Here is a 114,558-nt window from a genome sequence, read left to right as displayed (position 1 = left end):
TGTTCGCCCGCTCGGAACTTCAGACCCCCGACATGATCCGTCAGCACGAACTGCTGGCCGAGACGGCCGAGCTGGTAGACGCGGGCCAGATCCGGACAACCCTGACCGAGACGCTCGGGCGACTCTCGGCCGACACACTGCGGGAAGGCCACCGCCGGCTGGAAAGCGGCACGACGATTGGCAAGCTGGCCCTGGAGGGCTTCTGATCGCCCGTTCGGCGCGCTAAGGGCCGATCATGAGCGATATCCAGATCCGCCCCGCCAAAGCGACCGATGCCCAAGCCCTTGGCGTGCTGGGCCGCCAGACCTTCATCGACACCTTTGTGGCCGCCGACGGATTCGCCATCCCCTACCCCGCCGACGACCTGAGCGCCTTCCTCGACGCCAGCTTCAGCGCCGAGACGATCCGCGCCAAGCTGAACGAGCCGGGCGCCGCCTGGTGGGTGGCGGAGCGGGACGGCGAACTGCTCGCCTTCGCCAACACCGGCCCGAACACCCTTCCCCACCCGGATGCTCGCGCCAGCCACGCCGAGCTGCGCCGCCTCTACGTGTCCAAGGCCGCCCAGGGTCTCGGACTGGGCACAAAGCTGCTCAAGGTCGCCATGGACTGGATGGAGGCCCACACCGACGGCCCGCTGTGGATCGGCGTGTGGAGCGGCAACCTGAAGGCCCAGAAGCTCTACGCCGCCTACGGGTTCGAGAAGGCCGGGGAGTACCAGTACCCGGTCGGCCGGTGGCTGGACGACGAGTTCATCCTGCGGCGGGGCTGACGGAAGCTGATCGCCACTGGACGGCGCATGGTGAACCGTGAAGTGATCCAACTTAGCTGGAGGGGTTTCCAATGATCGGACGGCTTGCATTCATCGCGCTGCTGGCGACGGGCCCCGCGGCTCACGCCCAGGACGCCGAAAGTCCGCCCGCCACGGCGGAGCAGATCGCTTCCGCCCGGGAGACCGCGGACCGGCTCATCGCAGACGCCGACGCCGGGGCGTTCTTCGTCAACAAGACCGACGGCGCCGTACCGACGGTGGTGCACGTCGCCAGCGGCTTGACCTGCCTCTTCTCTGGGGGGCCGGAGGAACGAATCTCCATATTCCCGACGGGGCCGGCCGGTATCGCCCGGGGCGAGGATGTCGGGTGCGTCTCGCGTGTCGATGAGCTCGGGATCGACCTGAACCTCTACGCGACTCGCTATCAGCCATTGCCTTCGGAAGAGCTGGCGCTTCGCCAGGCCGTCAACGCCATTCGCCAGCGCTGGCCTGACGCCAGGCCGTTCGACGGGGAACTGGTCTCCGTTTCCTCCGACGGAGAGGACGCTCCGTTGCAGGCCGCCTACACCGTCACCGTGAACAACGAGCCGATGATCACCTTGGCGCTGGTCGAGCACCGCAAGGGCTGGGGTTACAAGGCTCGGGGGACGGGCCCCGGCGCCGAACCGATGCTGATCAGCCTCTACACCGCCATGGCGTTCAAGATGGCCCTCGACGCGCAGGACGCCGAATAGACGACCGAGGTGCGGGACGACGCCGACCGGCCCTGCTAACCTTCGCCCATGCTTCTCCCCTTCTTCACCGCCCTGAGAGACGCGCGCGTGCCCGTGTCGATGAAGGAATGGCTCCATCTGATGGAGGCCATGCAGAAGGACGTGGCCGGCCGGCGGGTCGACGACTTCTACCACCTGTCCCGCGCCGTGCTGGTCAAGGATGAGAAACACTACGACCGCTTCGACCAGGTGTTCGGCAAGGTGTTCGCCGGCATTGAGACCGTCGGCGCGGGCGAGGACCTGACCACCGACATTCCCGAGGACTGGCTTCGCCTCCTGACCGAGAAATACCTGACCGACGAGGAGAAGGCCCAGATCGAGGCGCTGGGCGGGTTCGACAAGCTGATGGAGACGCTGAAGCAGCGGCTCGAGGAGCAGGAAGGCCGGCACCAGGGCGGCAACAAGTGGATCGGCACCGGCGGGACCAGCCCGTTCGGCCACGGCGGCTACAATCCCGAGGGCGTGCGCATCGGCGGCCCCGGACGCCAGGGCCGCGCCGTGAAGGTCTGGGAAAAGCGCGAGTACAAGAACCTGGACGACCAGGTCGAACTCGGCACCCGCAACATCAAGGTCGCGCTGCGCCGCCTGCGTCGGTTCGCGCGGCAGGGCGCCCCGGACGAACTGGACATGGACGCCACCATCGACGGCACGGCGCGCCAGGGCTGGCTGGACATTCACATGCGGCCCGAGCGCCGCAACACCATCAAGGTGCTGCTGTTCCTCGACATCGGCGGCTCGATGGATGCCCACGTGAAGATGTGCGAGGAACTCTTCTCGGCCGCCAAGACCGAGTTCAAGCACCTGGAATTCTTCTACTTCCACAACTGCCTTTACGAGGGCGTGTGGAAGGACAACCGGCGCCGTCACAGCGAGAAGATCCCGACCTGGGACCTGCTGCACAAATACCCGGCCGACTGGCGCGCCATCTTCGTCGGCGACGCCACCATGAGCCCCTATGAGATCTCCATGCCCGGCGGCTCGGTCGAGCACTGGAACGAAGAGGCGGGCGCCGTCTGGCTCAAGCGGGCGACGCAGCAGTGGGACAAGGTCGCCTGGCTGAACCCGTCGCCGGAGCGCTACTGGGGCTACTCCGCCTCGGTCGGCATGATCCGGGAAGTGATCGACGAGCGCATGTACCCCCTGACCCTCGAAGGGTTGGAGAAGGCGATGCGGGCCCTGTCCAAGTAGGATAGGGTTGCTGCGGGTTCAGGAGATTACGCCATGCACGTCGCCCTCGCGCTCGCTCTCGCCGTCTCCCTACAGCAGGCTCCGACAGGTCAGATCCTGTGGCAGCCGCAGCCGGACAGTCCGGCGCCCGCCACCGCCGCCGAGGTCGCGGCCCCTGCCCCCGCCCTGCCGACCATCCCGGACTGGGCGCGCGCCGATCCCTTTGGCTACGAACGCTCGGAATGCAGCCCGCTGGTGCGCAAGGCCGAGGAGAGTCTGGAGGTCTGCCAGGCCCGGGTGCGTTCTGCGTTGGCGGCGAACCTGGGATCGGCCCTGCCGCCCGGCCTGGCCCCCGTGAACGCGCCGAACGAATGCCGCCAGGCGGCTGCCGGCGATCGCTATGCTGTCCAGTGCGGCGCCCCGCTTCCCGCCGGCGCCCCGAGCCGGACCATCACCGAGCAGACCTGCGAAAACCGCCCTCAGGCTCAGCCCCAGGGCGGTGTTACGTGGACGCAGGAATGCCGCCCCGCCGACGGGTCGAAGCCCGCCGAGGGCGGGCTCCGGTTCCGCCTGGGCGGAGACGACTAAAGGTTAGTGCCGGTTGTCGTCGCGCAGGGTGTCCTTGAGACCGCCGACGGCGTTCTGGACCTTGCCTTCGACCTGATCAGCGCGGCCCTCGGCCTTCAGCTTCTCGTCGCCAGTCACCTTGCCGGCGGCTTCCTTGACCTTGCCGCCCATGTTCTTGGCGGCGCCTTCGATGCGATCGGGATCGGGCATTGAACTCTCCTTCACTGAGCGCCTGGGGAGCGGCGCGGGTGGTGAGAACGAGCGGAATCCCGGGGCGTTCCGTGTCCTAGCGCCGCAACCAGGCCGATACCGCCCAGGCATGGGCGTCGTGGCGGAGCTCTTTCAGAGCCGTGTGGGGGTGTAGCCAGACCAGCTCGTGGTCGGCCTCGACCTTGGCGGCCGGGTCGAGCGACAGATATTCGGCGATCCAGAAGCCGCCGCGGTTGTTGATCGCCTCGCCATCGGACTTCCGGAAATATTGGGCCGCCTCGGCGATGCGGGAGAACGGCTTCACCGCCATGCCCGTCTCCTCGACGAACTCCCGGACGAGGGCCTGCTCTTCGGTTTCATCGCCGTCGATCGCCCCGCCGGGCAGGTCATAATAGGTGGCGTCGCCACGGTCGACGCGGACGCAGGCCAGCTTGCCGTCATGAAAGACCAGGCCGAATGCGGTCGGGCGGAGCCGGTAGTTCAGGCCGGGGCGGGGTTCGCCGAATTGGAGCATGATCGCCTAACGCGCCGTCGGCCTAGAGGTCGAACGCCAGGCAGGCGCGCACGCCCTTGTGAGCCTGATCGAGCTCGAGCGCCGAACGCAGGCCCGAGGCCATGGCCGAGATGATCTTGCCGCCCAGACCGGTGCCCTTGACCGCGCCGTCGCCCATGCCGGGACCGTCGTCCTCGACGATCAGGAGGGCGCGGGTCTCGCTCTCGCGCTTGAGGATGATGCGGATCTCACCGGGATTGCCGGGTTCGTAGGCGTATTTGACGGCGTTGGTGACAAGTTCTGTGACGATCACGCCCAGCGACACCGCCTGGTCGGTCGAGACGTCCATCGGCTCGACCTTGAGGACGATCGCGGGCGAGGAGCCGGCCGGCCCCAGCGACTTGCCGAGCTCGGCGACCAGACCTTCGAGGTAGTCGTGCATGGCCACCGAGGACATGTCGTCCGAGGTGTAGAGCCGGCGGTGGACGTGGGCCACGGCCTCGATGCGGGCCTGCGATTCCTTGAGCGCGGCGCGTGCGCCCTGGTCGGTCAGCTGGCGCATCTGCAGGGCCATGAAGCTGGAGACCAGCTGCAGCGAGTTGCCGACGCGGTGGTTGACCTCGCGCAGCATGGCCTCGGCGCGGTCGCGGGCCAGGCGGACAGCTTCCTGGGCCTGCTCGTTCTCTCGCTGCAGGCGGCGACGCGCCAGCGCGTCTTCCAGGGCGGCGCGCAACAGGGCCGTAAAGTCGGCCGAGACGTCCTTGATCACATAGTCGGCGGCGCCGGCGCGCAGGGCGGCCACGGCGATGCGCCCATCCTGGGCGCCGGTGACGTAGACGACCGGCGGCGGGCTATCGAGCGCGATGATCTCCGGCAGGACATCGAGGCCCTCGCGCCCCGGCATGTAGTGGTCGAGGCAGACGACGTCGAAATCGCCCGGGCGCGAAATAAGCAAATCCAGCCCAGCGTCGCCGTCGGGCGCACAGGTGACGGCGTAGCCGTGGCGCCCGAGCTCCTTCTCGACCAGCCGCGAGAGCCCGCGGTCATCGTCGATGTAGAGCAGGCGAATGACATCGGCGCCGGACTTCACTCGATTTCAGGCGCCTGCATCACCGACAGGAAGAGCCCCAGCTGGCGAATGGCTCCCGCAAAGCTTTCATAATCCACAGGCTTGGTGATGTAGACGTTGCAGCCCAGGTCGTAGCAGCGCTGGATCTCGACCTTGTCGTCCGTGGTGGTCAGCACGACGATCGGGGCGCGGCGCAGGCGCTCGTCGCCCTTCACCTTGGCCAGGATGTCGGTGCCCGACATGTCCGGCAGGTTCAGGTCCAGCAGAATCAGCATCGGCCCGTTGGCCCGGACCTCCTCGCTGAACAGATAGTCGAGCGCCGAACCGCCGTCGGCGAAATGGCGGATCTCGTTGGCGATGTTGGCGCGACGGATATTCTTCTCGATCAGCCGGGCATGGCCGAGGTCGTCTTCGACCATCACGATCTTCACTGCGGCGGTCATGGGGTGTCTCCGGCCTCGTCGAGGATCAGGCGTGTGGGGAATTTCAGAATGAAAGTCGAGCCCTTGCCAAGTTCTGACTCAAGATCGATTTCGCCCCCCAATCGGCGCACGCTGTTGCGTACGAAGGCCAGGCCCAGCCCCTCGCCCGTTCGGTCCTGACGGCCGGAGCGGCGGAACAGCTCGAAGATGCGCTCGTGGTCCCGCTCGGCGATGCCGCGCCCGTTGTCGGCGATGCGGTAGGTGATCCAGTCGCCGTCGACCCAGCCCGAGACGCGGATTTCACCGGCGCGATCGTGATCCAGGTACTTCACGGCGTTGTCGATCAGATTGCCGAAAATCTGCTCCATCGAGAGCCGGTCGCTCTCGATCGACGGCAGGGGCTCGACCACGATCTTGGCGTGCGCGGCCTCGGTTTGGTGGCTCAGGCTGGCGGCGATGCCTTCGGCCATTGCGGTCAGGTCCAGTCGCTCCAGCACCAGATTCCGCCGCCCCTCGCGCGACAGCTTCAGGATGGCGTTGATCAGCCGATCCATCTTCTCGGTCGAGGCGCGGATGAAGCCGATGGCCTCGGGGACATCCTCTCGGACGGCGACGACGGCTTCGGCGTCGACCGTCTTGGGCGCGCGGGTCTCGATCAGGTCGATCTGCCGCGCCATCGCCTTGCCCGCCTGCTCCAGCTCCGCCGTGTAGCCCATGACGTTGACCAGCGGCGCGCGCAGGTCGTGGCTGACGATGTAGGCGAAGCGCTGGATCTCGTCGTTGGCGCGGCTGAGCTGGGCGGTCCGCTCGTGCACCTGGTGCTCCAGGCCGGCGTTGAGGCGGTCCAGCGCATCGCGCCCCTGCTGGATCTCGCCGACGTACCGCCGCACCAGCCAGACGGCGATCACCGCCAGCACCACGACCAGCAGACTGGCGGCGATATTCGCCACGACCGCGAGGCTCGAACTGCGCTCCGACTGTTCGGTGCGGACGTGCAGCCGTTCGGTCTCCACCTCGTCGATGGCCGCCATCTGAGCCCGCGCCAGGTCCATCAGGACCCTGCCCTGCCCGACCCGGACCCGTTCAAAGGCCGCTTCGCGCTGGCCGGTGCGCGCCAGACCGATGGTCAGCTCCAGCTCGTCGAGCTTTGACCGGGCGGATTGCAGCAGGGCTTCGACGTGCGGCGTCAGCTGGGGATCGCCGGCCGCCAGTTCTTCCAGGTCGGCGAACTGGTTAGGCAGCACCGCAACCGCCTGGGTGTAGGGGCCCAGGAACTCCGACCGCTGCGTGAGCAGATAGCCGCGCTGGCCGGTCTCGGCGTCGAGCAGCGACAGCAGCACGGTCCGCGCGGCGCGGCGCACCTGCTGCGAGCGCTCGACCTGCTGATTGTAGGCCTCGGTGCGCTGAAGGACGACGAAGGCGCCGACGTTCACCACCAGCAGCAGGACGATGGCCGCGGTCAGCATGCCCACGATGGACCGGCCGATGGTCGGGGTGCGCGCAAATTCCGCGAGGGAGGACAGAAGGTTGCGCGCTGTCGAAATCATCGGGCCGGAGCATTAGCGGCCGCTGGAAGCCTGTCCAGTCGCGCGGCGAGGGAAACCGGCGCCGTTTTGCGGATTTAGGGTAAGGATAGCGGCAGGGCTTGGGAGGGCTGGGTATGGTTTGGTGGTGGTGGATCGCGCCTGCGATCGTGGCGGTGGCCGGACTGGCCCTGCTGTTCCGGGGCCTCGCGGCCCTGTTCCGGGGACGGTTCGTCGGCGGTCTGGCCGGGGGCGTCTGCGGCGGGGCTCTGATCGCGGCGGCGTTGATCGCGGGCCTGATCGGCCTCGACGTCCAAACCTACGACCGGCTGACCTATGAGCGCCCGGTGGCCACCATTGAAACCCGCCAGCTGGGCCCGCAGTATTTCGAGGCCACGGTGATGCAGCCCGGCCATGGCGAGAGCGCCCCGGGAACCAGCAACCTCTATCCCCTGCATGGCGACGAATGGCGGCTCGAGGCCCAGCTGCTGAAGTGGAAGCCGTGGGCCAACGTCCTGGGGCTGGACACCCAGTATCGCCTCGACCGCCTGTCCGGCCGCTATCGCTCGGTCGACCAGGAGATCAACGCCACCCGCAGCGTGCATCCGCTTGCCGGCGGCGACGCCCTGCCCGGGCTCCCCTGGAAGATCAGCGCCTGGGATACGGCGCGGAAGCACCGCCGCTACGTCGACGCGGTCGACACCCTGTACGGCGGCGGCGCCTATATGCCGATGGCCGACGGGGCCCGCTACGAGGTCTGGCTCACTCAGTCCGGCCTCGTCGCCCGACCGGTCAACGAGGCGGCGCGGGCCGCTTCGGCCGGGGGCTGGACCGAGGTCGACTGACCGTCAGACCGTCCCGATGGTCCGCAGGCGGGCCTTCGGGTGGACCTCGTTCTGGCTCATCACCACGGTCTGGCCGCGGAAGCGCTCGATGATCGAACGGACGTAGGGCCGGATCTGCGGCCCGGTCAGCAGGACGGCGGTCTCGCCGGCCATGGCGGCGCGCTCGAATACGTCACGGGTGGCGCGGATGAAGTCCTGCAGGCGCGAGGGCGCCATGGCCAGTTGCTTGTCCTCGCCATTGCCGATCAGGCTTTCGGCGAAGGCATGCTCCCACTCCGGCGACAGGGTCACGATCGGCAGGGCGCCGTCGTCTCCCTTGTGCTGCCAGCACAGCTGACGGGCCAGGCGGCTGCGGACGTGCTCGACCAGGGTGGTGACGCTGGAGGTGTGCGGCGCGGCCTCGGCCAGGCCCTCGAGGATGGCGCCCAGGTCGCGGATCGAGACCTTCTCGCGCAGCAGCGACTGGAGCACCCGCTGCAGGGTGGTGACGGTGACCACCGACGGGATCAACTCGTCGACCAGCTTCTTCTCTTCCGTGCCGAGCTCGCGCAGCAGCTTCTGCACCTCGGCGTAGGAGAGCAGCTCGGCCATGTTCTCCTTGAGGATCTCGGTCAGGTGGGTGGTCAGCACCGTCGACGGATCGACGATGGTGTAGCCGCGGAAGGTGGCCTCTTCGCGCAGGCTTTCGTCGATCCAGGTGGCGGGCAGGCCGAAGGCCGGTTCGCGGGTGTGCTCGCCCGGCAGCTCGACCTGGCGGCCGGCCGGGTCCATGGCCATCAGCGAGCCGAGGCGGACCTCCCCCTGACCGGCTTCCATCTCCTTGATGCGGATGGCGTAGCCCTGGGTGCCCAGGCGCATGTTGTCGAGGATGCGCACCGACGGCATGACGAAGCCGTACTCCTGGGCCAGCGAACGGCGCAGGGCGCGGACCTGGTCGGTCAGGCGGCGGCCTTCCAGGTCGTTGATCAGCGACAGCAGGGAGTAGCCCAGCTCGATCTTGACCTCGTCGATGGTCAGGGCGGTGCCGATCGGCTCCTCGACGTCCTCCTTGGGCCCGGCGGCGATGCTGTCGGCCTCGACCGGTTGGGGCTTGAGCTTCGCGCGGCCCAGCCGCCAGGCCATGAAGCCCGCGCCGATGGCCAGGGCCGCGAACGGCAACAGCGGCATGCCAGGGATGAGGCCGATCAGACCGGCGGCGCCGGAGACCACGCCCAGGCTGACCGGGTTGGTGGCCAGCTGGCTGACCAGGGCCTTGTCGGCGGTGCCTTCGACGCCGGCCTTCGACACCAGGAAGCCGGCGGCGATCGAGATGATGATGGCCGGGACCTGCGTCACCAGGCCGTCGCCGATCGTCAGGGCGACGTAGTTGTTGGCGGCCTCGCCGATCGGCAGCTGGTGCTGGATGACGCCGATCAGGATGCCGCCGATGACGTTGATGAAGACGATGATCAGGCCGGCGACCGCGTCGCCGCGCACGAATTTCGAGGCGCCGTCCATGGCGCCGAAGAAGGTCGATTCCTGCTCCAGCTCCTTGCGGCGCCGCTTGGCGGTCTCTTCGTCGATCAGGCCGGACGACAGGTCGGCGTCGATGGCCATCTGCTTGCCCGGCATGGAGTCGAGCGTGAAGCGGGCCGAGACTTCGGCGATGCGGGTCGAGCCCTTGGTGATGACGACGAAGTTCACCACCAGGATGATGGCGAAGATGATGATGCCGATGATGAAGCTGCCGCCCATCATCAACGTGCCGAAGGCCTGGATCACCTGACCGGCGGCGGCATGGCCTTCATGGCCGTGGGTCAGCACCAGGCGCGTCGAGGCCAGGTTCAGACCCAGCCGGAACAGGGTGGTGACCAGCAGGACCGTCGGGAAGATGGCGAAGTCCAGCGGCCGCTTCATCATGACGGCGGTCATCAGGATCAGCACCGACGACACCAGCGACAGCGCGAGCAGCACGTCGAGCAGGAATTTCGGCACCGGCAGGATGAGCAGCAGGATGACGCCGATGACGCCGATGGCCATGGCCACCTCGCCGCGCGCCACCCAGCCCATGACATCCCGGCCGGTCGGACGGGCCATGCCGTCCTTCATGAGAACCGCGTCCGTCATGCGGCGTGTCCGAGCGCGGCCAGGGCCAGACGCGCGGCCTCGGCGATGGTCGCCTCACGCTGGGCCTCGTCCGAGGCGCGCGTCGCGTGGTTGTAGACGGCCATGATCACCGGCTCGCCCGAGGGCGGATACAGGACGCCGATGTCGTTGGTCGGGCCGTAGCCGCCGGTGCCGGTCTTGTGCGCCACGGTCCAGCCGGCCGGAACGCCGGCCTTGATGCGGCCCACGCCCGTCGGGGTATCGGTCATCCAGCGTAGCAGCAGCGCCTTGGATTCGGCGGAGAGCGGGGTCTCGGCCGACACCAGCAGGCGATAGAGGTTGGCGACCGCCTGGACCGGCTGGATGGTGTCCTTGTCGCCGTCGAGACGGTTCATCTCGGGCTCGAGGCGGTCGACCGTGGTCGTCTGGTCGCCGATGCCGCGGTAGAAGTCGCGCAGCACGTCCAGGCCGCCCAGTTCGCGGATCAGGATGTTGGCGGCCGGGTTGTCGCTGACCTCGACCGTGCCCTTCATCAGGTCCTGGATGGTCAGGGTCCCGCCCACGGCCGGCTCGGTGACCGGGGCGTGGTTGATCATGTCGGCGCGGGTGATCGGAATGGCGCGATCGAGCCGTTCTTCGCCGCTCTGGACGCGCAGCAGGGTGGCGGCGGCCAGGAACATCTTGAAGGTGGAGCAGTAGACGAACCGCTCCTCGCCGCGCCAGCGCAGCTCGCGGCCGGTGGCCAGATCGCGGGCGGCGAAGCCGATGCGCCCGCCGTGGCGGGCTTCCAGCGCCGACAGGTCGAAGGCTTCGGGGACGACCGCCTTGGCGGCCGGCGTCTGCGCCGCTTCGGGCGCGCGGGAACAGCCCATCAGCGCGATCGCGCCGAGGCCGGTCAGGACGCTTCTGCGGTCCGCCCGGAGTTTCATGCTCAGGCCGCCGCGTAACCGGAGGCGGCGATGCCGGACTGCGGCGCCGGGATGGACGTGCCCTCGTCGGCGTATTCGTTCAGCTTGTTGCGCAGGGTGCGGATCGAGATGCCCAGGATGTTGGCCGCATGCGTGCGGTTGCCGAGGCAGTGCGACAGGGTGTCGAGGATCAGAGTCTTCTCCATCTGCGCCACCGTCTGGCCGACATAGGCGCGCGACACGACGTCAGCGGTGTGGGCGGCGCGGGCGGCGAAACCGGCGTCAGCGGCGGCGGGCCCGACAGCGGGACCCGCGGCGCCGGCGGTCAGCGGCTGGCCGTCCGGCAGGCGGATGGCCTCGACGTCGATCTCCGGGCCGACCGCCAGCAGCACGGCGCGGTGCATGGCGTTCTCGAGCTCGCGGACGTTGCCGTTCCAGCGGTGCGAGACCAGGGCGCGCTTGGCGTCGGTCGAGATCGGGCGCACCGGCACGCCGTTGGCGGCGGCGTATTTCTTGACGAAATGATCGGCCAGGACGGCGATGTCGCCCGGGCGCTCGCGCAGGGACGGCAGGCGCAGGTTCACCACGTTCAGGCGGTAGAGCAGGTCCTCGCGGAAGCTGCCCTCGGCCACCGACTTGGCCAGGTCGCGGTTCGAGGTGGCGATGATGCGGATGTTGACCGGCACCGGCTTGGTGCCGCCGACGCGGTCGATGACCCGCTCCTGGATGGCGCGCAGCAGCTTGGCCTGCAGGCGCACGTCCATCTCGGAGATTTCGTCCAGCAGCAGGGTGCCGCCGTCGGCCTCTTCGAACTTGCCGATGCGGCGCGCCATGGCGCCGGTGAAGGCGCCCTTCTCGTGCCCGAACAGCTCGGATTCCAGCAGATTGTCCGGGATGGCGGCGCAGTTGACGCTGATGAACGGCTTGTCCGCGCGCTTGGACCCGCCGTGCAGGTAGCGCGCCATGACTTCCTTACCGACGCCGCTTTCGCCGGTGATCAGGATCGAGGCTTCCGAACGGGCGACCTGGTCGGCCAGCTGGATGACCGCCTTCATCGACGGATCGGCCGAGATCAGCGGGCGCTCGTCGTCGGCCACGGCCGACAGGACGGCGGCGATCAGATCGGCTTCCGGCGGCAGCGGGATGAACTCCTTGGCCCCGGCGCGGATGGCGTTGGCGGCGTCGGTGGCGTCGGCGTCGACGCCGCAGGCCACCACCGGCACATGAATCCGCTCGTTCTCGTTGGCCGAGATCAGGGCGGCGATGTCGACGCGGTAGTCGACCATCAGCAGGTCAGCGCCCTGGCCGCGACGCAGTTGTTCGGTGGCCTGATCGCCGCGCTCGACGTGCTGGACCTTGGCGCCGTGCGCCATGGCCATCTTCACCGCCGTCGCCAGCTGTCCGCTGAGCCTGCCAACCACCAGAAGCCGCATGGGTCTTCTCCCCTAGTCTCTTACCAATCCGACGCCGTTCGCTTCCGCGTCAGGAGTTGGAGTCTTCCGTCTTGATGATTTCCGTCATGGTCACGCCTAGACGGTCCTCGACCACAACCACCTCGCCGCGGGCGACCAGGCGGTTGTTGACGAAGATGTCGATGGCCTCGCCGACCTTGCGGTCCAGCTCGAGCACCGAGCCGCGGTTCAGCTTCAGCAGCTGGGCCACGGACATGTGGGCCTTGCCCAGGACGGCCGAGATGTTGACCGGGACGTCGAAGACCGGCGCCAGGTCGTGGGCGGTCTTGTCGGTCGCATCTTCCTGGGCGGCGAGGCCCGCCGCATCCCCGAAGTCTTCCAGGGCCATGGTGTCGGACGCCATTACAGCCCCCCTTCGTTGAGAGCTTCAGCATGCCCGGCCTCGGCGGCCAGGGCGGATTTCAGGGCCTCGTCCATGCGGGCGAAGGCGGATTCGGCGTCAAAGCCGGCGCGGCCGTCGGCCCACTCCAGCTGGAAGGAGGCGCGCGGGCCCGGCTCGTCGCGGAAGGCCACGGCGCCGGTGAAGCCGACGTCCGCACACAGTTGTTCGACGCGGGCGCGGCCGGCCTCGTCCAGTTCGGCGCTGCGAATGACCAGACGCGGCGAGGCGTCGATCTCCTGGCCCAGCGCCTCGAGCGCCGCCTGCAGCGGGCCGTTCGGGAAGCGATCCAGCGCCGCGGCGGCGACCACGCGGGCGGCCCCCATGGCCAGTTCGGCGGACTGCTCGCGGTGAGCGTGGGCCACCTGGGCCAGCGACGGCAGGGCGGCGCTCAGCGCCTGGCCGATGGTCGACAGCGCCATGGCCTGCAGGCTCTCGCTCTCGGCGAGGGCCTGGTTGCGGGCTTCGAGCCGGGCCTGGGCGACCAGGGCCTCGACCTCGGCGGGGGCGAAGGCGCGCTTCATCGGCCGGAAGGCGGACGGCTGCACGACCACGCCATCGGCGTCGAACTCGGTGTCGAAGATGAAGGGGCGGGAGAGCGGGGCGCTGGTCATGTCAGTAGATCAGCTCGTCGTCGCCGCCCTGGCCGACCAGCATGATCTCGCCCTTGGCGGCGAGATCCTTGGCGACCTGGACCATGGCCATCTGCGCCTGGTCGACGTCCTTCAGACGGACCGGGCCCATGCTCTCCATGTCCTCGCGCATGATCTTGGAGGCGCGCTCCGACATGTTCGAGAAGAACAGTTCGCGCAGGCTTTCCGAAGCGCCCTTCAGGGCCAGGGCCAGCTGGTCCTTCTCGACCGCGCGCAGCAGGGTCTGGATGCCGCCGGGGTCCAGCTTGGCCAGATCCTCGAAGACGAACATCAGGGCGCGGATGCGCTCGGCCGCCTCGCGATTGCGCTCTTCCAGCGCGCCGATGAAGCGGGCCTCGGTCTGGCGGTCGAAGCTGTTGAAGATGTCGGCCATCAGCTCGTGGCTGTCGCGCTTCGAGGTGCGGGCCAGGTTCGACATGAACTCGGTGCGCAGCGTCTGCTCGATCTTGTCGAGGATGTCGCGCTGCACCGGCTCCATGCGCAGCATGCGCTGGACGCACTCGAGGGCGAAGTCCTCGGGCAGGCAGGTCAGCACGCGGGCGGCGTGGTCCGGCTTGATCTTGGACAGCACCACCGCGACGGTCTGCGGGTATTCGTTCTTCAGATAGTTGGCGAGCACGGCCTCGTTCACGTTGCCGAGCTTGTCCCACATGGTGCGACCGGCCGGGCCCCGGATCTCCTCCATCAGGGCGTCGACGCGCTCGCCCGGCATGAAGGACTGCAGCAGGCGCTGGGTCTGCTCATAGCTGCCCATCACCGCGCCCGAGCCGCTCATGCCCGAGACGAACTCGACCAGCAGCTCCTCGACCACCACCGCGCTGACGGTGCCGAGCGTCGCCATGGCCTGCGAGATCTCCTTGATCTCGTCGTCGTCCAGGCTCTGCCACAGGCGGGTGTGGTCCTCGCCCAGCGACAGCAGGATGACGGCGGCCTTCTCGGGCCCCGTCAGCTTGCGGGCGTCGTCGATCGTCGGTTTCTTGGAGACCATCCGGGCCGCCATCAGCCTTCGTGCACCCAGCTGCGAAGGATCGCAGTGGATTCCTCAGGGTGCTTCTCGACGAACTCGGCGACCTTGCGGACCGACGACGCCTTCACCTGGCCCTCGATGCGGGCGATGTCGAGGCGTTGCTCCATCTCCGACGGGCCGGTCAGCTGGGCCATGCCCGGCGCGCCGCCGGCGCCGGCGGGGCCGCCGACCAGCGAGGTCTGCAGGGCCGTGACCGGCACGCCGCCCGGGCCGACCAGTTGCGGGTCGCCCGCGCGGCCGCCGCCGGCCGCCGTCTTGAGCAGCGGACGCAGGACGAAGAAGATCAGCAGCACGCCGGTGATCAGCAGGACCAGCAGCTCGACCCCACGCATCAGGTCGTTCTTGGTGAAGTTGAACAGCGGCGAACCGGCTTCCTCGCCGCCGGCAGCAGCGATGTCGCGGTTGAAGCGGACGGCGGTGACCTGGACCACGTCGCCGCGCTCGGCGTTGAAGCCGACGGCCGCCTTGACCAGGGCCTCGATCTTGGCGCGGTCCTCTTCCGACACCGGGGTGTAGGTCGGCTCCCCGCGGCCGTTGGCGGCCGGGGTGTATTTGCCGTCGACGGCGACGGCCACGGCCAGCCGCTTGACCTCGCCGGCTTCCTTCACGGTCGTCGTGGTGGTGTTCGAGATCTCGTAGTTGGTGGTCTCGGTGTTCTGGGTGTCGCGCGAGCCGATCGGGGTCGTGGCCGGAGCCTCGCCGCCCGGGATGTTGTTGGTGGCCGTCGCCCCGCCGTCCGAGACGCCGGTCGTGTCCTGGCTTTCCGAGCCGTTGGTCGACATCGAGCGGACGACCTGGCCGTCCGGATCGTAGCGCTGCTCCTGGGTGGTCGAGCGGCTGTGGTCGATGTCGGCGGTGACCTGCACGCGGGCGGCGCCGACGCCGACGACGCCTTCGACGATGTCCTTGATGCGGTTCTGCAGCTGGGCCTCGGTCGAGCTCTTGGCCTCTTCGGCCGAGGCGGCGCTGAAGCCGTCGCCGTCCGTGCCGGCCGCCAGGGTGCGGTTGGCGGTGTCGGTCAGGGTGACCTTCTCCGGCTTCATGTTCGGCACCGACGAGGCGACCACGTTGCGGATCGACTGGACCTGGGCGCCGGTCAGCGAGCCGCCGGTGACGCCGACGACGACGGCCGCGGTGGGCTCGCCGGCGGCGGTCTGGAACATCTGGCGCGCCGGCAGGGCGATCATGACCCGGGCCGAGGTGATGCCGCGCATGCTCATGATGGTGCGGGCCAGCTCGCCTTCGAGGGCGCGCTTCTCGTTCAGGTTCTGCTGGAACTCGGTCTGGCCGAGCACCGACTGGTTGTCGAAGATCTCGTAGCCGACCGAGCCCGAGGTCACGAGACCCTTGCCGGCGACCAGCAGGCGGGCTTCCCCAACCTGATCGCGGCTGACGAAGATGGTCGAGCCGTCGCCCTTGGACGAATATTTGATGCCGGCGCTGTCCAGCGCGGTGGTGATCTCGGACGCCTCGCGCAGGTCGAGGTTGGAGTACAGCAGGGCGTCGGGGGCCTGGCCGATGCGCAGCATGACGGCGACCAGCACCGCCGCGACGCCGGCGGCGACGCCGAGCACCACGGTCAGACGACCGATCCCGAACCTCTGCAATGCCGCCGTAAAGCCGCCCACGCGCCCCTGCCCCGATTACACACGGGGGGATGACCACGCCCGCTAGGCAGAAACTGCCGCCCGCGTGGTAAACGACGGGTTAAGGGCTTTAACGATTAGACGGCGCCCATGGCCATGAAGGCCCGCCCGGCGGCGAAATCACCGGCTTCGAACCGAGCCGTCGCAACACTTCCGTCGCGGAAGTGAAACTCCAGAAGCACGGTTTCGCGCGGGTCCAGCCGCTCCAGGCCGTCGGCGGCGGAGGCCGGGAAGCGCCAGGCCTCGCCGGCGCGCTTGCCCTCGGCCAGCAGGGCCCGATCGGCCTGGCCGGAGCCCGTAGCCCAGACGCTGGCCCGCGACGCGGCCGGGGGCAGACCGCCGCCGGCGAGCCAGGCGCGCGGCGTCTTGAGCGGATCACGCATGACGATGCGGGCGGCGTAGGGCCGCGAGCGACCGACGAAGGAGACCACCGCGGTCATCCCGTCGGCCTCGTCGCCGGCATAGCCGAGCGAGACCGGCGAGGCGCCGACCGTCGACGCCTGCACCAGACGCCAGCCCGGGCGGGTCCAGCCGGTGCGATCGGCGACCCAATGGCGCTGAGCGCCGTGGAAGGTCATGCGCGGGGTGCGGGTCCAGCCCGAGAAGGCGCCCTCGACCCGGGTCCGCACGAGGCCGAGTTCAGGGTCGCGGCAGGACACGGCGTCGGCGCGGGCCCGGGCCCGGGCGGCGACGGCGTTCAGCTCGACCTCCCGCCGGCCGGCGCGCAGGGCGGCGCCCCGGGCCTGGGCGGTGGCGGCGGTCAGGGCGGCGTCGACGTCGCGGGTGAAGAGGCCGCAACGGGCGTCGGCGGCGACCACGAAGGCCCGCTCGTAATAGGTGTCGGCCGGGCCTGCCATGGCGCTGGACGGGGCCGCCACGAGGGCGGCCGCCAGCAGGGCGGCTTGGGTTCGGGAGGCGTTCTGCCCTATGGTCATGCCCCGCACTCTACGCATGAGGCGTAGCGTTACGGTTTCCGAGCAGGGTTATCGGTTTGCTACTTTCGAGTGACCTTTGGGTCTCCGCCCTGATCCGTCGCGCCGAGCTGGGGGGGGCGTTCGCCACGGTGGCGCGCAAGGGCGACGACCGGGCCGGCACGGTCATCGTGAAGGCGTTCAATACGAGCGAGCGGCGCGCAAGACTCTATAGTGAAGCTTTCGGCCCCGATGGCGACCGCCTGTGGATGCAGCCGATCGAGAGCGAGTTCGAAAGCGAGCTCGACGACTATCTGCAGCGCCAGATCCGCTACGACCCCGACCTCTGGGTGGTCGAGATCGAGGACCGCCAGGGCCGGCACTTCATTACGGAGAAGGTGGCAGGGTAGGGTCGAGGGTCGGGGGTTGAGGGTTGAGGGTTGAGGGTTGAGGGTTGAGGGTTAGAGGGGCCTGCATGACCGGCTACGTAGAACTGAAGGTATGGGGCAAGGCGATGGATTTCGCGGCGGCGATCTATTCGCTCGCTCCCTCAATGCCGAAATCTGAGCTCTACGGGATGACCAGCCAGATGCAGCGCGCTGCCGCCTCTGTTCCCGCGAACATCGCAGAGGGCTACCAACGCGGCACGCGCAAGGACTACGCCCGCTTCATCAGCATCGCCCGAGGTTCACTGGCCGAGACCGAGACGTTTCTCCGCCTGGCGACGCGCGTCGGCCATCTCACGCCAGAAGCCACGACCGCGCCTTTAGCCATGGCGGACGAACTAAGCCGAATGCTGACGCGACTGAAGGAAAAGCTCGACGGCCACCCGCTTGGCCAGCCGGGAGCAGCCTCCTAGCCTTCCTCAACCCTCAACCCTCAACCCTCAACCCTCAACCCTCAACCCTCGCCCCTCGTCCCTCGTCCCTAACCAGTCCTTTCCGCCCGCGCCGCCGGTGCGAAATCCTTAACGACGTTCGGACACGGAACCTCAAGCGCGATCCCCTATCGTCCTCTGCAACGGGCCAGAAAGGTCCGGTGATGGCGGACGATTTCGATGCTGTTCCTTCTGAACGATGTGGTGTTCGACCTCGACGAGACCTGCCCGGTCGCGGCCGTCGACGCGCGCCGTTTCGAGAAGCTGGGCTTCGACTACGTCCTGTCCCTCGGCTGCGAGCTGTTCGCCGAGGACCCGATGCTTCACCGCAACGACCCGGAGCGCGCCCGCCGTCTGGCCTGGCTGATCCACGAGCGCTCGCCCGAGGTGAACGCCGCCCTGTTCGCCGCGCCGGAGCCGGGCTGCGACCCGGACCTGGTCGAGCCGCAGTTCTGCGCCCTGCCGATCCTGGTGATGCAGCAACTCCAGAGCCGCTCGTCCAAGGGCAAGCTGGATACGGTCGCGGCCGACCGCGCCGTTTGGATGCGCTTGGCGGCGTAAGGCCGCAGCTTGGCTGGACTCTCCGGCTTGGACAGGCCGGGCGCTCGCCTCTAGGAGACACCCGCATTCATACGGGGCGTTCATGACTTTCTCGATCCGCGGACTAGCCGCCGCCATGGCCGGCGTGCTGGCGCTCGCCTTCTCGGCGCCGGCGCATGCCGAGTGGCGACGGGCCGAGAGCCCGAACTTCGTCGTCTATTCGCAGAGTGGCGAGGCCGAACTGCGCCGCTACGTCCGCAACCTGGAAATCTACGACTACGTCCTGCGCATCCGGATGGGCCTCCCGACCGATCGAGCCGCCGGACGCAAGCTGCCGATCTATCTCGTGGGCAGCCGCCAGGGCCTGGTGCAGATCAACCTGAAGACCGGCCAGAACGTCGCCGGCACCTATTTCCCGGTCGCCGAAGGCATCTTTGCAGCCGCCATTCGCGATGAGTCGCAGGACTTCCTGCTGCACGAGTATTTCCACCACTTCAGCTTCCAGATGGGTTCGACCGCGAACTACCCGGGCTGGCTGAGGGAGGGCCTGGCCGAGTATTTTATGACGGCCGAGATCAAGCCCGGTTCGGTCGCCATCGGCGGCTATAACGAAGGCCGGGTCTACGCTCTGTTCGAAACCACCTGGCTGCCGCTCGAGGACCTGCTGCGCAAGACGCCGCATGATCTGCGCCGGCAGGACCAGCGCGCGAACTACTATTCGCTGTCGTGGCTGATGACCCACTGGTTCATGAGCGACGAAGGCCGGCGCGGCCAGTTGCTCGCCTACCTGGCCGATATTCACGACGGCGGCGATCCCGTCGAGGCGATGCAGCGCGCCACCGGCCTGACCCTGACCGAGCTGCGGCAGCAGTTGCGCAACTACCGGCGCTTGAGCGTCATGACCTACACCGCCGAATTCCCGCAGCCCGAGATCACCATCACCACCCTGCCGCGCTCGGCGGACGACCTGCTGCTGATCGCCCAGCGGCTCAAGGTCGGGGTCGATGAGGATAAGCGCGAGGAAACCGCCGCCCTGGTGCGTCGCCTCGCCGCCCGCCATCCGGACGACTCGTTCGCCCAGCTCCAGCTGGGCCACGCCGAGTTGCACTTCGGGGACGCCGAGGCGGGCGAGGCGGTGCTGGCGCGCCTGCTGGAGCGCGAACCCGACAACATCGAGGCCCTGCAACTGATGGGCGACCGGTACATCGACCTGGCCGGCGACCGCCCGGAAGAGGCCGACGTGCTGCTCCGTCGCGCCCGCGGCTATCTCGCCCGGGCCTATCGCGTCGACGAGGCCCAGTACTACACCCTCTACCTCATCGCCCGGACGCGGGTCGGCCAGGCGGGCTATCCCAACGAGAACGACCTCGTCACCTGGGACCGCGCCTTCGCCCTGGCGCCGCAGCTGTCATCCATTCGCATCGGCTTCGGCAGCGCGCTGATGGGGGCCGGGGAGTTCGACGAGGCGATCACCGTCCTGACGCCTCTTGCGAATTCGCCCCACGGCGGGACGGCCGCCGCCGCCGCCACCCTGCTGGTCGCCCGCGCCAAGGCGGGCCAGGCGCCGTTCAGCGACGAGGCGATGACCGCCGCGATCGCCGAGGACTCGCCGGCCGAACCGGAGCCGCAGACCGGCGATGAAGCTCAGCCGGAGCCCGAGCCCGCCCCCGCCGACTGAGTCTAGAACACCGCCCCGAAGACCACGTGCACGACGATCGCGGCGGCGATGATGACGCCAAAGCCGACGATCAGGCTGAGCGCGGGGTGCGGGCCGGGATGCCCCGGCGGCGGGTCATGCGGGTGGAGCTGGACCATGGCCGTTCCTTCGTTTCCAAAGGCGGCGCCCGGCTGCGTGACCGGTCGTCTCGCCCAAGCGTGACGATGACTCCGATAACCCTGCCTGACTAGGGGTTATTCGCGGCGGGTGACTTTGGGCCTGCGACAGGCTACTCGCCGCCACCATGTCGAAACTGACCCTGCAGGAAGAGGCCGGCCGCCGCCGGACCTTCGCCATCATCGCCCACCCCGACGCGGGCAAGACCACGCTGACCGAGCACATCCTGCTGGCCGGCGGGGCGATCCGGGCGGCCGGCGCCGTGCGCGCCCGCGGCGAGAACCGCCGCACCCAGTCGGACTGGATGAAAATCGAGAAGGAGCGCGGCATCTCGGTCAGCGCCTCGGTCATGACGTTCGAGCACGACGGCAAGATGTTCAACCTGCTGGACACGCCGGGCCACGAGGACTTCTCGGAAGACACCTACCGCACCCTGACCGCCGCCGACTGCGCCATTATGGTGCTGGACGCCGCCAAGGGCATCGAGCCGCAGACCCTGAAGCTGTTCGAGGTCTGCCGCCTGCGCGACATCCCGATCATCACCTTCATCAACAAGCTGGACCGCGAGGCCCAGGACCCGATGGCCCTGCTGGACGAGATCGCCAGCCGGCTGCAGTTGGACCCGGCCCCGATCTGGTGGCCCGCCGAGAGCGGCAACCGCCTGCGCGGCATGGTCGAGATGGGCACCGGCCGCTTCCAGCCGTACACAAAGAAGCCCGCCGGTTCCTCGGAGGACGTGCCGCACCCCGAGGCCCTGCCGCTGGCCGAGGCCGGTCAGTATTTCGAGGCCGGCGAGCATGAGGCCCTGCTCGAGGCCCAGGAACTGGTCGAGGCCGGCTACCCGGCGTTCGACCGCCAGTCCTTCCTTGAGGGTCACCTGACGCCGGTGCTGTGGGGCTCGGCCCTGCGCCACTTCGGCATCGACGAACTGCTCAAGGCCATCGGCGAGTGGGCTCCGCCGCCCAAGGTGATGAAGGCTCAAAAGGCCGCCCCGCCCGAGACCCGCAACGCCCCCGCCCCCGTCGACCTGTCGGTCGAGCCGGGCTCGGCCGAGGTCACCGGCTTCGTGTTCAAGGTCCAGGCCAATATGGACCCCAACCACCGCGACCGGATCGCCATGTTCCGCATGGCCTCGGGCAGCTTCAAGCGCGGCATGAAGCTGAAGGTGCAGAACACCGGCAAGCAGCTGAGCGTCAACGCGCCCATCATGTTCTTCGCCTCGGATCGCGAGCTGGCCGAGGACGCCTTCGCCGGTGATGTGATCGGCATCCCGAACCACGGCGTGCTGCGGGTCGGCGACAGCCTGTCGGAGAGCGGCATGATCCGCTTCGCCGGCCTGCCGAACTTCGCCCCGGAAATCCTGCAGCGCGTGCGGGTCAAGGATCCGCTCAAGGCCAAGCACCTGAAGAAGGCGCTCGACGGCCTGGCCGAGGAGGGCGTGACCCAGCTGTTCCGCCCCGAGATCGGCTCGGACTTCATCGTCGGCGCCGTCGGCCAGCTGCAGTTCGAAGTCATGGCCGACCGGCTGGGCGAGGAGTACGGCCTGGAGGTCATCTTCGAGCCCTCGCCCTACGCCGAGGCCCGCTGGATCGGCGGAGCGAAGGCCGACGTCGAGGACTTCATGGGCAAATACCGCCCGCAGATGGCCAGCGACATCGACAACGACCCGGTCTTCCTGGCCAAGTCGAGCTGGGAGACCGGCTACGTCGGCGAACGCTTCCCGAAGATCGCCTTCACGAAGACGAAGGAACGGGGCTGACCACCGGCTCCGGCCGCGTGAACATCGGCATGAAGATCTGCAACAGCGGGCCGTTCGCCAGCACATAGGCGATCGTCCCGAGGCCGACCGTGCCGCCGAGCAGCCAGCCGAACAGCAGGACGGCGGCCTCGACGCCGGTCCGCACCCATCTGATCTGCCAGCCCGTCACCCGGACAAGGCCGGTGGTGATGCCGTCGCGCGGCCCTGGTCCCAGCCCGGCGCCGATATAGGCCCCGGTGGCCACGGCGTTGAGAAGGATCGCGCCCGCCAGGAACAGGCCGCGCAGCCACAGGGCTTCCACCGGCGGCAGGGCCCAAAGGGCGAGATCGGCCGCCGTGCCGATGACCAGCACGTTCGAGATGGTGCCGATCCCGGGCCGCTGGCGCAGCGGGATCCAGGTCAGCAGCACCACTAGGCCGACCAGGTTGACGATCAGGCCGAGACTTAAGCCGGTCACCTGCGACAGCCCCTCGTGGAACACGCTCCAGGGATTGAGGCCGAGGTCGGCGCGGACCATCAGGGCGAGGGACAAGCCATATAGAAGCAGGCCGAGCTGGAGCTGGGTGAAGCGGCGCAGGAACATGCGGTCGCTTCTAACGGAACCGGCCTTGTTTTCTAGGGCCACTTTGCGGATCATGGCCCTGTGACCGCCGTGGTGAACCCCATCCTGCTGACCCGCCAGCTCGACGACTGGCGCGCCGCCCACGGCGGCGACGCGGCCTATCGCGGCCTGGCGGAAGCCCTGAAGCGGCTGATGCTCGACGGACGGCTGCCGCTGGACGCCAAGCTGCCGGGCGAACGGCGGCTGGCCGAGGCGTTGGGCCTGAGCCGGATCACGGTCAGCGCCGCCCTCGACCGCCTGCGCGCCGACGGCTTCGTCGTCAGCCGGGTGGGCTCGGGCAGCTACACCGCCCTGCCCCCCGGTCCCACAGGCGGCCGCGATCCCCTCCACCACCGCGATGCCGCCGGTCTCATCGACATGGCCACGGCGGTGATGCCCGCCAGCGAGCGGGTTCACGCCGCCTATGCCGAGGCCCTGGCCTCCCTGCCGATCCACCTGCCCGGCCACGGCTACGGACCGGTCGGGACCCTCGCCCTGCGCGCAGCGGTCGCCCGCAGCTATGAGGCGATGGGCCTGGCCACGTCGCCGGAGCAGATCGTCATCGCCGCCGGTGCGCAGAACGCCTTCGCCCTCTTGCTGCGCGCCGTTGGGCGGCCGGGCGACGCCGTGGTCATCGATCACCCGACCTTCCACCACGCCATCGACGCCATCGTTCGCGCCGGGCTGAAGCCGGCTCCCGTGGCCCTGACTCCGACCGGCTGGGATGTCGACGCCCTGACCGCGACCATCGACCGGGCTCGGCCACGGCTGATCTATTTGATCGGGTCGCACCATAACCCGACCGGCCGGGTCATGTCGGCCGAGGAAGAGTCCGCGATCGCCGCCGCGGCCCGCCGGGCCGGTTCGCTGCTGGTCTTCGACGAGACTTTGCGGGAGCTGAGCTTCGGGCCGCCGCCGCCACCGCCGCGTCACCTGGGCGACCACGTCGTCCGGCTCGGCTCGACCAGCAAGAGCTGGTGGGGCGGACTGCGCGTCGGCTGGATGCGGGCGGCGCCTGCAGTGATCGAGGCCGTGGTGCGCAGCCGGGCCTCGCTCGACCTCGGCGTGGCCATCATCGAGCAGTTGGCCGCCGCCTCCCTGCTGGCCGGCGACCAGGCGCCCCTGGTCGAGCGCCGCCGTCAGCTTGCGGCGCGGGCGGGCCACCTGCGCGAGCGGCTGGCGGCGGTCCTGCCGGACTGGGAGACCGAGCGCCCGCCCGGCGGGCTGTCGCTGTGGGTCGGGCTCCCGCGTCCGGCCAGCGAGGCGCTGGTCGCCTCGGCCGAACGGCTGGGCCTGCGCATCGCACCGGGCACACGCTTCGGCGTCGGCGGCGCCTTCCAGCGCTACATCCGCCTGCCCTTCACCCTGCCAGAGAGCGAACTGGACCAGGCCGTCGACCGGCTGGCAGAGGCCTGGGACCGACTGGAGTCCCGACCTCGGCGCGCCAGGGGCCCCGCCGAGGGCGTGATCCTCTAGGCGGTCGCCGTCGCCCGCTTGGGCACGGCGTGCGTCCGCACCCGCGCCAGTTGCACGAACAGCACCCCGCCGCCGGCCAGGACAAGCCCGCCGATCTGCGGCGCGGTCAGACGCTCGCCGAGGAACAGCACCGCCAGGACGGCGATCTGGATCAGCATGGTGTTGTTGATCAGGCTGGCTTCCAGCGCGCTGAGGACGGCCTGGGCGCGGTTCCACAGCCAGAACGCCAGGGCGGTGTTGGCGGCGGCGAGCCAGCCGACGATCAACCAGCCCTTCGGCGTCATCTCGGGCCAGCCCTGCAGGGCCACGCCGCCGCCCAGCAGGGCCGCGGCCCCGGCGGCCATGCTGACGGCGGTGACCAGCGACGGCGGCAGGCCGATGTCGCGGTTCACCTTGCGGCCGAGCAGGTTCTGACCGGCGTTGGCCAGCACGCCGACCGCGCCGATGGCCAAGCCGATCGCCGCGCCGGTCGGCAGGGCCTTGGAGGCGAAATAGAGCCCCGACCCGGCCAGGAAGACGCCGATGCCGAGCATCTCGCGCCAGCCCAGCCGCTCGCCCAGCAGCACCACGCCGAGGATGGCGACCAGCGCCGGGGTGAAGGCCAGCATCAGGCTGAGCGTCGTCGCCGGTAGCATCGACATGGCCATGAACTGGCAGGCCTGGGTCACGGCGTACTGAAGCAGGCCGAAGGCCAGCAGCAGGGCCCAGCGCTTGCGCCCGCACTCGGCCAGCCGCTTCCGGTTCGACGGGGTCAGGGCGATCGGCAGCAGCAACAGGGCCGCGAGGCCGTAGCGCAGGCCGGCGAACGGCAGCGGCGCGATATCGACCAGCCCCCATTTGATCAGAACCCAGGAGGACGACCACAGCAGGGTCACGAACAGGGCGAGGGCGACGGCGGTCAGGTGCTTCTGGGTCATGGCGGCGCCTGATGCCCGGCTTGCGACGTGACGCCTAACGACTTATCCGGCGATGTTCGTGAGTTTTCCGCACATGGCCGAGACCCCTGCCCCGCCCACCCTGCCGCTCAAGGCCCTGCAGGCCTTTGACGCCGTCATGCGGTTGGGCGGCGTTGGCCGGGCGGCTGAGCGGCTGGGCGTCACCCACGGCGCGGTCAGCCGTCAGGTCGGCCAGCTGCAGACGGCGCTGGGCCAGACGCTGTTCGAGGGCCCGCGCAACGCCCGCCGTCCGACGCCCGAGGCCGAGCGGCTGTGGGCGGAGGTGGCGCCCGCCTTCGCACAACTGGAAGAAGCCGTGGCTGAACGAGCCGGCTCGGGGCGCCGGGTCCGGGTTTCATGCCTGTCCACCCTGGCGGCCCGCTGGCTGATCCCCCGCCTGCCCGGCTTCACCGCCGTCGCACCGGGAGTCTCTGTGGAGCTGAGCGAATCCTACGCGCCGCTGGACCGACGCCTCGGCGGCGCCGACGTGGCGGTGCGCATGCTGGCGGCGGAGGCGACGGTCCACGAAGGGCTCGAGGCGGTCGCCTTCATGCGGAACGAGATCGGCATGGTGGCGGCGCCGGACGCGGCCGGCGGACGGCGGCTTCTGTCCCGCTCCCATCCCCAGGCCTGGACCGCCTGGAGCCGCCTGACCGGCCGTCCGGTTCCGCCCGGGGCCGCCCTCGAGTTCGACCACCAGCAGACCATGATCGAAGCGGCGATCGCCGGCCTGGGGGCCGCCGTGGCGCAGCGGCCGCTGGTCGAGGCGGACATCGCGGCCGGGCGGCTGAAGGCGATCGACGGCTTCACGCCCGACGGCGCCGTATTCGCCGCCTTCCACCGCCGGGGCGAGGCCGGCGCGGCGACCCGGCGCTTCCTCGACTGGCTCGCCGCCGAGGGCCGGGCGGGTTGAATCTTCTTCTGCATACAGCCAAGCCGAACCACCGCTCCGGCGTCGCGTTTGCAGAAACGATGACAGGGACGGCTTGCGGGTCCCGAAGCGGGACGGAGCGAGTCAGCCCATGTTCGAGTTTGGCCGGGATCTTCGAAAACTCTTCGAGAAGGCGCGCGAGAGCGACGATCTGGGCTGGCTCGAGCTGATCGGGGTCGACCTCGTCGCCGCGGAGGCCCGCCGCGAGACGACCGACGCCGGCCGCGCCTCCTGCGTCCGTCCCTTCGAGGGCTGGATGCGCGCCGCCGCCCTGTGGCGCGAGCACGCCCGGCGCACCGGCGCGCGCGACAGCCTGGACCGCGCCGCTCGCTGCGCCTCCGACGCCGCCCGGCACACCGCCACGCCCGACCAGACCGCCGCCGCGGCGATCGAGTCCGGCGAGATCCATCTCCTGCGCTTCGACCTGTTCGGCGGCCTTTCGACGCTCAGCGCCGCCCTGTCGGACGCCCAGTCCCTTTCGGCTGAACGGCCGCAGACTCGCGCCGCCGCCGCCGCCCTGCACGCCCGCCTGACCGCTCGCCGCGCCGCCCAGACCGGCGAGGCCTCGACCATGCTGGACGCCGCCGCCCTCCTCGACGCGGCCCTGCACGGCGCCCGCATCCTGCCGCCGGCCGCCGCCGACGACCTGCGGCTGGATCGCGCCGCCCTGGCGCTCGAAGCCGGGGTGAAGCGCCGCGACGCCCGCCTGCTGGACCAAGCCGGCCGCGACCTGCGCGCCCTGGTCGAAAGCGCCTCGCCCGACTATCGGCCGCTGACCCGCGCCCGCGCCCTGGCCCTGGCAGGGTCGGGCCTGATGGCGCTGGCCGCCCTGGCCGCCAACGAGACCGCCCGCCTGCAGGGCATGGCGCTGTTCGACGCCGCCGCGGAACAGTTCACGCCCGACCACAGTCCGCTGGACTGGGTCGCGGTCCGCATGCTGCAGGCACAGACCGACCTGCCCCTGCTGCGCCTGGCCGAGGCCGAAGCCCTGACCCGCGAGTCCGGCCTGATTCTGGGCGCTCTGGCGCGTGAGCGCCGGCTGGCCGCCGAGGCGGCCCTGGCCGAAGCGATGGGTGACGTGGACGGCCTTCTGGGTCTGGAATCGATCGTCCGGCGTCGCCTGTCCAAGGGCGGCAAAGTACAGGCGGTGGACTGGGCCGCCGACCAGATCGGCATGGCGCATCTTTCGATGGCCCGCGCCCGTCTGACCGGGACCGAGCCGCACGCCATCGGGATGATTCTCACCGAGGCCATGGAGACCGCGCACGAACAGGGCTCGCGCGCCCTGGCCGAGCGCGCGCGTATGGCGATGCCGGAAGCAGTGGCCGGGGCCTAGGCCCCAGCCGGGGCCTCAGCCGCCCAGAGCGACGAACGGACCGTTGGCGAAGCACGACTTGCCATAGCGCAGCGGCTGGCCGTCCTCGCCCATGACGCGGCCGCCGGCGGCTTCCAGCACCGCCTGGCCCGCCGCCGTGTCCCACTCCGAGGTCGGACCGGTGCGCGGATAGGCGTCGAAACGGCCTTCGGCGATCAGGCAGAATTTCAGCGAGGAGTCGGTGCCCTGCCAGGTGGTGCAGCCGTGACGGCCGGCGAGGCGGTGGGCCTCTTCGTCGGTCATGCTGTGGCTGAGCAGCGCCATGGGCGCGGCGGGGCGTTCGCGCACCCGGATCTGGCGCCAGGCGTCGCCGAAGGTGCGGCGGAAGGCGCCCGCGCCGGGCACGCCGCTGCGCCAGGTGGTGGCGGTGGCCGGGGCGGTCACCACCCCGGCGACGGGGACGCCGTTGTGAATCAGGGCGATGTTGACGGTGTAGCTCTCGCGGCCCTCGATGAAGCCGCGGGTGCCGTCCAGCGGATCGATCAGCCAGAACATTTCGCCGCCCTCGGCGGGCAGGCCGTTCGCGGCGGCGGCTTCTTCGGCGACGGCCTGGACGCCCGGCCAGGCGGCTTCGAGCCGCGCCAGGATCAGGGCTTCGGCCTCGCGGTCGGCGCGGGTCACGGGGCTGTCGTCGGCCTTGGACTCGGCCACGACGCCGTTGCGCCAATAGGGAAGGATGACGCGCGCGGCGTCTTCGGCGATGTCGGCCAGGGCCTCGGTCAGGGCGCCGGAGGCGAGGTCGGCGGAAAGTCGTGCGATCATGCGGCTCCGATAGAGCATCCGGACGTTTTGAAGAACCGGCAAATCAGGTCAGCGTCCGCGCGACCGATCACCTGTTGTTTTCGAGCCCGATGACCGACACCGCTCCCCTCCCCGACGGCCAGGCCCTGGCCGCCCTGATCGCCGGCAAGCTGTGCCACGATTTCATCAGCCCGGCCGGCGCCATCAGCTCCGGCCTCGACCTGCTCAAGGACCCGACCGCGCAGGACATGCGCGACGACGCCATGGGCCTTATCGAGGCCAGCGCGAAGAAGATGGTCGCCCTGGTGGCCTTCGCCCGCGTGGCTTTCGGCGCCTCGACGTCGGCGGAGCGATTCTCGGGGACCGAGCTGGGCGAGCTGGTCGCGGGCCTGACCGAGGGCGGGCGGGCGACGCTCGACTGGCGCGCCGAGGGCGGGGACTACTCCAAGGCCCAGGCCCGGGCGCTGGTGAACCTGGCCTATCTGACCATGGCCGCCCTGCCGTCCGGCGGCACGGCGACGATCACCACCAAGCGCACCGACGCCGGCCTCGAGATCGAGGGCCTGGCCGAGGGCGCACGCGCCCGGCTCAAGGGCGAAGCCGTCGCCGGCCTGGCGGGCCAGCCCCTGACCGAAGGCCTGCCCGGCCAGTGGATTCAGCCCTACTGGCTGTGGCTGACCGCCACCGAGAACGGCGGCGCGCTCGACGTCAGCGCCGAGGAGGGCCGAGTTGTCCTCAGGGCGCGCATGGCTAACGCGGCTTAAGCCGGTTTCCCAAGGACTCGTTAACCGGCTCGCGGCGATGATGAGGGCTGGCGCACACCTAGGCGTTGCGCCTGCGAAACCGGAACCACGGCCTTGACCCCGAGAACTTGCCTGATCGTCGATGACAGCCGGATCATCCGGAAGGTCGCGCGACGCATCGTCGAAGGCCTCGGCTTCGAGGTCGACGAAGCCGCGGACGGCTCCGAGGCCCTGTCCTTCTGCGCGGGCGTCATGCCCGAGGTCATCCTGCTCGACTGGTCGATGCCGGTGATGGATGGCCTGACCTTCCTGCGCCGCCTGCGCGCCCTGCCCGGCGGAACCGCGCCCAAGGTCCTGTTCTGCACCATCGAGACACGCGCCGAACGCATCGCCGAGGCCCTCAGCGCCGGCGCCGACGACTATGTGATGAAGCCGTTCGACGGCGAGATCCTGACCTCCAAATTCGCCGAGGTGGGGGCCGTCTGAACCCATGTCGCCGGAAGACTTCGATCGCCTGCAGTCGCTGCTGGCCTCGCGTGCGGGGTACCGGCTGACGCGCGACCGGATGAAGCTGGCCGAGCATCGCCTCGGCCCGCTCGCCCGCCGCGAGGGCTACGAAACCGTCGACGCCCTGCTGGCGGCCCTGTGGGCCAAGCCGGTGGCCGGGCTCGGCTGGGCGGTGATCGAGGCCCTGCTGAATCCCGAGACCTGGTTCCGTCGCGACCGCGCCACGTTCGACACCTTCGCCCGCGAGCTGATGCCGGCCTTGGCGGCGGCCCGGGGCGGCCAGCCGATCCGCGTCTGGTCGGCCGGCTGCTCGACCGGCCAGGAAGCCTGGTCATTGGCCATGAGCGCCCGCGACGCCGGATTCGAGATCGAGATCGTCGCCACCGACCTGTGCCAGCGCGCCCTGGAGAAGGCCCGCGTCGGCGCCTACACCGGCTTCGAGATCCAACGCGGCCTGCGCGCCGAGACCATGCTGACCTGGTTCGACCAGGCCGAGGAAAACTGGATCGCCCGGCCGCAGCTGCGCTCGATGGTGCATTTCGCCCGCGCCAATCTGCTCGACGCCCCGGCTGACGACACCCGCTTCGACGTCATCTTCTGCCGCCACGTGCTGTCCGACATGGACCCGGCCCAACGCGTCCAGGTGCTCGACAACCTCGAACGCCGCCTGGTGGATGACGGATGCCTGTTCCTGGGCCCGGACGAATCCCTGTCCGGCGACAGCGTCGCCTTCCGCGCCGTGGCCGGCCGCAAGGGCCTGTTCGTCAAGGCGCCGGCGGCGCTGAAGCGGGCGGCGTAGCCGCCTAGTCGTTTCAGCTCATGGCAGAGCTTGAGGGTCGCCGTCCGAGCCCTCTTCGCCAAACCCGAAACCTGTCGTAGCGTCGCTCTGTCACCGGGGGAGAATGCGCATGCGCGTGCTGTGGCTTGTCGGGTCTTTGGCGCTCGCGCTGCTGATCGCGGTCCTGTCTCTGCGCAGTCCGGAGGCGCTCGGGATTGGCGAGCCCCGGCAGGACTTCGCCGCCGACCGGGCGATGGGCGACATCCGCGAGATTGCGCGGCGGCCTCACCCCGTGGGATCGCCGGATCATACGCGGGTCCAGGCCTATCTGCTGCAACGGATGACAGCCCTGGGCCTGGAGACGTCGGTGCAGACCGGCCCGCTCTCGGACGGGGCGATCCGTCACCTGAGCAGCATGGGCGGCGACCCCGAGGCGGCGAACTTCACAGCCAGCAATCTGATCGGCGTCCTGCCCGGCCGACGGCCCGAGCTGCCCGCCGTCGCCCTGATGGCCCACTACGACACCGTGCCGGATTCCGCAGGGGCGGCGGACGATTCGACCGGCGTCGCGGCCATCCTGGAGACGGTCCGCGCGCTTCGCGCCCGCGGCCCGGCCGACCGCACCCTGGTGGTGCTGTTCACCGACGCGGAGGAGATCGGACTGGAGGGCGCGCGCGTCTTCTGGGGCGGCCATCCCTTGCGCGACCGCATCGGGGCGGTGATCAACCTCGAGGCGCGCGGCGGCGGCGGTCGGGCCATGATGTTCGAGACCGGCCGCGGCAACGCCCAGACCATCGATCGTTTCGCCCAGGCGACGCACCGGGTGAACGGCGGCGTCACCTCCAACTCGCTGGCGGTGTTCGTCTATGAGCGGATGCCCAACGGCACCGACTTCACCATTCCCAAGGACCGCGGCGTCCAGGGCCTGAACCTGGCCTTCATCGGCCGCCCCGAACAGTACCATGCTCCGGCCTCCATGCCGCAGGCGCTGGATCGCGGCGCGGTGCAGCACATCGGCTCGCAGGCGCTGGAGAACGCCGACGCCCTGCTGCGGGCCCCGGCCCTGCCGAAGGGCGAGCGCAATGTCGTCTACGCCGATCTGTTCGGCCAGGTGGTGATCAGCCATCCGCCGGCGCTCGGCTGGGGCCTGTTGGGTCTGGCCGCAGCCCTCCTGGCGACGGCCGTTTGGCGCGCGAGCCGCCGCGCGGGCCTGACCTGGGTCGACCTCGGCCGGGGCTGCGTCGACGGGCTGTGGTTCCTGTCGACCGCCCTGGTGCTGACCCAGGCCGTCCGGACCCTGGCGGGACCGATGGCCGCCCGGGCTGACAGCGCCGGCGCCTATTACACCCTGCTGGCCCGCCTGCCGTGGATGGAGGCCGGCGCGGCCCTGACGGTGTTCGCCGCCGCCCTGGCGCTGCTGGCCGGACGCGGAAGCGTCGATCGCCGCATCATGGCGGGGACGATCGCCGCCGCGGCCCTGGTCGGGCTGGGGCTCGGCGGCGTCAACCTGGTGATCATCGGGGCCGCCGTCATCGCCATCGGCCTGTCGCTGGCCCCGGGACTGGCCGCACGATCGACCTGGGGCGGTTGGAGCGGCCTGATCCTGCTGGTGCTGATCGTCGGCGGCCTGGCCCAGGCGGTGGCGCCCGAAGCCGCCTTCCTCTTCCTCTGGCCGGCGCTGCTGGCGGCGGCCGTGGCGGCAGGCGTCGCCTTCGCCGATCCCGGCCTGACCCGACCCGCGGCCCTGCTCCCGATCGCCCTGGCGGTCGCCCTGGGCGGCGGCTGGCTGATGGGCCTGGCGCACCCGACCTTCCTCGGCGTCGGCATGGACCTGCCGGGCGTGCTGGCGCTGATGGGGCTGCTGATCCTGATGCTGGTGCGACCGTTGTCGGCCGAGACGGCCTGGGCCAGACCGGTGCTCATCGCGGCCGCAGCGGTGCTGGTCCTGGGGGCCGGCGTGGCCGCCATCGGCCAGGCGGCGCGGCCGATGGCGCCGGCGGAGACCCAAGCGTAACGGCGCGCAAGGCCAACCCGCGCCACTGAAGGGGACGGGGTCTTTTCGCCCGCTTCTGGAACAACCATCTCCCCGCCGCCTTCCGTCAGGACCTCCCCAAGTCCTTGCACTGGCGCGACCGCGACCATCCCGGTCTTCGCTCGCCCGTCGGAAAGCGCATCTCCATGGCAGACCCCAAGACGCCTGAACCCCAGGCCGTAACCGGCAATGCCGGCGAACTGCACCAGACCGCCTCCACTCCCGAGACGCGGCTGACCACCAATCACGGCATGCCGATCAGCGACGACCAGAACTCGCTGAAGGGCGGCCGGCGCGGACCGACCCTGCTCGAAGACTTCGTCCTGCGCGAAAAGATCCAGCATTTCGACCACGAGCGGATCCCCGAGCGAATCGTCCACGCGCGCGGCTCGGCCGCCCACGGCTTCTTCGAACTGACCGAGTCCTTGGCTGAGTTCACCCGCGCCAAGGTGCTGACCGAGGTGGGCAAGAAGACCGATGTCTTCACCCGCTTCTCGACCGTGGCGGGCGGCGCCGGCTCGATCGACACGCCGCGGGACGTGCGCGGCTTCGCGGTCAAGATGTACACCGTCGAGGGAAACTGGGATCTCGTCGGCAACAACATCCCCGTCTTCTTCATCCAGGATGCGATCAAGTTTCCCGACCTGGTCCACGCCGTGAAGATGGAGGCCGACCGCGGCTATCCGCAGGCGGCCAGCGCCCATGACACCTTCTGGGACTTCGTCGGCCTGATGCCCGAGACCACCCACATGATCATGTGGGCCATGTCCGACCGCACCATTCCCCGCTCGCTGCGCATGATCGAGGGCTTCGGGGTCAACACCTTCCGCCTGCTCAACGACAAGGACGAGGCCACCTTCGTCAAATTCCACTGGCGGCCGAAGCTGGGGACCCAGTCGACCTGCTGGGACGAGGCGGTGAAGATCGCCGGCGCCGACCCGGACTATCACCGCCGCGACCTCTATGAATCCATCGCCGCTGGCGATTTCCCCGAGTGGGAGTTCGGCGTTCAGCTGATCAGCCAGAAGCAGGCGGACGCCCTGCCCTTCGACATCCTCGACGCCACCAAGCTGATCCCGGAAGAGATGATCCCGATCCGCGTGGTCGGCCGCATGGTGCTGAATCGGAATCCCGACAACTTCTTCGCCGAGACGGAGCAGTCGGCCTTCCTGCCCACCAACATGCCGCCCGGCGTCGATGTGTCCGAGGATCCGCTGCTGCAGGGCCGGCTGTTCTCCTACCAGGACACCCAGCTGTCGCGGCTGGGCTCGGTCAATTTCCACCAGCTGCCGATCAATCAACCCAAGGGCTGTCCCTTCCAGAATTTCCAGCGCGACGGCCATATGCAGACCCAGGTCTTCGCCGGCCGCGCCAACTACGAGCCCAACAGCCTGGCCGAGGCCGGCGAGCCCGGCGGCCCGCGCGAAGACCCGAAGGGCGGCTTCCGCAGCTTCGCGCAGCCGGTCGAGGAGACCAAGGTGCGCCTGCGCGCCGAAACCTTCGCCGACCACTACACCCAGGCGCGGCTCTTCTTCCGCTCTCAGACCGAGATCGAGCAGGCGCACCTGGCCAGCGCCCTCGTCTTCGAGCTGTCCAAGGTGACGCTCGACCACGTCCGCGTCCGGGTCCTGGCCAATGTCCAGAACGTCGATGAGGCGCTGGCCAAGCGCGTGGCCGCAGGTCTCAACGTGGACCTGCCCAAGAAGGCGGCCGCCGCGGTGGCGCCGGAGGACATGAAGCCGTCCCCGGCCCTGCGGATCGTCGGCAAATATCCGGACACGCTGAAGGGCCGCGCGGTCGGCATCCTCGTCACCGACGGCGCTGACGGCGCGGTGGTGGCGGCGGTGCGCAAGGCGGTCGAAGCCGAGGGCGCGGCGGTCAAGATCATCGCCCCCAAGATCGGCGGGGTCACCCTCAAGGACGGCAAGGCGCTGCCGGCTGACGGCCAACTGGCCGGCACGCCGTCGGTGCTGTTCGACGCCGTGGCCCTGGTTCTGTCGGAGGCGGGCTGCGCCGAGCTGCTCGGCGAGAGCGCCGCCGTCGACTTCGCCGCCAACGCCTTCGTTCACCTCAAGGCGATCGCCCACACCGCCGAAGCCCAGCCGCTGCTGGACAAGGCGGGCGTCAAGCCGGACGCCGGCGTCGTCGACCTGGCCCAGGGCGCGGACGCCTTCGTCAAGCCGGCCCGCACGCGCCAGTGGGACCGCGAGCCCAAGGTTCGCATCCTCGCCTGATCCGGATGGAAGCCAAGCTACGTCAGAAACGGTCGTAGCTTGGCTTTTGTTCTCAGGACGTTCCCGAGAACATCTTGTGAACCTGAACAAACCATGCACATAGTCCGCCTCACGAAACGAGGGGGCGGGTCCATGGCGGGTCTCTCCCGAAACCAGATGGGAATCATGGCAAGGGAGACGAAGGCGATGTCACAGGCGGCTTTGAAGTTGGTGGGCAAGGAAGACGGCGACAAGCAACGGGCCCTGGAGGCGGCGATCGCTCAGATCGACCGGGCCTTCGGCAAGGGCTCGGTGATGAAACTCGGCAAGGCCGGGGTCGTCGCCGAGATCGAAAGCGTGTCGACCGGTTCGCTGGGCCTCGACATGGCGCTGGGCATCGGCGGCCTACCGGTCGGCCGGGTCATCGAGGTGTTCGGCCCGGAATCGTCGGGCAAGACGACCCTCGCCCTGCACACCGTCGCCGAGATCCAGAAGAAGGGCGGCACCGCCGCCTTCGTCGACGCCGAACACGCGCTGGATCCGGTCTACGCCCAGAAGCTGGGGGTCAACCTCGACGACCTGCTGGTGTCGCAGCCCGACACGGGCGAGCAGGCCCTGGAGATCGTCGACACCCTGGTGCGCTCCGGCGCCGTGGACATCGTCGTCATCGACTCCGTCGCCGCCCTGACCCCGCGCGCTGAAATCGAAGGCGAGATGGGCGACAGCCTGCCCGGCCTGCAGGCCCGCCTGATGAGCCAGGCGCTGCGCAAGCTGACCGCCTCGATCTCCAAGTCGAAATGCATCGTGCTGTTCATCAACCAGATCCGTCACAAGATCGGGGTCATGTACGGCTCGCCCGAGACGACCACGGGTGGCAATGCGCTGAAATTCTACGCCTCGGTCCGCCTCGACATCCGCCGCACCGGCGCGATCAAGGACCGCGACGAAGTGGTCGGCAACACGACCCGCGTGAAGGTGGTCAAGAACAAGGTCGCCCCGCCGTTCCGCGAGGTCATCTTCGACATCATGTACGGCGAAGGCATCTCCAAGCTGGGCGAGATCATCGACCTCGGCGTCAAGGCCGGGGTGATCGAGAAGTCGGGCAGCTGGTTCTCCTACGACAGCCAGCGCATCGGCCAGGGCCGCGAGAACGTGCGCGCCTTCCTCAAGGCCAACCCGGACATCGCCGCCTCGATCGAGAAGGCCGTCCGCGCCTCGACCAACAAGATCGCTGACGAGCTGCTCGGCACGCCCGAGCCCGACGAGGGCCAGGACCTCGAGGGCTGACGCCAGCGCTCAAGCGCGAGCCGTCAAGCAAGCTTGTCAAATGTGCACAAAGTGCACTCGACTTTTTTGAGTGCACTTTTCGCTTCACTTCTCCGGCCAGGCCCGGCGACCCGCCATCCGACCCCGCCGGGCCGGACCGGACGGAGCGGCCGCCAGACTCCGTGTCTGGCGGCCTTTTTTCTTGCCCGCGACAGCGGGAAGCGTAACCGTGATCACCGGGAGGACCGCCGATGACCCCGAACGCCCGAACTCTATGGCTGCGCGCCGTCCTGCTGGCCGGTCTGATCGCCGGCGCCCTGGATATCTCCGCCGCCATCCTGCTGAACCCGCAGGTCAGCGCGCAGGTGGTGCTGCAATCGGTCGCCGGAGGCTGGCTGGGCCGCGCGACCTACGCCGGCGGATGGCCGACCGCCTGGCTGGGCCTGGCCTCCCACTTCGGCGTCATGCTGGTCATCGCCGCCGTCTGGACGACCTTCGCCGCCCGGGTGGGCGCCGCCCGGCGTCTCTGGCCCGTCGCCGGCGTCCTGTGGGGCGCAGTCGTCTACGCCGTCATGACCTGGGTCGTCGTGCCCCTGTCCCAGGCCACCCTGCCCCCGCCGGACACAAACGCGATCATCCAGGGCCTGCTGGTGCACATCGTGTGCGTCGGTTTGCCCATGGCCTTCATCACCCGCCGCGTCCTCGGCCGTTGAGGCCTCCGCCCCGCCGTTCGGACCTCGCCGACACGGAGGGGTGATGCGTTCCGGTCGAAAGACCTATATGGACGCTGCCTCCCTGCCCTCTTCTTGACTGCGTCCGCGACGAACCATGGCCAGCCTTAAACAGATCCGCTCGACCTTCCTCGACTACTTCGCGGCCGATGGCCACGAGAAGGTCCACTCGGCTCCGCTGGTGCCGCAGAACGACCCGACCCTGCTGTTCGTCAACGCGGGCATGGTGCCGTTCAAGGACTATTTCACGGGCGCCTCGACCCCGCCCTATCCGCGCGCCACCAGCTCTCAGAAATGCGTCCGCGCGGGCGGCAAGCACAACGACCTGGACAACGTCGGCTACACCGCCCGCCACCTCACCTTCTTCGAAATGCTGGGGAATTTCTCCTTCGGCGACTACTTCAAGGAACACGCGATCGATCGCGCCTGGAGCCTGGTCACCAAGGACTTCGGCCTCGATCCGAACCGCCTGCTCGTCACCGTCTACATTGACGACGACGAAGCCTTCGACATCTGGAAGAAGGTCACCGGCTTCCCGGACAGCAAGATCATCCGCATCGCCGGCTCGGACAATTTCTGGGCCATGGGCGACTCGGGCCCGTGCGGCCCGTGCACCGAGATCTTCTGGGACTACGGCGACCACGTCCCGGGCGGCCCTCCCGGCTCGCCCGATGAGGACGGCGACCGGTTCGTCGAGATCTGGAACAACGTCTTCATGCAGTTCGAGAAGGAGAACGACGAGATCGTTCGCAGCCTTCCCAAGCCATCGGTCGACACCGGCATGGGCCTGGAGCGCATGACCTCGGTGCTGCAGGGCAAGAACTCGGTGTTCGACACCGACTTGTTCCAGACCCTGATCGCCGCTTCGGAAGACGCCACCTCGACCAAGGCCGAGGGCGAGCGCGCCCCGAGCCACCGGGTCATCGCCGACCACCTGCGCTCGTCGTCCTTCCTGATCGCTGACGGCGTCACCCCGTCGAACGAGGGCCGCGGCTACGTCCTGCGCCGCATCATGCGCCGCGCCATGCGTCACGCCCACCTGCTCGGCGCGACCGATCCGCTGATGCACCGCCTGGTCCCGACGCTCGTGTCGGAGATGGGCGAGGCCTATCCCGAGCTGAAGCGCGCCCAGCCCTTCATCGAGGACACGCTAAAGCAGGAAGAACTGCGCTTCCGCACCACCCTGGGCCGGGGCATGACCCTGTTCGACCAGGCGACCGCCGACTTCCAGCCGGGCGCCATGTTGGACGGCCAGACCGCCTTCACCCTGTCGGACACCTACGGCTTCCCGCTCGACCTGACCCAGGACGAAGCGCGCCGCCGCGGCTTCGGTGTCGACCTCGACGCCTATGAGGCCGCCATGGCCGCCCAGCGCGAGCGCGGCAAGGCCGGCTGGAAGGGCTCGGGCCAGGCCGCCAACGCCGGCGAGTGGCTGGCGCTGCGCGACCGCCTCGGGTCGACGGAGTTCACCGGCTATGACGCCGTCGACGGCGTCGGCGAGGTCCTGGCCATCGTCCATGGCGGCCAGTCGGTCGACACGGTCGAGACCGGCCAGACCGCCGAGGTCGTGTTCGACAAGACCCCGTTCTACGGCGAAGGCGGCGGCCAGGCCGGCGACCAGGGCGAGATCGAATGGACCGACGCGACCGGCCAGACCGGTTCGGGCAACGTCCTCGACGTCCAGAAGCACGCCGGCGACCTGTTCGCGCACCGTGTCGAGGTCACCTCGGGCACGCTGGCGATCAGCGCTCGCGTTCAACTGAAGGTGAAGCCGGACGCCCGCCTGACCACCCGCGCCAACCACTCGGCCGCGCACCTGCTGCACGCCGCGCTGAAGAACGTCCTCGGCCCGCACGTGGCCCAGAAGGGCCAGCTGGTCGACGCCGAGCGCATGCGCTTCGACTTCAGCCACAACGCCCCGGTCACCGAGGAAGAACTGGCCCGCATGGAGGATGAGGTGAACGCCGTCATCCGCCAGAACATCCCGGCCGAGACCAAGATGATGGCCCCGCAAGAGGCCATCGAGGCCGGCGCGGTCGCCCTGTTCGGCGAGAAATACGGCGACGAGGTCCGCGTCCTGACCCTGGGCCATGCCCTCGGCGGCGAAGGCGCCTATTCGGTCGAGCTGTGCGGCGGCACCCACGTGGCCCGCACCGGTGACATCGCCCTGTTCAAGATCGTCTCCGAAAGCGGCATCGCCTCGGGCGTGCGCCGCATCGAGGCCCTGACCGGCGAGGCCGCCCGCCAGTATCTGCTGGCCCAGGCCGGCGTGGCGAAAAAGCTGGCCCAGGGCTTCAAGGTCCAGCCGGCCGACGTCCCCGCCCGCGTCGACGCCCTGTCGACCTCGGTCAAGACGCTCGAGAAGCAGGTCGCCGACCTCAAGAAGCAGCTGGCGCTCGGCGGCGGCTCGGGCGGCGACGCCGCCCCGGAGGAGATCAACGGCGTCAAGCTGATCGCCCGCGTCCTCGACGGCGTCGACGGCAAGGGCCTGCGCGGCGTGGCCGAGGACTTCCGCAAGTCGGTCGGTTCGGGCGTCGTCGCCCTGATTGGCGTCACCGAGGGCAAGGCGGCGGTCACTGTCGCCGTGACCTCGGACATGACCGGCAAGGTCAACGCGGCCGATCTGGCCCGTGCGGCGGTGCTGGCCATGGGCGGCCAGGGCGCCGGCGGCAAGCCCGACTTCGCCCAAGGCGGGGCCCCGGACGGCTCCAAGGCCCAGGACGGCCTGGCGGCGGTGCGGGCGGCGCTGGCCTAACTCACCCTGATACGCTCATCCCTGCCTCCGCGGGGATGGGCGACGCTCAAGCCCCTGGCTCCAGCAGCAGGTCCACCGCCGCCAGCTTCCAGGTGAAGGCGCCGCGGCGCTCGAGGATCAGGGCGAGGCGCTGATCGGGGTGGTCGCGGTCGGTCAGGGTCACGGCGAAGTGGTTCAGGTCGCGATAGCCCCAGGCCTGGTGGATGTCGTCGCCGTGGTCCGTGGCGTCGTTCGGCTCGGACGGCTGACGGCGCGTCGGATCGGGGGCCTCGGCGGTGGTGACCATCTTGGCCACCACCTCAGGCGTCACCACGGCGTCCACCGCTCCGGACAGCAGCATGGGGGCCAGGATCATGCCCAGTCCGCCCAGGCCGCTTTCGGCCACGCGCGGGTCGCGGCGCATGCGGGTCAGCAGTTCGGCGTTCAGCTCGTCCTTCAGGCTCTCACGCAAGGCGGGGAAGTCGACCAGCTGCTCAAGGCGCTGCTCGTCGCCGGCCTTGGCGGCGCGGACAAGCGACTGTGCGGTGAACACCGGCGCAAGCGCCCAAGCGCCCGCCAACACCACCACGGCGGCGATCACCACGCCGACCACGAGTTTCTTCATACTGCGACCCTCTGGCGTCGTAACGCCTCCCCACGGCCACGGTTGCCGCGAGTCGGAGACCCAGGCCAGAGTGAGTTAGCGTCCGGGGGCGGACGAAGCGGCCGGAGTCGGCGCGGCCGTCCCCGGCGGGCTCTCGGGCAGACCGATATGGACCAGCTTCCACTCGAACGGCCCTTTGCGTTCGAAGGTGAAGACGGTCGTGGCGCCGCCCTCCCCCTTCACCGCCAGGCGGGTGCGGTTGACGCCCCAGAACACCGGCGACGGCATCGGATTGGACCGGTTCGCCTCAGACGCAGGCCCGGCGGCGTCTACGGCGTCACGCCCCTCGCCGCGGGTCAGGGCGGCGAGCGCGGCGGGCGTCAGCCAGGCGTCGACGTCGACCATGGCGGCCGGCCGCGCCTGCTCCAGCTGATGACGGATGGCGCCGACCGGGTCTTCCAGGAGGGAGGGCGCCGGGGCCAGGGCCGCGCCGCCGACCAGCTGCGGCCTTAGCGACTGGCGAACGGAGGTGAAGTCCACCAGCCGCGACAGCCCCTGCACGTCGCTCGCGTCAGCGGCCGATCGGATCGCGAAGAAGGCCACTCCCGGCGCGGCGAAGAAGCTGATCACGGCGAGCACGATCGCCGCCAGCAGCAGGTTTCCGAACAGCTTCTTCATGACGACGTCCCCGATGGCCCGCCCCATCAATGCACGAACATCGGTATCGCTCAAACGAAAGGCCCGCCGGAGGGGTTTCCAGCGGGCCATTGCAGTCTGTTTACGCGGGCGCTCAAGCAGCGAGCGACCGCGTCGCGAGCGGTAGCGCCCCTTACGAAGCCATCGCCTTGGTCAGGTTCTCGGCGACCTTGTCGAGGAAGCCCTCGGTGGTCAGCCAGCCCTGCTGGTCGCCGACGAGCAGCGCCAGGTCCTTGGTCATGTAGCCGTCCTCGACGGTCTCGACGACGACACGCTCCAGGGTGGCCGCGAAGGTGGCGAGCTCGGCGTTGCCGTCCAGCTTGGCGCGGTGCGAGAAGCCGCGCGTCCAAGCGAAGATCGAGGCGATCGAGTTGGTCGAGGTGGCCTCGCCCTTCTGGTGCTGGCGGTAGTGGCGGGTGACGGTGCCGTGGGCGGCTTCCGATTCCAGCACCTTGCCGTCCGGGGTCATCAGCACCGAGGTCATCAGGCCCAGCGAGCCGAAGCCCTGCGCCACCACGTCCGACTGCACGTCGCCGTCGTAGTTCTTGCACGCCCAGACGAAGCCGCCCGACCACTTGATGGCCGCGGCCACCATGTCGTCGATCAGGCGGTGCTCATAGGTCAGGCCCTTGGCCTTGAACTCGGCCGCGAACTCCTTGTCGAACACCTCCTGGAAGATGTCCTTGAAGCGCCCGTCGTAGGCCTTGAGGATGGTGTTCTTGGTCGAGAGGTAGACCGGGTAGTTGCGCTGCAGGCCGAAGGCGAACGAGGCGCGGGCGAACTCGGTGATCGAGTCATCGAGGTTGTACATGCCCATGGCCACGCCGGCCGACGGGAAGTCGAAGACCTCGTGCTCGATGACGTTGCCGTCCTCGCCCTGGAATTTGATCGTCAGCTTGCCCGGGCCGGGGACCTTGAAGTCGGTGGCCTTGTACTGGTCGCCGAAGGCGTGACGGCCGACGACGATCGGCTGGGTCCAGCCCGGCACCAGGCGCGGCACGTTCGAGCAGATGATCGGCTCGCGGAAGACCACGCCGCCCAGGATGTTGCGGATGGTGCCGTTCGGCGACTTCCACATCTTCTTCAGGCCGAACTCCTGCACGCGGGCTTCGTCCGGGGTGATGGTGGCGCACTTCACGCCGACGCCGTGCTTCTGGATGGCCTTGGCCGCGTCGATCGTCACCTGGTCGTCGGTGGCGTCGCGGTTCTCCATGCCGAGGTCGTAGTAGTCGAGCTCGAGGTCCAGGTACGGGAAGACCAGCTTGTCCTTGATCATCTGCCAGATGATCCGGGTCATCTCGTCGCCGTCGATGTCCACGATGGGGTTGGCGACCTTGATCTTGGCCATGAAGCGCTCTCTGTCGATCTGAGTGGGAAGGTGTGTGGCCGGGGGTATAGCGAGCGCGGAACGCGCACGCAAAGGGCGGGAACCGATCCATGCCGCGAGCCGCTGTCTGACGACGAAATTCAGTTAGGATCGGAGATCAGCTTGGGGGGACCACGGATGCGCGTGATCAGTCTTCTGGCGGCCGCGGCCGCCCTGGCGGCCTGCGACGACGGCGCGGCGACGAGCAAGACGGGCGCTGAGGCGACGCCCCCGACGAGCCCCGGCGCAGCCGCTTCGGCCGTCGAGGCGGCGCCCGCGGTCCGGCCCGAAATCCGCGAGTTCCGCGACTGGCGCGCCGTCTGCGACAACGGAAACGCCTGCGTCGCCTGGACCGGTTCGAACGAGGGCGGGTGGATCCGCATCGGCATGGAGGCCGGGCCGGACGCCCGTCCGACCGTCGTCGCCAGCGAGGGGTTCGAGGGCGCTGACGGTCCCTCGATGGTGAAGCTGAAGATCGACGGTCGCGAGTATCCGTGGCGCGGCGGACCGCAGGACGCCGCCAACGCCGACGCCGGCGAGCTGCGGACCCGCAACATCCTCGCCGCCCTGGCCGCGGCCCGCTCGGTGTCGCTGGTGCTCGGCGACCGCACTGTGGAGGTTCCCGCCTCGGGCGCATCGGCGACCCTGCTCTGGATCGACGAACGGCAGGGGCGGCTGGGCACGACCACGGCCCTGCTGCGCAAGGGCGACCGCCCCGCCAGCGCTGTGCCTTCCGCCCCGGCCCTGCCGCGGGTCCGCCCCGCTCCCGCCGTGGACCAGAAGGGCTTCGCCGCCGCCAATCCGATGAACGATGATCCGCCCGCCGGGCTGCGCGTTCCTGCGTCGATTGAAGGGCTGGAGGCGGTGAAGGCCTGCCGCGCGGAGAACAACGAATATCTCGACAAGGCCGTGCTGGCCGCGCGCCTCGACGCCTCGACCGTCCTGTGGGGCATCCCCTGCGGAAGCGGCGCCTACAACGCCACCTATGTCCTCTACACGGCGCGGCCGGACGGGACCGGCGTGAGCTTGGCCGAGCTGCCGACCTGGCGGCCGCAGGGGGCTCCCGGCGAAACGGACCTGTGGCTGGTCAATCCCGTCTACGACCCGCGCGCCCAGACCCTTACCGTCTTCCCGCGCGGCCGCGGCCTCGGCGACTGCGGCACGATCCAGACCTGGACGTGGACCGCCGATGGCTTCGCCCTCAGTGAAGAGCGCACCATGACCGACTGCCAGGGCATGGGCTCAGACCGCTGGCCGACCACGTGGCGCACGCGTGGCTGACCCCGAGGTCCTCATCATCGGGGCGGGACCCGCAGGGCTGACCGCCGCCACCTATCTAGCCCGTTTTCGGCGGCGGGTGCTGGTCGCCGACGCCGGGGCGCCGCGGGCCTGCTGGATCCCGCTGAGCCACAACATGCCGGGCTTTCCCCAAGGCATCACCGGCGACGCCATCCTTAGGCGGATGACCGAGCAGGCGCTGGAGTATGACGCGGTGATCGAGGGCGGCGTGGTCGAGACGCTGACGCAGGACGGCGACGGCTTCGCGGCGACGCTGAACGGCCGCACGGTGCGGGTGCGGGCGGTGCTGCTGGCCACGGGGGTGATCGACCACCACCCCAACCTGCCGGGTGTCGAGCGGGCTATCGAGCGTGCGCTGGTGCGCATCTGCCCGATCTGCGACGGCTACGAGGCCACGGACAAGGCCGTGGCGGTGATCGGCGAGGACGACAAGGGCGTCCGCGAGGCGGCCTTCCTGCGCACCTATTCCGACCGGGTGACCCTGATCCATGTCGGCCCGGCCGAGGCGCTGACCGCCAACGGCGAGCTGGAACGGCTCGGGATCGAGCTGATCCGGGCGCCCATCGACAATGTTCAGCTGGAAGGCGACCGGGTCACGGCGCTGAGCTGGGGCGGGACATTCCGCACCTTCGACCTGGTCTATTCGGCGCTGGGCACCTCGCCCAATGCGGAATTGGCCGAGGGCCTGGGCGCACGGATCGGGGAGGACGGACGGCTCTATGTCGACGCCCACCAGCAGACCAGCATCAAGATGCTCTACGCGGCCGGGGACGTGGTGCGCGGCCTCAACCAGATCGCCGTTGCGGGCGCCGAGGCCGCGGTGGCCGCCACCGCCATCCACAACTGCCTGCGCGAAGCGGACGGCTGGACAGTCGGCGGCGGCGCCTAGGGCTCAGCGGCGCGAGGAGGCGACGACCAGCTGGCCCTTGCGGAGGCGGGCGCGCGTCCGGCTGCGCCGCCAATCATTGAGGACGGCGGCCCATCCCCACGTGCTTTCCTTATGCGTATGATGCATCTCTTCCATGGCGACCTCGTGCTGTTTAACCGGCTGTTGAAGGCAGGATGGGCTTGACAGAAACTGTACGCAAACGAGACTAACCGCGTTCTCCATAAGGCTCGCTTATGTCCGACCCCCTCGCCGGCATTCCCCTAGCCTCGATCCGGGTGTTCGAGGCGGCGGCGCGCCTCAACAGCTTCACTCGCGCGGCCGAGGAGCTGGGCATGACCCAGGCGGCGGTCAGCTGGCAGATTAAGGCGCTCGAGGGTCGGCTGGGCCAGAGCCTGTTCAAGCGACTGCCGCGCGAAGTCGTCCCGACCGAGCCGGGCGAGCGGCTGTCGCGGGCGGCCACCGAGGCCATGACCCTGCTGCGCCGCGCCCTGTCCGACCTGACCGAGGCCGACCAGGCCATCCTGTCGATCACCACCCTGGCGACCCTGGCGACCCAGTGGCTGGCCCCGCGGCTCGGCTCGTTCCAGCTGGCCCATCCCGAGCTGGCGGTGCGACTGGATACGGCCGCGCAGATCGTCGACCTGTCGCGCGAGGGCTTCGACGTCGGCCTGCGCTCGGGCACGGGCGACTGGCCCGGCGTGGAGAGCGTGCCCTTCATGCCCAGCGTCTTCACCCCAGTGTGCACCCCGGCGATGCGGGACGGCCTCGGGCTCCAGTGCGCGCGCGATCTGATCAAGGCGCCGCGCATCGGCCTGGACCAGGACTGGGCGGTGTGGTTCGCGGCGGCGGGCGTGGGCGGCGAGACCCATCCCACCGCCCGGCTGACCGCCGACTATCAGGCTCTGGAGGTGGCGGCGGCGCTGGGCGACCAGGGCGTGGCCCTGGCTTCGCCTATCCTGTTCGCGCGCGAGCTGGCGGCTGGCCTGCTGGTGCAGCCTGTACCGCTGTCGGTCGAGCTGTCGCCCGGCTACGCCTACTGGCTGGTCTGGCCTGAGGGCCGGCGGCGCTCGCCCAAGATCGCCCGCTTCCGCGATTGGCTGCTGGCCGCCGCCGAGGCCGACCCGGCCATCGCCGCGGCGCGGGCGGCCTCGGGCGCCTAGGCCTTCTTCGTCGCGACCCAGTCGTCGACGACCCGCTCCAGCACCGTCAGCGGCACGCCGCCGCCGGCCAGGGCCACGTCGTGGAAGCCCTTGATGTCGAAGCGGTCGCCCAGCGTCGCCTTGGCCTTTTCGCGCAGGCGCACCCACTCATTGTGGCCCACCTTGTACGCGCAGGCCTGGCCCGGCCAGCCGCAGTAGCGCTCGACCTCGCTGGTCGAGGCGCTTTCCTGGTCGCCCAGGGTCTCGACCATGTAGCGGATGCCCTGCTCGCGGCTCCAGCGCTTGGAGTGGATGCCGGTGTCGACCACCAGGCGCGCCGAGCGGAACATCAGCGACTGCAGATAGCCGATCTGGCCGAGCGGGTCGCTTTCATAGGCCCCCATCTCGTCGGCCAGCTGCTCGGCGTACAGGCCCCAGCCTTCGACGTAGCTGGAGAAGAACACCAGGTTCATCAGCTTGGGCGCCGACTCGCTCTCCTGCTGGATGGCGATCTGGAAGTGATGGCCCGGCGACGCCTCATGATACGTCAGGGTCGGCAGGGTCCACTTCGGCCATTCTGAGGTGTCGCGCAGGTTGATGTAGTAGATGCCCGGCCGCGAGCCATCGAGACTGGGCGAGTTGTAGTAGCCCAGCGAGGCGCCGGCCTCGATCTCGGGCGGCACGCGCTTGATCTCGACGCCCGACTTCGGAAGCCGGCCGAACACCTGCGGCAGGCGGCCCTGCATGTCCTGCATCTGCTTGTTCAGGTCGGCGAGCAGCTCGGCCTTGCCGGCGTCGGTGTTCGGATAGCTGTAGCGCGGGTCGTCGCCGAGGGCGGCGATGCGCTGGGCCACCGTGCCCTGGGTCATGCCCTGGGCCTTGAGCAGGGCGTCGGCGCGGCCGGACAGCTCGGCGATCTGGTCCAGGCCGATGCGGTGGATCTCGTCGGCGCTGAGCCGGGTGGTGGTGATGTAGTGCAGGCTGTTGGCGTAATAGGCCTCGCCGTCCGGCAGGCGCGCCACCGTGGCCTCGTGGCCGGCGCCGGGCAGGCGCTGCTTGAGCAGGGCGTTCTGCGCCGCCAGGGCCGGGTAGACGCGGTCGGTCAGCGCCTTCTCGACGCGTGCGCCCCAGTCGCCTGACAGGCCCTTCTCGCCGGTGCGGCGGACGACCGAATTGACCATCGGCGACTGCCCCGGCGAGGTGGCGAGCATGCCCTCCTGCTGCGAGATGGCCTTGGCCAGGATGAAGTCCGGCGGCGTCACGCCGCGGTCCATGTCCTCGCGGGTGCGGTCCGTCTCGGCGGCGATGACGTCGGCGAAGGCGTTGATGCGGGCGACATAGGCGTCGGCGTCCGCGGCGGTGTCGATAGAGTGCTGGCTGTCGAGGAAGTCCGGCGTCGACTGATAGGCGCCCGACTGCTGGCTGACGCGATAGATCTGCGGCCAGCCGCCCTGGCCGTAGGGGATGCCGAAGGTGGCGATGACGGCGTCCCAGTTGGCCGCCAAGGTGTCGTAGTGGATCGCCGACTGGCCGCTCAGCTGCGAACGATCGATCTGGCCCAGTTCGCGACGCAGGTCGCGGGTCAGGGCTCGGCCCTTCTCCTCCTCCTCCAGGGTCGACAGCGACAGCTTCGACTTAGCGGCGGCGCGCGGGCCCGTATCGAGACCGAAGGCGGTCACCGTCTCGGGCGACTCGTCGAGGATCCGCTCGAAGGCGCGGTCCATGAAGGCCGTCAGCTGGGCGGCGGCGTCCTGACGCGGCGCGGCCACGGCGGGCAGCCCGGTGGCGGCGAGGCCGACGCCGGCCCCGGCGGTCAGCAGAAGTTTGCGGCGGTCGATCATGGAGGGCTCCCTTTTCGCCCACCAGCTAGGACGGCCGGGCGACGGGCGGCAAGTTACGGAACTGTCACCCCTCGCCTCGCCCCAGCCCCCGTCAGGCCTTCATCAGCTGCTCGAGCACCGCCAACGGCAGCGAGCCGTTGACCAGCACCTTGTCGTGGAACGCCCGGAGGTCGAAGCCCGGCTTCGCCCCGGCCTCGGCCCGCAAACGAGCGATGACCGTGTGGCCGATCTTGTACGAGCAGGCCTGGGCCGGCATGGCGCAGTAGCGGTTGATCTCGCTGTTGGCGGCGTTGATCGGCTTGGCGCCCGAGGCGGCCATGTATTCCACCGCCTGCTCGCGGCTCCACCGCTTGTGGTGAAGCCCGGTGTCGACGACCAGGCGCACGGCGCGGAACAGGTAGGACATCAGGAAACCGACGCGGCCCAGCGGGTCGTCGGCGTAGGCGTGCAGGTCGTCGGCTGCGACCGCCTCGGCGTACAGGGCCCAGCCCTCATTGTAGGCCGAGAAGCCGTTGGCCCGGCGCCAGGCCGGCAGGGACTCGGTCTCGCGCTGCAGGGCGACCTGCAGGTGATGGCCCGGCGAGGCCTCGTGATAGGTCAGGGTCGGGAGGGCGAATTTCGGCCAGTTCGCCGTGTCCCGCAGGTTGATGTAGTAGGCGCCCGGCCGCGACCCATCCAGCGGCGGGCCCTGGTAGTAGCCGCCCGGCGCGCCGGACTCGATCGCGGGCGGGACGCGCCGCACCTCGACCTTGGAGCGCGGCAGACGGCCGAACATCTGCGGCAGGCGGGGCTCCAGGGCGGCGACCTGGCGGTTCAGGCTCTCGATCAGGGCGATCTTGCCCTCGTCCGTATTGGGCCACAGCTGGGCCGGATCCTTGTTCAGGGCGTCGATGCGCTCGCCGACCGTGCCCTGGGTCATGCCCTGGGACTTCAGGATGGTATCAATCTCGGCGCTGATCGCCGCCACCTGCTCCAGGCCGACGGCGTGCACCTCGTCCGGCGTCATGTTGGTGGTGGTCCAGTATTTCAGGCCATGGGCGTAGAAGGCCTCGCCCTCCGGCAGACGCCACACGCCGGCGTCGTGCACGGCGGTCGGCCGCAGGCGTTCGAAGGCCTCGATCTGATAGCCCAGCGACGGCTTGACCTCGGCGTCGATCATCCGGGCGGCGCGCTCGCCATAGCCGGTCAGGCCCAACGCGTTCGCCTTGCGCTCCAGCGTCTTGACCATGGCCATGTCGGCGGCCGGCTGGTCGCGCAGGGCCTTCAGCTGGCGCAAGGTCAAGTCGATCATGAAGTCCGGCGGGACCACGCCCTTGTCGGCGTCGCGTCGGATACGGTCAGACTCGGCGTCGAGATTGGGCCCGAAGGCCGACAGGCGAGCCAGGAAGGCTTCCGCCCCGTCGCGATCCTCGACCCGATGCTGGGTGTCCATGAAGTCCGGGACGGTGAAGTAGGCCCCGGTCATCTGATTGACGAGGTAGGGGCCCATCCGACCGCCGTCGATCGCCGCGCCGTAATCAAACTTCGCCCCCGACGCGGCCGTCTCGGCGCGGAAGGAAGCGACAGCCAGATTGACGGCGCCCGCGTCGCTCAGCCCCGTGCGGTCGAAGGCCGCCAGAGCAGCCTGCCGGTTGCGGGCGGTCGAGCGATCGACCATCCACGCTTCCCAACTGCGGTCGCTCAGCTTCGACGACAGGCCGACCCGATCCCCGCGATCGAGCCCCAGGTTGGTCGCCGTCTCGGGCGAACTGTCGACGTCCTCGTCGAACCAGCCGTTGAGCAGGGCGTCCAGACGCGCGTCGGCTCCGTTGCGGGCCAGGGCCGGCCCGGCGGCGGCCAGGCTCGCGCCTGCGGCGGCGGTCAGCAGCAATCTGCGGCGATCGATCATCTTGGAAGCTCCCTCGAGACGGACAGCGTGGACCGGATGGCGCCGCTTCGACAAGCCGTCAGCTTCCGTGGGGTTGATGGAACAGCGAATTGCCGACAGGGTCGCGCCGAGGGGGAAGGCCATGCGAACAACCAATCGATTGATGCGCCTGAGCGCCCTGGTCGCGGCGGCCCTGGTCACCGCCGGCTGCACCACCGATCCGGAATTCTGGGACGCGGTGGCCCTGGGCCTGGACGAAGCCGCCTACGACATCGCCCGGGAAAACGCCGGCTGTTACTGGGCGCCGCCGCCAGGCGTCCCGGGCGGCGCCACCCAGCGCTACTGCCCGGGCGACTACGGCTATCGCGACATCGGACCCCTGCCCGCCTCCTACTACCGCGACCCGCATCGCGACGGCCGCCGCGACGACCGGGGCGGCCGCGGCGACCGGGGTCGCGACGACAACCGCGGCGGCGGTCGACGCGGCGACAAGGGCGTCGGCGGAAAGCGCTAGCGGCCCAGCCACGCCTCGCGGAAGGCCAGCTGTTCGGGCGTGGCCTCAACGCCGGTGGTCTCGACGCGGACCAGCTGCTTCGTCGGGTCCTGCACCAGGCGCAGCTCGGCGCTGCGCTCGCGGCCGCGCTGGATGAAGCGGATCTCGACCTTGTCGCCCGGCCGGGCGCGGGCCAGAGCGCGGCTCCAGTCATCCGGGCTGTCGATGCGGGCGCCGCCGAGCGAGACGATCTCGTCGCCGCGACCGAGCCCCGCCTCGTAGAGGGGCATGCCGGGGATGTCGTCCGAGGCCAGGGTGACGACCTTGTCGGCAACGTCCAGGCGCGCCCGTCCGGCCCAGGCCTTGCCCGGATTTTTCGGCTGCAGCAGCACCCCCGCCTGCGCCAGCAACGGGGCGAAGTCCGGCAGTTCGCTGCGCTCGATCGAGGCGGCGAAGAAGGCGTCGGCGAAGCGGGGGTCGCCCGTGACCTCGCCCAGACCAATGCGCAGGTCATCCGGCGTATAGGGCCGGCCGGTCATCCCGTGCTTCTTCCACATGTGCCGCATGTAGCTGTCGAGGGTGATCCCCTCGAACCGGTCGCGCAGCGTCAGGTCCAGGCCCAGGGCGATCACCGCGCCGTACGGATAGTAGGAGGTGAAGATGTTCGGGTTGTTCGGGTCGATCGAGGCCGCGGCGTCCACGAAGGGCGCGCGCAGGCTCATCTCCTGCGGCGAGCCGAAGGCGCGGGCCGGGGTGTTGAGGATGCCGCTGAGCTGACCGCCCATGGCGCCCAGGAACTCGTCGACGCTCGACACGCCGGCGCGGCGAATGGCCAGCGGCCCGTAGTAGTTGGTGAAGCCCTCGGCGAACCACAGCGACGGCGTCGGATTGGCGCGGGTGAAGTCGAACGGCTCCAGCTCGCGCGGACGGATGCGCTCGACGTTCCAGGCGTGGAAGAACTCGTGGCTGAGGGTGCCGATCTGGCCGTATTTGGCCTCGGCCAGGGTGCTGTTGTCGGCGATCACCGTCGAGTTGCGGTGCTCCATGCCGTCGCCGTCACCCCACGGCAGGTAGTCGGCCAGGAAGGTGTAGGTCCCGTAGTCGAAATCGGGGGCGTCGCCGAAGATGGCGATCTGCGCGTCGACCACCCTGCGCGCGCGGGCGGCGAACTCGTCGGCCTCGGCCTCCGTGCCGGTGTGGTGCAGGGCGATGCGGACGGTGCGCTCGACGCCGTTGTCGTCGATGCTCCACTCCCGCATCGTCAGGTCGGCCAGCTCGGTCGGACTGTCCATCAGGTACTGCAGGTTCGGGGCGGTGAAGACCTGCGGATCGCCGGTCGGGGCCAACTGGGTGGCGATCGTCCAGCTCGGGTCGGAGGGCCGGAAGCGCACGGTGACCGGACGCTCGTCATAGCCGCGCGCCCACATCAGCGTCGCCGGCATGTTGAGATGGGCGTGGTCCGGATTGATCTGGGCGTAGGTGCCGTCGCCCCGATCGCCGAACAGGGTGTAGGTGATGGCGACCGTCCCGTCGTGGCCGCCGACGGTCCATCCGTAGGGATCGGTGCGGTCGACGCTCAGCGGCCGGCCGGCGCCGTCGACGGCGCTGACCGAAGAGACGTTCTTGGCGAACTCGTGGACGGCGTAGCGGCCCGGCGACGAGCGGGACATCTCGAAGCGGACCGGAGCGCGGCCCAGGTCGCGATAGGTGACGGTGATGCGCGCCTCATGGTGGGCCGCGTTCTCGAAGCTCAGGTCGTATTCGACGGGCGGACCCGATTGCTGGGCCAGGGCCGGAGCGGCGACGAGGCCGAGCGAAAGGGCGGCCAGTCCGGCGATTGCGAGCTTCATGTACGGGGTCCCCTCGGTGTGTCGGGGCGGACCGTGGCGCGCAGCGCCAAGCCTGGCAAGTGAACGATCAGTCAGGCTGTTCAGCCGGCGCGGAGTTCCTGCTTCACGCGCTCGGCCAGGGTCTTGATGTCCAGCGGCTTGGGCAGGAAGGACACCCCGACCTCGTCCTGCAGCAGGTCCGAGAAGTCGCTCTCGGCATAGCCTGAGATGAACATGACCGGCGCATCGCCCAGGAACGGCCGCGCCTTCTTCAGCAGCGACGGACCGTCGAGGCCGGGCATGATCACGTCCGAGATCATCATGTCGATCGTCCCGGCGTGCTCCTCGGCCAGCTCCAGCGCCTCCTCGCCGTCGGCCGCCTCGATCACCTCATAGCCGCGCTGGCGGAGCAGGCGGGCGGCGATGCCGCGCACGGCGGCCTCGTCCTCGACGAACAGGATGCGACCGGCGCCGGACAAATCGCGCGGCGCCTTGGCGACCTTCTCGACCACCGGCGTCTCGGCCAGTTCGGCCTCGGCCGCCTCGGGCAGGAAGATGCGGAAGGCCGCGCCGGCGCCCTCGATGTTGCCGACGTTGATGTGGCCGCCGGCCTGCTCGACGATGCCGTAGACGGTGGCCAGGCCCATGCCGGTGCCCTCGTTCACCGCCTTGGTGGTGAAGAAGGGCTCGAAGATCTTGTCGAGGATTTCCGGCGGCACGCCCGGCCCCGTGTCGGACACCTCAATCAGGGCCACGGCTTCGGTCGAGGGATGGGCCCAGCCCATCTGCTGGGCCTGGTCGCGGGTCAGGCGGCGGGTCTTGATGGTGACCACGCCCGCGCCCGGCTCGACAACGCCCCGCATGGCGTCGCGGGCGTTGACGGCCAGGTTCATGACCGCGGTCTCGAGCTGGCTCTTGTCGGCCAGCACCACCGGCAGGTCGCGGCCGTAGTCGGTCTCGAGACGAACGTCTTCGCGCAGCAGGCGGCGCAGCAGGACGGCGAACTCGCCGACCAGTTCGCCGAGGTCGAGCCGCTCGCGGCGCACCGTCGACTTGCGCGAGAAGGCCAGCAGCTTGCGCACCAGGTCGGCGGCGCGGATGGCGGTCTGGCGGATCTCGTTGAGGCCCTCATAGGAGGGGTCGCCGACCGGGTGGCGCTCCAGCAGGCCCGACAGCTGCAGCTGGATGGCGGTCAGCAGGTTGTTGAAGTCGTGCGCCACGCCGCCGGCCAGTTGACCCACGGCCTGCATCTTCTGGGCCTGCGACAGCTGCAGCTCCATCGACTTCTGGGCCGAGACGTCGAACAGCCAGATGCGGCATTTGCCGGCTTCCGGGGCGACGTACAGGTGCAGCATGCGGTCCGGATGGGCGCGGGCGACCAGCTCGATCGGACCTGAGGAGCCGGCGGCCAGCTTGGCGCGGGCCTCCTGCACGCCGTTGGGCTCGAACAGATGGCCGAAGGCGGCGTCGCGGGCGGCGGCCGGGCCGGTCAGCACCGACAGGGCGGCGTTGGCCTCCTCGACCTTGCCCCCGAACAGGTCGGCGGCGTCGATCACCGCCGAGCCGAACGGCGCGCCGGCGGCCATGGCGCGGCTCTCGGCGGCGTTGGACGAAACCACGGGAGCCTGGCCGTTGCCCACCACCGGCAGGGCGGCTTCGGGCGCGGCGCGGACCAGGAAGCGGCCCTCGCCGGCCTGGCCGATCAGGACCTCCTGCTCGCGGTCGCCGATGACCACGATGGCCCGGCCCTGCTCCCCGGCGCGCGCCTGGGCGAAGGCCATGTAGAGGGCCGAGGCCGACCGGCCCTTGGGCAGGGCGGTGGTGGCGCCGTTGCTCTCGGCCCAGGCGGCGTTGAAGGCCAGCACCTGACCGGACGACCAGACCAGGGCGGCGGGCTCGGCCATGGCGTCGAGCAGTTCGACGGTGTGGTCGCCCAGCGGCCTGCGGGTCTCGTGGCTTCGAGCGAAGGCGAACAGGCCGATCAGGGCCACGGCGCCGACGGTGAAGATCAGCACCAGGCCGGGCGCGCTGGTCGGATCCGAGCGGAAGGCCGGATAGGCCAGGGCTCCGACCGCGACGATGAAGCCGATCGCCATGACGATCAGCAACGGGTCGAAGGATGCCCTCTTGGATGCGTTCGCGGTCATGGCGCCTCGGCCCGAATCAAGATGGGCGGCCCGATCATGGAACTTAAGGGGCCCGGGCGCGAATCCTTGAGCCGCAAAGAAAAACGCCCCCTCCGGCGGAGGGGGCGTCTCGGGATCAGGCGGCCTTGCCGAGCGGGCTCTTGGCGTCGCGGGCCGCATTGATGCGGGCCTCGGCGATGGCGTCTGCGATCTGGTGGGTAGGACGCTTCTCGACGTCCGAACGCTCCAGGACCTCTTCCAGCGTCTCCATCAGGCGCGACAGCTTGGCTTCGACCCAGGCCGGGTCGTAGGCGCTGTTGGTCTGGCGGGCCAGCAGCTCGGAGGCGACGTTGATGATGCCGCCGCCGTTGACGACGTAGTCGGGGGCGTAGAGCACGCCGCGCTCGAACAGGATCTGACCGATGTCCGGGGTGGCCAGCTGGTTGTTGGCGGCGCCGACCACAGCCTTGACCGTCAGGCGGTCCAGGGTCTGCGGGTTCAGCGTCGCACCCAGGGCGCAAGGGGCGTAGATGTCGGCCTTGACGTCATAAATGGCGTCCGGGGCGACGATCTCGGCGCCGGTGCGCGAGGCGACCTCGGCAAGAAGGGCCGTGTTGACGTCGGTCATGACCAGCTTGGCGCCGGCGGCGTGCAGCTTGTCGGCGAGGTAGCCGCCGACGTGGCCGATGCCCTGCAGGGCGATGGTCAGGCCGGTCAGGTCGTCCTGCTTCCACAGGCGGCGGGCGACGGTCAGGGTCGAGCGGTAGACGCCCTCAGCGGTCACCGGCGACGGGTCGCCCGAGGCTTCCGGGCCGTCCGACAGGCCGAGCACGTACGGGGTGGCCTTGCGGGCCTCGGCGATGTCGGCGACCGACACGCCGACGTCTTCAGCGGCGTAGTAGCGGCCGCCCAGGGTGCCGACGGCCTCGCCGAAGGCGCGGAACAGCTCGGGGGTCTTCTGGGTGCGGCTGTCGCCGATGATGACCGACTTCCCGCCGCCCATCTCGAGATCGGCGACCGCATTCTTGTAGCTCATGCCCTTCGACAGGCGCAGCACGTCCTCGAGCGCTTCGGCGCTGGAGGCGTAGTTCCACATGCGCGTGCCGCCGACGGCCGGGCCGCGGGCGGTCGAGTGGACCGCGATGATTGCGCGAAGGCCGGTCTTTTCATCAAAGACCGCGTGAACGCCTTCGTGATTCGCGAAGGACGGAGAATCGAACAGCGTCATGCCCATATGCGGCCACTCCCGAGGTAGTTTTTTGTTGCGCGGGGTACTACGCCCCGCCGCTTAACACCGCAAGCATGGCGCTTTCACGTCAGCGGGAAGACGCTCTCGTGAGCGCTGGCAAGACCGGAGCAGCGCCGGACGGCAAAGGCGCGGCCGCGTCGCGGAGCCAGGCCTCGACGTCGCGGTACACGGTCTCGGCCTGCAGGTCGCGGTTCAGGATGTGCCAGCCGTCCGGATAGAAGCCGGTGCGGAAGCCCGGCCGATCGCCCGCCGATTCGAGCGCCTGCCGCATGGCGTCCTTCTGGATGACATTGTCGTGGCCGCCGTACAGCAGGAGCGTCGGCGCCCGCATCGCGCCCAGCCGGGTCGAGGCCGTCTCCATCAGGTCGACCAGGCCGTAGAGGGCGTCGAAGCGGGTGGAGACCAGGCTGTTCGGGTCGCGCCCGTTGCGCAACAGCTCCAGCCGATTGTCCGAGGCCGGGCGATCGCGCACCGCCCATTCAGGGGTCTCGACGGCCTTGTCGCCGGCTGTCCGGGCGGCGATCCACAGCCCGGCGGAGTTAACCGGCCCCTGGGCCGACCAGCCCCAGACCGCTGGGGCGAGCAGGATGACGCGATCCGCGGCCGGCGGGCTGCCGGACGAGAAGGCCGCCACCGTCACCGCCCCGCCCATGCTCTCGCCGGCCACGGCGATCAGCGCATGCGGATGGCGCGCCCGGGCGAGGGCGACGGCGGTGCGCAGGTCGTCGACCATGCGATCCTCGCCGGCCCACAGGCCGCGGCCGGGGGCCTCGCCGAAGCCGCGCTGGTCGATGGCCCAGGTCTCGATGCCCCGCTCGGCCCACCAGGGTCCGGCCAATCGGAACGACGCGCGGCTGTCGTTCATGCCGTGCAGGCCGATGATCACCGCCCAGGGCTCGCCCTCGGCGGGCGCCCAGCGCGCCAGCGGCAGGCGCGCGCCGTCGTCCATGACCAGCGCCATGGCCTCCACCGACGGCCCGGCGAAACCGGGCGGCGGGGTCAGCGGCGGCTGGACCGCGGGCGTGGCGCAGGCGGCCAGCAGCAGGAGCGAGGACAGGGCGACAAGGACGCGCTTCATGATGCGAGGATGCCACGCACCCGTTCACGGAGGTAGGGCAATACCTCAGCCTCGAACCACGGATTGCGCTTGAGCCAGGCGGTGTTGCGCCATGACGGGTGCGGCATCGGCAGGATGTCCGGCGCATACTCCCGCCAGGCCCGCACGGTGTCGGTCATATCGCGCTTGGCCCGGTCGCCCAGGGCCCAGACCTGGGCGTAGCCGCCGACCAGCAGGGTCAGCTCGACCTGCGGCAGCTCGGCCAGCAGCTGCGGCCGCCACAGTTCGGCGCATTTGCGCGGCGGCGGATAGTCCCCGCCGCTCCTTCCGTCTTTCTGGGGCGCCGTGCCGGGATAGCAGAAGGCCTGGGCCGCCACGCCGAGGCGTCTGTCGGCGTAGAAGGTCGCGTAGTCGACCCCCATCCAGTCGCGCAGCCGGTCGCCCGACGGATCGGTGAACGGCCGGCCGCTCTCGTGCACCCGCCGGCCCGGCGCCTGGCCGCAGATCAACAACCGCGTCTCGGGGAAGACATGGATGACCGGGCGCGGGGCGTGCGGCAGCTGGCCGAGGCAGGCCCGGCAAGCGCGGATGTCGGCAAGGACCTGGTCCAGCCCCGCCGAGTCAGCGGTCTCAGAAGTCGTCGTCATCCACCGGCTTGGGCGGCAGCGCCGCCAGCGCCGCGGCGGTCTCGGCGTCGGTCGGCAGCCGCAGGCGGATGACGCCCTTGAAGCTGTTCGGATCGACGGGCTTGCCCTTCTTCGTGATGGTCAACTTGCCCTGACGCATCAGGCCGAGCGCGCAGGCGCGGACCTTGGGCAGCATGCGTTGCCACTGTTCCGGCTGCAGCTCCTTGGCCACGTCGGACGGCTCGATGCTCTTGCCGCCGACGCCCTTGGGGTCGGCCTTGGCCAATTTTTCGAAGATGGCGGTTTCGATGGGGTCGCTCATCGGGCCTATATGCTGCATTGCGGGATCAGAAAGAAGGCGGAGTTCGAGATGGTTGCGAAAGTCACGGTAACCGAGGGCGAGTTCGCCGGCTGGCAGATGTACGACCTGCACGGCACCTTCGACACGGTGGTCGGGCCGTTCTTCTTCAAGCCGGACCCCGACGGACGCATGCGCTGCGCCTTCCGGGCCGAGCAGAAGCACATGAACGCGGGCGACCGGATGCACGGCGGCTGCCTGATGACCTTCGCCGACATCTCGCTGTTCCAGACCGCCTACCAGGAAATGGAGGGAGCCTCGGGCGTGACCGTGTCGCTGGATTCGACCTTCATCGACGGCGCCTATGTCGGCGAACTGGTCGAGGCCACCGGCGAGGTGGTCCGCGCCGGCAAGAGCCTGATCTTCGTGCGCGGCCAGATCAACGCCGGAGACAGGATCCTGATGACCTTCTCCGGCGTGATCCGAAAGTTCACGAAGCGGGCCTGATTCAGCCCAGCGGGTCCCACGGATCCAACCCGCCGATCGGCCCATGGTGCTCGACGTGCAGGGCCAGACCGCCCGGCTGGTCGGCGAACAGGGCCGAGGCGAAGGCCGGCGCCGCGCTGGGCAGGACCATCGGGCTGAGATCCTTGTCCGCGAGCAGCGGCGCCGCCGAACCCATGGCTCCCAGGGCGACGACCGCGCCATTGCCGAACCGGACGTTGGTGACGTCGAACAGCAGGTCGACCCCGTCGCGGCCGGCGACCAGGTCGGTGACCCGCCACTGCCCGCCGCCGAGCGACTCGAACTGATATTCCGCCTGGACGCCGCTCAGCACCGCGACATCGGCGCCGCCGGCGCCGAAGAGGGTGTCGTTGCCTGCGCCGCCCTTGAAGGTGTCATTGCCCGCGCCGCCGCGGATGACGTTGTTCAGGGCGTTTCCGGTCCCGACGAAATTGCCGGCGCCGGTGTAGGTCAGGTTCTCGACGTTGGCGCCCAGCGTATAGGCGGCCAGCACCGTCTCGATGGTGTCGGTCCCCTCGCCGGCCAGCTCGACCACCGTGTCAGCCACGGTCAGGATGTAGGTGTCGTCGCCCAGGCCGCCCTGGAGCTGGTTGGACACGCCCGAGCCGCCGATCAGGACGTCGTTGCCGCCCATGCCCAGCAGGGTGTCACGGCCTAGCCCGCCGGTGAGCACATTGGACCCGCCGTCCCCGACAAGCAGGTCGTCGAAGGCCGAGCCGGTCAGGTTCTCGATGCCGACCAGGACGTCTGTGGCGCCGTCGCCATCGTTCAGGGCCGCTCCGGCGTTCAGGCGTACATCGACCTTGGCGGCCGCATTGGCGTAGCTGGCGGTATCCGTCCCGCCGCCGCCGACCAGCCGATCGACGCCGCCACGCCCGTGCAGGACATCCGCCCCGCTTCCGCCGGTGATGACATTCGCCTCGGCGTTGCCGATGCCGGTGAAGCCGCCGGTCCCGGTGAAGGTCAGGGCCTCGATGTTGGCGCGCAGGGTGTAGGTGGCCAGGGTCGTCTGGACCGTATCGAAGCCCTCGCCCGCCAGTTCGACGATGGTGTCGCCGCCCGCCACGATCACATAGGTGTCGTCGCCCAGACCCCCGTACAACTCGTCCGCCGCGCCCGGTCCGCCGATCAGGATGTCGTTGCCCGCGTAGCCGAGCAGAAGGTCACGCCCCTCGCCGCCGGTGATGACGTTGTTGGAGGCGTTGCCGGCCCCGGTGAAGCCCCCCGTCCCGGTGAAGGTCAGGTTCTCGACCTCGGCGCCCAGCTTGAAGTTGTTCAGGCTGGTTTCGACCGTGTCGATTCCCTCGCCGGCTAGTTCGATGATCGAGTCGCCGACCGCCGCGACCACATAGCGGTCGTTGCCGCGACCGCCCTGCATCTGGTTGGCCAGGCCCGCGCCGCCGATCAGCACGTCGTCTCCGTCCATGCCCAGCAAGGTGTCGCGACCGTCGCCGCCGCTCAGGATGTTGGCCCCGGCGTCCCCGACAAGCAGGTCGTTGAAGGCCGAGCCGGTCACGTTCTCGATCCCGGTCAGCACGTCGGTTGCGCCGTCGCCGTCGTTGCGAGCCGTCCCCGTGACGCCGAGGCGCACGTCGACCGCGCCGGCCGCCTGGGCGTAGCTGGCGGTGTCGGAGCCCGGTCCGCCGCTGAGGTAGTCGATGCCGCCGCGGCCCGACAGGATGTCGTCGCCGGTCCCGCCCGCCAGGTGGTTCGAGCCCGCATTGCCGACGCCGGTGAAATTCCCGGCGCCGGTGTAGGTCAGGTTCTCGACATTGGCGCCGAGGGTGAAGCTGGCCAGCGTCGTTTCGACCGTGTCGGTTCCCTCGCCCGCGAGCTCGACGATGACGTCGCCGACGGCCGAGACGACATAGGTGTCGTCGCCCGCCCCGCCGAACATCTCATTGGCCGCGCCGGCGCCGCCTATCAGGATGTCGTTTCCGGCCAGGCCAATCAGCAGGTCGGCCCCGATCCCGCCGGAGATCAGGTTGTTGGCGGTGTTGCCGGTCCCGATGAAGGCCGCCGAGCCGGTGTAGAACAGGTTCTCGACGTTGGCCGCCAGGGTGAGGTTGGTCAGGGTGGTGACCACCGCGTCCGTGCCCTGGCCCGCCAGTTCGACGATCGAGTCAGCGACGGTCAGGATGTAGGTGTCGTTGCCGAGGCCGCCGTACAGCTCGTTGGCCGCGCCGGCGCCGCCGCGCAGGATGTCGTTGCCGCCGTTCCCGATCAGCACGTCATAGCCGGCGCCGCCGGTGATTTCGTCGCCGTAGGCGGTGCCGCTCAGGACGCCCGACCCGGTGATCACCGTGCCGTCCTGGCCGTTGACGGTAATGGTCAGGCTCGCCGTCGAGGTCTGCCCGACGGAGTCCGTGACCGTATAGGTGAAGGTGTCGGTGACCACCTGGCCCTGCAGCAGGGTCCGGGCCGCCGCGCTCGGCGTGAAGACGTAGGCTCCGTTGGCCTGAACCACCAGCGTGCCCCAGGTCCCGACGACCGGCTGGCCGACATTGGCGGCCACGCCCGCGACGGCGGTGACGCTCAGGGCTCCGCCGTTCTGGGCGAAGTCGTTGGCCAGGAGGCCGCCGGCGGCGCCGACGGACAGCGGCGTTGTTTCGTCCGTGCCGCCCGCGTCGGCCGCAGCCCCCGTGCCCGCCGCCACGTCGAAGCTGACGGTCCGCGGCGCGCTCGACGCCGTCCCGTCGCTGACGAGGTAGCGGAACGACGCCGTGCCGGTGAAGCCGGGGGTCGGATTGAAGGTGAAGGCGCCGGTGGCGGCGTTGATGCTGACCGTCCCGTTCAGGGCCGAACCGCCGACCAACTGGTAGCTGAAGGCGTTGCCGTCCGGATCGACCGCCGCACCCAGCGTCCCCGTGACCGGCTGGCCCGGTACGGCCTGCGCCCCGATGCTGTCGGAGCCGGTCACGACCGGCGCGTCGTTGACCGGGTTCGCCTCGCCCGGGTCCCAGGCGGCGACGGCGGCGTTGATGGCGGCGATCTCGCCCGCGGTCAGGCCGGTGGCGGCCTCGGCCCGGTTCAGGGCCAGCAGGTCGCGGAATTGTTGGTTCTGAGGAGGGGCGTTGAACTTCAGCGCCACGCCCAACCAGAAGTAGGCGTCTTCCGGCGAGGCGCCGACGCCCTCGCCGTCCAGGTAGCGGCGTCCCAAGGCGTAGGCGGCCTCCATCTGGCCCATCATCGCGGCCTTGAGGAAGCCCTCGACGGCCGCGGCCTTGTCGATCGGCGCGCCGTAGCCGAGGTGATCAAGGATCGCCAGCCGATAGATGGCGTCCTTGTTGGTCGGCAGGCTCTCGAGCAGTTCGCGGGCCCGGCCGTAGTCGCGCTCGCCGCCCTCGCCGGAGGTGTAAAGCCGCGACAGCATCAAACGGGCGTCGGGGACGGTGTTCGCGGCCAGCTCCAGGAACTGACGCTCGAGCGCCTTGTTCAGGGTGACGCCGTTGATCCCCGAACCCAGCCAGGTGGCGTAGTGGTAGGCGGCGTTCGGGTCGCCGGCGTAAGCGAGCTGGGTCGTGTAGAATACCCAGTTATTCATGTCGCCGGGGATCAGATACTGGTTCACCACCGTCTCGAAGGCCGGCAGGGCGGGCGCCGTCCCGGCCGCGTGGACGGTCAGAGTGACGGTCTTCTCCCCGCTGTCCACATGGCCGTCGGTGACGCGGTAGCGGAACGAGGCCGGGCCGGTGAAGCCCGCCGTCGGGGTGAAGACGTAGTGGCCGCTGCGGGCGTCCAGCACCAGCGTCCCGCCCACGACCGAGCCGTCGACCAGCTCGAAGGTCAGGGCGTCGCCGTCGATGTCCGTGCCCTTGAACAGGGTGAAATCGAACGCCTCGCCGGCCGCGATGTTGACGTTCTCCGGCCGGGTCGAGATCAGCGGCGCATCATTGATGCCGCCGATGTAGACGATGACGCTGATCGGCGGGGAGGTCGTGACCCCGTCGCTCACGGTATAGCGGAACGTCGCCGCGCCGACGGAATCGGTAGGGCCGTAATAGTTCGCCGGCGGCGTGAAGACGAAGGCGCCGGTGGCCGGATCGATGCTCACCGTGCCGTTGCGCGCCGAGCCGCCGACCAGGGTGTAGGTGGCGTTGGCCGGGTCGATGCCGCCGTAGCCGTCGAGGGTCCCCGTCGCGGGGGCGTCCTCCAGGCCGTAGTGGATCTCGGGGTTCAGGCCGCTGACGCCCACCGGCGTCGCCGGGGTCTGGGTGCGGACGGTGATGTTGGCCAGATCGAGGAAGCCGGTCGGGGCGTTGTCCGGATCGGGGTTCAGCACCACCAGGTGAAGCGTGGCGTCGACCCGGGACAGCGTCTGCTGCAGATCGAACGGCTGATAGCGGTCAGCCCAGTCGCCCTCGAAGGTTTCGTAGTTGCCGGCGTAGGTCCAGTCGGCCGGATCGCTGCTGATGCGCAGGGTGACGGTCGACCAGTCGTCGGTCACCTGACCCATCATGTCGCCGCCGGTGTTGGCCCAGTTGGTGACCTGAAGCCCGACGTAGAAATTCTCCATCAGCCCGGTCTCGGGCACGTAGCGGCACAGCCAGATGGCCAGCTTGCCGCCATTCGCGAGGAAGTCCGTGCCGCGCACAGTCATCTCGAACTCGGCGTCGACCAAGTTCAGGACGCCCGGCGAACCCTGGGTCGGGGTCGACAGATGGGCGACCAGCCAGATGGCTCCCACGCCGTCGATGTGGTTGGCGTCGAGCGCGCCGGGCGCCTGCAGGCGGGTGAACTGCTCATAGGTCCCGCCCGGTTCGTTCACCACCGCCGGCGGCAACCACGTCGTCCAGGGCCCCAGGCCGTATGTGAAATCCCAGCTGTAGACGTTCGGCGGAGGGAAGACGGCGTCCTGCGGCTCGTCCGGGTTCACCGGCGCGTCGATCGGCAAGATATTCGAGGCAACCATACGCGCCCTCCCTGAAACGGCCTGGGTAATAACCCTCGCGATCGCCCTCGAGCAACCTTTGCGAGTGCGACCTCCCTTAACAGAGAACTAACGGTGAAGCTTTTAGTTTCCGTCGGGACTCAGCCGTCGATGATGTCCTGAAGTATGGCGGCCATGCGGTCGGCCATCCGTTCGCACTGATCCGGGGTCAGGCTGAAGCCGCCGGTGATCTCGCGGCTGACCGCCATGCCCATGATAAAAGCCGCGGCGAGACGCGCGCGCGGCGCGGCGTCGTGCCCACCCACCCAGGCCGCAAACGGATTGAAGAAGCGCTCGTTGCCGGTCCGCTGGACCAGCTCCATGGCCTTCGCCGAGCCGATCGAGCGCAGCAGGATCAGCAGGCCCTTCAGCTTGCTCTCGCTCTTGCCCTCGAAGACGACCTCGTGGGCGATGCGGTGACCGAAGTCGGCGCGGTCGCCGGCCATCAGCTCGGCGCCGTTGTCGCAGCTGTCCAGGACGTTGACGAACAGGTCTTCCTTGGAGCCGAAGTAACGCGACACCAGGGCGGCGTCGACGCCGACGTCGCCGGCGATGTCGCGCATGCCGACGTCGTCATAGCTCTCACGCGCGAAGCGTTCGCGCGCGGCGTTCAAAATGGCGGCGCGAGTCGCCTCGGCGTTCCGCGGCCGTGGCGCGACATGGCAAAACAACGGGTCCCAACTCCAGAATAGCCCCAATCGCTATATGGCTTTGTCATCGCCCGTTGACAAGCGAAGCCCGGATCACCATTAAGTCACCGGGCGTTGACTAGCAGGCTGCCTCCCCATGCGCCGTGGTCGACAGAGACAGGGATTCATCTCCCCTACGGAGACTACGTTACATGCGCACGGTGAAGATCGTGACCGCGGCCGTCCTTATGACGACCGCGCTCTATGGCTGTTCCCCCAAGAGCGAGGCCCAGACGCCGCCGGCCCCGGCGGTGACTGTGGCCGTCCCGCTGGTCCGCGAGGTGCAGGACTGGGACGAGTTCACCGGCCGCTTCGTGGCGACCAATGCGGTCGACGTCCGCGCCCGCGTCGGCGGCTATGTGCAGAGCGTGCACTTCCGTGACGGCGACTTCGTCCGTCGCGGCCAGCTGCTGTTCACCCTCGACCCGCGCCCGGCCCAGGCCGGCCTCGCCGCCGCCCGCGCCCAGCTGGCCCAGGCGCAGGCCCAGCTGAACCTGGCCCGGACCGAACTGACCCGCGCCGAGACCCTGCTGACCTCGCAAGCCGTGTCCCAGGCCGAGGTCGACACCCGCCGCGGCGCCGTGCAGCAGGGCGAAGCCTCCGTCGCCGCCGCCAACGCCGCCGTCCGCGCCCGCCAGCTGGATCTCGAGTTCACCCGCGTCACCGCCCCCATCGCCGGCCGCGTCTCGGACCGCCGGGTCGATCCGGGCAACCTGGTCGGCGGCGGCTCCTCGGGAGCCGACGTGCTGACCACCATCATGTCGTCGAGCCCGATCCACTTCGTCTTCGACGGCTCGGAAGCCGTGCTGTTGAAATACCAGCGTCAGGCCCGCCAGGGCGCCGCGCCGGTGCAGATCCGCCTGCAGGACGAGAGCACCTTCACCCGCAACGGCACGCTCGACTTCACCGACAACGCCGTGGACACCGCCTCGGGCGTCATCCGCCTGCGCGCCATCATCCCGAACGGCGACGGCTTCCTGAAGCCGGGCATGTTCGGCCAGGCCCGCCTGGCGGGCGCCGGGACCTATCAGGCCATGCTGGTGCCGGACGCCGCCATCGCCACCGACCAGGCCCGCCGCATCGTCTATGTCGTCGCCGCCGACGGCTCGGTCGCCCCGCGCCCGGTCCAGCTCGGCCCGCTGGTCGACGGCCTGCGCGTGGTCCGCTCGGGCCTGCGCCCGACCGATCGCGTCATCATCAACGGCGTCCAGCGCATCCAGGCCCCGGGCATGAAGGTCCAGGCCAAGACCGGCCGCATCCAGCCGGTCGCCACCGAGCAGACGGCTCCGGTGACCTCGGCCGCGCCCGCCTCGACCGCCACCTTCGCCAACAGCCTCTCGGGCGACTGAGGCGGTCATGAACATCTCACGCTTCTTCATCGACCGGCCGATCTTCGCGGCCGTGATCTCGGTGTTCATCACCCTGGTCGGCCTGTTCGCCTACCCGCTGCTGCCCCTATCGCAGTATCCGGAGATCGCGCCGCCCACGATCACCATCAACACCGCCTACCCGGGCGCCTCGGCCGAGACCGTGGCCGAGACAGTCGCCGCGCCGATCGAGCAGGAGGTGAACGGCGTCGAGGGCATGCTCTACCTGTCGTCCTCGTCCACCTCGGACGGGACGGTCAGCGTGACCGTGACCTTCAACCCCGGCACCGATCTCGACGCCGCCCAGGTGCTGGTCCAGAACCGCGTCGCCCTGGCGGAGCCCCGCCTGCCTGAACAGGTCCGCCAGATCGGCGTCACCGTGAACAAGCAGGAGAGCGGCTTCCTCATGATCCTGGGGCTGACCTCCCCGGACAAGTCGCTCGAGAACGACTACGTCGGCAATTTCGCGCAATCGACGCTGCGGGACCGCCTGCTGCGCATCGAAGGCGTCGGCAACGTCCAGGTCTTCGGCGGCGGCAACTACTCCATGCGGGTCTGGATCGACCCGGCCAAGGCCGCCCAGCGCGGCCTGACCGGCCCGGACATCGTCGCCGCCCTGCGCGCCCAGAACGTCCAGGCCGCGGCCGGCGCCATCGGCCAGCCGCCCTTCCCGACCAATGCCGCCGCCTTCCAGCTGCCGGTGCAGGTCCAGGGTCGTCTGAGCGATCCCGACCAGTTCGGCGACATCGTCATCCGCACTGACCCGCAGGGCCGCGTGACCCGCGTCCGCGACGTCGCGCGCGTCGAGCTCGGCGCCCAGGACTACGGCATCAACGGCTTCTTCGACGGCGAACGCGGCGTCGGCATCGCCATCATCCAGCAGCCCGGAGCCAACGCCCTGGGCACGGCCGAGCGCGTCCTGGCCGAGGTCGAGGCGATCAAGGCCGAACTGCCGCAGGGCATGGCGGTGCAGATCGCCTACAACCCGACGGAGTTCGTCGCGGCCTCGGTGGAGTCCGTGCAGCACACCCTGTTCGAGGCCGTCATCCTCGTCGTGCTGGTGGTCATCGTCTTCCTGCAGACCTGGCGGGCGGCGATCATCCCGATCGTGGCCATCCCGGTGGCCCTGGTGGCGACCTTCGCCGTGCAGCTGATGCTCGGCTATTCGATCAACTCGCTCAGCCTGTTCGCCCTCGTGCTGGCGGTCGGCATCGTCGTCGATGACGCCATCGTCGTGGTCGAAAACGTGGAGCGCTACATACGCCAGGGGCTGACGCCCAAGGAGGCCGCCTACCGCTCGATGCAGGAGGTCTCCGGCGCCCTGATCTCGATCGGCCTGGTTCTGGTCTCGGTGTTCGTGCCGACCATGTTCGTGCCTGGCATTCCGGGCATCTTCTACCGCGAGTTCGCCATCGTCATCACCACGGCCTCGGTGGTGTCGCTGCTGGTCTCCCTGACCCTGTCGCCGGCCATGGCCGCCCTGCTGCTCAAGCCGCACAAGGAGCATGACCACGTCCGCAAGCCGGGCCTGTGGGGCTCGGTCACCTATTACGCCGGCTGGGCCGGACGGCAGTTCAACGCGGGCTTCGACTGGCTGTCGGACAAGTACGGCCGCCTGACCGCCCGCCTGGTCCGCACCGTCGGCATCGTCCTGATCGTCTACGTCGGCCTGCTGGCCCTGACCGGCTGGCGCCTGATGGACACCCCGTCCGGCTTCATTCCGGAGCAGGACCAGGGCTTCCTGATCGGGGTCATCCAGCTGCCGCCGGGCGCCTCGCTCGAGCGCACCGAGGCCGTCATGACCCGCGCCTCGGAGATCATCAAGAAGACCGAGGGCGTGGAGGGCATGGTCGCCTTCGCCGGCCTCGACGGCTCCAGCTTCTCGTTCGGCTCGAACTCGGCGACCATCTTCGTCCGCCTCGACGCCTTCGAGGAGCGCAAGTCCGCCGAGCAGGCCGCTGCCTCCCTGGCCGGCGCCATTACCGGCGCCACCATGGGGATCGAGGACGCCAACATCTTCGTCATCGCCCCGCCGGCGGTGCAGGGTCTCGGCAACGGCAACGGCTTCCAGCTGATGGTCCAGGACCGTTCGGGCGCCGGCTACCGCGCGCTCGAAGGCGCCACCTTCGCCATGATGGGCGCTGCGGCTCAGAGCCCCGGCCAGGTGCAGCAGGTCTTCTCGACCTACAACACCGGCTCGCCCCGCATCGCCGCCGACGTCGACCGCGACAAGGCGCTGATGATGGGCGTCCAGCCCGCCGACGTGTTCAACACGCTCGGGGTCTATCTGGGCTCGTCCTACGTCAACGACTTCAACTTCCTGGGCCGCACCTTCCGGGTGACGGCGCAGGCGGAGCCGACCTCGCGCGACGACATCGCCGACATCGCCAACCTGCAGACCCGCTCGGCCTCCGGGGCCATGGTCCCGATCGGCTCCGTCGCCACCCTGCGCGACGACTCCGGTCCGGCCCGCGTGGTCCGCTACAACCTGTTCCCGGCCTCCGAGCTGCAGGGCCAGGCGGCGGCCGGCGTCTCCTCCGGCGATGCGATCGCCCACATGGAGCAGCTGGCCCAGGCCACCCTGCCGCCGGGCTTCTCCTACGAATGGACCGGCCTGGCTCTGCAGGAGAAATCCTCGGCCGGCGGCGCCACCGTGGTCTTCGCCATGGCCGTGGTGCTGGTCTTCCTGGTCCTCGCGGCCCAGTACGAGGCCTTCACCCTGCCGCTGGCGGTCGTCCTCATCGTGCCGATGTGCATCCTGGCGGCCATGCTGGGGGTGAACATCCGCGGCCTGGACAACAACATCCTGGTCCAGATCGGACTGGTGGTGCTGATCGCCCTGGCGGCCAAGAACGCCATCCTGATCGTGGAGTTCGCCAAACAGGCCGAGGACGAGGGGCTGGACCGCTTCGACGCCGCGGTCCGCGCCGCCAAGACCCGTCTGCGTCCGATCCTGATGACCTCCTTCGCCTTCATCTTCGGCGTCGTGCCGCTGATGCTGGCGACCGGGCCGGGCGCCGAGATGCGCCAGTCGCTCGGGACGGCGGTGTTCTCGGGCATGCTCGGGGTGACCCTGTTCGGCCTGATCTTCACGCCGGTCTTCTACGTCGTCTGCCGCTGGCTGGCGTCGAAGATGCCCAAGCCGCCGGTCAAGGACGCGACCATCCCGACCACCCAGGGCCTGCCGCCCCACGACCAAGCCGAGCCCGCCTCGCCGCGGCTGGGAGACGCCTGATGACTGTTCGACCCTCTCTCCGGTTCCTGACCGCAACCGCCGGCGCCAGCCTCCTCCTGGCGTCGTGCGCGGTCGGGCCGAAGGCGCCCGACGCCACCCTCCCCCCCCAGGCGTCGGGCGCCTTCATCAGCGCCGCCTATCCCGCCGTCGCGGCCGAAGCCGCCCGCGACGACTGGTGGCGGCTCTATGAGGACCCGATCCTCGACGGCCTGGTCGGCGAGGCCCTGGCGAACAACAATGAGCTGGAGGCCGCCGCGGCCAACCTGCGCCGCGTGCGCGCGGTGCTGGGCGAAACGCGCAGCGCTCGCTTCCCGTCGACGAACACCAGCGCCGCCTACAACTACGGACGGCCGTCCGCTGCGACCGTTCCCGGCGCGGTGATCGGCGAGGCGCTGGACGAGACCGAGACCTTCGACGTCGGCCTCGACGTCTCCTACGAGGTCGACCTGTTCGGCCGCGTGGAGTTCAGCATTCGCGCCGCCCGAGCCGACGCCGATGCGGCCGCCGCAGCGCTGGACGTGGTGCGGGTTTCGGTCGCCGCCGAGACGGCCCGCGCCTATGCCGACGCCTGCTCCGCCAACGCCTCGATCGCCGTGGCCGAGCGCAATGTGGAGCTGCAGCAAAACACTGTCGAGCTGACCCAGCGCCTGCTCGACGCGGGCCAGGGCAACGGCCTGGACGTGGCCCGCGCGCGCTCGACCCTCGAGAGCACCCGCGCCGCCCTGTCGCCGCTGCGGGCCCAGCGCGAGGGCGCCGTCTTCCGCCTCGCCACCCTGACCGGCCGCACCCCGGCCGAGGCCAGCGACGCGGCCCGCGCCTGCCAACGGCCGCCGCAGCTGAAGCAGCCGATCCCGGTCGGCGACGGCGCGGCCATGCTGGCCCGCCGCCCCGACGTCCGCCGCGCTGAGCGCGACCTGGCCGCCGCCGCGGCGCGGGTGAACGTGGCCACCGCCGACCTGTATCCGCGCGTCACCCTCGGCGGTTCGGTGGGCGCGACGGCCCTCGAGGCCAGCGACCTCGGCAGCGCCTCCGCCGTCCGCTTCGGCATCGGCCCGCTGATCAGCTGGTCTTTCCCGAACGTGCTGGCCGCCCGCGCGCGGATCGAACAGGCCAGCGCCGGTTCTGACATCGCCCTGGCGAACTTCGACCAGACGGTGCTGCTGGCCCTGCAGGAGACCGAGACGGCCCTGGCCAACTACGGCAACGAGCTGGACCGACGCACGGCCCTGCAGCTGGCCCGCGACGAGGCGGCCACGGCCGTGCGCCTGACCCAGCTGCGCTTCGACGCCGGCGCCGACAGCCTGTTCAACCTGGTCGACGCCCAGCGCAACCTGGCCCTCGCCGAAGCCCAGCTGGCCAACTCCGACGCCCTGGTCACGACGTACCAGATCGCCCTGTTCAAGGCGCTGGCGGGGGGCTGGACGAGCGAGGCCTGATCGCTTTCGGCCAGGATTGAGACGATGGGGGGGAGGTCGAAAGGCCTCCCCTTTTTCGTTGCCCCTCTCCCAATGGGAGAGGGCTTGAGCGCACGAGAGCGCAGCGATCGTCCTTGCGCGAAAGGGTGAGGGTCGACCGCCTCATTCGGCGCAAGCCGCGTCGTCGACTTGGCGACGGCTTGCGCCGACCGAAACAGGCGACCCTCATCCGGCCCTTCAGGCCACCTTCTCCCATCGGGAGAAGGAAGACGAACTACGCCCTCTTCGCGCTCACCGACGCCGCCTCTTCGCGCGGCAGCACGTGCCGGAAGTGTGTCACCGCCACCGGCCAGGTCTCCAGCAGGCGGCGCGCCAGCGGCGAGCCCGTCTCGCGCGCATGGCGGCTGACCAGGTCGAACAGCCGCTGGGCCGCCTCGCCCATGACCGCGCCGGCCAGCACCGAGGCGCTGTTCATGCGCAAATGGGCCGTGGCCTCCGGATCGTGGATGAAGGCCTCGCCGCCGCTCATGCCGGCGCCGAAATTCCAGCCCGTCGTCCCCAGCACCACCACCGCGCCTCCGGTCATGTATTCGCAGCCATGGGCGCCGACGCCCTCGACCACCGCCGTGGCGCCCGAGTTGCGCACCGCGAACCGCTCGCCCGCCGCGCCGGCGGCGAACAGCTTGCCGCTGGTCGCGCCGTACAGGCAGGTGTTGCCGATCACCGCCGCCCCGGCCTGCCACGACGGCGGACGGACCACGATCTCGGCCCCCGACAGGCCCTTGCCGACATAGTCGTTAGCCTCGCCGTCCAGCTCGATGCGCAGCCCCTTCATGCCCCAGGCCGCCAGCGACTGGCCCGCGGCGCCGCGCAGGTTCAGGGTCAGGTGGCCGTCCGGCAGGTCGGAGCCGTACGTCCGCACGATGTGCGACGACAGCCGCGTGCCGATGGTCCGCTGGGTGTTGGCGACCGCATAGGTCAGCTGCATCTTCTCGCGCCGCTCCAGGAAGGGGGCGGCGTCCCGGACGATCTGGGCGTCCAGCGCGTCCGGGACGGGATTGCGCGGCGCGTCGGCCGGACGCCGGTGATCGCCCTCGCCGACACGGACCAGCAGCGGGTTCAGGTCGAGGTCGTCCAGCTGGGCTCCGCCGCGCGACACCTGGCGCAGCAGGTCGGTGCGGCCCACCGCCTCGTCGAGCGAGCGCAGCCCGAGGGAGGCCAGCACCTCGCGCGTCTCCTCGGCGATGAAGCTGAACAGGTTGACCACCTTCTCCGGCGTGCCGGTGAACATGGCGCGCAGCCGCTCGTCCTGGACGCAGACGCCGACCGGGCAGGTGTTGGAATGGCACTGGCGGACCATCAGGCAGCCGACCGCGATCAGGCTGGCGGTGCCGATGCCGAACTCCTCGGCCCCCAGCATGGCGGCGATGACCACGTCCCGCCCGGTGCGGATGCCGCCGTCGGTGCGCAGCCGCACATGGCCGCGCAGGCCGTTCAGGCTGAGCACCTGGTGGGCCTCCGACAGGCCCAGCTCCCACGGCATGCCGGCGTGCTTGATGCTGGCCAGGGCCGAGGCCCCCGTGCCTCCGTTATGGCCCGCGACCAGGATCACGTCCGCCTTGGCCTTGGCCACGCCCGCGGCCACCGCGCCGATGCCCGACGACGCCACCAGCTTGACCGTCACCTGGGCGACCGGGTTGATCTGCTTCAGGTCGTAGATGAGCTGGGCCAGGTCCTCGATCGAATAGATGTCGTGGTGCGGCGGCGGGCTGATCAGTCCGACGCCCGGCGTCGAGTGGCGCATGCGGGCGATGAACTCGGTGACCTTGAAGCCGGGCAGCTGGCCGCCCTCGCCGGGCTTGGCGCCCTGGGCCACCTTGATCTCGATCTCGCGGCACTGGTTCAGGTATTCTGCCGTGACGCCGAAACGGCCCGAGGCGATCTGCTTGACCGCCGAGTTCGGATTGTCGCCGTTCGGACGCGGGTGATAGCGCTCGGGATCCTCGCCGCCCTCGCCCGAGACCGAACGGGCCCCGATGCGGTTCATGGCGATGTTCAGCGTCTCGTGCGCCTCGGGCGACAGGGCGCCCAGCGACATGCCGGGGGTGACGAAGCGCTTGCGGATCTCGTTGACGCTCTCGACCGTCTCGATCTCGACCGGCGCCGCCTCGCGGAAGTCCAGCAGGTCGCGCAGCGAGATGGCCGGCAGCTCGCGCGCCCGGCGGCTGTAGGCCTTGAACCGCTTGTAGTCGCCGCGGGTCGTGGCGTCCTGGATGCGGTGGATCATCTCCGCGTCCCAGGCGTGGGTCTCCTCCCCCGCTCGGATGCGGTGCGCCCCGCCGATGCGCAGTCCCGGCCGCGGCGTGGCGAAGCCGCGCTCGGCCCGCGCCGTCACCTGCGCCTCGATGCCGGCCAGGCCGACGCCCGAGATGCGCGAGGTCATGCCGGGGAAGAACTCGGCCACCAGGGCCCGGCTCAGGCCCAGCGCCTCGAACTCGCAGGCCCCGCGATAGGCCGAGATGACCGAGATGCCCTTCTTGGCCAGGATCTTCATCAGCCCCGCCTCGACCGCCGCCTTGTGGTTGAGGCAGGCGTCGCGCAGCGTCAGGCCGGGATAGCGCCCGCCCTCCAGCCGCTCGAGGAAGCTCTCCTGCGCCAGCCAGGCATTGACCGCCGTGGCCCCGCAGCCGACCAGCACCGCGAAGGCGTGGGCGTCGATGGCCTCGGCCGACCGCACCACCAGCGAGCAGTAGGTGCGCAGGCCGGCGTCGACCAGTCGGCCGTGCACCGCCGCCGTGGCCAGGATCATCGGGACCAGCGGCCGGCCCTCGCCGGCGCGCTCGTCGGTCAGGACGATCAGCCCGGCCCCGCCCTTGGCGGCCGCCACCGCCTCGTCGCGGACGCGGTCCAGCGCCGCCTTCAGCGCCTCGCCCGCCTTGGCCCCCTCGGCCGGCGCGGAGAAGGTGCAGTCGATGACCGTGGTCGCCCCGGCCCCGACGACGTCGAGCATCCGCTCGTACATCCCCGTGGTCAGCACCGGGCTGTTCAGCACGAAGACCTGCGTCTGGGTCTCGTCCTGGGCCAGGATGTTGCCGAGGTTCTTGAACCGGGTCCGCAGGCTCATCGCCCCGGCTTCGCGCAGGGGGTCGATCGGCGGGTTGGTGACCTGGGCGAAGGCTTGGCGGAAATAGTGGGCGAAGGGCCGCGCCTGGTCGGACAGCACCGCCGGCGGGGCGTCGTCGCCCATCGAGGCCACGGCCTCCTTGCCCTCGGCGGCCATCGGATCGAGCAGGGCGTCGATGTCCTCCTGGGTCCAGCCGACCGCCGCCTGGAAGCGGGTCAGGGCCTCGCCCGAGATCTTGCGCGGCTCGGGCCCGGGGCCGATCTGCGGCTCCAGCTCGACGATGTTCGACAGCCAGGCGCGATAGGGGTTCTCGGCCGCCAGCCGGTCGATGGTCTCGGCCTCGTCGTAGAGCCGGCCCGCCTCCAGATCGACCGAGATCATCCGCCCGCCGCCGATGTGCAGCCGGCGCGCAATGCGCTCGTCCGGCACCCCTGTCATGCCCGCTTCCGAGCCGCAGATCAGCAGGCCGTCGGTGGTCTCCATGGCGCGCAGGGGGCGCAGGCCGTTGCGGTCCTTGCCGGCCACCACCCAGCGGCCGTCGGTGGCGCAGACCGCGGCCGGGCCGTCCCACGGCTCCATCACCGCGTTGCAGTAGGCGTAGAGCGCCCGGTGGTCGTCCGAGATGACGCCCTCGATCGGCGCTTCCGGGATCAGCAGGGCCTTGACCATCGGCGCCGGGCGCCCGGCGCGGACCAGCACCTCGAAGACGTTGTCCAGCGCCGCGGAGTCCGAGCCGCCCGCCTGGATCACCGGCTTGACCGTCGCGTCATCGGCCCCGAAGGCCTCGGCGGTCATGCGGATCTCGTGGCTGCGCATCCAGCCGGCGTTGCCGCGCAGGGTGTTGATCTCGCCGTTGTGGGCCAGCATCCGGAACGGCTGCGCCAGCCGCCACTCCGGGAAGGTGTTGGTCGAATAGCGCTGGTGGAACAGAGCCACATTGGCCTCGACGCGCGGGTCGCCGAGGTCCGGATAGAAGTCCGCCAGCGCCTCGGCCAGCATCATCCCCTTGTAGATCACCGACCGCGCCGACAGCGAGCAGACGTAGAAATGCTGCAGCCCCGCCGCCGTGGCGCGCGCCTCGATCCGGCGGCGCAGCAGGTACAGGGCCCGCTCCAGGTCCTCGCCCTCAAGGCCGTCGGGCGCGCTGAGCATGATCTGCTCGATCTCCGGACGGGTGGCCGCGGCGCGTTCGCCCAGCACTTCGGCGCGGTGGGGCACCTGGCGCCAGCCGTACAGGTAGAAGCCGGCCGCCATGACCTCGCGCTCGACGATGGTCCGGGCCCGTTCCTGGGCGCCCAGGTCGACGCGCGGCAGGAAGACCATGCCCACGGCGATAGGCCCCGGGCGCGGCGTGTGGCCGGCGTCGCGGACCTGCTCCTCGAAGAAGGCGCGCGGCAGGCCGATCAGGATGCCGGCCCCGTCGCCGGACTTGCCGTCGGCGTCGACCGCCCCGCGGTGCCAGACCGCCTTCAGGGCCTTGAGCGCCAGCTCGACCACCTCGCGGCGCGGCTGACCGTCGATGGCCGCGACCAGGCCGACGCCGCAGGCGTCGCGCTCCGAGGCGGGGTCATAAGCGTGGGCGTCGATCAGCCGCTGGCGGTCGCGTTCGTACTGGGCAGGATCGAAGGTCATGCGGCGGCTCTTGCGCGGCTGGACAGCCAGGCGTCGATTTCAGAAGCGGCGTCCTGGCCGTCGCGCACGGCCCAGACCACCAGGGAGGCGCCGCGCACGATGTCGCCGGCGGCGAACACGCCCTCCAGCGTCGTCGCCTTGGTGCGCCCAGCGGTGCGGATGGTGCGCCACTCGGTCAGGGCCAGGTCGGTTTCGGCGAAGCGGCCGGGCATGTCCTCGGGCTCGAAGCCGAGCGCCTCGATGACCAGGTCGGCGGGCAGATCGAACTCGCCGCCCGCGACCGGCTCGACCGACCAGCGGCCGTCCGCGGATTGGGCCGCCAGGGCCATGCGTTGGGCGCGCACGCCGGTGGCGCGGCCGGCCTCGCCCAGCACCGCCCGCGGCGCCGCCAGCCATTCGAAGACCACGCCCTCCTCCTCGGCGTTGGCCACCTCTCGGGCGCTGCCGGGCATGTTGTCCCGGTCGCGGCGGTACAGACAGGTGACCGAGGTCGCACCCTGGCGCACGGCGGTGCGGACGCAGTCCATGGCGGTGTCACCGCCGCCGATGACCACCACCCGCTTGCCGTCCGCGTTCAACGTCCCGCCGTCATAGGCCGGCACGGCGTCGCCGAAGCCCTTGCGGTTCGATGCGATCAGATAGTCGAGCGCGGCCACCACGCCCTCCGAGCCACAGCCCGGGGCGGTCAGGCGGCGCGCCTGGTAGACGCCGGTCGCGACCAGCACGGCGTCATGCGCCGCACGCACCTCGGCGAACGGCAGGTCGCCCCCCACATCCACGCCCAGGCGGAAGTCGACCCCGCCCTCGGCCAGGCGATCGAGGCGGCGCGAAACGACGTGTTTCTCGAGCTTGAAGCCGGGGATGCCATAGGTCAGCAGGCCGCCGGCGCGGTCGTGGCGGTCGTAGATCGTCACCGCATAGCCGGCCGAGCGCAGCCGGTCGGCCGCGGCCATCCCGGCCGGTCCGGCGCCGACGATGCCGACCGACTGGCCGCGTTCGGCGCGCGGCCGGATCGGCGCGACCCAGCCGTTTTCGAAGGCCATGTCGCCGAGCCAGCGCTCGACCGAGCCGATGGTCACCGTCTCCCAGCCGGACTGCTCGAGCGTGCAGGCGCCCTCGCACAGGCGATCCTGCGGGCAGATGCGGCCGCAGATCTCGGGCAGGGTCGAGGTCGCCTCGGACTGGCGCCACGCCTCTTCGTAGCGGCCTTCCGAGGCCAGCTTCAGCCAGTCAGGGATGTTGTTCTCGAGCGGGCAGCCGGTCTGGCAAAAGGGCACGCCGCACTGGGCGCAGCGGCTGGACTGGGCCGTCCCGGCGGGCGGGGCGAAATCCGCGTAGATCTCGCCGAACCCCTGCACGCGATCAGACGCCGGGACCTTGGCCGGCCCGGAGCGCGGGGTGATGACGAATTTCTGGTTCGCGGACGCCACGGAAGCCCTCTTCGCAAGTGCACCAATGTCCTACGGCGCCGCACATAGAGCAAGCAAGTTCCGTGCTTCAGATGCACATCACAAGTTCTTTCGCGCAAAATCGAACCGGCGAGACCTCACCCTAGGGCACGATCTCGCCGGCCGAACGCGAGACGATCTAGAAGAGAATCTTGACCCCGGCGACCACCCGGTCCTCGGCGATCGGAACATCGACGTCGGTGTCATAGTAGCGGACGTCGAAGAGCAGGTTCTCGGCCAGGGCGTAGCCCACCCCGGCGTTCCAGGTCGTGTAATCGTCGCTGACGTCCAGCGACTGGTAGCCGAGCGCGCCCGACAGGGTCCATTTCTCGGCCGGGACGAAGGCGAGGCTGCCCTCGACATAGGTCGTCTCCTCGTCCACCCCGAAGAAGTCCGGCGACCAGTAGACGACGCCGCCGACGGTGACCGGCCCGAAGGCGCGCGAGGCCCCGGCCTTCAGCTCGACGTAGTCGTAGTCGGTGTCGTCCGGGGTGTCGGTGTAGAGATAGGCGACCACGCCGAAGTCGAGGGCCACGCCCGCGGCCTCGGTGCGATAGCCGCCGTACAGGTCGACCTCGAAGTCGGTGGTGTCGCCGAAGTCGACCTCGGAGGCCCAGGCGCCGGCGTAGAAGGAGCCGGCGGTCACATCGACCCCGCCCTGGACGGCGGAGTCTTCGTTCGACTGGCTGAAGCCTCGGAAGACGTAGTCGCTGACGACGCCGGCATTAAAGGCCACGTCGACCTCCTGGGCGGACGCCGCCGGGGCGGCCATGAGCGCAGCAGCCAGGGCGGCCGCGCTGAGGAAGGCGGTTCTCATCATCGTATCCCCTTGTTCTCGATGGTTTCTTGAGACGCACGCTCTACTGTCCGGCGGCGCGAAGGGGAGGCTCCGCGCCGCCGGGTCGTAACCGGTCCGGTCTCCCCTCCCGCCGCGAACGGCGCGAGCCGGACCGGGATGGGTCACGCCGGGTCGAGGACCTCGCCGTGCAGGTGCTCGTCCAGGCCTTCCGCCTCGGCCTCGGCGCTGACGCGCAGGCCGGTGGTGAACTTGCAGATGATCAGGATCACGAAGGTCGCCACGGCGCTCCAGCCGATGGTGACGCCCAGACCCCAGGCCTGTTTGGCGAGGGTCGCGCCCTCGGCGACCCCGTTGACGGCGGCGCTGGCGAAGACCCCGGTCAGCAGGGCCCCAAGGATGCCGCCCGCGCCGTGGATGCCGAAGGCGTCCAGGCTGTCGTCATAGCGGAGCAGCTTCTTGATCCACACCGAGGCGGCGTAGCAGACCGGTCCCGAGGCCAGGCCTATGATGACCGCGCCCTTCGGATCGACCAGGCCGGCGGCCGGGGTGATGGCCACCAGGCCGGCGATCAGGCCGGACAGGGCGCCGATCAGCGACGGCTTCCGCTTCTCCATGACCTCGACGATCTTCCAGGTCAGCGAACCGGCCATGGCGGCCAGGATGGTGTTGAGCAGGGCCACCGAGGCGATCGAGTCGGGCGTCCAGGCCGAGCCGGCGTTGAAGCCGATCCAGCCGACCAGCAGCAGGCAGGCGCCGATCATGGTCAGGACCGGGTTGTGGGCGACGATGCTTTCCTTGCCGTAGCCCTTCCGGGCGCCGAGGAAGATGGCGCAGACCAGACCGGCCACGCCGGCGTTGACGTGCACCACCGCGCCGCCGGCGAAGTCCAGCACGCCCGCCGAACCGAGGAAGCCGCCGCCCCACACCCAGTGACAGATCGGGGCGTAGACCAGCAGGGTCCACAGGCCGGTGAACAGCAGCAGGCCGGTGTATTTGATCCGCTCGGCGAAGGCGCCGGCGATCAGGGCCGGAGTAATGATCGCGAAGGTCAGCTGGTAGGCGATCCAGAGATACTCCGGCAGGCCCGGCGTCAGGCTGTGCGCCGTCGTCGGCGTCACCCCGTTCAGGAACAGGGACTCAAGGCTGCCGATGTAGGGCTGGAGCTGGTCGCCGGAGTAGCCGGCGAGCGGCTGGGCGATGCCGAAGGACAGGGTGTAGCCGGCGATGAACCAGGCCAGGGTCACCACCGCGGCCACGCCCAGGGATTGGGTGATGGTGGCAATGACGTTCTTGCGCCGCACCATGCCGCCGTAGAACAGGGCCAGGCCGGGCAGGGTCATCAGCAGGACGAGGGCCGTCGAGGTCAGGATCCAGCTCGAGGCGGCGCCGTCGAGAGCCAGGGCGACCTGGTGCGCCAGCAGCGCCGGCGCGGTGGCGGCCTCGGCGGTCGCCGGGGCTGCGAAAGCCGCCGAGGCGGCGGTACAGGTTACTAGGGCTGTGGCCAGTGAAAGGCCGCTACGAAGTCGTGTCATCCTCGATCCCCTCAAATGCGATCTCGCATGTGCGAACTGTTTACCGCATCTGCGAAGAGCGCAAGAGGCCTCGCCCGCTTTTCGACACGATCCTTCCAGTGCAGACTCGACGGCGGATATGTTTCAGCAATTTCTTCTGATGAGCTTTCTGGTTAGCGCATGAAAGAACCAATCATTAACGTAGCGCTTGGACGGAAATTTCTCCGTTCCCGTGCATGAAATTTTGCAACGCACACAGGGATTGACGCGCGGCCCCGGCTTGTGCAGCCTAAGGGCACTCATCAAGACCGGCTGAGGGATAGGCCCTTTGACGCCGGGGCAACCTTCCGAGGATCCACCCGATCCGCGGAGATGGTGCCAACTCCTGCGAGGTTTCCCCGGAAGCCGCGAGAGATGAGTGAAGCGACGGCCCGGATGCGTCCCGGGCCCTGATCGGTTCACGGGTCTGTCTCCGCATTAGTTGGCCGCCCCGCCCGGACTCGGTGATCGAGTTTGGAGCGGACCGTGGCGTCCTCTGACTGGCCGATCGACGAAGCCCCCGGACGAGACGTCCGCGCGGCGATTCCGGATGGCTTCCGCCTGGAGTCGGGTCAGATCCTCGCCGCCACCGAGGTTGTCGGTCGCCTCCACGGCCCCGAAACCGGCCCGCTCGTCGTCGTCGCCGGCGGCATCTCCAGCGGCCGCTTCGCCGCCCGCTGGTGGTCCTGGGCCGTGCGCAAGGGTGGCCCGATCGACGTCGACCGCGTCCGCGTCCTGGCCTTCGACCTCGCCCCCGGCCGCGACGAGGACGGCCTCACCATCACCACCGTCGATCAAGCCCGACTGCTGGCTGTCCTGCTCAATGGCGTCAACGAGCCCTGCGTCGACCTGTTCGTCGGCGCCTCCTACGGCGGCTGCATCGGCCTGGCCCTGGCCGCCAGCCATCCGCTGCGCGTCGGCGAACTCGTGGTGATCTCGGCCGCACACCGCACCCACCCGGCCGCCACCGCCTGGCGCGGCGTGCAGCGTCGCCTGCTCGCCTTCGCCCGCGACTGCGGCCGCGAGGCCGAGGGCGTCGCCCTGGCCCGCGAACTGGCCATGACCACCTACCGGACCGGCGAGGAGTTCGCCCTGCGCTTCGCCTCGACGGCGCCCGCCGAAGCCGGGGCCGCCTATCCGGTGTGCGACTATCTGATCGCCCGCGGCGCCGACTACGCCGAGGTCACCTCGGCCGGCCGCTGGATCACCCTGTCGGACTCGCTCGACCGCCACGCCGTCGCGCCGGAGACGATCCGCTGCCCCGTCACCGTCGTCGGCTTCACCTCGGACCGGCTGGTGCCGATCGAGGACAGCCGCGACCTGGCCGCCCGCCTCCCTAACCTCCGCCGTCTGGTCGAGGCCCCCTCGATCTTCGGCCACGACGCCTTCCTCAAGGAACGCAAGCTCGTCGGCCGCGCCCTGCACGACGCGCTGAGCCCGCTCTACGCCGCCGCCTCCTCCCCCTCCCAGACCCCCTGCCTGTCCCGCGAGATCGCCGCATGACCTGTTCCACCGAAGCCCACCCCTGTACGACCGCCGCCCGTCACGGCGTGAACAGCGATCCGGCGCATGGTGCGGTGATGCCGCCGCTGTACCTCTCGTCGAACTACAGCTTTGACGGGCTCGATGGGAAACGGCGCTACGACTACACCCGCTCGGGCAATCCGACCCGCGATGTGCTGGGTGAAACCCTCGCCAAGCTGGAAGGCGGCTGCGGCGCCGTGGTGACGGCGACCGGCATGGCCGCAGTCGATCTGGCCCTGTTCGCGCTCGAGCCCGGCGACCTCCTGATCGCACCGCACGACCTGTACGGCGGCACCCACCGCCTGCTCTGCGCCCGCGCCCGCCGCGGCCATTTCGAGGTGGCCTTTGTCGACCAGAACGACGCCGCCGCCCTCGACGCCGCCTTCGCCCGCAAGCCCAAGCTGATCCTGATCGAGACCCCGTCCAACCCGCTGATGCGCGTCGTCGACGTGGCCGAGCTGTGCGCCCGCGCCAAGGCCGTCGGCTGCAAGGCGGCGGTGGACAACACCTTCCTCTCGCCGGCCCTGCAGAACCCGATCGCGCTCGGCGCCGACCTGGTGATCCACTCGACCACCAAATACATCAACGGCCACTCCGACGTCGTCGGCGGTTGCGTCGTGGCCAAGGATCCGGCGGACCTCGAACAGCTGACCTGGTGGGCCAACTGCCTGGGCGTCACGGGGTCGCCCTTCGACGCCTATCTGACCCTGCGCGGCGTGCGCACCCTGTTCGCCCGCGTCGAGCGGCAGCAGGCGACCGCCGGCCGCGTCGCCGAGTGGTTGGAAGCCCACCCCGCCGTCGCCGCCGTCCACTACCCGGGCCTGAAGAGCCACCCCGGCCACGCCGTCGCCGCGGCCCAGCAAAAGGGCTTCGGCGCCATGCTCAGCTTCGAACTGGCCGACCTGGACGCCGTGCGCACGCTCGTCGACCAGCTGGAGGTCTTCACCCTGGCGGAGTCCCTGGGCGGGGTCGAAAGCCTGATCGCCCACCCGACCCTGATGACCCACGCCGCCATGACGCCGGAGGCGCGTGAGACCGCCGGCATCACCGACGGCCTGCTGCGCCTGTCGATCGGCCTGGAGCATCCGGAAGACCTGCTGGCCGACCTGTCCCAGGCGCTCGACGCCGTCCTCGCGGCGAGCCAGCCGGCCGCCGAAGCCGCCTGAGGACGCCGCCGCCATGACCGCCCTCTCCCTCTCCCTCGCCATCCCGGCCGCCGACGACGCGTCCTCCCCCGTCACCGACGAACCGGTGGCCCTGCTGCAGCTCGACCTGTCCGACCCGCCCGAGGCCGCCTCGGCCGTCTATCGCGAGGTCCGCCGCGGCCGCCGCGTGGTCGCCGTCGCCTGCGGCAGGGCCGACGCCCCCGCCCGCCTGGCCCAGGCGCTCGACGCCATCGGCGTGGTCGCCGCCTTGCCCGTTCCCGGCGCCGGCCTGCTCAGCGGCGGCGTGTCCGTCGTGGCCGGCCCCGAGACCGCCCCGCCGCGTCCCGCCTCCCCCCCTGCCCGCCCCCTGCGCGTGGCCCTGGCCGGCTGCGGCGTGGTCGGCGGCGGCGTGCTGGCCCGCCTGCTCGCCGACGCGCGCTTCGAACTGATCGGCGTCCTGGTCCGCGACCCGGCCAAGCCTCGGGACACGGCCATTCCATCCGGCCTGGCGCTGTCCGACCCCGCCGCCCTGCTGGCGCGCGAGCCGGACGTCCTGGTCGAGGCCATCTCCGACGCCTCCACCGGCCGGGCCCTGATCCGCGCCGCCCTGGCCCGCGGCGTCCATGTGGTCAGCGCCAACAAGCAGGCCGTCGGCGGCGACCTGCCGGCCCTCTCTGCCCTGGCCGAGGCCTCGGGCGCTCGCCTGCTCTATTCGGCCAGCGTCGGCGGCGGTGCGCCCCTGATCGAGACCGTCCGCCGCGCCCGCGCCCATGGCGAGGTCGTCCGCATCGAGGCCGTGCTGAACGGCACCTGCAACTTCATCCTCAATCGCCTGTCCCAAGGCGTCGCCTTCGACCAGGCGCTGGATGGCGCCCGCGTCGCGGGCTTCGCCGAGGAGGATCCGTCCGCCGACCTGACCGGCCTCGATGCCGCCGCCAAGCTGTCGATCCTGGCCCATGAGGGCGCCGGCCTGATCCTGCCGGTCGAGGGCATCGGCCGGGATACGCTGGACGCCCAGGCCCCCTCGGGCCGCGTGCGCCAGCTGGCCCGCCTGGAGGCCGCTTCCGGTATCGCCAGCGTGCGCCTGGCCGCCGTCGACGGCGACCGTCTGTTCGCCGACCTCGACGATGAGTGGAACGCGCTGCGCGTGACCACCGCGGACGGCCGCGTCTTCACCGCCCGCGGCCGCGGGGCCGGGCGCATTCCGACGACCGAGAGCGTCTGGGCCGACCTGTCCGATCTCGCCGCGAACTGAGGCGACCCCGTAAAAGAAGGCGCCGCCGACCCGAAGGTCGACGGCGCCTAGTCAGGCTTCATGTTCAGGAGTGATCAGAAGCTGTAGCGGGCCCCGAAGAAATACTGGCGGCCGGTGTGGTGGTAGACAGAGGTGCTCGCGCGATCAGCGCCGTCGCCGACGATCTGATGGTTGAACTCGTCGGTCAGGTTGATGGCTTCGAAGGTCAGCTGGACCTGGTCGGTCAGCTGGTACGAGGCCGAGGCGTCGAGGTTGAACGTCTCGACCTTGCCCTCGATCTGGTTGCCGTTCCGGCCCGGGACGTTCTGGGTGTAGTCCGAACGCGACGACGCCGAGACGCGAGCCGAGAACTTTTCGTCCTCATAGTACAGGGTGGCGTTCCAGGATTCCGGCGACAGGTTGATCAGGTCGGCGGTCTGGAAGGCCGTGCACAGGGCGTTGGCGCAGTAGTCGATCTCGGATTCGACGTGGGTGTAGTTCATCTGCACGCCGGTGTTGCCCAGCAGGCCCGGCAGGAAGGTGAACGGCTGCTGGTAGCTGATCTCGAAGCCCTTCAGCGGGCCGCCTTCGGTGTTCACCGCGGCGGTCAGCTGGAAGACGGTCGTGGGCGAACAGGCCCCGGTGCAGAAGCCCGGCGCGAAGGCCGAGGGATTCAGGGCCGTCAGGGCCGTGTACGGCAGGTCCTGGCGGAGGATCTGAATGTAGGTGTCGATGTCCTTGTAGAAGTAGGCGAAGGACAGCAGGCTTTCCTCGGCGAAATACCACTCGACGCTCAGGTCGTAGGTATTTGCGCGGAACGGCTCCAGCTTCACATTGCCGATCGAGGCCGTGAAGTTCGGGCCCGAGGCGGCCAGCGAGGTGGTCGGAACCAGGTAGTTGGTGCCGGCCAGGGTGTTGCCGATCTGCGGGCGCGCCATGACCTTGGCGGCGCCGAAGCGGACCAGCAGGTCCTCCATCGGCTCGAAGGTCACGTTCAGCGACGGCAGGGTGTCGGTGTACTCGTTCTCGCCCTGAACCAGGGTGCCGCCGCCGGTCGAACTGTAGCCTTCCGCCTCGAGACGGGTGCTGACCTGACGGACGCCCAGGTTGCCGCGCACCGGCATCGAGCCGATCTCGGTGTTGAAGTCGGCCTGCAGATAGAAGGCCAGATCTTCTTCATAGATCGAGCGGTTGCCGCCCCGGGCGTTGCCGTTGGTGATGCTGGTCAGGCGGAAGTCGCCGCCCGGCACGCCGGTGTCGCAGTTGCAGTAGATGTCGAACAGGTCCGCAATCGCGCCCAGGTCGGGGCGCAGCCACGAGGTGTCGACGCCGCCCGGGGTCAGATTTGCACCGAAGCCGGTCAGCAGGTTCGAGATGTCCGCGACGGTGGTCCCCGCCGGCAGGACCGGAACCACGGTCTCATCGGTGCGGCGGAAGTCGAACGACGTCGAGTCGTAGGTCTTCCAGTTGACGCCGCCCTTGATGGTCAGCCAGTCGTTCGCATCGTACTCGAGGTCGGCCTGTGCGGAATCGAAGACCGTGTCCACGCCGTTCGGGCGCAGGCGGATCTCCGAGCGCGGCACCGCCGCCGTCGACGGGCGCCACTCCCAATTGGCCGGGTTGGTGACGTCGAAGCCGTAGTCGATGACCGGAGCGTTCGCGTTGCCGCGGAAGTCCCACGAATAGCCGTCGGTGTTGGAACGATCGAGGGTGACCGTGGTCTGCACCGGGTTGTCGAAGTTCGATTCCGCCCGACCGAAATAGTAGCTGCCGCGCAGGCGGTCGCTGAACTCGTGCTGAGCGGTGAAGCTGACCTGCAGGAATTCGGTCGACAGTTCGTCGAAGCGGCTTTCCGAGCGGATGTCGACGTTGTCGAACACGCCGTAGACCAGCATGTTGTTCTCGACCGCGGCGTCCAGCACGTGGATCTGGGTCTGGCCGCCGGCCGCGGCGTTGCGGCTGAACGACAGGGCTTCCAGGAAATCCTCCTGACGGGTGGCGTCCAGCTTCGAGTACAGGACGTCCATGGTCAGCAGGGTGGTTTCCGCCGGCCGCCACTGGAACGAACCGGTCACGCCCAGACGCTCCTGCTCGTGGGTCAGGCGACCGTAGCGCGGCAGGCGCGGAATGAAGACGCTCGGATCATTGGCCAGGGCGTAGGCGGCGTTGTTCGCGGCGGTGTTGGCCGGACGCGGGACGCCGGTGGCGCAGTTGGCGGCGCTGGATCCGGTTGAGCCGCTGTTGCCCGGGTTCTGCGGGCTGTAGCCGACCGGCGAGCAGAAGCCCCCGGTGTTGCCGGTGCCCGGCGCGGCGGCCGGTCCCCAGCGCACCGAGCTGAAGCCTTCCTCCAGCGAGTCGCGCTCGCTGTAAGCCACGGAGACCAGGGCCCCGAACTGGTCGTTCTCGCCGAAGGTGTCGCTCAGCAAGAAGGCGACGCGCGGGCTCCAGCTCTCGGACAGGTCGTTGTAGCCGGCCTGAACCGAGGCCGCGGCGTTGAAGCCGCGATAGTCGAACGGACGCGACGACTGCAGGTCGACCGTGGCGCCGAGCGAGCCTTCTTCAGTCTCTGCGGCGGCCGTCTTGCGGACCGTGATGCTCTGGAAGAGCTCGGCGGCGAAGACGTTGAAGTCGAAGCCGCGGCCACGGTTGGCTCCGCCCGAGGAATCGGTGCCGCCGGCGGTGGCCTGCGCTTCCATGCCGTTGATGCGGGTGCGGGTGAAGTCGGCGCCCAGGCCGCGCACCGTGATCGAGCGGCCTTCGCCGGCGTCGCGGTCGATGGCGACGCCCGGAATGCGCTGGATGGCTTCGGCCAGGTTGAGGTCGGGGAAGTCAGCGATGTCCTCGGCGACGATGACGTCGACGACGTTGGCTTCCTTGCGTTTCGCGTCCAGGCCGGCGCTCAGGCTGGCGCGGAACCCGGTGACGACGACTTCGTCGACTTCGTCCGGCGAGGTCTGCGGCGTGGTCTGCGGCGCGGTCTGGGCGGCGGCGGCGCCGACCCCCAGCGACAGGGCGACGGCCAGGCCGGACGCTCCCGCGAACAGGCTACGGCGAAGGGCGCGGGTCATCCCCGGCTGAATGGCTTGCAACATATGCCTCCTCCCAATGGGCATACAGGACGCCGAGGTGACCTCGGTCTATCGATTTTTGCGGTCCGGCATCGTTGGCCATCCCGTTTGACACCGGTGTCATCAATGTGCCCAATGGCTCCTGACACCGGTATCAATGTCGAGGCTAAACTGATGATCCGCGTCTCCGCAAGGCCGTTGTGTCGCAAAGTGGTCACAGGCGTTACAGTAACGCTGCTCGCCGTGTCGCTTGGAGCACACCCAGCCCTCGCACAGGCCCCGACAGGGGAAATTCTCGCCTTTCCGGGCGCCGAGGGCGCAGGTCGCCTGGCGCTGGGCGGGCGCGCCGGGGTGGTTCTACGGGTCACGAATCTCGAGGATGCCGGTCCGGGCAGCCTGCGGGCGGCGATTGAGGCCGACGGCCCGAGGACCATCGTCTTCGACATCGGCGGGACGATTCGCCTCGCCTCCCCGCTCCGCGTCCGCAAGGGCCGCCTCACCCTCGCCGGCCAGACGGCCCCCGGCGGCGGAATCACCCTGCGCGACCAGCCGCTGATCATCGCCGCGGATGACATCATCGTCCGCCATATCCGCTCGCGCCTCGGCGACGAGAGCGGGGTCGAGGCCGACGCCGTCTCGATCGAACGCGGCCGCCGAATCATCCTGGACCACGTCTCGGCCTCCTGGTCGGTCGACGAGACCCTCTCGGTGGGCAGCCGCTACGACCCGCCCGAGCGCGGCATCTACGACGTGACGGTGCAGTGGTCGGTCCTCGCCGAATCGCTCAACGCCTCCGGCCACGCCAAGGGCGACCACGGCTATGGCTCGCTGGTGCGCGGCAGCCACGGCGCCCGCATGAGCTTCCACCACAATCTGTGGGCCGCCCACCGGGCGCGCATGCCCCGGCCGGGAAACTACAATCCGCCGTCGGTCGATCCCGAAGGCCCTCGCTTCGAGTTCCGCTCGAACGTCTTCTACGACTGGGGCGGCTCACACGCAGGCTACAACGCCGACACCGACAGCCATGCGGCCTACGCCTTCATCGGCAACGCCTACCGGCCCGGCCCCGACTCCCGGGGCCGCTGGGCCTTCGAGGAGTCCAACCCGCTCGCCCGCGCCTGGTTCGAGGGCAACGCCCTGGAGGGCGTCACGCCCGCCGACCCCTGGAGCCTGGTGAAGGACTCCGACCGTCCGGGTTACCGCCTGGCCGCCCGTCCCGACTGGGCCGCGCCCGCGACCGAGGCGCCCGAGGCCGCGCTCGGGGCCGTGCTGGCCCGCGCCGGCGCCGGTCCCCGCGACGTAGTGGATCTGCGAATCATCCAGGGCGTCCGCGACGGGTCCGGCCGCATCATCGACAGCCAGGCCCAGGTCGGCGGCTGGCCCTCACTCGAGGCCGGCACACCCTGGGCGGACCAGGACGGCGACGGCCTGCCGGACGACTGGGAACGCGCGCACGGTCTGAACTCCGCCGATCCATCTGACGGCGCCGCCGACCGCAACGGCGACGGCTGGACCAATCTTGAGGACTGGCTGGCGGAACGGGCGGATGCGGCGGAGCCGATGGTCGCTAACCCGCCCGGCGGCGGCTGAGTGGCTAGTGGCTAGTGGCTAGTGGCTAGTGGCTAGTGAGAGTTGAACAGGCCCCGGATCGTGCTCAACCGGTCATCTGCGGGGGGCAGCTGGACGTCCACCCCTTCAGCGGCTGTAGCCAGCCACTAGCCACTTAGCCACTCAGCCGCCGCCCCTGCAGGCAGGTTCGCACCGCCCGCCCCCTTCCGGTGAAGGAGACTGAGGCCCCCCGGTCTCAGCCTCCCCACCCTGCCGTCGCTCAAAGCGCCGGCATACTCCCCGAAGGGAGGTTCAGCGCGCCAGCCAGCCGCCGTCGACGGCCAGCACGGTGCCGTGGACATAGGCCGCGGCGTCCGACGACAGGAACACCGCCGCACCGGCCAGGTCCGACGGGTCGCCCCAGCGACCGGCCGGGATGCGGGCCAGGATGTCGCGGTTGCGGGTCTCGTCGGCGCGCAGGGCCTCGGTGTTGTTGGTGGCGAAATAGCCCGGCGCGATGCCGTTGACGTTGATGCCCTTGGACGCCCACTCGCAGGCCAGCAGGCGCGTCAGCCCGGCCAGGCCGCTCTTGGACGCCGTGTAGGACGGCACGCGGATGCCGCCCTGGAAGCTCAACATGGAGCAGATATTGATGATCTTGCCGCCGCGGTTCGCCCCGACCCAGGTCCGCGCCACCGCCTGCGACAGGAAGAAGGCCGACTTCAGATTGGTGTCGATGACCGCGTCCCAGTCCTCTTCGGTGAAGTCGAGGCTGTCGTTACGGCGGATGATGCCGGCGTTGTTGACGAGGATGTCGACCGGGCCGGCCTCGGCCACCACGGCGGCGATCGGCGCGGTCGAGGAGAGGTCGGCGGAAATCGCCTGCAGCGTGCGACCCGCAGCAGCGACCAGTTCGGCGGTCTCCGTCGGCGCCGAGCGGCCGACGGCGACGATGTCGGCGCCCGCTTCCGCCAGGCCGACGGCGATGGCCTGGCCCAGGCCGGTGTTGGCGCCGGTGACGAGGGCGCGACGGCCCGAGAGGTCGAAAGCGCTCATTCAACTGGCCTCAAGGTTGGCGAACACGAAAGTCGACATACATTAACTAGGAGCCCGCTCGATGCGGATTGTACGCATAGGTAACCGGTGTCATAATCGGATGCAATCAAAGGAACAGGACGCAAGGCTTGTCGGCGCGGCGCTGATCGACCGCCGGCCCCTTCCCGTCATCCTGCCAAGAGGAACGCCATGAAAATCGCCCTGATCATCGAGAACAGCCAGGCCGCCAAGAGCGAGACGATTCACGCCGCCCTGACCGCGGTGGCGGAGCCGCTGGGCCACGAGGTGTTCCACTATGGCATGTACGCCCCCGAGGATAAGGCCTCGCTGACCTACGTCATGAACGGCCTGCTGGCCGGGATCCTGCTCAACTCCGGCGCCGCCGACTTCGTGGTCACCGGCTGCGGCACCGGCATGGGCTCCATGCTCGCCTGCAACTCAATGCCGGGCGTCTTCTGCGGCCTGGTCATCGACCCCACCGACGCCTTCCTGTTCGGCCAGATCAACGACGGCAACGCCATCTCCATGCCCTACGCCAAGGGCTTCGGCTGGGCCGCCGAGCTGAACCTGCAGGACGTCTACCGCAAGCTGTTCGACGGCGAGCGCGGCCTGGGCTATCCCAAGGAGCGCGCCGAGATCATGGCCAAAAACCGCGGCATCCTGAAAACGCTGAAGGCCGCGACCTGCAAGGACATGCTGTCGGCCCTGAAGGCCGTGGACCAGGACCTGCTGAAGGCCGCCGTCTCGGGCGAGCGCTTCCAGGAGTATTTCTTCGCCAACTCCAAGGACGAAGAGATCAGCGCCTACCTGCGCGGCCTCGTCGGCAGCCCGAAGGTTCTCGAGAACGCCTGAGCCTAGGCCGTCGGCGCGGCCGTCGACTCCCGCACGACCAGCGACGGGTCGACCACCGGCTGGACCAGGGTTGCGGGATCAAGGCCGCGGATGCCGGCCGTCAGCTTCTCGGCCGCCATCCGGCCCATGTCGCGGATCGGCAGGCGCACCGTGGTCAGGTTGGGCCACACGCGCGAGGCCATCGGCAGGTCGTCGAAGCCGACGATCGACAGCTCGCCTGGCACATCCAGACCCGCGTCGCGCGCCGCCTTCATGACCCCGATGGCCATTTCGTCGTTGCCGGCGAAGATGGCCGTCGGCGGGGCCTTCATGGCCAGCAGGCTCTGCGCCGCCTCGACCCCGGACTCGAAAGTGTAGGCGCCCTGTCGGACATAGGCGTCGTCGAGGGTGACGCCGTGCTCGGCCAGTCCCTCCCGGAAGCCCCGGCCCCGCTCGTGCGACGAGCGGAAGGTGTCGGGACCCGAGATGAAGGCCACCCGGGTGTGCCCCAGCTCGGCCAGGTGCCGCGCCGCCTGCGCCGCGCCGCGGCTGTCGTGCGTCACCACCATGCAGGCCGCCTCGTCCAGCGACACCGAGGCGATGCGGACGTAGGGGCAGTCGACCTCCTTGAGGATCTCGATGACCCGATCGTCCTCGGACACCGACGGCGGCATCACCACGCCGAACAGCTTCTGGCGCACGATGAAGCCGCGGACGTCGTTGAGGAAGGTCGGCGAGGCCCGGTTGCACGGGTGCACCACCAGTTCGAGGCCTGAGCCCCGCACCGCATCCAGCACGCCCTGCTGCATGTTCACGACGTAGTTCGGGCTCGGGTTGTCGTAGATCATCCCGACCAGGAACGACCGCCGGAAGGCCAGCCCGCGCGCCTGCGGATCGGGGGTGAAGCCGTGCTCGGCGATCACCGCCTCGACCCGTTTGCGGGTCTCTTCCTTGACGAACGGCGAGTTGTTGATGACGCGCGAGACGGTCTTCTTCGACACCTCCGCGAGCCGGGCGATGTCGTTGATCGTGGCGGGTTTTCCGCCAGGCCGTCTATGCTCGGTCACGCGAAGAATCTCTCTGAACGAACAACGTCTTTAAACTCAGCCGAGCGTTCTGTCAGCGATTCACGTACCGCGACGCTGCGCCGGGCGGCTGAGCACCTCGTCGCGCAGAGGGGTCATGAAGCGCAGGTCCCATTCGTCGGGGTTGAACGGCTTGCGAGTCGCCTCGGCGATCGCCGGATAGCCGCCGACCTCGCGCTCGTGGTCTATGATCTCGCCGCGCCCCTCGGCCACCTCGGCGACCAGCAGGACGTCGCGCATGTCGCGGTCCCACGGGCGCGCGCCGGCCTGGCCAAGCACCGCCACCTGCACCTGCTCGGCCGGGATCGGCTGCAGGCCGTCCCACCACACCGGCGGACGACGGGTCTCGATGATTCGCGCCGGCGCCGTGGTGTAGCGGCCGAACATGCGGATCGGCTCGCCGACCTGGTCCACCGCGATGTTGTCGCGGCCGTAGAACTCCAGATCGCCCGCGCCGCCGATCATAAGGAAGGCCAGGCGGTCGGTCGGAGTCGACGGGCCGGCGCGCAGAACGTTGCCGACGGCGGTCATCTTGCCGACCTCATAGGGATGGTTCAGCCACTCCTCCGGAGCGAGGTTGTAGTGCAGCGCCCGCGGGCCCGGATTGTAGATCAGGTTGTTGGCGATGACCCCGTGCACCCCACCCTTGAACAGCGGACTGCGCTCATAGTTGTGGGCGTACAGGTTGCCGACGATCAGCAGGCCGGTGACGTTGTCGTGGATCAGCGAGCCCTTGGAGTGCTCGCCCTTCGAATGGCTCGAATAGGCCAGGCTCTCGGCGATCAGATTGTTCGAGAAGGTGATGTTGTGGCTGGTGCCGGCGCGCCATTCCTCGGGCGTCGAGCCGGTGAAGCGCGGACCCGAGGCGGACAGGTTCTCGTCGGTGCCCCACTCCAGGCTGCAATGGTCGACGATGACGTTGTAGGCGGCCTGGGTCGAGATGCTGTCCTCGTCCCAGCCGCTCATCCAGGCCTGATCGGCCGAGCCAGGACGAATGCGGATGTGCTGCACGATCACGTCGTGGCCGCCGATGTCCATACCACCGCGGATCAGGGTGATGCCCGGCGACGGCGCGGTCTGGCCGGCGATGGTGATGTAGGGGTTGTTCAGCTTCAGGGTCTTGCGGTTCAGGTCGATCACCCCGCCGACCTCGAAGACCACGATGCGCGGCCCCTCGGCCTCGATCGCCTCGCGCAGCGAGCCCGGGCCCTCCCCGTTCAGATTGGTCACGCGGATGATCCGTCCGCCGCGTCCGCCCGGCGTCTGCGACGCCCATCCGAGCGCGCCCGGGAAGGCCGGCAGCGCGGCTTCGGCGGCGGCTGGCGCGGCCTGGGTCTGCGCCAGCAGCGGGGCCGGCGCGGCGAGCATTGCGAACAGGGCGGCCGCAAGCGCGGCGGGGCGGGCCAGGGTCATCGTTCCTCCAAATCGCATTGGTCGCTGTGCTCGCGACCTTATCGCAAAGGCGTCGCAGAACGCGTCGCCGGATTCAAATTGACACCGGTTTCCTTCCTGCGCAATGTTTGACGCAACAGGGAGGCGGCGTGAGCCACGCACAAGATAATTCATATGCTTCGCCGATCGCGCGAGCCTTCACCGAGGCTCGTCGCGCGGGCGTCGCCGTACCCGTCTATCCCGGCGATGAGCCGGCGTCGCTGGACGCCGCCTACGCCATCCAGGACGACGCCATCGCGCTCTGGCCGGACCGAATCGCCGGCTGGAAGCTGGGCCGCATCAATGCGCCTTTCGACGCCCGTTTCGGCGCCGGGCGCCTGGCCGGGCCGATCTTCTCGTCCAACGTCTGGTCCAGCGGCGAAGCGGCCGTTGAGTTCGGCGTGATCCCCGGCGGTTTCGCCGCCGTGGAAGCTGAGTATGTCCTCGAACTGGCCGAGACCGCACCGGATCGCGAAGGCTGGACGGCCGTGACCGTCGCGCCTCTGGTCGGCCGCGTCTTCGCCGGCGTCGAGATCGCGGGCAGCCCTTTCGCCGGGATCAACGACCACGGTCCGGCCGTCACAGCCTCCGACTTCGGGAACAACGCCGGCCTGATCCTGGGCCCCGAGATTTCGGACTGGCGCGCGCGGCTCGCGGGGCTGACCTGTTCGGTGACCATCGACGGGACCCTGATCGGTCACGGGGGGGCCGCCTCGATACCTGGAGGGCCGCTCGATTCCCTGGCCTTCCTGCTGAACCTGCTGCACCGTCGCGGACGGCGGCTGGAGGCGGGGCAGCTGATCTCGACCGGCGCGGCGACCGGAGTTCACGCGGTCCGCGCCGGCCAGGCCTCCGTCGCCGATTTCGGAGCCGACGGCCGCATCGAATGTCTGGCCGTCGCAGTGGGTGGAGCGTCGTCGTGAGTCTGACCCGGAGAACCCTCGGCCTCGCTGGCCTCGCCGGCCTTGCCGCCTGTTCCCCGCGCACCGCCGCCGGCGGCGGTCTCACCCTCAGCGCCGTCGACGTCCATCCGGCCGACTATCCCACTGTCCTGGCGGTGAAGTGGATGGGCGAGGAGCTGGGCCGGCTGACCAACGGCCGCATCGGCGTCCGGCAGTTCCCGGCGGGCCAGCTGGGCACCGAGGACGATTCCATCGGCCTGACCCGCTTCAAGGCCGTCGACATCTGCCGCGTCGCGGTCGCGGCCCTGAACAACGCCTTCCCCGAGACCCGACTGCTGGCCCTGCCCTATGTCTACCGCGACGTGAAGCACGTGCGGGCGGTGGTCGACGGCGATATCGGGACCGAGCTGCTAAACGTATTCGAGGGTCGCGGCCTGATCGGCCTGGCCTATTACGACGCCGCCCCGCGGAGCTTCTACAACGTCCGCCATCCGGTGACCGAGCCGGGCCAGATGCGCGGCCTGAAGATGCGGGCGCCGCAGTCGGACATCTTCCTGGATTCGATCCGGGCCATGGGCGCCAATCCGACGCCGCTGACCTTCGGGGCGGTGTTCTCGTCGCTGCAGACGCACCTGATCGACGGGGCTGAGAACAACTGGCCCAGCTACCAGTCGAGCCGCCAGTTCGAGGTCGCCCGCTACTGGAGCCAGACCGAGCATTCCTTCTCCCCGGACGCCCTGCTGATGTCGAAGGCCAGCTTTGAGCAGCTGACGCCGGCCGACCGCGAGCTGGTCCGCGACGTCGCCCGCCGCTCGGTGCAGGTGATGCGCGTCGAGTGGGACAAGCGCGAGGCCAAGGCCCGCGCCGCCGTCATCGCCGCCGGGACCCAGGTCTCCGAAGTCGACAAGGCGGCCTTCGCCGCCACCGTCCGGCCCGTGCTGGACAAATATCTTGCCGAGCCGCGCCTGCGCGCGCTCCACGAACGTATCGCAGCGGTCGCCTGAACGACCGCGCACCTCAAGTCGGCGCTCAGGGAGGGCCCGAATGTCTGAACCTCGACGCGGATTCGTCCGCGCGCTCGATGGCTTGGCCGTGCTTGTCATGGGCCTGGCCGGAGCCGCCCTTGTGGGCATGGCGCTGGTGCAGGCCTGGCAGGTCTTCGCCCGCTATGTCCTGAACGACAGCCCGGGCTGGACCGAGCCGGTGGCGCTGCTGCTGATGAGCTTCGCCGTCATGTTCGGGGCCGCCGTCGCCGTGCGCCGCGAGAGCCATTTCGCCTTCCAGTCCTTCCTGCACGCCGCTCCGGGGCGGCTGCAGTGGCTGCTCAAGACCTTCTCGCGCCTGATCGCCGCCGCCTCGGGCGCCGGGCTGATGGTGCTGGGCGGGGCGCTGATGATCGATGAGTGGCCGGTGGCCATGGCCGGCGCGCCGCTGCCGTCGGGCACGAAATTCATGGGCCTGTGCATCGGCGGGGCGCTGATCCTGCTGTTCTCGCTCGAGCGCCTGCTGACCGGCGACTTCGCGTCCGACGAAGCCCCCGAGGAGGACTGAGCATGGAGTACATCATCCTCTTCGGCCTGCTGGGCGTGCTGCTGGCGCTGGGCGTGCCGGTGGCCTTCTCGCTGCTGGCGGCGACCCTGGCGACGGTGGTCTATCTGGCCATCCCGCCGATCGTGGTCTTCCAGCAGATGGGCGCCGACATCACCTCGGTGGCCCTTCTCGCCATCCCGCTGTTCATCTTCACCGGCGAGCTGATGATGAAGGGCGGCCTGTCCGACCGGATGATCGCCCTCGCCGGCTCCATGGTCGGCCACATCCGGGGCGGCCTGGGCCAGGTCACCGTCGTCGGCTCGACCCTGTTCGGCGGCGTCTCGGGCAGCGCCATCGCCGACGTCTCGGCCATCGGCGGCACGATGATCCCGCAGATGAAGAAGCGCGGCTACGACGCCGACTTCGCCGTCAACATCACCATCTCGGCGGCCCTCGTGGCCCTGCTGGTGCCGCCCTCGCACAACATGATCCTGTACTCGGCCTCGGCCGGGGGCGGGGTCTCGATCTCCGACCTGTTCGCGGCGGGCATCATGCCGGCCCTGCTGCTGGCGGCGGCGCTGATGATCACGGCCTATGTCATCGCCCGCAAGCGCGGCTACGCGGCCGAGCCCTTCCCGGGCCTGCCCGCCGTCCTCGCCCGCCTGATCGCGGCCATCCCCGGCCTGCTGCTGGTCGGCATCATCTTCGGCGGCATCCGGGCGGGCGTCTTCACCGCCGTGGAGAGCGCCTCGATCGCCGTGGTCTACGCCACCATCGTCACCGGCCTGGTCTACCGCCACATGAGCTGGAGCGCCTTCAAGGCGGCCTGCACGGCGGCGGCGCGCACATCGGGGGCTGTGCTGTTCATCATCGGCTGCGCCGGGGCCTTCGGCTGGCTGATGGCCTGGATGCAGGTGCCGGCCATGACCGTCGAGCTGCTGCAGGCGGCCACCGACAACCCGATCATCGTCCTGCTGCTGATCAACATCATCCTGCTGCTGCTCGGCACCTTCATGGACATGGCGCCGGTGATCATCATCTGCACCCCCATCTTCCTGCCGGTGGCCAAGGCCTATGGCGTGGACCCGGTGCAGTTCGGGGTCATCCTGCTGCTCAACTGCGGCATCGGCCTGATCACCCCGCCGGTCGGCTCGGTGCAGTTCGTGGGCTGCGCCATCGGGCGGATCAGCATGGCCCAGTCGATGCGCACCATCTGGCCCTTCTACCTGGCTTGCACCGCGGTGCTGATGCTGGTCACCTTCGTACCGGCTCTGTCGCTGTGGCTGCCCTCGCTGATGAAATGACCGAACTGAAGGGGCTCAAGCCCGCCGACGCCTGCCGCTGGGACTGCGCCGCCCTGGGCGAGGTGATGCTGCGCCTCGATCCGGGCGAGGGCCGCATCCGCACCGCCCGGACCTTCCAGGTCTGGGAGGGCGGAGGCGAGTACAACGTCGCCCGCGGCCTCAGGAAGACCTTCGGCCTGCGCAGCACCGTGGTCACCGCCCTGCCCCGCAGCGAGACCGGCGCCCTGGTCGAGGACCTGATCTCGCAGGGCGGGGTCGGCACGTCCCACATCCTGTGGCGCGAGGCCGACGGGGTCGGCCGCAACACCCGGGTGGGCCTCAACTTCACCGAGCGCGGGTTCGGGCCGCGCGGGGCCCTGGGCTGCTCGGACCGGGCCAACTCCTCGGCCTCGCAGATGCGCCCGGACGAGGTCGACTGGGACGCCCTGTTCGAAACCGAAGGCGTGCGCTGGCTGCACACCGGCGGCATCTTCGCCGCCCTGTCCGCTGACACCGCGGAGACGACCCTGGCCGCCATCCGCGCCGCCAAGCGCCACGGCGTCATCGTCAGCTACGACCTGAACTACCGCGCCAGCCTGTGGTCCAGCCATCCGGATCCCGACGCGGCCCGGCGCGTCAACCGCGAGATCGCCGGCCTGGTCGACGTGCTGGTCGGGGACGAATACGCCTACGCCTCCTGCCTCGGGATCGAGACGCCGGAGACCCGAGTCGACCCTTGCGACGGCCGCCCCTTTGACGCCCTCGTCGGCCGCATCGCCGGCGAGCTGCCCAACGTCCAGGTCTTCGCCGCCACCCTGCGCGACCCGATCTCGGCCTCGGCCAACCGCTGGGGCGGCGTGCTGTGGCTGGGCGGCGAGCGCTACGCCACGCCGGTGACGGACGTCGCCATCCTCGACCGTGTGGGCGGCGGCGACGGCTTCGTCTCGGGCCTGGCCTGGGCCTTCATGGAAGGGCTGGGACCGCAGGCGGCGGTCGACTACGGCACGGCCCACGGGGCGATCGCGATGACCACCCCCGGCGACAACGCCATGACCTCCCTGGCCGAGGTGAAGGCGCTGGTCGGGGGCCGGGGCGCCGCGGCGGTGCGGTGAGTCCGACGCAAAAAACAGAGTCTGAATCGTCTGAATGGTCTGAAATCGGGTGAGAGCCCGAGCGATAAAAAACAGAGTCTGAATAGTCTGAATCGTCTGAAATCTCCGCGTAAGTGATTGTTTTTCCGTTCGGCGACTGACGGTGAGAGTCTGAATCCCGTTCGGCGCATCGACGGGGCGAGAACCTGCCACGGGCCTGCGCCAGAAGCGGTCGTTCGATCTGCGCCCTTCTCCCGATGGGAGAAGGTGGCCCGAAGGGCCGGATGCGGGTCGGCTGGCGGACGCGGCGAAGCCGCCCTCGAGCAGTCGACCCTCGCCCTTGAGCGCAAGGACGACGGCTACGCCGCCGTGCGCTCAAGCCCTCTCCCATTGGGAGAGGGATCGGATAGGCTGCTCTTCAAGACGTCCGGGGAGGGACCATGACCGAGACCGCCGCCGAAGGGCACACCGTCGACCGCAGCGACAAGCTGGTCATCCTGGCCTCGTCCGTGGGGACGGTGATCGAGTGGTACGACTTCTACCTGTACGGGTCGCTGGCGGCGATCATCACGGCGCAGTTCTTCTCGGGGGTGAACGAGACCACCGGCTTCATCTTCGCGCTGATGGCGTTCGCGGCGGGGTTTGCGGTCAGGCCGTTCGGGGCGATTTTCTTCGGGCGGCTGGGCGACCTGTGGGGGCGCAAGAACACCTTTCTGGTGACCATGCTGCTGATGGGGCTGTCGACCTTCGTGGTCGGGTTGCTGCCGTCCTATGCGGCCATCGGGGTGGCGGCGCCGGTGATCCTGGTGCTGATGCGGCTGGTGCAGGGGCTGGCGCTGGGCGGCGAGTACGGCGGGGCCGCGACCTATGTGGCCGAGCATGCGCCGCCGGGTAAGCGCGGCTTCTACACCAGCTTCATCCAGATCACGGCGACGGCCGGGCTGATGCTGAGCCTGCTGGTCATCCTGGGCGTGCGCACCTGGCTGGGCGAGGACGCCTTCAAGGAATGGGGCTGGCGCATCCCCTTCCTGGTCTCGATCCTGCTGCTCGGCGTGTCGCTTTGGATCCGGCTCAAGCTGGCCGAGAGCCCCGCCTTCCAGCGCATGAAGGCCGAGGGCAAGGGATCGACGACGCCGCTGAAGGACAGCTTCGGCAAATGGCCGAACCTCAAGCTGGTGCTGGTCGCCCTGTTCGGGCTCGCGGCCGGCCAGGCGGTGGTCTGGTACACCGGCCAATTCTACGCCCTGTTCTTCCTCGAGAAGACGCTGAAGGTCGAACCGGCCCTGGCCAATGTGCTGGTCGCCGTCGCCCTGCTGCTGGCCACGCCCTTCTTCGTCTTCTGGGGCTGGCTGTCGGACAAGGTGGGCCGCAAGCCGATCATCCTGGCCGGCTGCCTGATCGCGGCCCTGACCTATTTCCCGCTCTTCCACGCCCTGACCGGCGCCGCCAAACCGCAGCTGGCGGCGGCGACGGCGAGCGCGCCCGTCACCGTGGTCGCCGACCCGGCCGACTGCGCCTTCCAGTTCGATCCGGTGGGGAAGACCGTGTTCGACAGCTCGTGCGACGTGGCCAAGTCGTTCCTGGCCAAGGCCGGCGTGACCTATGAGACCGTCGCGGCCCCCGCCGGCTCGGTGGCGGAGGTGCGCATCGGCGACGTGGTCCTACCCGGCCATACCGGCGACAAGGCCGCGCGCGCCGAGTGGGAGAAGGGCCTCGGCGCCGCCCTGACCGCCGCCGGCTATCCGGCCAAGGCGGACAGCGCCCTGGTCAACAAGCCGCTGGTCGTCGGCATCCTGTTCCTGCTCGTCTTCTATGTGACCATGGTCTACGGGCCGATCGCCGCGGCCCTCGTCGAGATGTTCCCGACGCGGGTGCGCTACACCTCGATGTCCCTGCCCTATCACATCGGCAACGGCTGGTTCGGCGGCTTCCTGCCGACCACGGCCTTCGCCATCGTGGCGGCGACGGGCAACATCTATGCGGGCCTCTGGTACCCGATCGTGGTGGCGCTGCTGACGGTGATCGTCGGCGCCGTGCTGGTGAAGGACCGCAAGGACGTCGACATCCATGAGTGACGTCCTCACCCCGACGGCGTCAGCCCTGCTGCTGCCGCTGTTCCTGCATTTCGGCCTGGTGGTCTTCCTCTATGTGGCGCTGACCTGGGCGCGGATGATCACCGTGCGGCGCGGCGCGGCGGCCTACGGCGACTTCGCCCGCACCGACGGCGACCAGCCGCTCTCGGCGCGCTTCCAGCGCAATCTCGCGAACCAGTTCGAAGCCCCCGTCTTCGCCTGGATCGGCGCCCTGCTGCTGGTCCTGACGGGGCAGGCGACGGCCTGGGACGTGGCCGCCGCCTGGGTTTTTCTGGCCGGTCGCCTGATTCACACCTGGGTCCAGTGCAGCGGCGACAACGTCGCCCTGCGCGGCCGGGTGTTCCCGATCACCTTCCTGGCCGTGATCTGGCTGATGGGCCACGCGGCGGTAGCGGTGCTGGGCGTCGTCTGGGGGTCATAGGATCTTGTCATCCCGGACGCCGCGAAGCGGCGATCCGGGACGCTTCAGCGCGCAAGCTATCCTCCCGGAAGCGGCGTCAGCAGCTATCCGGGAGACAGGTCGTGCGGCGATCACCCGTCTCCCGGACAATCGCGCCGCGATTTCCGGGAGCCCGGCCGAGGAGGCGCACCCCGTCCCGGATCGCCGCTTCGCGGCGTCCGGGATGACAAGGTGCAACGCCGGGACCGCGAGGAATGTCGATTGGCCCTAGATCGCCTCCAGCGCCTGAACCAGATCGGCGTAGAGGTCGTCGACGTTCTCGATGCCGACCGACAGACGAACCAGGTTGTCGCCGATGCCGCACTGGATTTTGGCCTCCGGGCTGTAGTCCGAGTGGGTGGTGCTGGACGGGTGCGACACCAGGCTCTCGGTGCCGCCCAGCGACACCGCCAGCTTGAACAGCTGCAGGGCGTTGAGCATGCGGAAGGCCTCGGCCTCGCCGCCCTTGAGGCGGAGCGAGAAGGTCGAGCCGGCGCCGGTGCACTGGCGCGCGAAGATGGCCTGCTGTGCGGGCGAGCTCTCGGCCCCGCCGGCGTCAAGGACCTCCAGAATTTTCGGATGACCGCGCAGACGGCGGACCAGCTCCATGGCGTTGGACTGCGATCGCTCCATGCGGATGTGCAGGGTCTCGAGGCTGCGCATCAACAGCCAGGCGGTGTGGGGATCGGTGATCGTCCCGCAGATGGTGCGCATCTCGGCGACACGGGCCATCAGGTCGGCGCGGCCCATGCACGCCCCTGCGATCAGGTCCGAGTGGCCGCCGACGTATTTGGTCAGCGAATAGAGGACCAGATCCGCCCCGTGCTGGAGAGGATTCTGCCACAGCGGGCCGAGGAAGGTGTTGTCGACCAACAGCGCTGGAGCTTCGGCCTGTTCGAGCGCCTTGATAGCGGCGGAAGTCGCCTCAAGGTCGATCAGTTTGTTGGTCGGATTGGCGGGAGTTTCGACATAGACGGCGGCCAGGCGGCCGCCCTTGCGCTTGGCAAGATACGCAGCGTTTTCGATCACGTCGGCCAGAGCCGCACCCGGCTCTTCTGCGAGGCTGATCGGCGTGAAGTTTGTGCGCGGCGGGATGACGTCGGCGACGCTGACCGTCGTAACGCCCATGCGCGGCAGGATGCGGTCGAACAGATACTCGGTGCCGCCATAGGCCGGGGCCGTGTAGACGACCACGTCATTGGGCCGGCTCAGCGCCAGGATGGTGGTCGAGATGGCCGCCATGCCGCTGGAGAAGACCAGGGCCTTGTCCGCCCCGTCCCACACCGCCAGCCGGTCCTCGAGGATCTCGAGATTGGGATTGTTGATGCGGGAGTAGATGAGGCCGAGCGCCTCTTCCGGATCCTTTTCGCGCAGGCCGTAGGCCACTTCGAAGAAGCGCTTGCCGTCCTCGGCCGAGCGGAAGACGAAGGTGGAGGTCTGGAAGATCGGGGCCTTGATGGAGCCCTCGGAGAGGGCCGGATCATAGCCGTAGCCCATCATCAGGGTTTCGGGGGCAAGCGAACGATCGCCGATGGTGCGGCTGCGGTGACGACTCATACTGGGAAAGCTCCGTGGACCCGCGCTCGTAACCGGGTGGAGAGCCGTCGTCACCTGATCGCCGATCAGTGAATGATCACACCGGAAATCCCTCGTACCGCAGAAGAAAAATGCCGAGTCGGCGGACGTCGGGCGCCGCTCACATACCGCCGACTGTGGCTCAAGCGTCACCATTGCTGGCCATCGTCACAATTCGCGCCTAGACAAGCGTAGCCGTTGGATCGCCGTCGCGGGCGGCGCGTTCATGCGCGGCATTGCCCGATACCGGGGGATCCGGGCTGCGCGTCCTCGCGCCCTGCGCCCTCCGCCCTGCCTGGAAGGCCTGATGACGAAGAAGACTGCGCTGATTACCGGGATCACGGGCCAGGACGGTTCGTATCTGGCGGAATTCCTTCTGGAAAAGGGCTACGACGTCCACGGCATCAAGCGCCGATCTTCGCTATTCAACACCGAACGGGTCGACCACATCTATCAGGACCTGCACGACGGGGACGTGCGCTTCCAGATGCATTTCGGCGACCTGACCGACACCTCCAACCTGGTGCGCATCATCCAGGAGGTTCAGCCGGACGAGATCTACAACCTCGGCGCCCAGAGCCATGTGGCGGTCAGCTTCGAGACGCCGGAGTACACCGCCGACGTCGACGCGCTGGGCACCCTGCGGCTGCTGGAGGCGATCCGCCTGCTGAAGCTGGAGAAGAAGACCAAATTCTACCAGGCCTCGACGTCCGAGCTGTACGGCCAGGTGCAGGCGCCGATCCAGTCGGAGACGACGCCCTTCTATCCGCGCAGCCCCTACGCCGTGGCCAAGATGTTCGCCTACTGGATCTGCGTGAACTACCGCGAGGCCTACGGAATCTTCGCCTGCAACGGCATCCTGTTCAATCACGAGAGCGAGCGGCGCGGCGAGACCTTCGTCACCCGCAAGATCACCCGCGGCCTGGGCGAAATCGCCCAGGGGCTGAGCGACTGCCTCTACCTGGGCAACATGGACGCCCTGCGCGACTGGGGCCACGCCAAGGACTACGTCCGCATGCAGTGGCTGATGCTGCAGCAGGACACGCCGGAAGACTTCGTCATCGCCACCGGCAAACAGTACAGCGTGCGCCAGTTCGTCGAAGTCTCGGCGGCGCGCATCGGCGTGACCCTGCGCTGGGAGGGCTCGGGCGTCGACGAGATCGGCATCGTCGAGAGCATCGACCAGGCCCATGCGGTGAGCCGCTGCCCGGCCATCTCCGAGGGCCAGGTGATCGTTCGGGTCGACCCGCGCTACTTCCGCCCGACCGAGGTGGAGACCCTGCTGGGCGATCCGTCGAAGGCCAAGGCCAAGCTGGGCTGGGAGCCGGAGATCAGCTTCGAGGAGATGGTCGACGAGATGATGGAGGCCGACCTGCTGGCCGCCCGGAAGGCGCTGCTGCTCAAGAACGCCGACTGGAGCTGACGGTGGTTGATCCCTTCGTTCGCCTCGACCGCAAGGCCCACCGGCGCGAGGACAACCGCGGCTGGCTGGAAGTCCTCTACGAGAGCGACGCCATGGTGCTGAAGCGGTCGTTCTCGAAACAGGGCGTCTTCCGCGGCCTGCACGTTCAGCGCGGCGCCTCGCCCCAGACCAAGATGATCCGCGTCGTCGAGGGTTCGATCGTCGACGTCGTGGTGTCGATGGAGGATCCGTCGCGGGAGCTGAAGACGGCCACCCTGACCCCGGCTGACGGCTGGGTGCGGATCGGAGCCGAGTACGCCCACGGCTTCTACGCCCTGCAAGACACTGTCTTTGAATATGTTTGCGACGGCGGCTACGATGAGGCTTCGGAGGAGGCGTATTCGATCGCCGATCGCCTGCCGGCGCTGCTGGGGGTCCAGACGGTGATCCTTTCGGACAAGGACCGCGCGGCGCCGCCGCTGACAGCGGCCGGAGCAGAGTGATGACCAAGCTTTCCCTGATCACCGCCAGCTACAACAGCGCCCGCACCATCGCCGACACCCTCAAGTCGGTGAACGCCCAGACCTATCCGGACATCGAGTACCTGGTCGTCGACGGCGGCTCCAAGGACGACACGATGGCGATCGTGGCGCGCGAGGGTCAACGGGTGACCTCGGCGGTGTCGGAGCCCGACAAGGGCATCTACGACGCCTACAACAAGGGCCTGGCGCGGGCGACGGGCGAGGTCATCGGCTTCATCAACTCGGACGACTACTACTGCAGCCCCGAGGCCATCGCCGAGGTCATGGCGGCCTTTGACGCCGACCCCGAGCTGGAAGCGGTGCATGGGGACCTGGTCTATGTGGACCCGGTCGACACCACCAAGATCGAGCGCCACTGGAAGGGCCGGCCGTCGACGGTCGAGAACCTGCGCCGCGGCTTCATCCCGGCCCACCCGACCCTGTTCCTGCGCCGCAGCGCCTACGACAAGATCGGCCAGTTCGACACCAACTACCGGCTGGCGGCCGACTACGACTTCATGCTGCGGGCCTTCTATGTGCACCGGATCAAGTCGCTCTACATCCCGAGCATCTGGGTGCGGATGCGCTCGGGCGGCGCGACCGGCGGCACCACCGCCAGCATCCTCAAGCAGAACGACGAGATCCGGGCGTCGCAGGCGGCGCACGGGCTGAACTATCCCAAGGCCCTGTTCTTCGCCCACAAGGTGCTGGACCGCTCGGTGCAGCGCGCCCGCGCGCCCTTCGTGAAGGCCCCCGACATCGCGGGAACGGGCGGAAAATGATCGACGGCAAGCGGGTCCTGGCGATCGTTCCGGCGCGGAAGGGCTCCAAGGGCCTGCCGCAGAAGAACGTCCGGCCGCTGGCGGGCAAGCCCCTGCTGGCCTGGCCGATCGCGGCCGCGCGCGCCTCGGCCCATGTCGACCGGGTGATCATCTCGACGGACGATCAAGCCTTCGCCGATCTGGCGGTCGAGCACGGCGCCGACGCGCCGTTCCTGCGGCCGGCCGAATTGGCCAGCGACACGGCGCCGTCGATCGGCTTCATCCTGCATGCGGTCGAGACCCTGGCCGAGGCGGGCGACGTCTATGACTATGTCGTCCTGCTGGAGCCGACCTCGCCCCTGACCGAGGGCTCGGACGTGGACGCCGCGCTGGAGCAGCTGGTCGCCGGCGACGCCGACGCCATCGTCGGCGTGTCCAAGCTGGAAGCGACCCATCCGGCCTTCGCCGTGCGCAAGGCCGACGACGGCGGCATCACGCCGTACGCGGCGGCCAGCTTCGGCGAGATGCCGCGCCGTCAGGACATCGAGCCGCTGTTCGTGCTGGACGGCACCCTCTACGCCTCGACCGTCGAGGCGCTGAAGCGCGAGCGCGGCTTCTGCCATGCGCGGACGCTGGGCTATGAGACGGCGCGCCACAAGGCGCACGAAGTCGACGACCTGGTCGACTTCATCTGCATCGAGGCGATAGCCTCGAACCTCGACACCATCCTGAACGAAGGCCGGACCTCCCCGTCCGGCGCGGAATGACCATGCGCAAATGCACCCGATGCCTGACCCCCGAGACGGTCGACACCATCACCTATGATGAGGAAGGCGTCTGCTCGGTCTGCCGGCAGGTCGAATTCAAGCAGGACAAGATCGACTGGGCCGACCGCCAGCGCCAGCTCGACGAGATCGTCGCCCAGCACAAGGGCAAGGGCCTGTACGACTGCATCGTCCCCTATTCGGGCGGCAAGGACTCGGTCTTCCAGCTCTACTACATCATCAAGGTGCTGAAGCTTAAGCCGCTGGTGGTGCGCTACAACCACTGGGGCTACCGGCCCAAGGTCGACGAGCTGAACACCTCGGTGTTCAAGCAACTGGGCTGCGACGTGGTCGAGTTCACGCCGAACTTCCACGTCGTGCGCGAGTTGATGCTGGAGAGCTTCAAGCGCCGCGGCGACTTCTGCTGGCACTGCCACACCGGCATCTATTCCGGCGTCATGCACATGGCGGTGCGCTTCGAAGTGCCGCTGCTGTTCTGGGGCGAGAGCACGGCCGAGTACCACAGCTGGTACACCTTCGAGGAGATGGAGGAGGTCGACGAGAAGCGCTTCAACCGGCTGATGAACCAGGGGATCACCGCCGACGACATGTACGAATTCCTGCAGGGGCGCGTGGAGCGCCGCGACCTGTGGATGTTCGACTATCCGAAGCGCAAGGACCTGATCAAACTCAAGGTCCAGTCGATCTGCCTGGGCAACTACATCGAGTGGGACACCAAGGCGAACGTGGCCCTCATCGAGAAAGAGCTTGGCTGGAAGGGCCAGGAGGTCGAGGGCGTGCCGCCCGAGTACGACTACGAGAAGATCGAGTGCACCTTCCAGGGCATGCGCGACTATTCGAAATACGTGAAGCGCGGCTACGGCCGGGCCAACCACCTGCTGTCGATCGACATCCGCAACGGCCGCAAGACGCGCGAAGAGGCGCTGGAGATCGAAGCCCAGTACGACGGCAAGCGCCCGGCCTCGATGGACTGGTTCCTGGAGCAGATCCAGATGACCGAGGACGAGTTCTACAAATACCTGGAGCCGCACCAGGTCCATCCGTGGAAGTTCGACCGCAAGAACCTGGAGACCGGGCCGGTGCTGCCCGACTTCGACAAGTGGGACCGCACCGACCTGAGCCACATCCCCGTCGGTCCGCCCAAGACCCCGGCCGAATAAGGGAGGCCGCCCGATGACCATCGCCATCATCGACTACGGCATGGGCAACGTCCGCTCGCTGATGAACGCCTTCGAGTACATCGGCGAGGACGCGGTGGTGACCGACGACTTCGACGCGCTGGAGGCGGCCGACCGGCTGGTCCTGCCCGGCGTCGGCGCCTTCGGGGACGCCATGATCGCCATCGGCGACCGCGGCCTGCGCCCCGTGCTGGACCGGCTCGCCCTGGAGGTGAAGAAGCCGGTGCTGGGCGTCTGCCTGGGCATGCAGCTGTTCGCGAAGAAGAGCTTCGAGCACGGCGAACACGAGGGCCTCGGCTGGATCGACGCCGAGATCCGCCCGATGCAGGTGCAGCGCCCGGCCAAGGTGCCGCACGTCGGCTGGAACGCGGTCGAGTTCGCCGCCGACGAATGGCTGTTCAAGGGCCTGCCGTCGGGCGAGAGCGACTACTATTTCGTCCACTCCTTCCACATGGCCTGCAAGGACGCGACGGACGTCGCGGGGACCTGCGACCACGGCGGCCCGTTCACGGCGGCGGTGCGACGCGGCAATCTGGTGGCGACCCAGTTCCACCCCGAGAAGAGCCAGGACAACGGCCTGCAGCTTCTCCAAAATTGGCTGGCGCACGACTTCGCATGCTGAAAAAGCGGATCATCCCGAAATTCCTGATCCGCGGCGGCCGTCTGGTGAAGATGCGCCGGTTCGTCGACGACCAACGCGAGGCGGGCAACCCGGTCTCGACCGCCAAGGTCTATGACTCCTACGGCGTCGACGAGCTGATCTTCGTCGACATCGACGCCTCGGCCGAGGGCCGCGTCGTGAAGGGCGACATCATCGAGCGGGTGGCCGAGGAGGTCTTCGTGCCCCTGACGGCCGGCGGCGGCGTGACGACCCTGGCCCAGATCGAAAGCCTGCTGAAGAGCGGCGCCGACAAGGTCAGCATCAACGCGGCGGCCATCGACGACCCCGACTTCATCACCCAGGCGGCCAACCGCTTCGGCGACCAGTGCATCGTCGTCTCGGTCGACTACAAGGCCGACGAGTTCGGGCGCAAGAAGGTCTTCGGCCACGGCGGCTCGCGCCAGACCCCCCACGACCCGGTCGAGTTCGCCCAGCGCATGCAGGACCTGCACGCCGGCGAGATTCTGATGACCTCGATCGACCGCGACGGGATGATGAACGGCTACGATCTGGAGCTGATCTCGGACCTGTCCAACAAGCTGTCGATCCCATTGATCGCCTCGTCGGGCGCGGGGTCGCTGGCCGACTGCAAGGCGGCCTTCGACGCCGGCGCCTCGGCCATCACCATCTCGTCGATGTTCATCTTCACCGACCACAGCCCGATCAAGGTGCGCACCTATCTGGCCACCAACGGCGTGCACGTGCGCAACCAGAAGGGCAGCCGGTCTTGAGCGGCCTGCTGTCGCTGCGGCCGTCGCACCTGCTCGCCGACCCGGCGGGCAGCGCCATGGTCGTTGTCGACAGCGTGGTGCGCAACGTCACGGCCGAGGCCTGGTTCTACGGCCAGTTCATCGCCGCCATCGCCCTCGGCCTGACCATCGACCTGCTGCGCCGCCGCGACCTGAAGGCGCGCTACTTCAGCAAGAGCGTGCGGCTGGACGCCTTCTACGGCCTGCTTGAGTTCGCTCATCTGGTGACCTTCACCCTCATGCTGCCGATCGGACTGGCGATCAGCCATGCGCTACAGCGTTGGGCGCCATGGCTGGAGATCGAGGCCCTCGCGCAACTGCCGATCTGGATCCAGCTGTTGATCGTCTTCGTGGTCACCGACTTCTGGGTCTATTGGTGGCACCGGCTGCAGCATGAGAGCCGGTCGGTCTGGCAGTTCCACAAGACCCACCATTCTCAGATCCATCTCAACGTCATGACCACGTTCCGGGCGACGATCCTCGACCGTATCGTGGTGTTGGCCGTCCTCGCCGTCCCCGCCGCCGTGATGAAGGTCGACGCCGCCTATCCGGTGGCCATCGCCGCCGTGCTGCAGTTCCACCAGCTGATCATCCACTCGGACTCGGGCTGGTCGTTCGGGCCGCTGGACCGGATCTTCGTCTCGCCGTCCTTCCACGAGGTGCACCACTCCTCGCTGGAGCCGCACCTGGACAAGAACTACGGCGGCGTCCTGTCGGTCTGGGACCACCTGTTCGGCACCTATGCCCCACGCGGCGAGCGCGAACTGGAGTACGGTCTGGTCGGCGAGCGCCTGCCCGAGGCCTTCCTCAAGCAGCAGCTCGTGCCGATCGTCGGCCTGTGGCGGCTGTGGTTCGCCAAGGCCCCGATCGTCGACTCCGTCGCAGGGGAGTCCGCCGCATGAGCCGCGTCCGCTCCAGCCTCGACGCCCGCGGTCTGGCGGCCTACGCCGCGAACCAGTGCAACCACATGTTTCCCGACCGCGAGCCGCTGTCCGCCGACGGCCTGGCCCCGGCCGTCCACGTCGCGCTCGAGCGGCTGGAGCACTGCTTCAGCCACGTCGACAACAAATATTTCTTCGATGGCGAGCAGGCCGTCTTCAACCACCTGCATGGCGACCAGTACGCCATGTGGCTGTACCTGCTGTCGAACGAGCTGTTCCGGCAGGGCGGCCCGGCCGGGGCCTGCTCCAAGCTGTTCCTGCTGAACAAGGCGCTGCACGGGGTGGACGCCTTCTATGAAGTCGAACTGCCCAGCGTCTTCCTGCTCGTGCATCCGCTCGGGACCGTCCTGGGACGCGGGAACTATTCGGACTTCTTCGTCGCCTACCAGCGCTGCGGCGTCGGGTCGAACAACGACGTCTATCCGACCTTCGGCAAGCACGTGACCCTGCGGCCCGGCAGCGCCGTCCTGGGCGCCTGCACCATCGGCGACCATTGCCAGATCGCCACGGAGTCGCTGGTCCTCGACCGCGACCTGCCGGACCACACCCTCTACATAGGCGGCCCCAAGACCGCGACGCTGAAACGCCAGGACAAGCCCTACCCGCTGTGGCGGGTTTGAGGACCCTCCCCATGACCACCGAGCCGATCATTCCGACCAACGAGGAAGCCGACTTCGCGGAACTGCGCGCGCGTCTGCACCGGGCCATCCCCGGCGGGGCGCACACCTATTCGCGCGGCGACGACCAGTTCCCCTCGATCGCCCCGCCGGTGCTGAGCCGCGGCAAGGGCGCCTATGTCTGGGACACCCACGGCAACCGCTACCTCGACTACGGCATGGCGCTGCGGGCGGTGACACTGGGCTATGCCGACGAGCGGGTGAACGCCGCCGCCATCCGCCAGATCGACAACGGCGTGAACCTGACCCGCGCCACCGAGATCGAGCTGGAGGCCGCCGAGCTGATCTGCGACCTGCTGCCCTGCGCCGAGATGGTCAAATTCGGCAAGAACGGCTCCAACGTCACCACCGCGGCGGTGAAGATCGCCCGCGCCTACACCGGCCGTCGCTACGTCTGCGTGCCGCGCCAGCATCCGTTCTTCTCGTTCGACGACTGGTTCATCGGCGTCACCGCCATCAAGCGCGGCACGCTGGAGGACCATGCGGCGACGACCCTGGTGTTCGACTACAACGACATCGGCTCGCTGACGGCGCTGTTCGACCAGTATCCCGACCAGATCGCCGCGGTGATGCTGGAGCCCTCGACCCACATCTGGCCGAACGACGCTGACGGCCGCCCCGGCCAGCCGCCCGAGCCGGGCGCGCCCGCGGCCCACTACGCCGGCGGCTTCCTGCATCAGGTCCGCGATCTGGCGCACGCCAACGGCGCCCTGTTCATCCTCGACGAGATGATCACCGGCTTCCGCTGGAACCTGCGCGGGGCGCAGGCCGTGTTCGGCATCGAGGCGGACCTGGCCACCTACGGCAAGGCCATGGCCAACGGCTTCTCGCTGGCGGCCGTGGTCGGCAAGCGCGAGTACATGTCGGTCGGCTCGATCGACACGCCGGGGATGGAGCGGACCTTCCTGCTGTCCTCGACCCACGGCGCCGAGATGCCGGCGCTGGGGGCCTTCGTCGAGGCGACCCGGATCAACGCCGCCGAGGACGTGCCGGCGCACCTGTGGGCCTACGGCGCCAAGCTGAAGGCGGGCCTCGCCGAGGTCGCGGGGCGTCACGGCCTGGCGGATCATGTGTTCATGGAGGGCCCGGCCGTCGCCCTGAACTACGTCACCCGCGACGCCTCGGGCGCGCCGTCCCTGCCGATGCGCACCCTGTTCGCCCAGGAGATGCTGAAGCGCGGCGTGATGATGCCGTGGCTGGCGATCTCGCAGGCCCATGGCGAGACCGAACTGGCGATGACGCTCGACGCCTTCGACGGCGCCCTGGGCGTCTACAAGCAGGCGCTGGACGCCGGGGTCGAGACCCAGCTGAACGGTCCGGCCATCAAGCCCGTGTTCCGGACCCACAACTGATGACGTCGAACCCCCTTGGCGCGCCCGCCCGACTGGACGGCCAGGTCGCCCTGGTGACCGGCGGGGCCGGCATCCTCGGACGCGTCTTCTGCCGCGCCCTGGTCGAGGCCGGGGCGCAGGTGGCCGTGGTCGACCTGCTGGAGGACGCCGCGATCGAGGCCGCCGCCGAGATCGGCGAGGCCGCCGCCGGCTTCGGCTGCGACGTCTCGGACCCGGCCTCGGTGCAGGCCGCGGTCGACGCCGTCATGGCCCGCTTCGGCCGCATCGACGTGCTGGTCAACAACGCCGCCACCAAGACCTCGGACGTGCGCGCCTTCTTCGAGCCGTTCGAGACCTACAGCCTGGACACCTGGCGCGAGGTCATGGGCGTCAACATCGACGGCATGTTCCTGATGGCCCAGGCGGTCGGCCGCGAGATGCTCAAGGCCGGCTCGGGCCGCATCGTCCAGACCGCCTCGATCTACGGCCTGGTCGGCCCCGACGACCGCATCTACGAGGGCTCGGACTACCTCGGCGGGGCGATCAACACCCCGGCCGTCTATTCCGCCTCCAAGGCGGCGGTGGTCGGCCTGACCAAATGGCTGGCGACGCACTGGGCCTCGAAGGGCATCCGCGTGAACTGCCTGGTTCCCGGCGGCGTCGGCAGCGGCCAGAACGGCGCCTTCAGCGAGAAATACTCGGCTCGCACGCCCATGGGCCGCATGGCCCGGGCCGAGGAGATGGCCCCGCCGCTGCTGTTCCTGGCCAGCGAGGCCTCGTCCTATGTCACCGGCCAGGTGCTGGCCGTCGACGGCGGCTGGACCGCCTGGTGACCGGTCAAGGCGTCCGCGACCTCTATCTCGTCGTCGTCAAGCTGATCGACGTCGCCGCGCGCGCGGGATTCATCCTGACCGCCACCTATGGGCTGGCCATCGCCCAGGCGGGGCAGTTCGGCCTGATCGCCACCCTGGTCGGCCTGTTCGCCTTCGCCTTCAATTTCGAGCGCCAGGTCGACATCCAGCGCCGCGCCGCCGGCGAGCCGCATCCGGTGTTCGACCGCTACGTCACACAGGCGCTGAAATTCTTCCTGTTCAACTGGACCTTTATGGTCCCGCTATTCGTGCTGGCCGTAGCCCTGTGGGCCCAGCCTGGCTGGTGGATCCTCGCCCTCGGCGTGGTCGTCGTGCTGGGCGAGCACCTGTCGAACCAGGCCTATCAGTACGCCCTGATCAACCACCGCTACTATCCGATGCTGGTGGTGGTGGCGGCCAAGAACAGCCTGCTGGCGCTGATCGTCCTGTACCGCGCCCTGTTCGCCCGGGACGGCTTCGACCTGTTGTTCGTAATGGAGCTATGGGCCATCGGCTCGGTGGTCTGCACGCTCGGTCTTGGCGTCATGTTCGTGCGCCTGAACGCCGCCCTGCCCAAGTCCACGGGCTTCCATTTCGGCGACGACATCCTGAGCCAGCACAAGGCGTCCCTGACCCATTTCCTCATCGGCCTGATCGCCATCCTGATCCTGCAGTTCGACCGGCTGGCGGTCGGGGGGCTGATGAGTTTCGAGGCCACCGGCCAGTATTTCCGGCACACTCTGCTGGTGTCCTTCGCCTACCAGGCCTTCAACATCGCCTCCTTCAACCGCATCACCCCGGCCATCTTCACCGAGGCCAAGCGCGAGGGCGTGCCCTTCCTGCGCCGCCGCGTGCTGCGCGAGTATCTGAAGACCCTGGTCGGGGCGCCCCTGTTGTTTCTCCTCGCCTGGGGCGCGGACCGGCTGACCGGCGGCGAATGGACCGAGCGCTTCCAGCTCAGCCTGCTGCTGATGGGTCTGCTGGTGATCGGCTTCATGGTCCGCGCGGCCGCCGACTTCCACGCCCTGATCCTCAACGCCCGCCATGACGAGCGCCACATCCTGACCTCGCAAGGCGCCGCCTTCGCCGTCGGCGCCGCCTTGCTGGTGCTGCTGACCTGGCGGTACGGAGTATACGGCGCCGCTTGCGCCACCATCGCCACCTCCGCCCTCTACCTGGTCCTGGTCAGCCGGGCGGTCCGAAGACTCGAAGCATGACCTCAGCCCTGATCTACGCCATCCACCGCACCCACGACTGGTGGCGCCATGTCGGCCAGAACCTGGGCTTTGACCAGGTGACGGTGTTGACCGACCGGCGCGGCGAAGGCGACCGCTGGATCACCGACGCCTATTACGCCGCCTACCGCGCCCGGCTGAAGGCGCGCGACGCGGCCTCGAGCCTGCTGACCGCCGAGGAAGTGGCCGACGTCATCGCCCGCTGCCGCGTGCTGCGCTGGCTGGCGATCCGCCAGTCGACCGCCATGGTCCTGGCCATGGCCGACGCCATGGACGCCCAGCTGGAGGCGGCCCGGCCCGACTATGTGATCAGCTTCCCGATCGACAACTACAACCAGGACGTCCTGGCCCGGCTCAGCCGCAAGCGCGGCCTGCCCTATTTCGAGGTCACGGCCAGCGCCCTGCCCGAGATGTGCATGCTGATGCACCGGGGGAAGCTGATCACCTCGGACAGGCCGCCCCTGCCGCTGGAGGTCGAGGCCAAGATTCACGAGATCGCCGACCCGCTGTTCACCCCCGCCTATGTCCAGGGCCAGGCCGCCTACACCCGCAGCCGCTTCCTCAAGACGCTGGGCTATTTCCGCATCCGCGCCGCCTTCTTCAAACTGTACTCCTGGATCCGTCGCGACCGGCTGAACACCCACTATCTCGACGCCCAGCCGGTGCTCGGCCACAAGCCCCGCTGGCGCGACGTGCGCGTCACCGAGATGGTCGAATACGACTGGGATCAGAAACTCGCCGCCTTCCCCGACGAGCGCCGCGTGCTGTTCGGCCTGCAGCTCTTCCCCGAGGCGGCGATCGATTACTGGGTCGATGATCTGGCCCTGCTGCGCCACGAGGACATGCTGGTCGAGATCGCGCGGCGCCTGACGACGGCCGGCTATCAGGTCGTGGTCAAGGACCACCCGCTGCAGTTCGGCTTCCGCCAGACCGGCCTGCTGGACCGGCTGAAGGCCTTCGAGAACGTGGTCGTCGTCCCCTATGAGGTCAGCGGCAACGCCCTGCTGGCCCGCTGCGGCGTCAACGTCACCGCCACCGGCACCCTGGGCCTGCAGGCCGGGCTGCTGGGACGCCAGTCGGTGACCTGCGAGGCCTATTACGCCACCGAGGGCGACTTCGTGGTGCTGAAGCGCTGGGCCGACCTTGAGACCCTGGCGGTCGAACTGGTCCGCCACGGCGGGCCCGCCTCGCTGCACGATCGCCAGGCGCGGATCGTCACCCAGCTGCTGCGCGGCAGCTTCGCCGCCGACTTCTTCTCCTTCCGCGGCTTTGACCCCAAGGCCCCCAACCCCGCCGCCGCCGAGCTCGGCAAGCGGCTGGGGGAGCGGCTGCGCGCGCTCGGCCCCGAAGGCGAGAACTGGCACGGCCGCCACCTGCCCCCGGGCGGCGGCGCCCACCCCGGTTCGCCCCTGAACTAAGCGGAGCCCCCATGACCCGCCGGACCTTCACTGAAGCCGACCAGCTGGCGTTCGCGGCCCTGTCCGGCGACTTCAACCCGCTGCATGTCGACCCGGTGCGGGCGCGGCGGCTGATGTTCGGCGCCTGCGCCGTGCACGGCGTCCACACCCTGCTGTGGGCGCTCGACCAGTGGGCCGCGGCCGGCGAGGGGCCGATCGTCCTGCACGCGCTGAAGGCCACCTTCGCCCGTCCCCTGCGCGTCGACCGCCCGGTCGAAATGGCGGTGCGCAAGGACGACGGCCGCAAGGTGCGGCTGCTGGCGACCTCCGGCGACGACACCATCGCCCGCATCGATTTCGAATGGTCGGCCGGCCACGCCCTGGAAGGGGAGATCGAGCCGCGCGCCTTCGCGCCGGCCGCTCCGATCGAGCACGCGACCTATGACGCCCTGTCCGGCGTCCTGCCGCTGGCGCTCGACCCCGCCCTGGCGAGCCGGCTTCTGCCCCATCTCGCCGACCGTCTGGCGTCCGGCCAGCTGGCTTCCATCCTGGCGCTGACCCGGCTGGTCGGCATGGAGGCGCCCGGTCTGCACTCGGTCTTCTCGGAACTCGACCTGGCCTTCGCTGAAGCCCCCGCCGGGCGGATCGACTGGCGCGTCGAACAGGCCGACCCGCGCTTCGGCCTGCTCGTGCTCGATGTCGCCTCGGCGGTCCTGTCCGGCGAGGTCCGCGCCTTCATCCGCCCCGCCCCGCGCGGGCAATTGGCCTACGCCGAAGCCGCCGCCCTCGTGGCGCCGGGCGAGTTCGCCGGTCAGCGCGCCCTGGTCATCGGCGGCTCGCGCGGGCTCGGCGAGGTCTGCGCCAAGCTGCTCGCCGCCGGCGGGGCTGACGTCCTGCTCACCTACGCCCGGGGCGAGGCGGACGCCCGCGCCCTGGCCGACGAGATCAGCGCCGCCGGCGGGATCGTCTCCATCGCCCCCTTCGACGTGCTCGATCCCGGCTCCGAGGCGGGCCAGGCGCTCGCCGCCCGGGCCCCGGACCGGCTCTACTATTTCGCCACCCCCTTCATCGCCACGGGACCCAAGGGCGGCTTCTCGCGCCCGCTGTTCGAGCAGTTCTGCGCCGTCTACGTCGCCGGCCTGGCCGACGCCGCCGCCCTTCTCGCTCCGTCGCTGAAAGCCGTGTTCAGCCCCTCCAGCGTCTTCGTCGAAGACGGCCCCGACGTGCTGGTCGAGTACGCGACCGCCAAGGCCGCTGCCGAGGCCCTGTGCGCCTCACTCGCCCGCCACCGCGGCCTGAAGGTCGCCTGGCCGCGCCTGCCCAAGCTCGACACCGACCAGACGGCGGCGCTGGGCGAGGCCCGCGAAGCCGATCCGGCGCCGGTCCTGCTCGAGGCGCTGCGCGCCTTTCACGCAGCCGGTTGAACACCGCCAAGGCCCCGGTTTGCTTGACCATTCCGTGGCGATTTCGCTACTGATCAGGGGATTTCGCCTCCCTGACGGAAATGCCCGGAACCCGTTTCCCGGCTTGCCGTTGCGGGCTCGGGCGCAGGTTTGAGGGATCCGAGACATGGCCGCTGCCGGCTATCTGACCGTCGAACCGGAGAACGGGGTCACTCCCGTCTCGCCGATCGGCTGGACGCCGTCCCTGGTCGACTATGAGAACCACGCCGCCTACCGCGACCTGGTCGCCCGCCCGTCGCTGAAGACCCGGCTGGAAGCAACCGGCATCTTCGCCGCCAGCATGGCCAAGCTGCTGCTCAAGCGCGCCGTCAAATACGAGTTCATCCCCTTCGACGTCCGCACCGACCGCTCGCCCGGCGGCCGCCTGCGCTTCGCCGGCGCGGCGCTGCAGAACCTGGTCAGCGGCGACGCCCGCGCCCGCAAGCTGACCGCCGCCGAGGCCGACGCCGGCAAGATGGTCCAGCACGGCATCCACGTCGTGACCATGCCGTCAGACCGGTTCGAGGCCCTCGACGCCGCCGCCCGCCCCGAGTTCGACCGCCTCGCCGCCCGCCGCGGCAAGTCCAATGGGCGCCGCGCCTTCGAGGAATCCCGCGGCCAGGCCAGCCGCGCCGCCCAGCACGAGTTGTTCGAGGCCATCGAGGCCACCCTGCGCGAGGCCGGCGTCTTCGCCGTCGCCTCGGCCTACCTGGGCCGCCGCGCGGGCCTGATCGACGTCAATCCGCAGATCAACGACGTCAGCGACACCTTCTGGCGCGACATCTTCCCGGACGCCGAGCTGAAGACGCTGCCGCCGACCGCCTACTGCCACCGCGACGCCTCGGGCGGCGACCTCAAGGCGATCATCTACATGACCGACGTCGACGCCCGTACGGGGCCGTTCTCATATGTCGTCGGCTCCAACCGGATGCGCATCAAGCGGCTCGACGACCTGATCTGCGAAGCCAACGATTCCAACGGCCTGGCCGGCACAGACGCCCAGGCCCGGGCCCGCTTCGCCGCCCTTCCCGGCAAGCTCCGCCAGAAGGGCGCCTTCGGCAACGACCTGACCCCGGACTCCCCCCTCGGCCGCGAGATCGGCCAAGGCCTCTGGGCCGTCACCGCCGCCCGCGGCTCGATCGTCCTGTTCGACACCAAGGGCATCCACCGCGGCGGCATGGTCGAATCCGGCGAGCGCCGTGTCATAACCTGCGTAATCGGATGACGGCGCGCGTGCACGCGACCGCCCGGAATGAAGCCTAAGGACGAATAACTGGCATGAAATTTCATCCGGCTGTGTTGATGTTGCTTGTCTGGACAGGCTGCATCATCGCGTTCTTCGTGTTGCCGTTCAGGCTCGAGAACCGGGTGATGACCCTTTACGGATTCATGATCCTTGTGCTGTTCATCGCGACCTATTGCGCAGGAGCCTTGGTGGCGGCGCGACCGCAACCTCAACGACCTCGGCCACCAGGGGCGCGAGTAGATTTCCGACTCACAGACCAGATCCTTATGATCGCCGGGATCATCGCGATCTTCGCGGCAGTGATGGATATCCAGGGACGAAACATCCTCGACCTTGCCGATGCCTATCAGGTTCGATCGGATCGCGCTGGCGCGTTGCTCGCAGGCAGCCAATCCGACAGCACTATCTGGTTCCAACTCGCATTTCTGACGTACCCCGCAGGCTATGTGTATCTCGTACGG

Annotated in this window: 97 protein-coding genes and 1 riboswitch (2 of these 98 cut by a window edge); of the genes, 58 read left to right on the top strand and 39 right to left on the bottom strand. The window is 69.4% G+C overall.

Annotated elements, in window-relative coordinates:
• The 5 genes from ASC65_RS07220 to ASC65_RS07200 form a co-directional block, all read left to right on the top strand.
• Positions 1–206: the final stretch of a zinc-binding alcohol dehydrogenase family protein gene (locus ASC65_RS07220; protein ID WP_056451126.1), read on the top strand. The gene continues 799 nt to the left of window position 1, outside the view; 206 of the gene's 1,005 nt are visible here — the last part of the coding sequence; the start codon falls outside the window, past its left edge; its stop codon occupies positions 204–206.
• 29 nt (positions 207–235) lie between these two features.
• Positions 236–769, top strand: a complete 534-nt coding sequence (locus ASC65_RS07215) for a GNAT family N-acetyltransferase (protein ID WP_056451123.1) — start codon at positions 236–238, stop codon at positions 767–769.
• Positions 770–840: 71 nt separating this feature from the next.
• The gene (locus ASC65_RS07210) at positions 841–1,503 is read left to right on the top strand and encodes a hypothetical protein (RefSeq protein WP_056451121.1); all 663 of its coding nucleotides are present in this window, start codon (positions 841–843) and stop codon (positions 1,501–1,503) included.
• A 48-nt stretch (positions 1,504–1,551) separates the two neighbouring features.
• Positions 1,552–2,730: a vWA domain-containing protein gene (locus ASC65_RS07205; RefSeq protein ID WP_056451117.1), complete on the top strand. Its 1,179-nt coding sequence runs from the start codon at positions 1,552–1,554 to the stop codon at positions 2,728–2,730.
• A 33-nt stretch (positions 2,731–2,763) separates the two neighbouring features.
• Positions 2,764–3,297 carry a hypothetical protein gene (locus ASC65_RS07200; protein WP_056451114.1) on the top strand — a complete coding sequence of 178 codons (534 nt, stop codon included), beginning with the start codon at positions 2,764–2,766 and terminating at the stop codon, positions 3,295–3,297.
• A gap of 3 nt (positions 3,298–3,300) precedes the next feature.
• On the opposite strand, the gene ASC65_RS07195 is transcribed toward ASC65_RS07200, so the two are convergent.
• From ASC65_RS07195 to ASC65_RS07175, 5 genes are all read right to left on the bottom strand, one after another.
• Positions 3,301–3,486, bottom strand: coding sequence for a CsbD family protein (locus ASC65_RS07195; protein WP_056451111.1), 186 nt, complete (start codon positions 3,484–3,486; stop codon positions 3,301–3,303).
• A 76-nt stretch (positions 3,487–3,562) separates the two neighbouring features.
• A complete protein-coding gene (locus tag ASC65_RS07190; protein ID WP_056451108.1) occupies positions 3,563–4,000 on the bottom strand; it encodes an NUDIX domain-containing protein in 438 nt (145 codons plus the stop codon).
• A gap of 22 nt (positions 4,001–4,022) precedes the next feature.
• Positions 4,023–5,069, bottom strand: coding sequence for a sensor histidine kinase (locus ASC65_RS07185; protein WP_056451103.1), 1,047 nt, complete (start codon positions 5,067–5,069; stop codon positions 4,023–4,025).
• Positions 5,066–5,491: a response regulator gene (locus ASC65_RS07180; protein ID WP_056451099.1), complete on the bottom strand. Its 426-nt coding sequence runs from the start codon at positions 5,489–5,491 to the stop codon at positions 5,066–5,068. The genes ASC65_RS07185 and ASC65_RS07180 overlap by 4 nt, the downstream gene beginning before the upstream one ends.
• Entirely contained in the window at positions 5,488–6,936 is a 1,449-nt protein-coding gene (locus ASC65_RS07175) for a sensor histidine kinase (RefSeq protein ID WP_235561427.1), read from the bottom strand. Before ASC65_RS07175 ends, ASC65_RS07180 begins: the two co-directional genes overlap by 4 nt.
• A 194-nt stretch (positions 6,937–7,130) precedes the next feature.
• Between ASC65_RS07175 and ASC65_RS07170 the strand changes: the two genes are divergently transcribed.
• Positions 7,131–7,838: a hypothetical protein gene (locus tag ASC65_RS07170; RefSeq protein ID WP_056451095.1), complete on the top strand. Its 708-nt coding sequence runs from the start codon at positions 7,131–7,133 to the stop codon at positions 7,836–7,838.
• Between the two features lie 3 nt (positions 7,839–7,841).
• Here ASC65_RS07170 and flhA read toward each other — a convergent pair whose 3' ends face one another.
• From flhA to ASC65_RS07130, 8 genes are all read right to left on the bottom strand, one after another.
• The gene (flhA, locus tag ASC65_RS07165; protein ID WP_235561439.1) at positions 7,842–9,926 is read right to left on the bottom strand and encodes a flagellar biosynthesis protein FlhA; all 2,085 of its coding nucleotides are present in this window, start codon (positions 9,924–9,926) and stop codon (positions 7,842–7,844) included.
• Positions 9,927–9,940: 14 nt separating this feature from the next.
• On the bottom strand, positions 9,941–10,852 hold the full coding sequence (gene bla, locus ASC65_RS07160; protein ID WP_056451091.1) for a class A beta-lactamase: 912 nt from the start codon (positions 10,850–10,852) through the stop codon (positions 9,941–9,943).
• A 2-nt stretch (positions 10,853–10,854) separates the two neighbouring features.
• Positions 10,855–12,264, bottom strand: coding sequence for a sigma-54-dependent transcriptional regulator FlbD (flbD, locus tag ASC65_RS07155; protein WP_056451088.1), 1,410 nt, complete (start codon positions 12,262–12,264; stop codon positions 10,855–10,857).
• 49 nt (positions 12,265–12,313) lie between these two features.
• Positions 12,314–12,646: a flagellar motor switch protein FliN gene (gene fliN, locus ASC65_RS07150; RefSeq protein WP_056451085.1), complete on the bottom strand. Its 333-nt coding sequence runs from the start codon at positions 12,644–12,646 to the stop codon at positions 12,314–12,316.
• Positions 12,646–13,296: a flagellar assembly protein FlbE gene (locus ASC65_RS07145; protein WP_056451082.1), complete on the bottom strand. Its 651-nt coding sequence runs from the start codon at positions 13,294–13,296 to the stop codon at positions 12,646–12,648. Before ASC65_RS07145 ends, fliN begins: the two co-directional genes overlap by 1 nt.
• A gap of 1 nt (position 13,297) precedes the next feature.
• On the bottom strand, positions 13,298–14,323 hold the full coding sequence (fliG, locus tag ASC65_RS07140) for a flagellar motor switch protein FliG (RefSeq protein ID WP_235561438.1): 1,026 nt from the start codon (positions 14,321–14,323) through the stop codon (positions 13,298–13,300).
• An 11-nt stretch (positions 14,324–14,334) separates the two neighbouring features.
• Positions 14,335–15,990 (bottom strand): flagellar basal-body MS-ring/collar protein FliF, encoded by a 1,656-nt coding sequence (fliF, locus tag ASC65_RS07135; RefSeq protein WP_056451077.1) that lies wholly within the window; start codon positions 15,988–15,990, stop codon positions 14,335–14,337.
• A gap of 95 nt (positions 15,991–16,085) precedes the next feature.
• On the bottom strand, positions 16,086–16,943 hold the full coding sequence (locus ASC65_RS07130; RefSeq protein WP_056451074.1) for a hypothetical protein: 858 nt from the start codon (positions 16,941–16,943) through the stop codon (positions 16,086–16,088).
• A 56-nt stretch (positions 16,944–16,999) separates the two neighbouring features.
• On the opposite strand from ASC65_RS07130, the gene ASC65_RS07125 reads away from it, so the two are divergent.
• The 4 genes from ASC65_RS07125 to ASC65_RS07110 all read left to right on the top strand — a co-directional run bounded on the left by ASC65_RS07125 (position 17,000) and on the right by ASC65_RS07110 (position 20,014).
• A complete protein-coding gene (locus ASC65_RS07125; RefSeq protein WP_056451071.1) occupies positions 17,000–17,329 on the top strand; it encodes a DUF1491 family protein in 330 nt (109 codons plus the stop codon).
• Between the two features lie 65 nt (positions 17,330–17,394).
• Positions 17,395–17,778, top strand: a complete 384-nt coding sequence (locus ASC65_RS07120) for a four helix bundle protein (protein WP_056451065.1) — start codon at positions 17,395–17,397, stop codon at positions 17,776–17,778.
• A gap of 198 nt (positions 17,779–17,976) precedes the next feature.
• The gene (locus ASC65_RS07115) at positions 17,977–18,357 is read left to right on the top strand and encodes a hypothetical protein (protein ID WP_056451062.1); all 381 of its coding nucleotides are present in this window, start codon (positions 17,977–17,979) and stop codon (positions 18,355–18,357) included.
• Between the two features lie 82 nt (positions 18,358–18,439).
• Positions 18,440–20,014: a hypothetical protein gene (locus tag ASC65_RS07110; RefSeq protein WP_056451058.1), complete on the top strand. Its 1,575-nt coding sequence runs from the start codon at positions 18,440–18,442 to the stop codon at positions 20,012–20,014.
• Positions 20,015–20,016: 2 nt separating this feature from the next.
• Here ASC65_RS07110 and ASC65_RS17705 read toward each other — a convergent pair whose 3' ends face one another.
• Entirely contained in the window at positions 20,017–20,151 is a 135-nt protein-coding gene (locus ASC65_RS17705) for a hypothetical protein (protein WP_268750057.1), read from the bottom strand.
• Positions 20,152–20,297: 146 nt separating this feature from the next.
• Between ASC65_RS17705 and ASC65_RS07105 the strand changes: the two genes are divergently transcribed.
• Positions 20,298–21,929, top strand: a complete 1,632-nt coding sequence (locus ASC65_RS07105) for a peptide chain release factor 3 (protein WP_056451055.1) — start codon at positions 20,298–20,300, stop codon at positions 21,927–21,929.
• On the opposite strand, the gene yczE is transcribed toward ASC65_RS07105, so the two are convergent.
• Complete coding sequence (gene yczE / locus ASC65_RS07100) at positions 21,904–22,512, bottom strand: membrane protein YczE (RefSeq protein WP_056451052.1); 609 nt, start codon at positions 22,510–22,512, stop codon at positions 21,904–21,906. The two genes, ASC65_RS07105 and yczE, sit on opposite strands and share 26 nt — an antisense overlap.
• 60 nt (positions 22,513–22,572) lie before the next feature.
• Here yczE and yczR point away from each other — a divergent pair, with 60 nt between their 5' ends.
• The gene (gene yczR / locus ASC65_RS07095; RefSeq protein ID WP_056451049.1) at positions 22,573–24,006 is read left to right on the top strand and encodes a MocR-like transcription factor YczR; all 1,434 of its coding nucleotides are present in this window, start codon (positions 22,573–22,575) and stop codon (positions 24,004–24,006) included.
• On the opposite strand, the gene ASC65_RS07090 is transcribed toward yczR, so the two are convergent.
• Positions 24,003–24,923 carry a DMT family transporter gene (locus ASC65_RS07090; protein WP_056451046.1) on the bottom strand — a complete coding sequence of 307 codons (921 nt, stop codon included), beginning with the start codon at positions 24,921–24,923 and terminating at the stop codon, positions 24,003–24,005. The two genes, yczR and ASC65_RS07090, sit on opposite strands and share 4 nt — an antisense overlap.
• 73 nt (positions 24,924–24,996) lie before the next feature.
• Between ASC65_RS07090 and ASC65_RS07085 the strand changes: the two genes are divergently transcribed.
• The gene (locus ASC65_RS07085) at positions 24,997–25,854 is read left to right on the top strand and encodes a LysR family transcriptional regulator (RefSeq protein ID WP_056451043.1); all 858 of its coding nucleotides are present in this window, start codon (positions 24,997–24,999) and stop codon (positions 25,852–25,854) included.
• A gap of 109 nt (positions 25,855–25,963) precedes the next feature.
• On the top strand, positions 25,964–27,208 hold the full coding sequence (locus ASC65_RS07080) for a hypothetical protein (protein WP_056451040.1): 1,245 nt from the start codon (positions 25,964–25,966) through the stop codon (positions 27,206–27,208).
• Positions 27,209–27,223: 15 nt separating this feature from the next.
• On the opposite strand, the gene cysQ is transcribed toward ASC65_RS07080, so the two are convergent.
• Positions 27,224–28,009: a 3'(2'),5'-bisphosphate nucleotidase CysQ gene (gene cysQ, locus ASC65_RS07075; protein ID WP_056451439.1), complete on the bottom strand. Its 786-nt coding sequence runs from the start codon at positions 28,007–28,009 to the stop codon at positions 27,224–27,226.
• An 89-nt stretch (positions 28,010–28,098) separates the two neighbouring features.
• On the opposite strand from cysQ, the gene chpT reads away from it, so the two are divergent.
• From chpT to alaS, 8 genes are all read left to right on the top strand, one after another.
• Positions 28,099–28,752 carry a histidine phosphotransferase ChpT gene (gene chpT, locus ASC65_RS07070; protein ID WP_056451037.1) on the top strand — a complete coding sequence of 218 codons (654 nt, stop codon included), beginning with the start codon at positions 28,099–28,101 and terminating at the stop codon, positions 28,750–28,752.
• Positions 28,753–28,845: 93 nt separating this feature from the next.
• A complete protein-coding gene (locus ASC65_RS07065; RefSeq protein ID WP_056451035.1) occupies positions 28,846–29,217 on the top strand; it encodes a response regulator in 372 nt (123 codons plus the stop codon).
• 4 nt (positions 29,218–29,221) lie between these two features.
• Positions 29,222–30,037, top strand: a complete 816-nt coding sequence (locus ASC65_RS07060) for a CheR family methyltransferase (RefSeq protein WP_056451031.1) — start codon at positions 29,222–29,224, stop codon at positions 30,035–30,037.
• A 109-nt stretch (positions 30,038–30,146) separates the two neighbouring features.
• Positions 30,147–32,030, top strand: a complete 1,884-nt coding sequence (locus tag ASC65_RS07055; RefSeq protein ID WP_056451030.1) for a M20/M25/M40 family metallo-hydrolase — start codon at positions 30,147–30,149, stop codon at positions 32,028–32,030.
• A gap of 164 nt (positions 32,031–32,194) precedes the next feature.
• Entirely contained in the window at positions 32,195–34,282 is a 2,088-nt protein-coding gene (locus tag ASC65_RS07050) for a catalase (RefSeq protein ID WP_056451028.1), read from the top strand.
• A 186-nt stretch (positions 34,283–34,468) separates the two neighbouring features.
• On the top strand, positions 34,469–35,548 hold the full coding sequence (gene recA, locus ASC65_RS07045; RefSeq protein ID WP_056451025.1) for a recombinase RecA: 1,080 nt from the start codon (positions 34,469–34,471) through the stop codon (positions 35,546–35,548).
• Positions 35,549–35,778: 230 nt separating this feature from the next.
• Positions 35,779–36,240, top strand: a complete 462-nt coding sequence (locus tag ASC65_RS07040; RefSeq protein WP_056451022.1) for a hypothetical protein — start codon at positions 35,779–35,781, stop codon at positions 36,238–36,240.
• Between the two features lie 115 nt (positions 36,241–36,355).
• Positions 36,356–39,013, top strand: coding sequence for an alanine--tRNA ligase (gene alaS / locus ASC65_RS07035; RefSeq protein ID WP_056451019.1), 2,658 nt, complete (start codon positions 36,356–36,358; stop codon positions 39,011–39,013).
• A gap of 46 nt (positions 39,014–39,059) precedes the next feature.
• On the opposite strand, the gene ASC65_RS07030 is transcribed toward alaS, so the two are convergent.
• The 3 genes from ASC65_RS07030 to ASC65_RS07020 all read right to left on the bottom strand — a co-directional run bounded on the left by ASC65_RS07030 (position 39,060) and on the right by ASC65_RS07020 (position 41,640).
• The gene (locus ASC65_RS07030; protein ID WP_056451015.1) at positions 39,060–39,617 is read right to left on the bottom strand and encodes a DUF2939 domain-containing protein; all 558 of its coding nucleotides are present in this window, start codon (positions 39,615–39,617) and stop codon (positions 39,060–39,062) included.
• A gap of 75 nt (positions 39,618–39,692) precedes the next feature.
• Positions 39,693–40,328, bottom strand: a complete 636-nt coding sequence (locus ASC65_RS07025) for a DUF2939 domain-containing protein (RefSeq protein ID WP_235561426.1) — start codon at positions 40,326–40,328, stop codon at positions 39,693–39,695.
• Positions 40,329–40,425: 97 nt separating this feature from the next.
• A complete protein-coding gene (locus ASC65_RS07020) occupies positions 40,426–41,640 on the bottom strand; it encodes an NADP-dependent isocitrate dehydrogenase (protein WP_056451012.1) in 1,215 nt (404 codons plus the stop codon).
• Between the two features lie 156 nt (positions 41,641–41,796).
• On the opposite strand from ASC65_RS07020, the gene ASC65_RS07015 reads away from it, so the two are divergent.
• The 3 genes from ASC65_RS07015 (at position 41,797) to ASC65_RS07005 (ending at position 45,006) form a co-directional block, all read left to right on the top strand.
• Positions 41,797–42,939, top strand: coding sequence for a DUF1176 domain-containing protein (locus ASC65_RS07015; RefSeq protein ID WP_056451008.1), 1,143 nt, complete (start codon positions 41,797–41,799; stop codon positions 42,937–42,939).
• Complete coding sequence (locus ASC65_RS07010; RefSeq protein WP_056451005.1) at positions 42,932–43,846, top strand: NAD(P)/FAD-dependent oxidoreductase; 915 nt, start codon at positions 42,932–42,934, stop codon at positions 43,844–43,846. Before ASC65_RS07015 ends, ASC65_RS07010 begins: the two co-directional genes overlap by 8 nt.
• Positions 43,847–44,079: 233 nt before the next feature.
• On the top strand, positions 44,080–45,006 hold the full coding sequence (locus ASC65_RS07005; protein WP_056451003.1) for a LysR substrate-binding domain-containing protein: 927 nt from the start codon (positions 44,080–44,082) through the stop codon (positions 45,004–45,006).
• Here ASC65_RS07005 and ASC65_RS07000 read toward each other — a convergent pair.
• Both ASC65_RS07000 and ASC65_RS06995 read right to left on the bottom strand, forming a co-directional pair.
• Positions 45,003–46,826, bottom strand: a complete 1,824-nt coding sequence (locus ASC65_RS07000; protein WP_056451000.1) for a DUF885 domain-containing protein — start codon at positions 46,824–46,826, stop codon at positions 45,003–45,005. The genes ASC65_RS07005 and ASC65_RS07000 overlap by 4 nt on opposite strands.
• A 91-nt stretch (positions 46,827–46,917) precedes the next feature.
• The gene (locus ASC65_RS06995; RefSeq protein ID WP_082525933.1) at positions 46,918–48,714 is read right to left on the bottom strand and encodes a DUF885 domain-containing protein; all 1,797 of its coding nucleotides are present in this window, start codon (positions 48,712–48,714) and stop codon (positions 46,918–46,920) included.
• Between the two features lie 142 nt (positions 48,715–48,856).
• Between ASC65_RS06995 and ASC65_RS06990 the strand changes: the two genes are divergently transcribed.
• Complete coding sequence (locus tag ASC65_RS06990; protein ID WP_056450997.1) at positions 48,857–49,207, top strand: hypothetical protein; 351 nt, start codon at positions 48,857–48,859, stop codon at positions 49,205–49,207.
• Here ASC65_RS06990 and ASC65_RS06985 read toward each other — a convergent pair.
• The 6 genes from ASC65_RS06985 to ASC65_RS06960 form a co-directional block, all read right to left on the bottom strand.
• Positions 49,204–51,036, bottom strand: a complete 1,833-nt coding sequence (locus ASC65_RS06985) for a M61 family metallopeptidase (RefSeq protein WP_056450994.1) — start codon at positions 51,034–51,036, stop codon at positions 49,204–49,206. The two genes, ASC65_RS06990 and ASC65_RS06985, sit on opposite strands and share 4 nt — an antisense overlap.
• 80 nt (positions 51,037–51,116) lie before the next feature.
• On the bottom strand, positions 51,117–53,162 hold the full coding sequence (gene cckA, locus ASC65_RS06980) for a cell cycle histidine kinase CckA (RefSeq protein ID WP_056450991.1): 2,046 nt from the start codon (positions 53,160–53,162) through the stop codon (positions 51,117–51,119).
• A gap of 115 nt (positions 53,163–53,277) precedes the next feature.
• Positions 53,278–54,369: a Glu/Leu/Phe/Val family dehydrogenase gene (locus ASC65_RS06975; protein ID WP_056451433.1), complete on the bottom strand. Its 1,092-nt coding sequence runs from the start codon at positions 54,367–54,369 to the stop codon at positions 53,278–53,280.
• An 88-nt stretch (positions 54,370–54,457) separates the two neighbouring features.
• Positions 54,458–55,468, bottom strand: a complete 1,011-nt coding sequence (locus tag ASC65_RS06970) for an alpha/beta fold hydrolase (protein ID WP_056450988.1) — start codon at positions 55,466–55,468, stop codon at positions 54,458–54,460.
• Positions 55,465–56,094 (bottom strand): uracil-DNA glycosylase family protein, encoded by a 630-nt coding sequence (locus ASC65_RS06965; RefSeq protein WP_056450985.1) that lies wholly within the window; start codon positions 56,092–56,094, stop codon positions 55,465–55,467. The genes ASC65_RS06970 and ASC65_RS06965 overlap by 4 nt, the downstream gene beginning before the upstream one ends.
• Positions 56,078–56,395, bottom strand: coding sequence for a DUF3253 domain-containing protein (locus tag ASC65_RS06960; protein WP_056450984.1), 318 nt, complete (start codon positions 56,393–56,395; stop codon positions 56,078–56,080). Before ASC65_RS06960 ends, ASC65_RS06965 begins: the two co-directional genes overlap by 17 nt.
• 48 nt (positions 56,396–56,443) lie before the next feature.
• Between ASC65_RS06960 and ASC65_RS06955 the strand changes: the two genes are divergently transcribed.
• Positions 56,444–56,878, top strand: a complete 435-nt coding sequence (locus ASC65_RS06955) for a PaaI family thioesterase (protein WP_056451431.1) — start codon at positions 56,444–56,446, stop codon at positions 56,876–56,878.
• A 1-nt stretch (position 56,879) separates the two neighbouring features.
• Here ASC65_RS06955 and ASC65_RS06950 read toward each other — a convergent pair whose 3' ends face one another.
• Entirely contained in the window at positions 56,880–61,808 is a 4,929-nt protein-coding gene (locus ASC65_RS06950) for an Ig-like domain-containing protein (protein ID WP_056450981.1), read from the bottom strand.
• 119 nt (positions 61,809–61,927) lie between these two features.
• The gene (locus ASC65_RS06945) at positions 61,928–62,440 is read right to left on the bottom strand and encodes a helix-turn-helix domain-containing protein (RefSeq protein WP_235561425.1); all 513 of its coding nucleotides are present in this window, start codon (positions 62,438–62,440) and stop codon (positions 61,928–61,930) included.
• Between the two features lie 227 nt (positions 62,441–62,667).
• Here ASC65_RS06945 and ASC65_RS06940 point away from each other — a divergent pair, with 227 nt between their 5' ends.
• The 3 genes from ASC65_RS06940 to ASC65_RS06930 are packed head-to-tail and all read left to right on the top strand — an operon-like array spanning position 62,668 to position 68,553.
• A complete protein-coding gene (locus ASC65_RS06940) occupies positions 62,668–63,864 on the top strand; it encodes an efflux RND transporter periplasmic adaptor subunit (protein WP_056450975.1) in 1,197 nt (398 codons plus the stop codon).
• Between the two features lie 7 nt (positions 63,865–63,871).
• The gene (locus ASC65_RS06935; protein ID WP_056450973.1) at positions 63,872–67,117 is read left to right on the top strand and encodes an efflux RND transporter permease subunit; all 3,246 of its coding nucleotides are present in this window, start codon (positions 63,872–63,874) and stop codon (positions 67,115–67,117) included.
• Complete coding sequence (locus ASC65_RS06930; protein WP_056450970.1) at positions 67,117–68,553, top strand: efflux transporter outer membrane subunit; 1,437 nt, start codon at positions 67,117–67,119, stop codon at positions 68,551–68,553. Before ASC65_RS06935 ends, ASC65_RS06930 begins: the two co-directional genes overlap by 1 nt.
• Before the next feature lie 253 nt (positions 68,554–68,806).
• On the opposite strand, the gene gltB is transcribed toward ASC65_RS06930, so the two are convergent.
• The 4 genes from gltB to ASC65_RS06910 form a co-directional block, all read right to left on the bottom strand.
• Positions 68,807–73,288 carry a glutamate synthase large subunit gene (gene gltB, locus ASC65_RS06925; protein WP_056450967.1) on the bottom strand — a complete coding sequence of 1,494 codons (4,482 nt, stop codon included), beginning with the start codon at positions 73,286–73,288 and terminating at the stop codon, positions 68,807–68,809.
• The gene (locus tag ASC65_RS06920; protein ID WP_056450963.1) at positions 73,285–74,718 is read right to left on the bottom strand and encodes an NAD(P)-dependent oxidoreductase; all 1,434 of its coding nucleotides are present in this window, start codon (positions 74,716–74,718) and stop codon (positions 73,285–73,287) included. Before ASC65_RS06920 ends, gltB begins: the two co-directional genes overlap by 4 nt.
• Positions 74,719–74,875: 157 nt before the next feature.
• Entirely contained in the window at positions 74,876–75,556 is a 681-nt protein-coding gene (locus ASC65_RS06915; protein WP_200939804.1) for a TorF family putative porin, read from the bottom strand.
• 140 nt (positions 75,557–75,696) lie between these two features.
• Positions 75,697–77,067, bottom strand: coding sequence for an ammonium transporter (locus ASC65_RS06910; RefSeq protein WP_056450961.1), 1,371 nt, complete (start codon positions 77,065–77,067; stop codon positions 75,697–75,699).
• 275 nt (positions 77,068–77,342) lie between these two features.
• Positions 77,343–77,467, top strand: a riboswitch (SAM riboswitch).
• Positions 77,468–77,571: 104 nt separating this feature from the next.
• Here ASC65_RS06910 and metX point away from each other — a divergent pair.
• Genes metX through ASC65_RS06895 form a run of 3 tightly spaced genes read left to right on the top strand, consistent with a single transcriptional unit; the run spans position 77,572 to position 81,009 of the window.
• Complete coding sequence (gene metX, locus ASC65_RS06905) at positions 77,572–78,588, top strand: homoserine O-succinyltransferase MetX (RefSeq protein ID WP_200939803.1); 1,017 nt, start codon at positions 77,572–77,574, stop codon at positions 78,586–78,588.
• Positions 78,585–79,775 (top strand): cystathionine gamma-synthase, encoded by a 1,191-nt coding sequence (gene metB / locus ASC65_RS06900; RefSeq protein ID WP_056450959.1) that lies wholly within the window; start codon positions 78,585–78,587, stop codon positions 79,773–79,775. The genes metX and metB overlap by 4 nt, the downstream gene beginning before the upstream one ends.
• Positions 79,776–79,788: 13 nt before the next feature.
• Positions 79,789–81,009, top strand: a complete 1,221-nt coding sequence (locus tag ASC65_RS06895; protein ID WP_056450956.1) for a homoserine dehydrogenase — start codon at positions 79,789–79,791, stop codon at positions 81,007–81,009.
• Positions 81,010–81,083: 74 nt separating this feature from the next.
• On the opposite strand, the gene ASC65_RS06890 is transcribed toward ASC65_RS06895, so the two are convergent.
• The gene (locus tag ASC65_RS06890; protein WP_162245661.1) at positions 81,084–84,080 is read right to left on the bottom strand and encodes a TonB-dependent receptor; all 2,997 of its coding nucleotides are present in this window, start codon (positions 84,078–84,080) and stop codon (positions 81,084–81,086) included.
• A gap of 219 nt (positions 84,081–84,299) precedes the next feature.
• Between ASC65_RS06890 and ASC65_RS06885 the strand changes: the two genes are divergently transcribed.
• Complete coding sequence (locus ASC65_RS06885) at positions 84,300–85,646, top strand: pectate lyase family protein (RefSeq protein ID WP_235561424.1); 1,347 nt, start codon at positions 84,300–84,302, stop codon at positions 85,644–85,646.
• Between the two features lie 270 nt (positions 85,647–85,916).
• On the opposite strand, the gene kduD is transcribed toward ASC65_RS06885, so the two are convergent.
• A complete protein-coding gene (gene kduD / locus ASC65_RS06880) occupies positions 85,917–86,660 on the bottom strand; it encodes a 2-dehydro-3-deoxy-D-gluconate 5-dehydrogenase KduD (protein WP_056450947.1) in 744 nt (247 codons plus the stop codon).
• A gap of 189 nt (positions 86,661–86,849) precedes the next feature.
• Here kduD and ASC65_RS06875 point away from each other — a divergent pair, with 189 nt between their 5' ends.
• Positions 86,850–87,512: an RpiB/LacA/LacB family sugar-phosphate isomerase gene (locus ASC65_RS06875; protein WP_056450944.1), complete on the top strand. Its 663-nt coding sequence runs from the start codon at positions 86,850–86,852 to the stop codon at positions 87,510–87,512.
• Between the two features lie 2 nt (positions 87,513–87,514).
• Here the strand turns inward: ASC65_RS06875 and ASC65_RS06870 are convergent, their stop codons facing one another.
• Both ASC65_RS06870 and ASC65_RS06865 read right to left on the bottom strand, forming a co-directional pair.
• Complete coding sequence (locus ASC65_RS06870) at positions 87,515–88,558, bottom strand: LacI family DNA-binding transcriptional regulator (RefSeq protein ID WP_235561423.1); 1,044 nt, start codon at positions 88,556–88,558, stop codon at positions 87,515–87,517.
• A gap of 60 nt (positions 88,559–88,618) precedes the next feature.
• The gene (locus tag ASC65_RS06865; RefSeq protein ID WP_056450938.1) at positions 88,619–89,989 is read right to left on the bottom strand and encodes a pectate lyase family protein; all 1,371 of its coding nucleotides are present in this window, start codon (positions 89,987–89,989) and stop codon (positions 88,619–88,621) included.
• 128 nt (positions 89,990–90,117) lie between these two features.
• Between ASC65_RS06865 and ASC65_RS06860 the strand changes: the two genes are divergently transcribed.
• The 7 genes from ASC65_RS06860 to ASC65_RS06830 all read left to right on the top strand — a co-directional run bounded on the left by ASC65_RS06860 (position 90,118) and on the right by ASC65_RS06830 (position 97,327).
• Positions 90,118–90,930, top strand: coding sequence for a 2-keto-4-pentenoate hydratase (locus ASC65_RS06860; protein WP_056450935.1), 813 nt, complete (start codon positions 90,118–90,120; stop codon positions 90,928–90,930).
• Positions 90,927–91,913, top strand: coding sequence for a TRAP transporter substrate-binding protein (locus ASC65_RS06855; RefSeq protein ID WP_200939802.1), 987 nt, complete (start codon positions 90,927–90,929; stop codon positions 91,911–91,913). The genes ASC65_RS06860 and ASC65_RS06855 overlap by 4 nt, the downstream gene beginning before the upstream one ends.
• A 40-nt stretch (positions 91,914–91,953) precedes the next feature.
• Complete coding sequence (locus ASC65_RS06850) at positions 91,954–92,460, top strand: TRAP transporter small permease (protein WP_200939801.1); 507 nt, start codon at positions 91,954–91,956, stop codon at positions 92,458–92,460.
• 2 nt (positions 92,461–92,462) lie between these two features.
• Positions 92,463–93,743, top strand: a complete 1,281-nt coding sequence (locus tag ASC65_RS06845) for a TRAP transporter large permease (protein WP_056450929.1) — start codon at positions 92,463–92,465, stop codon at positions 93,741–93,743.
• Positions 93,740–94,834 carry a sugar kinase gene (locus ASC65_RS06840; RefSeq protein WP_056450926.1) on the top strand — a complete coding sequence of 365 codons (1,095 nt, stop codon included), beginning with the start codon at positions 93,740–93,742 and terminating at the stop codon, positions 94,832–94,834. Before ASC65_RS06845 ends, ASC65_RS06840 begins: the two co-directional genes overlap by 4 nt.
• A 419-nt stretch (positions 94,835–95,253) precedes the next feature.
• On the top strand, positions 95,254–96,888 hold the full coding sequence (locus ASC65_RS06835) for an MFS transporter (protein WP_056450923.1): 1,635 nt from the start codon (positions 95,254–95,256) through the stop codon (positions 96,886–96,888).
• Positions 96,881–97,327 (top strand): MAPEG family protein, encoded by a 447-nt coding sequence (locus ASC65_RS06830; RefSeq protein WP_056450920.1) that lies wholly within the window; start codon positions 96,881–96,883, stop codon positions 97,325–97,327. Before ASC65_RS06835 ends, ASC65_RS06830 begins: the two co-directional genes overlap by 8 nt.
• A gap of 246 nt (positions 97,328–97,573) precedes the next feature.
• Here the strand turns inward: ASC65_RS06830 and ASC65_RS06825 are convergent, their stop codons facing one another.
• Positions 97,574–98,902 (bottom strand): cystathionine gamma-synthase family protein, encoded by a 1,329-nt coding sequence (locus ASC65_RS06825; RefSeq protein WP_056450917.1) that lies wholly within the window; start codon positions 98,900–98,902, stop codon positions 97,574–97,576.
• A gap of 325 nt (positions 98,903–99,227) precedes the next feature.
• On the opposite strand from ASC65_RS06825, the gene gmd reads away from it, so the two are divergent.
• From gmd to ASC65_RS06745, 16 genes are all read left to right on the top strand, one after another.
• Positions 99,228–100,343 (top strand): GDP-mannose 4,6-dehydratase, encoded by a 1,116-nt coding sequence (gene gmd, locus ASC65_RS06820; protein ID WP_056450914.1) that lies wholly within the window; start codon positions 99,228–99,230, stop codon positions 100,341–100,343.
• Positions 100,344–100,345: 2 nt separating this feature from the next.
• Positions 100,346–100,825, top strand: a complete 480-nt coding sequence (locus ASC65_RS06815) for a dTDP-4-dehydrorhamnose 3,5-epimerase family protein (protein ID WP_056450912.1) — start codon at positions 100,346–100,348, stop codon at positions 100,823–100,825.
• Positions 100,825–101,625, top strand: a complete 801-nt coding sequence (locus tag ASC65_RS06810; RefSeq protein WP_056450909.1) for a glycosyltransferase family 2 protein — start codon at positions 100,825–100,827, stop codon at positions 101,623–101,625. The genes ASC65_RS06815 and ASC65_RS06810 overlap by 1 nt, the downstream gene beginning before the upstream one ends.
• Positions 101,622–102,371, top strand: coding sequence for an acylneuraminate cytidylyltransferase family protein (locus tag ASC65_RS06805; protein ID WP_056450906.1), 750 nt, complete (start codon positions 101,622–101,624; stop codon positions 102,369–102,371). Before ASC65_RS06810 ends, ASC65_RS06805 begins: the two co-directional genes overlap by 4 nt.
• Positions 102,368–103,549, top strand: coding sequence for an N-acetyl sugar amidotransferase (locus tag ASC65_RS06800; protein ID WP_200939800.1), 1,182 nt, complete (start codon positions 102,368–102,370; stop codon positions 103,547–103,549). Before ASC65_RS06805 ends, ASC65_RS06800 begins: the two co-directional genes overlap by 4 nt.
• Positions 103,550–103,562: 13 nt before the next feature.
• Positions 103,563–104,189 carry an imidazole glycerol phosphate synthase subunit HisH gene (hisH, locus tag ASC65_RS06795; protein WP_056450904.1) on the top strand — a complete coding sequence of 209 codons (627 nt, stop codon included), beginning with the start codon at positions 103,563–103,565 and terminating at the stop codon, positions 104,187–104,189.
• Positions 104,183–104,959, top strand: coding sequence for an imidazole glycerol phosphate synthase subunit HisF (gene hisF, locus ASC65_RS06790; RefSeq protein ID WP_056450901.1), 777 nt, complete (start codon positions 104,183–104,185; stop codon positions 104,957–104,959). Before hisH ends, hisF begins: the two co-directional genes overlap by 7 nt.
• Entirely contained in the window at positions 104,956–105,879 is a 924-nt protein-coding gene (locus ASC65_RS06785) for a sterol desaturase family protein (protein ID WP_056450898.1), read from the top strand. The genes hisF and ASC65_RS06785 overlap by 4 nt, the downstream gene beginning before the upstream one ends.
• Positions 105,876–106,538 (top strand): hypothetical protein, encoded by a 663-nt coding sequence (locus tag ASC65_RS06780; RefSeq protein ID WP_056450895.1) that lies wholly within the window; start codon positions 105,876–105,878, stop codon positions 106,536–106,538. Before ASC65_RS06785 ends, ASC65_RS06780 begins: the two co-directional genes overlap by 4 nt.
• A gap of 11 nt (positions 106,539–106,549) precedes the next feature.
• The gene (locus tag ASC65_RS06775) at positions 106,550–107,947 is read left to right on the top strand and encodes a glutamate-1-semialdehyde 2,1-aminomutase (RefSeq protein WP_056450892.1); all 1,398 of its coding nucleotides are present in this window, start codon (positions 106,550–106,552) and stop codon (positions 107,945–107,947) included.
• Entirely contained in the window at positions 107,947–108,759 is an 813-nt protein-coding gene (locus ASC65_RS06770; RefSeq protein ID WP_056450889.1) for an SDR family oxidoreductase, read from the top strand. Before ASC65_RS06775 ends, ASC65_RS06770 begins: the two co-directional genes overlap by 1 nt.
• Positions 108,756–109,994 carry a lipopolysaccharide biosynthesis protein gene (locus ASC65_RS06765; RefSeq protein ID WP_056450886.1) on the top strand — a complete coding sequence of 413 codons (1,239 nt, stop codon included), beginning with the start codon at positions 108,756–108,758 and terminating at the stop codon, positions 109,992–109,994. The genes ASC65_RS06770 and ASC65_RS06765 overlap by 4 nt, the downstream gene beginning before the upstream one ends.
• Entirely contained in the window at positions 109,991–111,430 is a 1,440-nt protein-coding gene (locus tag ASC65_RS06760) for a capsular polysaccharide export protein, LipB/KpsS family (protein WP_056450883.1), read from the top strand. Before ASC65_RS06765 ends, ASC65_RS06760 begins: the two co-directional genes overlap by 4 nt.
• Before the next feature lie 11 nt (positions 111,431–111,441).
• Positions 111,442–112,833, top strand: coding sequence for an SDR family NAD(P)-dependent oxidoreductase (locus tag ASC65_RS06755; protein WP_056450880.1), 1,392 nt, complete (start codon positions 111,442–111,444; stop codon positions 112,831–112,833).
• 145 nt (positions 112,834–112,978) lie between these two features.
• Positions 112,979–114,076, top strand: a complete 1,098-nt coding sequence (locus ASC65_RS06750; RefSeq protein WP_056450877.1) for a hypothetical protein — start codon at positions 112,979–112,981, stop codon at positions 114,074–114,076.
• Between the two features lie 53 nt (positions 114,077–114,129).
• A protein-coding gene (locus tag ASC65_RS06745; protein WP_082525914.1) for an oligosaccharide repeat unit polymerase crosses the window boundary here: on the top strand, positions 114,130–114,558 show its 5' end (the start). Its footprint extends 909 nt past the window's final position; the window shows 429 of its 1,338 coding nt (coding positions 1–429); the start codon lies at positions 114,130–114,132; its stop codon lies off the right edge, out of view.

This window comes from Brevundimonas sp. Root1279, from assembly GCF_001425945.1.
GTDB lineage: Bacteria > Pseudomonadota > Alphaproteobacteria > Caulobacterales > Caulobacteraceae > Brevundimonas.
The sequence above is the reverse complement of the archived record's forward strand: the minus strand, read 5'-3'. Positions and strand labels throughout refer to the sequence as shown.

What these genes read in the sequence shown, in the direction of transcription:
- ASC65_RS07215 (WP_056451123.1), top strand. Translation starts at nt 236, where the DNA reads ATGAGCGATATCCAGATCCGCCCCGCCAAAGCGACCGATGCCCAAGCC.
- ASC65_RS07210 (WP_056451121.1), top strand. Translation starts at nt 841, where the DNA reads ATGATCGGACGGCTTGCATTCATCGCGCTGCTGGCGACGGGCCCCGCG.
- ASC65_RS07205 (WP_056451117.1), top strand. Translation starts at nt 1,552, where the DNA reads ATGCTTCTCCCCTTCTTCACCGCCCTGAGAGACGCGCGCGTGCCCGTG.
- ASC65_RS07200 (WP_056451114.1), top strand. Translation starts at nt 2,764, where the DNA reads ATGCACGTCGCCCTCGCGCTCGCTCTCGCCGTCTCCCTACAGCAGGCT.
- ASC65_RS07195 (WP_056451111.1), bottom strand. Translation starts at nt 3,486, where the DNA reads ATGCCCGATCCCGATCGCATCGAAGGCGCCGCCAAGAACATGGGCGGC.
- ASC65_RS07190 (WP_056451108.1), bottom strand. Translation starts at nt 4,000, where the DNA reads ATGCTCCAATTCGGCGAACCCCGCCCCGGCCTGAACTACCGGCTCCGC.
- ASC65_RS07180 (WP_056451099.1), bottom strand. Translation starts at nt 5,491, where the DNA reads ATGACCGCCGCAGTGAAGATCGTGATGGTCGAAGACGACCTCGGCCAT.
- ASC65_RS07175 (WP_235561427.1), bottom strand. Translation starts at nt 6,936, where the DNA reads ATGCTGACCGCGGCCATCGTCCTGCTGCTGGTGGTGAACGTCGGCGCC.
- ASC65_RS07170 (WP_056451095.1), top strand. Translation starts at nt 7,131, where the DNA reads ATGGTTTGGTGGTGGTGGATCGCGCCTGCGATCGTGGCGGTGGCCGGA.
- flhA (WP_235561439.1), bottom strand. Translation starts at nt 9,926, where the DNA reads ATGAAGGACGGCATGGCCCGTCCGACCGGCCGGGATGTCATGGGCTGG.
- bla (WP_056451091.1), bottom strand. Translation starts at nt 10,852, where the DNA reads ATGAAACTCCGGGCGGACCGCAGAAGCGTCCTGACCGGCCTCGGCGCG.
- flbD (WP_056451088.1), bottom strand. Translation starts at nt 12,264, where the DNA reads ATGCGGCTTCTGGTGGTTGGCAGGCTCAGCGGACAGCTGGCGACGGCG.
- fliN (WP_056451085.1), bottom strand. Translation starts at nt 12,646, where the DNA reads ATGGCGTCCGACACCATGGCCCTGGAAGACTTCGGGGATGCGGCGGGC.
- ASC65_RS07145 (WP_056451082.1), bottom strand. Translation starts at nt 13,296, where the DNA reads ATGACCAGCGCCCCGCTCTCCCGCCCCTTCATCTTCGACACCGAGTTC.
- fliG (WP_235561438.1), bottom strand. Translation starts at nt 14,323, where the DNA reads ATGGTCTCCAAGAAACCGACGATCGACGACGCCCGCAAGCTGACGGGG.
- ASC65_RS07130 (WP_056451074.1), bottom strand. Translation starts at nt 16,943, where the DNA reads ATGACCATAGGGCAGAACGCCTCCCGAACCCAAGCCGCCCTGCTGGCG.
- ASC65_RS07120 (WP_056451065.1), top strand. Translation starts at nt 17,395, where the DNA reads ATGACCGGCTACGTAGAACTGAAGGTATGGGGCAAGGCGATGGATTTC.
- ASC65_RS07115 (WP_056451062.1), top strand. Translation starts at nt 17,977, where the DNA reads ATGCTGTTCCTTCTGAACGATGTGGTGTTCGACCTCGACGAGACCTGC.
- ASC65_RS07110 (WP_056451058.1), top strand. Translation starts at nt 18,440, where the DNA reads ATGACTTTCTCGATCCGCGGACTAGCCGCCGCCATGGCCGGCGTGCTG.
- ASC65_RS17705 (WP_268750057.1), bottom strand. Translation starts at nt 20,151, where the DNA reads ATGGTCCAGCTCCACCCGCATGACCCGCCGCCGGGGCATCCCGGCCCG.
- ASC65_RS07105 (WP_056451055.1), top strand. Translation starts at nt 20,298, where the DNA reads ATGTCGAAACTGACCCTGCAGGAAGAGGCCGGCCGCCGCCGGACCTTC.
- yczE (WP_056451052.1), bottom strand. Translation starts at nt 22,512, where the DNA reads ATGTTCCTGCGCCGCTTCACCCAGCTCCAGCTCGGCCTGCTTCTATAT.
- ASC65_RS07090 (WP_056451046.1), bottom strand. Translation starts at nt 24,923, where the DNA reads ATGACCCAGAAGCACCTGACCGCCGTCGCCCTCGCCCTGTTCGTGACC.
- ASC65_RS07085 (WP_056451043.1), top strand. Translation starts at nt 24,997, where the DNA reads ATGGCCGAGACCCCTGCCCCGCCCACCCTGCCGCTCAAGGCCCTGCAG.
- ASC65_RS07080 (WP_056451040.1), top strand. Translation starts at nt 25,964, where the DNA reads ATGTTCGAGTTTGGCCGGGATCTTCGAAAACTCTTCGAGAAGGCGCGC.
- cysQ (WP_056451439.1), bottom strand. Translation starts at nt 28,009, where the DNA reads ATGATCGCACGACTTTCCGCCGACCTCGCCTCCGGCGCCCTGACCGAG.
- chpT (WP_056451037.1), top strand. Translation starts at nt 28,099, where the DNA reads ATGACCGACACCGCTCCCCTCCCCGACGGCCAGGCCCTGGCCGCCCTG.
- ASC65_RS07060 (WP_056451031.1), top strand. Translation starts at nt 29,222, where the DNA reads ATGTCGCCGGAAGACTTCGATCGCCTGCAGTCGCTGCTGGCCTCGCGT.
- ASC65_RS07055 (WP_056451030.1), top strand. Translation starts at nt 30,147, where the DNA reads ATGCGCGTGCTGTGGCTTGTCGGGTCTTTGGCGCTCGCGCTGCTGATC.
- ASC65_RS07050 (WP_056451028.1), top strand. Translation starts at nt 32,195, where the DNA reads ATGGCAGACCCCAAGACGCCTGAACCCCAGGCCGTAACCGGCAATGCC.
- recA (WP_056451025.1), top strand. Translation starts at nt 34,469, where the DNA reads ATGTCACAGGCGGCTTTGAAGTTGGTGGGCAAGGAAGACGGCGACAAG.
- ASC65_RS07040 (WP_056451022.1), top strand. Translation starts at nt 35,779, where the DNA reads ATGACCCCGAACGCCCGAACTCTATGGCTGCGCGCCGTCCTGCTGGCC.
- alaS (WP_056451019.1), top strand. Translation starts at nt 36,356, where the DNA reads ATGGCCAGCCTTAAACAGATCCGCTCGACCTTCCTCGACTACTTCGCG.
- ASC65_RS07030 (WP_056451015.1), bottom strand. Translation starts at nt 39,617, where the DNA reads ATGAAGAAACTCGTGGTCGGCGTGGTGATCGCCGCCGTGGTGGTGTTG.
- ASC65_RS07020 (WP_056451012.1), bottom strand. Translation starts at nt 41,640, where the DNA reads ATGGCCAAGATCAAGGTCGCCAACCCCATCGTGGACATCGACGGCGAC.
- ASC65_RS07015 (WP_056451008.1), top strand. Translation starts at nt 41,797, where the DNA reads ATGCGCGTGATCAGTCTTCTGGCGGCCGCGGCCGCCCTGGCGGCCTGC.
- ASC65_RS07005 (WP_056451003.1), top strand. Translation starts at nt 44,080, where the DNA reads ATGTCCGACCCCCTCGCCGGCATTCCCCTAGCCTCGATCCGGGTGTTC.
- ASC65_RS07000 (WP_056451000.1), bottom strand. Translation starts at nt 46,826, where the DNA reads ATGATCGACCGCCGCAAACTTCTGCTGACCGCCGGGGCCGGCGTCGGC.
- ASC65_RS06995 (WP_082525933.1), bottom strand. Translation starts at nt 48,714, where the DNA reads ATGATCGATCGCCGCAGATTGCTGCTGACCGCCGCCGCAGGCGCGAGC.
- ASC65_RS06990 (WP_056450997.1), top strand. Translation starts at nt 48,857, where the DNA reads ATGCGCCTGAGCGCCCTGGTCGCGGCGGCCCTGGTCACCGCCGGCTGC.
- ASC65_RS06985 (WP_056450994.1), bottom strand. Translation starts at nt 51,036, where the DNA reads ATGAAGCTCGCAATCGCCGGACTGGCCGCCCTTTCGCTCGGCCTCGTC.
- cckA (WP_056450991.1), bottom strand. Translation starts at nt 53,162, where the DNA reads ATGACCGCGAACGCATCCAAGAGGGCATCCTTCGACCCGTTGCTGATC.
- ASC65_RS06975 (WP_056451433.1), bottom strand. Translation starts at nt 54,369, where the DNA reads ATGACGCTGTTCGATTCTCCGTCCTTCGCGAATCACGAAGGCGTTCAC.
- ASC65_RS06970 (WP_056450988.1), bottom strand. Translation starts at nt 55,468, where the DNA reads ATGAAGCGCGTCCTTGTCGCCCTGTCCTCGCTCCTGCTGCTGGCCGCC.
- ASC65_RS06965 (WP_056450985.1), bottom strand. Translation starts at nt 56,094, where the DNA reads ATGACGACGACTTCTGAGACCGCTGACTCGGCGGGGCTGGACCAGGTC.
- ASC65_RS06960 (WP_056450984.1), bottom strand. Translation starts at nt 56,395, where the DNA reads ATGAGCGACCCCATCGAAACCGCCATCTTCGAAAAATTGGCCAAGGCC.
- ASC65_RS06955 (WP_056451431.1), top strand. Translation starts at nt 56,444, where the DNA reads ATGGTTGCGAAAGTCACGGTAACCGAGGGCGAGTTCGCCGGCTGGCAG.
- ASC65_RS06950 (WP_056450981.1), bottom strand. Translation starts at nt 61,808, where the DNA reads ATGGTTGCCTCGAATATCTTGCCGATCGACGCGCCGGTGAACCCGGAC.
- ASC65_RS06940 (WP_056450975.1), top strand. Translation starts at nt 62,668, where the DNA reads ATGCGCACGGTGAAGATCGTGACCGCGGCCGTCCTTATGACGACCGCG.
- ASC65_RS06935 (WP_056450973.1), top strand. Translation starts at nt 63,872, where the DNA reads ATGAACATCTCACGCTTCTTCATCGACCGGCCGATCTTCGCGGCCGTG.
- ASC65_RS06930 (WP_056450970.1), top strand. Translation starts at nt 67,117, where the DNA reads ATGACTGTTCGACCCTCTCTCCGGTTCCTGACCGCAACCGCCGGCGCC.
- gltB (WP_056450967.1), bottom strand. Translation starts at nt 73,288, where the DNA reads ATGACCTTCGATCCTGCCCAGTACGAACGCGACCGCCAGCGGCTGATC.
- ASC65_RS06915 (WP_200939804.1), bottom strand. Translation starts at nt 75,556, where the DNA reads ATGATGAGAACCGCCTTCCTCAGCGCGGCCGCCCTGGCTGCTGCGCTC.
- ASC65_RS06910 (WP_056450961.1), bottom strand. Translation starts at nt 77,067, where the DNA reads ATGACACGACTTCGTAGCGGCCTTTCACTGGCCACAGCCCTAGTAACC.
- metB (WP_056450959.1), top strand. Translation starts at nt 78,585, where the DNA reads ATGACCTGTTCCACCGAAGCCCACCCCTGTACGACCGCCGCCCGTCAC.
- ASC65_RS06895 (WP_056450956.1), top strand. Translation starts at nt 79,789, where the DNA reads ATGACCGCCCTCTCCCTCTCCCTCGCCATCCCGGCCGCCGACGACGCG.
- ASC65_RS06890 (WP_162245661.1), bottom strand. Translation starts at nt 84,080, where the DNA reads ATGTTGCAAGCCATTCAGCCGGGGATGACCCGCGCCCTTCGCCGTAGC.
- kduD (WP_056450947.1), bottom strand. Translation starts at nt 86,660, where the DNA reads ATGAGCGCTTTCGACCTCTCGGGCCGTCGCGCCCTCGTCACCGGCGCC.
- ASC65_RS06875 (WP_056450944.1), top strand. Translation starts at nt 86,850, where the DNA reads ATGAAAATCGCCCTGATCATCGAGAACAGCCAGGCCGCCAAGAGCGAG.
- ASC65_RS06865 (WP_056450938.1), bottom strand. Translation starts at nt 89,989, where the DNA reads ATGACCCTGGCCCGCCCCGCCGCGCTTGCGGCCGCCCTGTTCGCAATG.
- ASC65_RS06850 (WP_200939801.1), top strand. Translation starts at nt 91,954, where the DNA reads ATGTCTGAACCTCGACGCGGATTCGTCCGCGCGCTCGATGGCTTGGCC.
- ASC65_RS06845 (WP_056450929.1), top strand. Translation starts at nt 92,463, where the DNA reads ATGGAGTACATCATCCTCTTCGGCCTGCTGGGCGTGCTGCTGGCGCTG.
- ASC65_RS06840 (WP_056450926.1), top strand. Translation starts at nt 93,740, where the DNA reads ATGACCGAACTGAAGGGGCTCAAGCCCGCCGACGCCTGCCGCTGGGAC.
- ASC65_RS06835 (WP_056450923.1), top strand. Translation starts at nt 95,254, where the DNA reads ATGACCGAGACCGCCGCCGAAGGGCACACCGTCGACCGCAGCGACAAG.
- ASC65_RS06830 (WP_056450920.1), top strand. Translation starts at nt 96,881, where the DNA reads ATGAGTGACGTCCTCACCCCGACGGCGTCAGCCCTGCTGCTGCCGCTG.
- ASC65_RS06825 (WP_056450917.1), bottom strand. Translation starts at nt 98,902, where the DNA reads ATGAGTCGTCACCGCAGCCGCACCATCGGCGATCGTTCGCTTGCCCCC.
- gmd (WP_056450914.1), top strand. Translation starts at nt 99,228, where the DNA reads ATGACGAAGAAGACTGCGCTGATTACCGGGATCACGGGCCAGGACGGT.
- ASC65_RS06810 (WP_056450909.1), top strand. Translation starts at nt 100,825, where the DNA reads ATGACCAAGCTTTCCCTGATCACCGCCAGCTACAACAGCGCCCGCACC.
- ASC65_RS06805 (WP_056450906.1), top strand. Translation starts at nt 101,622, where the DNA reads ATGATCGACGGCAAGCGGGTCCTGGCGATCGTTCCGGCGCGGAAGGGC.
- ASC65_RS06800 (WP_200939800.1), top strand. Translation starts at nt 102,368, where the DNA reads ATGACCATGCGCAAATGCACCCGATGCCTGACCCCCGAGACGGTCGAC.
- hisH (WP_056450904.1), top strand. Translation starts at nt 103,563, where the DNA reads ATGACCATCGCCATCATCGACTACGGCATGGGCAACGTCCGCTCGCTG.
- hisF (WP_056450901.1), top strand. Translation starts at nt 104,183, where the DNA reads ATGCTGAAAAAGCGGATCATCCCGAAATTCCTGATCCGCGGCGGCCGT.
- ASC65_RS06780 (WP_056450895.1), top strand. Translation starts at nt 105,876, where the DNA reads ATGAGCCGCGTCCGCTCCAGCCTCGACGCCCGCGGTCTGGCGGCCTAC.
- ASC65_RS06775 (WP_056450892.1), top strand. Translation starts at nt 106,550, where the DNA reads ATGACCACCGAGCCGATCATTCCGACCAACGAGGAAGCCGACTTCGCG.
- ASC65_RS06770 (WP_056450889.1), top strand. Translation starts at nt 107,947, where the DNA reads ATGACGTCGAACCCCCTTGGCGCGCCCGCCCGACTGGACGGCCAGGTC.
- ASC65_RS06760 (WP_056450883.1), top strand. Translation starts at nt 109,991, where the DNA reads ATGACCTCAGCCCTGATCTACGCCATCCACCGCACCCACGACTGGTGG.
- ASC65_RS06755 (WP_056450880.1), top strand. Translation starts at nt 111,442, where the DNA reads ATGACCCGCCGGACCTTCACTGAAGCCGACCAGCTGGCGTTCGCGGCC.
- ASC65_RS06750 (WP_056450877.1), top strand. Translation starts at nt 112,979, where the DNA reads ATGGCCGCTGCCGGCTATCTGACCGTCGAACCGGAGAACGGGGTCACT.